The sequence below is a fragment of the Streptomyces sp. NBC_01268 genome (genome assembly GCF_036240795.1).
In the GTDB taxonomy this organism is placed as follows: domain Bacteria; phylum Actinomycetota; class Actinomycetes; order Streptomycetales; family Streptomycetaceae; genus Streptomyces.
The window spans coordinates 3252574-3367075 of the sequence record NZ_CP108454.1; the positions used below are offsets into that span (position 1 = coordinate 3252574).

The 114502-nt window shown below is 72.9% G+C and carries 100 protein-coding genes, 1 tRNA gene, 1 pseudogene and 1 riboswitch (1 of these 103 cut by a window edge); of the genes and pseudogenes, 42 read left to right on the forward strand and 60 right to left on the reverse strand.

What is annotated here, in order from left to right:
* Positions 1-229: 229 nt before the first annotated feature.
* Positions 230-2350, forward strand: coding sequence for a fructose-specific PTS transporter subunit EIIC (locus tag OG309_RS14345; protein WP_443067634.1), 2121 nt, complete (start codon positions 230-232; stop codon positions 2348-2350).
* Between the two features lie 224 nt (positions 2351-2574).
* On the opposite strand, the gene OG309_RS14350 is transcribed toward OG309_RS14345, so the two are convergent.
* The 6 genes from OG309_RS14350 to OG309_RS14375 all read right to left on the reverse strand — a co-directional run bounded on the left by OG309_RS14350 (position 2575) and on the right by OG309_RS14375 (position 8617).
* The gene (locus tag OG309_RS14350) at positions 2575-3510 is read right to left on the reverse strand and encodes a cation diffusion facilitator family transporter (protein ID WP_329421055.1); all 936 of its coding nucleotides are present in this window, start codon (positions 3508-3510) and stop codon (positions 2575-2577) included.
* Between the two features lie 81 nt (positions 3511-3591).
* On the reverse strand, positions 3592-4743 hold the full coding sequence (gene manA / locus OG309_RS14355; protein WP_329421056.1) for a mannose-6-phosphate isomerase, class I: 1152 nt from the start codon (positions 4741-4743) through the stop codon (positions 3592-3594).
* Between the two features lie 179 nt (positions 4744-4922).
* The gene (locus OG309_RS14360) at positions 4923-6212 is read right to left on the reverse strand and encodes an SIS domain-containing protein (protein ID WP_329421057.1); all 1290 of its coding nucleotides are present in this window, start codon (positions 6210-6212) and stop codon (positions 4923-4925) included.
* Positions 6213-6284: 72 nt separating this feature from the next.
* Positions 6285-6470, reverse strand: coding sequence for a Trm112 family protein (locus OG309_RS14365; protein ID WP_329421058.1), 186 nt, complete (start codon positions 6468-6470; stop codon positions 6285-6287).
* 315 nt (positions 6471-6785) lie between these two features.
* A complete protein-coding gene (locus OG309_RS14370) occupies positions 6786-8147 on the reverse strand; it encodes a phosphomannomutase/phosphoglucomutase (protein ID WP_329421059.1) in 1362 nt (453 codons plus the stop codon).
* Between the two features lie 89 nt (positions 8148-8236).
* Positions 8237-8617 (reverse strand): DUF3499 domain-containing protein, encoded by a 381-nt coding sequence (locus OG309_RS14375; RefSeq protein WP_402547342.1) that lies wholly within the window; start codon positions 8615-8617, stop codon positions 8237-8239.
* 410 nt (positions 8618-9027) lie between these two features.
* Between OG309_RS14375 and OG309_RS14380 the strand changes: the two genes are divergently transcribed.
* Positions 9028-9432: a metallopeptidase family protein gene (locus tag OG309_RS14380; RefSeq protein WP_329428319.1), complete on the forward strand. Its 405-nt coding sequence runs from the start codon at positions 9028-9030 to the stop codon at positions 9430-9432.
* 156 nt (positions 9433-9588) lie between these two features.
* On the opposite strand, the gene OG309_RS14385 is transcribed toward OG309_RS14380, so the two are convergent.
* From OG309_RS14385 to OG309_RS14395, 3 genes are all read right to left on the reverse strand, one after another.
* Entirely contained in the window at positions 9589-11115 is a 1527-nt protein-coding gene (locus tag OG309_RS14385; RefSeq protein WP_329421061.1) for a DUF5719 family protein, read from the reverse strand.
* Complete coding sequence (locus tag OG309_RS14390) at positions 11112-14852, reverse strand: glycosyltransferase (protein ID WP_329421062.1); 3741 nt, start codon at positions 14850-14852, stop codon at positions 11112-11114. The genes OG309_RS14385 and OG309_RS14390 overlap by 4 nt, the downstream gene beginning before the upstream one ends.
* 210 nt (positions 14853-15062) lie before the next feature.
* Entirely contained in the window at positions 15063-15326 is a 264-nt protein-coding gene (locus tag OG309_RS14395) for a WhiB family transcriptional regulator (protein WP_046911872.1), read from the reverse strand.
* Between the two features lie 670 nt (positions 15327-15996).
* Here OG309_RS14395 and OG309_RS14400 point away from each other — a divergent pair.
* Genes OG309_RS14400 through OG309_RS14410 form a run of 3 tightly spaced genes read left to right on the forward strand, consistent with a single transcriptional unit; the run spans position 15997 to position 18927 of the window.
* On the forward strand, positions 15997-16533 hold the full coding sequence (locus tag OG309_RS14400) for a cysteine dioxygenase (protein WP_329421063.1): 537 nt from the start codon (positions 15997-15999) through the stop codon (positions 16531-16533).
* A gap of 13 nt (positions 16534-16546) precedes the next feature.
* Positions 16547-17521 carry a 2-phospho-L-lactate transferase gene (gene cofD / locus OG309_RS14405; protein ID WP_329421065.1) on the forward strand — a complete coding sequence of 325 codons (975 nt, stop codon included), beginning with the start codon at positions 16547-16549 and terminating at the stop codon, positions 17519-17521.
* Positions 17518-18927, forward strand: coding sequence for a coenzyme F420-0:L-glutamate ligase (locus tag OG309_RS14410; RefSeq protein ID WP_329421067.1), 1410 nt, complete (start codon positions 17518-17520; stop codon positions 18925-18927). Before cofD ends, OG309_RS14410 begins: the two co-directional genes overlap by 4 nt.
* 9 nt (positions 18928-18936) lie before the next feature.
* Here the strand turns inward: OG309_RS14410 and OG309_RS14415 are convergent, their stop codons facing one another.
* From OG309_RS14415 to OG309_RS14425, 3 genes are all read right to left on the reverse strand, one after another.
* Positions 18937-19893, reverse strand: a complete 957-nt coding sequence (locus tag OG309_RS14415) for a DNA-3-methyladenine glycosylase family protein (protein ID WP_329421068.1) — start codon at positions 19891-19893, stop codon at positions 18937-18939.
* Between the two features lie 39 nt (positions 19894-19932).
* Positions 19933-21051 carry an NDP-sugar synthase gene (locus tag OG309_RS14420; RefSeq protein WP_366370105.1) on the reverse strand — a complete coding sequence of 373 codons (1119 nt, stop codon included), beginning with the start codon at positions 21049-21051 and terminating at the stop codon, positions 19933-19935.
* A 77-nt stretch (positions 21052-21128) separates the two neighbouring features.
* Positions 21129-22682 carry an N-acetylmuramoyl-L-alanine amidase gene (locus OG309_RS14425; protein ID WP_329421070.1) on the reverse strand — a complete coding sequence of 518 codons (1554 nt, stop codon included), beginning with the start codon at positions 22680-22682 and terminating at the stop codon, positions 21129-21131.
* A gap of 136 nt (positions 22683-22818) precedes the next feature.
* Between OG309_RS14425 and OG309_RS14430 the strand changes: the two genes are divergently transcribed.
* The 4 genes from OG309_RS14430 (at position 22819) to OG309_RS14445 (ending at position 28877) form a co-directional block, all read left to right on the forward strand.
* Entirely contained in the window at positions 22819-23574 is a 756-nt protein-coding gene (locus OG309_RS14430) for a TIGR03089 family protein (RefSeq protein WP_329421071.1), read from the forward strand.
* 386 nt (positions 23575-23960) lie between these two features.
* Positions 23961-25097, forward strand: a complete 1137-nt coding sequence (locus tag OG309_RS14435; RefSeq protein WP_329421073.1) for an LCP family protein — start codon at positions 23961-23963, stop codon at positions 25095-25097.
* 256 nt (positions 25098-25353) lie between these two features.
* Positions 25354-27105: an LCP family protein gene (locus OG309_RS14440; protein WP_329421074.1), complete on the forward strand. Its 1752-nt coding sequence runs from the start codon at positions 25354-25356 to the stop codon at positions 27103-27105.
* Positions 27106-27158: 53 nt separating this feature from the next.
* The gene (locus tag OG309_RS14445; protein ID WP_329421076.1) at positions 27159-28877 is read left to right on the forward strand and encodes an LCP family protein; all 1719 of its coding nucleotides are present in this window, start codon (positions 27159-27161) and stop codon (positions 28875-28877) included.
* Between the two features lie 78 nt (positions 28878-28955).
* Here OG309_RS14445 and OG309_RS14450 read toward each other — a convergent pair whose 3' ends face one another.
* Positions 28956-29972, reverse strand: a complete 1017-nt coding sequence (locus tag OG309_RS14450; RefSeq protein ID WP_329421077.1) for a glycosyltransferase family 2 protein — start codon at positions 29970-29972, stop codon at positions 28956-28958.
* A gap of 126 nt (positions 29973-30098) precedes the next feature.
* Between OG309_RS14450 and OG309_RS14455 the strand changes: the two genes are divergently transcribed.
* The gene (locus tag OG309_RS14455) at positions 30099-31580 is read left to right on the forward strand and encodes an LCP family protein (protein ID WP_443067566.1); all 1482 of its coding nucleotides are present in this window, start codon (positions 30099-30101) and stop codon (positions 31578-31580) included.
* Between the two features lie 44 nt (positions 31581-31624).
* On the opposite strand, the gene OG309_RS14460 is transcribed toward OG309_RS14455, so the two are convergent.
* Positions 31625-32158 carry an acyl-CoA thioesterase gene (locus tag OG309_RS14460; RefSeq protein ID WP_329421081.1) on the reverse strand — a complete coding sequence of 178 codons (534 nt, stop codon included), beginning with the start codon at positions 32156-32158 and terminating at the stop codon, positions 31625-31627.
* Positions 32159-32289: 131 nt separating this feature from the next.
* On the opposite strand from OG309_RS14460, the gene OG309_RS14465 reads away from it, so the two are divergent.
* A complete protein-coding gene (locus OG309_RS14465; RefSeq protein ID WP_329421082.1) occupies positions 32290-33567 on the forward strand; it encodes an LCP family protein in 1278 nt (425 codons plus the stop codon).
* Positions 33568-33592: 25 nt separating this feature from the next.
* Here OG309_RS14465 and OG309_RS14470 read toward each other — a convergent pair whose 3' ends face one another.
* Entirely contained in the window at positions 33593-34765 is a 1173-nt protein-coding gene (locus OG309_RS14470) for an acyl-CoA dehydrogenase family protein (protein ID WP_329421084.1), read from the reverse strand.
* 130 nt (positions 34766-34895) lie between these two features.
* Here OG309_RS14470 and OG309_RS14475 point away from each other — a divergent pair, with 130 nt between their 5' ends.
* Complete coding sequence (locus OG309_RS14475) at positions 34896-36233, forward strand: UDP-glucose dehydrogenase family protein (protein ID WP_329421086.1); 1338 nt, start codon at positions 34896-34898, stop codon at positions 36231-36233.
* A 76-nt stretch (positions 36234-36309) separates the two neighbouring features.
* Here OG309_RS14475 and OG309_RS14480 read toward each other — a convergent pair whose 3' ends face one another.
* The 4 genes from OG309_RS14480 to OG309_RS14495 form a co-directional block, all read right to left on the reverse strand.
* Positions 36310-37236, reverse strand: coding sequence for a membrane dipeptidase (locus OG309_RS14480; RefSeq protein ID WP_329421088.1), 927 nt, complete (start codon positions 37234-37236; stop codon positions 36310-36312).
* Between the two features lie 227 nt (positions 37237-37463).
* Positions 37464-38657: a dipeptidase gene (locus OG309_RS14485; RefSeq protein WP_329421090.1), complete on the reverse strand. Its 1194-nt coding sequence runs from the start codon at positions 38655-38657 to the stop codon at positions 37464-37466.
* A complete protein-coding gene (gene purE / locus OG309_RS14490; protein WP_329428320.1) occupies positions 38654-39151 on the reverse strand; it encodes a 5-(carboxyamino)imidazole ribonucleotide mutase in 498 nt (165 codons plus the stop codon). Before purE ends, OG309_RS14485 begins: the two co-directional genes overlap by 4 nt.
* A gap of 19 nt (positions 39152-39170) precedes the next feature.
* Complete coding sequence (locus tag OG309_RS14495; RefSeq protein ID WP_329428322.1) at positions 39171-40289, reverse strand: 5-(carboxyamino)imidazole ribonucleotide synthase; 1119 nt, start codon at positions 40287-40289, stop codon at positions 39171-39173.
* Between the two features lie 208 nt (positions 40290-40497).
* On the opposite strand from OG309_RS14495, the gene OG309_RS14500 reads away from it, so the two are divergent.
* Positions 40498-41013, forward strand: a complete 516-nt coding sequence (locus OG309_RS14500) for a GtrA family protein (RefSeq protein ID WP_329421092.1) — start codon at positions 40498-40500, stop codon at positions 41011-41013.
* Positions 41014-41076: 63 nt separating this feature from the next.
* On the opposite strand, the gene OG309_RS14505 is transcribed toward OG309_RS14500, so the two are convergent.
* Positions 41077-42348 carry an ATP-binding protein gene (locus OG309_RS14505; RefSeq protein WP_329421094.1) on the reverse strand — a complete coding sequence of 424 codons (1272 nt, stop codon included), beginning with the start codon at positions 42346-42348 and terminating at the stop codon, positions 41077-41079.
* A 12-nt stretch (positions 42349-42360) separates the two neighbouring features.
* Positions 42361-43038, reverse strand: coding sequence for a response regulator transcription factor (locus OG309_RS14510; RefSeq protein WP_329421096.1), 678 nt, complete (start codon positions 43036-43038; stop codon positions 42361-42363).
* A 425-nt stretch (positions 43039-43463) separates the two neighbouring features.
* On the opposite strand from OG309_RS14510, the gene OG309_RS14515 reads away from it, so the two are divergent.
* Complete coding sequence (locus OG309_RS14515) at positions 43464-44984, forward strand: peptide MFS transporter (protein WP_329421097.1); 1521 nt, start codon at positions 43464-43466, stop codon at positions 44982-44984.
* Positions 44985-45076: 92 nt separating this feature from the next.
* Here the strand turns inward: OG309_RS14515 and OG309_RS14520 are convergent, their stop codons facing one another.
* The 6 genes from OG309_RS14520 to OG309_RS14545 form a co-directional block, all read right to left on the reverse strand.
* Positions 45077-46474 carry a hypothetical protein gene (locus OG309_RS14520; protein ID WP_329428324.1) on the reverse strand — a complete coding sequence of 466 codons (1398 nt, stop codon included), beginning with the start codon at positions 46472-46474 and terminating at the stop codon, positions 45077-45079.
* A 47-nt stretch (positions 46475-46521) separates the two neighbouring features.
* Positions 46522-47577 (reverse strand): hypothetical protein, encoded by a 1056-nt coding sequence (locus OG309_RS14525; RefSeq protein WP_329421099.1) that lies wholly within the window; start codon positions 47575-47577, stop codon positions 46522-46524.
* The gene (locus tag OG309_RS14530) at positions 47574-48359 is read right to left on the reverse strand and encodes a COG1470 family protein (RefSeq protein ID WP_329421100.1); all 786 of its coding nucleotides are present in this window, start codon (positions 48357-48359) and stop codon (positions 47574-47576) included. The genes OG309_RS14525 and OG309_RS14530 overlap by 4 nt, the downstream gene beginning before the upstream one ends.
* A complete protein-coding gene (locus OG309_RS14535) occupies positions 48359-49063 on the reverse strand; it encodes a peptidase (protein WP_329421101.1) in 705 nt (234 codons plus the stop codon). Before OG309_RS14535 ends, OG309_RS14530 begins: the two co-directional genes overlap by 1 nt.
* Positions 49064-49203: 140 nt before the next feature.
* Positions 49204-49632, reverse strand: coding sequence for an ATP-binding protein (locus OG309_RS14540; protein ID WP_329421102.1), 429 nt, complete (start codon positions 49630-49632; stop codon positions 49204-49206).
* Between the two features lie 81 nt (positions 49633-49713).
* On the reverse strand, positions 49714-50079 hold the full coding sequence (locus OG309_RS14545; protein WP_329421103.1) for an STAS domain-containing protein: 366 nt from the start codon (positions 50077-50079) through the stop codon (positions 49714-49716).
* A 170-nt stretch (positions 50080-50249) separates the two neighbouring features.
* On the opposite strand from OG309_RS14545, the gene OG309_RS14550 reads away from it, so the two are divergent.
* Complete coding sequence (locus OG309_RS14550; RefSeq protein ID WP_402545908.1) at positions 50250-51095, forward strand: RNA polymerase sigma factor SigF; 846 nt, start codon at positions 50250-50252, stop codon at positions 51093-51095.
* 154 nt (positions 51096-51249) lie between these two features.
* Here the strand turns inward: OG309_RS14550 and hutI are convergent, their stop codons facing one another.
* The 4 genes from hutI to hutU form a co-directional block, all read right to left on the reverse strand.
* Entirely contained in the window at positions 51250-52422 is a 1173-nt protein-coding gene (gene hutI / locus OG309_RS14555; protein ID WP_329421106.1) for an imidazolonepropionase, read from the reverse strand.
* 56 nt (positions 52423-52478) lie between these two features.
* Entirely contained in the window at positions 52479-53816 is a 1338-nt protein-coding gene (locus OG309_RS14560) for a formimidoylglutamate deiminase (RefSeq protein WP_329421108.1), read from the reverse strand.
* Positions 53807-55009, reverse strand: a complete 1203-nt coding sequence (locus OG309_RS14565; protein WP_329428325.1) for an allantoate amidohydrolase — start codon at positions 55007-55009, stop codon at positions 53807-53809. Before OG309_RS14565 ends, OG309_RS14560 begins: the two co-directional genes overlap by 10 nt.
* 77 nt (positions 55010-55086) lie before the next feature.
* Positions 55087-56751, reverse strand: a complete 1665-nt coding sequence (gene hutU / locus OG309_RS14570) for a urocanate hydratase (protein WP_329421110.1) — start codon at positions 56749-56751, stop codon at positions 55087-55089.
* Between the two features lie 103 nt (positions 56752-56854).
* Between hutU and OG309_RS14575 the strand changes: the two genes are divergently transcribed.
* From OG309_RS14575 to OG309_RS14600, 6 genes are all read left to right on the forward strand, one after another.
* The gene (locus OG309_RS14575) at positions 56855-58249 is read left to right on the forward strand and encodes a diaminopimelate decarboxylase (RefSeq protein ID WP_329421111.1); all 1395 of its coding nucleotides are present in this window, start codon (positions 56855-56857) and stop codon (positions 58247-58249) included.
* Positions 58246-58725: an SRPBCC family protein gene (locus OG309_RS14580; RefSeq protein WP_329421113.1), complete on the forward strand. Its 480-nt coding sequence runs from the start codon at positions 58246-58248 to the stop codon at positions 58723-58725. The genes OG309_RS14575 and OG309_RS14580 overlap by 4 nt, the downstream gene beginning before the upstream one ends.
* A 203-nt stretch (positions 58726-58928) precedes the next feature.
* Positions 58929-59327: a hypothetical protein gene (locus OG309_RS14585; protein WP_329421115.1), complete on the forward strand. Its 399-nt coding sequence runs from the start codon at positions 58929-58931 to the stop codon at positions 59325-59327.
* Complete coding sequence (locus OG309_RS14590; RefSeq protein ID WP_329421116.1) at positions 59324-60082, forward strand: transcriptional regulator; 759 nt, start codon at positions 59324-59326, stop codon at positions 60080-60082. Before OG309_RS14585 ends, OG309_RS14590 begins: the two co-directional genes overlap by 4 nt.
* Entirely contained in the window at positions 60082-60516 is a 435-nt protein-coding gene (locus OG309_RS14595; RefSeq protein WP_402545911.1) for a roadblock/LC7 domain-containing protein, read from the forward strand. Before OG309_RS14590 ends, OG309_RS14595 begins: the two co-directional genes overlap by 1 nt.
* 40 nt (positions 60517-60556) lie before the next feature.
* Positions 60557-60928, forward strand: coding sequence for a hypothetical protein (locus OG309_RS14600; protein WP_329421118.1), 372 nt, complete (start codon positions 60557-60559; stop codon positions 60926-60928).
* 5 nt (positions 60929-60933) lie between these two features.
* Here the strand turns inward: OG309_RS14600 and OG309_RS14605 are convergent, their stop codons facing one another.
* Positions 60934-61803, reverse strand: a complete 870-nt coding sequence (locus tag OG309_RS14605) for a MurR/RpiR family transcriptional regulator (RefSeq protein ID WP_402545912.1) — start codon at positions 61801-61803, stop codon at positions 60934-60936.
* Positions 61804-62161: 358 nt separating this feature from the next.
* Positions 62162-63556 carry a cystathionine beta-synthase gene (locus OG309_RS14610; RefSeq protein WP_329421121.1) on the reverse strand — a complete coding sequence of 465 codons (1395 nt, stop codon included), beginning with the start codon at positions 63554-63556 and terminating at the stop codon, positions 62162-62164.
* 117 nt (positions 63557-63673) lie between these two features.
* On the opposite strand from OG309_RS14610, the gene OG309_RS14615 reads away from it, so the two are divergent.
* The 3 genes from OG309_RS14615 (at position 63674) to OG309_RS14625 (ending at position 67193) form a co-directional block, all read left to right on the forward strand.
* Positions 63674-64732 (forward strand): SGNH/GDSL hydrolase family protein, encoded by a 1059-nt coding sequence (locus OG309_RS14615; RefSeq protein WP_329421123.1) that lies wholly within the window; start codon positions 63674-63676, stop codon positions 64730-64732.
* A gap of 158 nt (positions 64733-64890) precedes the next feature.
* Positions 64891-66111, forward strand: a complete 1221-nt coding sequence (locus tag OG309_RS14620) for an acetyl-CoA C-acetyltransferase (protein WP_329421124.1) — start codon at positions 64891-64893, stop codon at positions 66109-66111.
* Positions 66112-66323: 212 nt separating this feature from the next.
* Positions 66324-67193: a hypothetical protein gene (locus OG309_RS14625; protein ID WP_329421125.1), complete on the forward strand. Its 870-nt coding sequence runs from the start codon at positions 66324-66326 to the stop codon at positions 67191-67193.
* A gap of 26 nt (positions 67194-67219) precedes the next feature.
* Here OG309_RS14625 and OG309_RS14630 read toward each other — a convergent pair whose 3' ends face one another.
* Positions 67220-67549 (reverse strand): hypothetical protein, encoded by a 330-nt coding sequence (locus tag OG309_RS14630; protein WP_329421126.1) that lies wholly within the window; start codon positions 67547-67549, stop codon positions 67220-67222.
* A gap of 103 nt (positions 67550-67652) precedes the next feature.
* On the opposite strand from OG309_RS14630, the gene OG309_RS14635 reads away from it, so the two are divergent.
* Positions 67653-67883: a DUF4287 domain-containing protein gene (locus tag OG309_RS14635; RefSeq protein ID WP_329421128.1), complete on the forward strand. Its 231-nt coding sequence runs from the start codon at positions 67653-67655 to the stop codon at positions 67881-67883.
* An 18-nt stretch (positions 67884-67901) separates the two neighbouring features.
* Here the strand turns inward: OG309_RS14635 and OG309_RS14640 are convergent, their stop codons facing one another.
* Positions 67902-68777 carry an alpha/beta fold hydrolase gene (locus OG309_RS14640; RefSeq protein ID WP_329421129.1) on the reverse strand — a complete coding sequence of 292 codons (876 nt, stop codon included), beginning with the start codon at positions 68775-68777 and terminating at the stop codon, positions 67902-67904.
* Between the two features lie 138 nt (positions 68778-68915).
* On the opposite strand from OG309_RS14640, the gene OG309_RS14645 reads away from it, so the two are divergent.
* Entirely contained in the window at positions 68916-69476 is a 561-nt protein-coding gene (locus OG309_RS14645) for a TetR/AcrR family transcriptional regulator (RefSeq protein ID WP_329421131.1), read from the forward strand.
* Between the two features lie 77 nt (positions 69477-69553).
* Here the strand turns inward: OG309_RS14645 and OG309_RS14650 are convergent, their stop codons facing one another.
* A complete protein-coding gene (locus tag OG309_RS14650; RefSeq protein WP_329421132.1) occupies positions 69554-70456 on the reverse strand; it encodes a Bax inhibitor-1/YccA family protein in 903 nt (300 codons plus the stop codon).
* 141 nt (positions 70457-70597) lie between these two features.
* Positions 70598-70679, reverse strand: a tRNA-Leu gene (locus tag OG309_RS14655).
* 368 nt (positions 70680-71047) lie between these two features.
* On the opposite strand from OG309_RS14655, the gene OG309_RS14660 reads away from it, so the two are divergent.
* The gene (locus tag OG309_RS14660) at positions 71048-71818 is read left to right on the forward strand and encodes an ABC transporter ATP-binding protein (protein WP_329421134.1); all 771 of its coding nucleotides are present in this window, start codon (positions 71048-71050) and stop codon (positions 71816-71818) included.
* A gap of 54 nt (positions 71819-71872) precedes the next feature.
* Positions 71873-74401 (forward strand): ABC transporter permease, encoded by a 2529-nt coding sequence (locus OG309_RS14665; RefSeq protein ID WP_329421136.1) that lies wholly within the window; start codon positions 71873-71875, stop codon positions 74399-74401.
* 77 nt (positions 74402-74478) lie between these two features.
* Here OG309_RS14665 and OG309_RS14670 read toward each other — a convergent pair whose 3' ends face one another.
* The 11 genes from OG309_RS14670 to OG309_RS14720 all read right to left on the reverse strand — a co-directional run bounded on the left by OG309_RS14670 (position 74479) and on the right by OG309_RS14720 (position 89935).
* On the reverse strand, positions 74479-75681 hold the full coding sequence (locus OG309_RS14670; protein WP_329421138.1) for a phospholipase D-like domain-containing protein: 1203 nt from the start codon (positions 75679-75681) through the stop codon (positions 74479-74481).
* Positions 75682-75792: 111 nt separating this feature from the next.
* Positions 75793-77151: a cyclopropane-fatty-acyl-phospholipid synthase family protein gene (locus OG309_RS14675; RefSeq protein ID WP_329421140.1), complete on the reverse strand. Its 1359-nt coding sequence runs from the start codon at positions 77149-77151 to the stop codon at positions 75793-75795.
* A gap of 210 nt (positions 77152-77361) precedes the next feature.
* Positions 77362-78744, reverse strand: a complete 1383-nt coding sequence (locus OG309_RS14680; protein WP_329421141.1) for an NAD(P)/FAD-dependent oxidoreductase — start codon at positions 78742-78744, stop codon at positions 77362-77364.
* Between the two features lie 380 nt (positions 78745-79124).
* The gene (locus OG309_RS14685; protein ID WP_329421142.1) at positions 79125-80045 is read right to left on the reverse strand and encodes a Ppx/GppA phosphatase family protein; all 921 of its coding nucleotides are present in this window, start codon (positions 80043-80045) and stop codon (positions 79125-79127) included.
* Positions 80042-80581, reverse strand: a complete 540-nt coding sequence (locus OG309_RS14690) for a DUF501 domain-containing protein (RefSeq protein ID WP_329421144.1) — start codon at positions 80579-80581, stop codon at positions 80042-80044. Before OG309_RS14690 ends, OG309_RS14685 begins: the two co-directional genes overlap by 4 nt.
* Before the next feature lie 18 nt (positions 80582-80599).
* Positions 80600-81070 carry an FtsB family cell division protein gene (locus OG309_RS14695; protein ID WP_329421145.1) on the reverse strand — a complete coding sequence of 157 codons (471 nt, stop codon included), beginning with the start codon at positions 81068-81070 and terminating at the stop codon, positions 80600-80602.
* Positions 81071-81167: 97 nt separating this feature from the next.
* On the reverse strand, positions 81168-82454 hold the full coding sequence (gene eno, locus OG309_RS14700) for a phosphopyruvate hydratase (protein WP_329421147.1): 1287 nt from the start codon (positions 82452-82454) through the stop codon (positions 81168-81170).
* A 260-nt stretch (positions 82455-82714) separates the two neighbouring features.
* Positions 82715-83458, reverse strand: a complete 744-nt coding sequence (locus OG309_RS14705) for a transglycosylase family protein (protein WP_329421149.1) — start codon at positions 83456-83458, stop codon at positions 82715-82717.
* A gap of 3 nt (positions 83459-83461) precedes the next feature.
* A riboswitch (cyclic di-AMP (ydaO/yuaA leader) is annotated at positions 83462-83636 on the reverse strand.
* A 255-nt stretch (positions 83637-83891) separates the two neighbouring features.
* Positions 83892-84917 (reverse strand): transglycosylase family protein, encoded by a 1026-nt coding sequence (locus OG309_RS14710; protein ID WP_329421150.1) that lies wholly within the window; start codon positions 84915-84917, stop codon positions 83892-83894.
* A gap of 124 nt (positions 84918-85041) precedes the next feature.
* Complete coding sequence (locus OG309_RS14715; RefSeq protein ID WP_329421151.1) at positions 85042-86319, reverse strand: cytochrome P450 family protein; 1278 nt, start codon at positions 86317-86319, stop codon at positions 85042-85044.
* A 91-nt stretch (positions 86320-86410) separates the two neighbouring features.
* Entirely contained in the window at positions 86411-89935 is a 3525-nt protein-coding gene (locus OG309_RS14720) for a LamG-like jellyroll fold domain-containing protein (protein ID WP_329421153.1), read from the reverse strand.
* Positions 89936-90159: 224 nt separating this feature from the next.
* On the opposite strand from OG309_RS14720, the gene OG309_RS14725 reads away from it, so the two are divergent.
* Positions 90160-91359: a globin domain-containing protein gene (locus OG309_RS14725; protein WP_329421155.1), complete on the forward strand. Its 1200-nt coding sequence runs from the start codon at positions 90160-90162 to the stop codon at positions 91357-91359.
* A 25-nt stretch (positions 91360-91384) separates the two neighbouring features.
* Here the strand turns inward: OG309_RS14725 and OG309_RS14730 are convergent, their stop codons facing one another.
* From OG309_RS14730 to OG309_RS14745, 4 genes are all read right to left on the reverse strand, one after another.
* On the reverse strand, positions 91385-92371 hold the full coding sequence (locus OG309_RS14730) for a nucleoside triphosphate pyrophosphohydrolase (RefSeq protein ID WP_329421156.1): 987 nt from the start codon (positions 92369-92371) through the stop codon (positions 91385-91387).
* A gap of 26 nt (positions 92372-92397) precedes the next feature.
* Positions 92398-93036, reverse strand: a complete 639-nt coding sequence (locus OG309_RS14735) for a SurA N-terminal domain-containing protein (protein WP_329421157.1) — start codon at positions 93034-93036, stop codon at positions 92398-92400.
* Between the two features lie 81 nt (positions 93037-93117).
* Positions 93118-93573, reverse strand: a complete 456-nt coding sequence (locus OG309_RS14740) for a GtrA family protein (RefSeq protein WP_329421158.1) — start codon at positions 93571-93573, stop codon at positions 93118-93120.
* On the reverse strand, positions 93570-94532 hold the full coding sequence (locus OG309_RS14745; RefSeq protein ID WP_329421160.1) for a glycosyltransferase family 2 protein: 963 nt from the start codon (positions 94530-94532) through the stop codon (positions 93570-93572). The genes OG309_RS14740 and OG309_RS14745 overlap by 4 nt, the downstream gene beginning before the upstream one ends.
* 136 nt (positions 94533-94668) lie before the next feature.
* Between OG309_RS14745 and OG309_RS14750 the strand changes: the two genes are divergently transcribed.
* The 9 genes and pseudogenes from OG309_RS14750 (at position 94669) to OG309_RS14790 (ending at position 102572) form a co-directional block, all read left to right on the forward strand.
* Entirely contained in the window at positions 94669-97014 is a 2346-nt protein-coding gene (locus OG309_RS14750; RefSeq protein ID WP_329421162.1) for a YfhO family protein, read from the forward strand.
* 285 nt (positions 97015-97299) lie between these two features.
* On the forward strand, positions 97300-97806 hold the full coding sequence (locus OG309_RS14755; protein WP_329421164.1) for a DUF6232 family protein: 507 nt from the start codon (positions 97300-97302) through the stop codon (positions 97804-97806).
* Positions 97803-98150 (forward strand): hypothetical protein, encoded by a 348-nt coding sequence (locus OG309_RS14760; RefSeq protein WP_329421165.1) that lies wholly within the window; start codon positions 97803-97805, stop codon positions 98148-98150. The genes OG309_RS14755 and OG309_RS14760 overlap by 4 nt, the downstream gene beginning before the upstream one ends.
* 231 nt (positions 98151-98381) lie before the next feature.
* Positions 98382-99032, forward strand: coding sequence for a dihydrofolate reductase family protein (locus tag OG309_RS14765; RefSeq protein WP_329421166.1), 651 nt, complete (start codon positions 98382-98384; stop codon positions 99030-99032).
* A gap of 47 nt (positions 99033-99079) precedes the next feature.
* On the forward strand, positions 99080-99571 hold the full coding sequence (locus OG309_RS14770) for a MarR family winged helix-turn-helix transcriptional regulator (protein ID WP_329421168.1): 492 nt from the start codon (positions 99080-99082) through the stop codon (positions 99569-99571).
* Positions 99568-100023 carry a MarR family winged helix-turn-helix transcriptional regulator gene (locus OG309_RS14775; RefSeq protein ID WP_329421169.1) on the forward strand — a complete coding sequence of 152 codons (456 nt, stop codon included), beginning with the start codon at positions 99568-99570 and terminating at the stop codon, positions 100021-100023. The genes OG309_RS14770 and OG309_RS14775 overlap by 4 nt, the downstream gene beginning before the upstream one ends.
* A 51-nt stretch (positions 100024-100074) precedes the next feature.
* Positions 100075-100182, forward strand: a pseudogene (locus tag OG309_RS14780) (hypothetical protein); the annotation flags it as partial.
* Positions 100183-100355: 173 nt separating this feature from the next.
* The gene (locus OG309_RS14785) at positions 100356-100589 is read left to right on the forward strand and encodes a hypothetical protein (RefSeq protein WP_329421170.1); all 234 of its coding nucleotides are present in this window, start codon (positions 100356-100358) and stop codon (positions 100587-100589) included.
* Positions 100590-100835: 246 nt separating this feature from the next.
* The gene (locus OG309_RS14790) at positions 100836-102572 is read left to right on the forward strand and encodes an RICIN domain-containing protein (RefSeq protein WP_329421171.1); all 1737 of its coding nucleotides are present in this window, start codon (positions 100836-100838) and stop codon (positions 102570-102572) included.
* Between the two features lie 69 nt (positions 102573-102641).
* On the opposite strand, the gene OG309_RS14795 is transcribed toward OG309_RS14790, so the two are convergent.
* The 4 genes from OG309_RS14795 to OG309_RS14810 all read right to left on the reverse strand — a co-directional run bounded on the left by OG309_RS14795 (position 102642) and on the right by OG309_RS14810 (position 107538).
* Positions 102642-103028 (reverse strand): LppU/SCO3897 family protein, encoded by a 387-nt coding sequence (locus OG309_RS14795; RefSeq protein ID WP_329421173.1) that lies wholly within the window; start codon positions 103026-103028, stop codon positions 102642-102644.
* Positions 103029-103155: 127 nt separating this feature from the next.
* Positions 103156-104688: a serine/threonine-protein kinase gene (locus tag OG309_RS14800; protein ID WP_329421174.1), complete on the reverse strand. Its 1533-nt coding sequence runs from the start codon at positions 104686-104688 to the stop codon at positions 103156-103158.
* Positions 104685-105323, reverse strand: a complete 639-nt coding sequence (locus tag OG309_RS14805) for a hypothetical protein (protein WP_329421176.1) — start codon at positions 105321-105323, stop codon at positions 104685-104687. Before OG309_RS14805 ends, OG309_RS14800 begins: the two co-directional genes overlap by 4 nt.
* Positions 105324-105390: 67 nt before the next feature.
* Entirely contained in the window at positions 105391-107538 is a 2148-nt protein-coding gene (locus OG309_RS14810; protein WP_329421178.1) for an N-6 DNA methylase, read from the reverse strand.
* Between the two features lie 178 nt (positions 107539-107716).
* Between OG309_RS14810 and OG309_RS14815 the strand changes: the two genes are divergently transcribed.
* On the forward strand, positions 107717-108514 hold the full coding sequence (locus tag OG309_RS14815) for a DUF4190 domain-containing protein (RefSeq protein WP_329421179.1): 798 nt from the start codon (positions 107717-107719) through the stop codon (positions 108512-108514).
* Between the two features lie 79 nt (positions 108515-108593).
* A complete protein-coding gene (locus OG309_RS14820) occupies positions 108594-109361 on the forward strand; it encodes a hypothetical protein (RefSeq protein WP_329421180.1) in 768 nt (255 codons plus the stop codon).
* A gap of 151 nt (positions 109362-109512) precedes the next feature.
* On the opposite strand, the gene OG309_RS14825 is transcribed toward OG309_RS14820, so the two are convergent.
* The 3 genes from OG309_RS14825 to OG309_RS14835 all read right to left on the reverse strand — a co-directional run bounded on the left by OG309_RS14825 (position 109513) and on the right by OG309_RS14835 (position 111980).
* A complete protein-coding gene (locus OG309_RS14825; RefSeq protein WP_329421182.1) occupies positions 109513-110256 on the reverse strand; it encodes an N-acetyltransferase in 744 nt (247 codons plus the stop codon).
* A gap of 75 nt (positions 110257-110331) precedes the next feature.
* Positions 110332-111024, reverse strand: coding sequence for an HNH endonuclease family protein (locus tag OG309_RS14830; protein ID WP_329421183.1), 693 nt, complete (start codon positions 111022-111024; stop codon positions 110332-110334).
* A gap of 59 nt (positions 111025-111083) precedes the next feature.
* Positions 111084-111980, reverse strand: coding sequence for an SCO6745 family protein (locus OG309_RS14835; protein ID WP_329421185.1), 897 nt, complete (start codon positions 111978-111980; stop codon positions 111084-111086).
* A gap of 150 nt (positions 111981-112130) precedes the next feature.
* On the opposite strand from OG309_RS14835, the gene OG309_RS14840 reads away from it, so the two are divergent.
* Positions 112131-112712: a TetR/AcrR family transcriptional regulator gene (locus tag OG309_RS14840; protein ID WP_329421186.1), complete on the forward strand. Its 582-nt coding sequence runs from the start codon at positions 112131-112133 to the stop codon at positions 112710-112712.
* 73 nt (positions 112713-112785) lie between these two features.
* Complete coding sequence (locus tag OG309_RS14845; RefSeq protein WP_329421187.1) at positions 112786-114054, forward strand: SGNH/GDSL hydrolase family protein; 1269 nt, start codon at positions 112786-112788, stop codon at positions 114052-114054.
* 146 nt (positions 114055-114200) lie between these two features.
* Here the strand turns inward: OG309_RS14845 and mfd are convergent, their stop codons facing one another.
* Positions 114201-114502 carry the 3' end of a transcription-repair coupling factor gene (gene mfd, locus OG309_RS14850; protein ID WP_329421188.1) on the reverse strand. 3232 nt of this gene lie beyond the right edge of the window, so only the last 302 of its 3534 coding nucleotides appear in the window; the start codon falls outside the window, past its right edge; the stop codon is at positions 114201-114203.

A 114502-nucleotide genomic window follows, 5' to 3' on the forward strand; every position in this document is an offset into this window, starting at 1 on the left:
TGGATCCAGCCTCGACAAAGGGTCCAGAGACCTGCCCATTCAGGGCCTTATGGACTTTTGACACCCCTGCGGGGCGGGAGACGATGCTCGGGAATCCGGAGCGACGACGTCCGGACGGGCAAGAGGAGACGCGCGTGAGGAAGAGCTCGTGACCGGTTCGGCGGGTGGGCGGCGGAAGCCGAGGCTGCTCGCGGTGACCGCGTGTCCGACGGGTATCGCCCACACCTACATGGCGGCCGAGAAGCTGGCGCAGGCCGCGGAGGCGCTCGGTGTGGAGATCAAGGTGGAGACCCAGGGCTCGATCGGGGCCGAGAACGTTCTCTCCGACAACGATGTCAGAGAGGCGGACGGAATCATCATCGCCGCCGACAAGGACGTGGACCGCAGCCGGTTCGCCGGCAAGCGGGTGCTCGCGGTCGGGGTCGCCGAGGGCATCCGCCATCCCGAGCGGCTCATCGAGGAGGTGCGCGGCGCGCCCGTCCAGGGCGCCGGCGGGAGCGGCGGAGCGGCCGGCCCGTCGGGCGGCGCCGCGGGCGGAGGCGGAGGCGCGGGCGGAGGCGGCGCCGCGGGCGAAGGCGGAGGCGGAGGCGGCAAGGAGCGGAGCCTCGCGTACAAGGCGTTGATGAACGGCGTCTCGTACATGATCCCGTTCGTCGTCGTGGGCGGGCTGCTGATCGCGATCTCGCTCGCGCTCGGCGGCCACGCGACGCCCGAGGGCCTGGTCATCCCGAGCGACTCCTTCTGGATGGACGTCAACAACATCGGGGTCATCGGCTTCAAGCTGATGGTGCCGATCCTGTCCGGGTACATCGCGTACGCCATCGGGGACCGGCCCGCGCTGGTGCCCGGCATGATCGGCGGCTGGATCGCCAACGACGGCTCGCTCTACCACTCCGAGGCGGGCGCGGGCTTCATCGGCGCGATCGTGACCGGCTTCCTCGCGGGCTATCTGGTGCTGTGGATCAAGAAGGTCCGGGTGCCGAGGTTCGTCCGGCCGATCATGCCGATCATCGTGATCCCCATCGTCGCGACGACGGCGCTCGGGCTGTTCTTCGTCTACGTGATCGGGCAGCCCATCTCCTGGGTGTTCGAGCACCTGACGGGCTGGCTCGGCGGGATGACCGGCACCAGCGCGGTCCTGCTGGGGGCGATCCTCGGGCTGATGATCGCGTTCGACATGGGCGGGCCGGTCAACAAGACCGCGTTCCTCTTCGGCGCCGGGCTCATCGCCACCGGCAACCAGACCGTCATGGGCATGTGCGCCGCCGCCATCCCCGTGATGCCGCTCGGCCAGGGCCTCGCGACGCTGATGCGCCGCAAGCTCTCCACCGAGCAGGAGCGCGAGACCGGCATGGCCTCGCTCTTCATGGGGCTCTTCGGCATCTCGGAGGGCGCGATCCCGTTCGCCGCCGCCCGGCCCGCGCAGGTGATCCCCGCGAACATGCTGGGCGGCGCCGTCGCCGGTGCGCTCGCCGGACTCGCCGGGGTGACGGACGCCGTGCCGCACGGCGGTCCGATCGTCGCCGTGCTGGGCGCGGTCGGCGGGGTGCCGATGTTCTTCCTCGCCGTCGCCGCCGGCACGGTCGTCACCGCGCTCACCACCAACGCGCTCATCGAGATCCGGGAGCGGCGCGGCCAGGGGGCTGCCGCCCTCGCGCCCGCCGGGGCGCCCGAGGCGGCGGGCGTCGGCGTGCCCGCACCCCACGCCGAGCCCGCGCTCGCCGGAGCCGGAGCCGGAGCCGGAGCCGGAGTCGGAGCCGGAGCCGGAGCCGGAGCCAGCGTCGGAGCGGGGACCGGGGTCGGAGCACAGGCCGGAGCAGGAACAGGAGCCGGCACCGGTGTCGGAGCGGGCGCCGGAACCGGAGTGCTTCCCGTGCCGCCGGGTGACGGGGGCGAGGTGCTGTCCGGGTATCTGACCGGGGAGACCGTGAAGGTGCGGCTCGGCGCCGATCACAAGGACGCGGCGATCCGCGAGATGGCGGCGCTGCTGGCGCGCACCGGCAAGGTCACCGACCTCGACGGGCTCGTGCGGACCGCGTTCGCGCGGGAGGACCAGGGCACGACCGGGCTCGGCGAGCAGATCGCCATCCCGCACGCCAAGACGGACGCGGTCACCGCGCCGGTCGTCGGGTTCGCCCGGTCGCCGGAGGGTGTGGAGTGGGGCTCGCTCGACGGGACGAAGGCCCGGCTGATCTTCATGATCGCGGTGCCGGAGGCCGCCGCCGGGGACGAGCACCTGCGGATCCTGGCGCTGCTCTCCCGGAAGCTGATGGACGCGCACTTCCGCGAGCGCCTGCTCGAAGCGCCCGACGAGGCGGGGATCCTGCGCCTGCTCGGCGAGATCCACTAGCCCGGCCACCCGGCATTTCCGCCATCCCGGTGGCCACAGCCCCCGCAGTCCGCGGGCCCGGCCGCCACAGCCCCCGCAGTCCGCGGGCCCGGCCGCCGCAGCGCCGGCAGCCCGCTCGCCCGCCCGCCACAGGCCGGGCATCCCGCGGGCCCCGCACGTGGGGAGGCCCCGGACCTGTCGTCAGGTCCGGGGCCTCTCCATGTGGCGTTCGTACGGCGGGGCCGTCAGGCGTCCTTGGGCGTGGCCGCCTTCTCGCTGTAGATGTCCGGCTCCAGGTAGATGACCCGGGCGATCGGGACGGCCTCGCGGATGCGCGCCTCGGCCGCGTTGATCGCGTCGGCGACCTTGGTGGCGCTGTCGCCGCCCTCGACGCCGATCTTGGCCGCGACGAGCAGCTCCTCGGGGCCGAGGTGGAGCGTGCGCATGTGGATGAGGCGGGTGACGGTGTCGCCGTCGACGACCGCCGCCTCGATCCGCTGCACGTCCTCGATGCCGGCGGACTCGCCGAGCAGCAGCGACTTGGTCTCGCCGGCGAGGACGATCGCGATGGCGACGAGCAGCACGCCGATGCACACGGTGCCGATGCCGTCCCAGACGCCGTTGCCGGTCAGCAGGGCCAGGCCGACGCCGCCGAGGGCGAGGACGAGACCGACGAGGGCGCCGAGGTCCTCCAGGAGGACGACGGGCAGCTCGGGGGCCTTCGCCCGGCGCACGAAGTCCTTCCACGACAGGTTGCCGCGGAGCTGGTTCGACTCCTTGATCGCGGTCCGGAAGGAGAAGGACTCGGCGACGATCGCGAAGAGGAGGACGCCGACCGGCCAGTACCAGGCCTCGATCGCGTGCGGGTGCTTGATCTTCTCGTAGCCCTCGTAGATGGCGAACATGCCACCGACGGAGAAGAGCACGATGGAGACGAGGAAGGCGTAGATGTACCGCTCGCGGCCGTAGCCGAAGGGGTGCTGCGGGGTGGCCTGGCGCTGGGCGCGCTTGCCGCCGAGGAGGAGCAGGCCCTGGTTGCCGGAGTCGGCCAGGGAGTGGACGGCTTCGGCGAGCATCGAGGACGAACCACTGAAGAGGAACGCCACGAACTTGGCTACGGCGATCGCGAGGTTGGCGGCGAGCGCCGCCACGATCGCCTTGGTTCCGCCTGACGCGCTCATGGGTGTACGTGTTCCCTTCGTCGGTGCTACGGCCTGCGGCCCTGCTGCCCTACTGCCGTCGTTCGGCCGGTCATTGTCGCATCAGGCCACGACGGTGGCACGGAAGACCGTTCCCGTACCGGACAGTTCGGTCGTTTCGCCCGCCGGCACGAACACGGACTCGCCGGGCGAGAGCGGCGTCCCGGCCACGACGGGGCGGCCCGCGGTGGCGAGCAGGATCTGCGGGGTGGGGGCGGTGAGGCCGGTGGGGGCGGCGCCCTCGGGCCGTACGAAACGGGAGAGGCGGAACTCGTCGATGGGGGTGTCGTAGACCTCCTCCCCCGCCGGGGACGCCTCGGGGCGCAGGATGCCCGGGTCCATCGGCTCGAAGCGGACCACCCGAAGGAGTTCGGGGACGTCGACGTGCTTGGGGGTGAGGCCGCAGCGCAGCACGTTGTCGGAGTTGGCCATGATCTCGACGCCGAGCCCGTCGAGGTACGCGTGCGGCACTCCGGCGCCGAGGAACATCGCCTCGCCGGGCTGGAGGGTGACCGGGTTGAGCAGCATCGCCGCGATGACGCCGGGGTCGTTCGGGTAGTGGTGGGCGATCTGGGCGTACGGGGCGTGCGCGCCGCCCAGGCGCCCGGCGGCGGCGGCCGTCTCGGCGACCGTGTGCGCCATCTCCTCGCGGTCGGCGGTGAGGAGCGCCGTCAGGACCTCGCGCAGCGCGGCCTCCACCGGGTGGGCGTGGAGGAGGTCGACGTACGGCTTGAGGGAGTCCACGCCGAGGGCGGCGATCGTGTCGGCGGCCTCGACGGGGTCGCGGAAGCCGCACAGGCCGTGGAACGGCGTGAGCGCGCAGATGAGTTCGGGCTTGTGGTTGGCGTCCTTGTAGTTGCGGTGCGGCGCGTCGAGCGGGATGCCCGCGGCCTCCTCGGCGGCGAAGCCCTCGCGCGCCTGGGCGAGGTCGGGGTGGACCTGGAGGGAGAGCGGGGCGCCCGCGGCGAGGATCTTGAACAGGAAGGGGAGACCGGGGCCGAACCTCTCGACGGCCGCCGGGCCGAGTTCGCGCACGGGGTCGGCGGCGATGACCTCGTTCAGGGGACCGCGGCCGGTGCGGGACGGGGCGCCGGGGTGGGCGCCCATCCACAGCTCGGCCTGGGGCTCGCCGGTGGGGGTGGTACCGAGCAGCTCCGGGATGGCCGTCGTGGAACCCCAGGCGTAGGGGCGGACGGTGTTGGCGAGGCGGTCCATGGGGCTTCCAGCCCTTTCCGTGCGGTGGGTGCGGGGATGGACGTGGGGGCCGTGGGGGCTGCTGGGGCTTCGAGGGCGTCACGGGGCCGCGGGCCGGCTCCTTGGGAGCCGGGTCCGCGGCGTGCGGCGTACGACGTGGGGCTGTGCGAGGGGTCGGGGCGTCATGGGGCCGGGGCGTTTCAGCGGGGAGACAGGCCCGCGGAGGCGAGGGAGAGGTACACGGCGGCGAAGTCCGTCACGGCGAGCAGCTCGGCCAGGGCCTCCAGCGCGGTGCCCTCGTCCGGTTCCAGCTCGCTGAGGGCCGTGCCGTGCCCGAGGACGAGCTCACGCGCGGCGGGGGCCGCGCTGAGGGCGCCGGTCTCGGGGTCCACGGGGCTTTCGGGGCCGATGGGACCGGCCGGGCCGGTGGGGCCCGTGGGGCCCGTGGGGCCCGTCTGGCCCGGGCCTTCGGGGCGGGCGCCGTCCGGCGGGCCGGCCTCGTTCGCCCGGCCCCGGCCCGTCGGGCGGTCGCGGAGCAGGACCACCCGGGCGCGCAGGGCCTGCGGCTCCTCGACGCGGTCCCGGAAGAAGTCGTCGGGGTCGGCGCCCGCCGCGTAGTCCCCGGCCAGCAGCACGCCGTGCGCCGGCATGGCCTCCGGGAGCTCGGCGGCGAGGGCGGGCAGGCCGGCGAGTTCCGCGAGGACGGCGGCGAACCGGCGGCCGGCCGGGCCCGCGGCCTCGCCCTCGGTCCAGATCAGCGGCAGCGAGTCGGCGAGCTCGGCGGCCAGGGTCTTGGCCGGGTTGCCGTACGTGGCGATGGCCGGCCCGCAGCGTTCCGCCGTACGGTCCAGGCGGTCGGCGACCTGCTCCAGCGCCTCGGGCGGGGCGTCGACCAGGCCGACGCGGTCCAGCAGGGCGAGGAGCGGCGTGAACAGGGCCCACAGGGCGCCCGGGCTGGCGGCGAGCGTCTCGCCGTACTCCGGGACGGTCTCGTGCGGGGCCATCGCCATCGGTACGAGCAGGCCGCGGGAGCGGCCGACCGCCTCGGCGAGCGGGGAGGACTTGGGGGCGACGGCCACGACGGTGATGCCGCGGCGGTACGCCTGCTCGGCGAGGAGCGCCAGGCCCGGTTCGGAACCGTCCGCCGTCGGGACCAGCAGCAGGTCGACCGAGCCGGCCCAGCCGGGCAGGGACCAGCGCAGGGCGCCGGCCGCGGGGGCGACGCCGGTCGGCGCGAGGCGGATGACCGGGGCCGCCGCGCCGGCCAGGGCGCCGACCAGGTCGGCGACGCCCGCGGCGGCGGTGCCGGGGCCCGCGACGAGGACGGCGCGGGGGCGGCCCTCGGGGCGGAGCTCCGAGATGCCGGCCTCGGCTGCGTGCCGGGCGGCGGTCCGTACCCGGGCACCGGCCTCGGCCGCGCCGCGGAGCAGACCGCGGCGGTCGGCGAGGGCGAGGGCTTCCGGTGCGTCGAGGAGTGACTCGTCGAGCATGTCGCGGGCCTCCGGTCGTCGGAGCGGGACCGGCCGTCCGGCCGGCGTGGTCTTCCCTCGGGGTCTGCCCCGTTACGCGGGGCGGCGAGCCTCGTCGACCAGCAGGACCGGGATGCCGTCGCGGACCGGGTACGCGAGGCCGCAGTCGGCTGCGGTGCAGACGAGCTCCGGGGTCTCCTCCGCCGTCCGGTCGTCGAGCGGAGCGTGGCAGGCCGGGCAGGCCAGGATCTCCAGGAGGCCGGCTTCGAGCTGCGGCATGTGCGGGTCCCTTCGGGCGGTACCGGCTGTGTGGCGGGTAGTTGTACGGACGGTCTCGGGCCAGGTCAGCCTACCGCTGGGGCGGGGGGGGGTGTGCCGCCGCCACGGTGTGCGGTGGGGGTGGAGGGGAGTTGGCCTCGCGGGAGCCGTTCGGGGAACAGCGGGCGGCGGGATCGAGCCCGGGCCGGCGGGTCGAAGCCCGGTGCGGGTCCGGAGCCCCGGGGTGGGGCGGAGGCGGGCCGGAGGCCCGGGTGAGCCGGAAGCCCGCGCGGGGCGGGTGGGGCGGAGGGTGCGTCCGCCCCACCCGGCCGGACGTTACGCCCGTACCAGCGACAGGACCTCGTCGCGGAGCTTCTGCATCGTGGGCTCGTCGCGGGCCTCGATGTTGAGGCGGAGGAGGGGTTCGGTGTTGGAGGCGCGGAGGTTGAACCACCAGTCGGCGGCGGTGACGGTCAGTCCGTCGAGTTCGTCGAGGGTGACGCCGTCCTGGCCCTCGTACGCGGCCTTCACCGCGGCCAGGCGGTCCGCCTGGTCGGCGACGGTGGAGTTGATCTCGCCGGAGGCGGCGTAGCGGTCGTAGGCGGCGACCAGGGAGGACAGCGGGCCGTCCTGGCCGCCGAGGGCCGCGAGGACGTGGAGGGCGGCGAGCATGCCCGTGTCCGCGTTCCAGAAGTCCTTGAAGTAGTAGTGCGCGGAGTGCTCGCCGCCGAAGACGGCGCCGGTCCTCGCCATCTCCTCCTTGATGAAGGAGTGGCCCACGCGGGTGCGGACGGGCGTGCCGCCGTTCTCGCGGACGACCTCCGGGACGGACCAGGAGGTGATCAGGTTGTGGATGACCGTGCCGCCGGGGTTCTTCGCCAGTTCGCGCGCGGCGACGAGGGCGGTGATCGCCGACGGGGAGACCGGGTCGCCGTTCTCGTCGACGACGAAGCAGCGGTCGGCGTCACCGTCGAAGGCGAGGCCGAGGTCGGCGCCCTCGGCGCGGACGCGCGCCTGGAGGTCGACGATGTTCTTCGGGTCGAGCGGGTTGGCCTCGTGGTTCGGGAAGGTGCCGTCGAGCTCGAAGTACATCGGGACGACGTCCAGCGGCAGGCCGTCGAAGACGGTGGGCACGGTGTGGCCGCCCATGCCGTTGCCCGCGTCCACCACGACCTTGAGGGGGCGGATGGCGGTGAGGTCGACGAGGGAGAGGAGGTGCGCCGCGTAGTCCTCGAGGGTCTCGCGCTCCGTCACCGTGCCCTCGGTGGCCGCCGGCTCGGGTGCGCCCTCCTGCGACCAGCGCTCCACCAGCTCCCGGATCTCGCCGAGGCCCGTGTCCTGGCCGACCGGGGCGGCGCCCGCGCGGCACATCTTGATGCCGTTGTACTGGGCCGGGTTGTGCGAGGCGGTGAACATGGCGCCCGGCAGGTTCAGCGCCCCGGACGCGTAGTACAGCTGGTCCGTGGAGCAGAGGCCGATCAGGGTCACGTCCGCGCCCAGGCGGGCCGCGCCGCGCGCGAACGCGGCGGAGAGGCCCGGCGAGGAGGGGCGCATGTCGTGGCCGATGACGATCGCGTCGGCGTCCGTCACCCGGACGAAGGCCGCTCCGAAGAGCTCGGCGAGCACCTCGTCCCACTGATCCGGCACTACCCCGCGGACGTCGTACGCCTTCACGATCTGCGACAGGTCAGCAGCCACGGATCAACCCTCCTGAGTCTCGGCAACCACGTACGCGCGGAATGCGGCGCGCGTACGGAACGCCCAAACTACCCGGGAAGGGGCCTTGATCAGTTCTCGGGGGAGCGCAGCACCCGGAGGTGACCCCTACGGCCGACCTCCATGGGGTCGGCGCCGCGTCCGCCGCCCTTGCCGCCGGCCTCGGCCGCGCGTTCCTGGGGGCGGGCCGCCTCGCGCACCGCGTTGGCGAGCGCTTCGAGGTCGTCGCCGCTGGGCCGGGCGGGGGCGGAGCCGTCGGTGAGCCGCACGACCTCCCAGCCGCGCGGGGCGGTGAGGCGTTCGCTGTGCTCGGCGCACAGGTCGTAGCAGTGGGGCTCGGCGTAGGTGGCGAGCGGGCCGAGGACCGCAGTCGAGTCGGCATAGACGTACGTCAGTGTCGCGACGGCAGGGCGGCCGCACGCGGTGCGCGAACAGCGACGTACAGGGCTCACGACGTTGGACGGTACCGCACTCTTGAGCGGGCCGCGACGACTCTCCCCCAGGTCACTCCACCGTGTCGCGGTGTGACGTCCGCCACGCGACCGGTGCGGACAGGCGTTCCGACCTGCGCGAGGGGCGCCGTACGGGGGCGGCGGCGGGTCGCGATCCGGACATTCGAGGGTGCTGATTCGGTCAGGCGCCGCCAGATGGCCGATCCCGGGTGCACCGGAAAACGGGCTCTCGGGCGGCCGGAACGTTCAACCGGCGACAGCCGGGGCGGGCCGGACGGTGCCACGGAACGCCCAAGGAAAGGTCCCGGAACACCGGAGAGAGTTACGCTGCGTCAGTGACCCACTCCGCCGACCATGCTGCCGACGCCGACGCCGACGACACCGAGGGCGCGAGCCGTCCCGCGCCGCGCGTGCGGCGCCGTGACCGGCACGGCCGGGGCATGCGAGGGCCGGTCGCCCCGCCCCAGGTGCCGCTGTCCGCGAGCCGGGCCGACACCTTCCGCGATCTGGTGCTGGACTCCGTGGAGCGTCTGGAGCGGCGCTGGCCGCAGCTGGCGGACGTGGAGTTCCTGGTCATGGAGGTGCCGCCGCCGGTCTCGGGCGAGTCGATCGTGCCGCTGGGCGGCTCGACCCCCGCCGAGAAGAGCGAGCCCGCCCGGGTCGTGGTCTACCGCCGCCCGGTCGAGATCCGCTCCAAGAGCCGCGACGAGCGGGCCCTGCTCGTCCACGAGGTGGTCGTGGAGCAGGTGGCGGACCTCCTCGGCCTCTCCCCCGAGTCCGTCGACCCGCGGTACGGGCAGGACGAGCAGGACTGAGGCTGCGGGGCCTTCGCGGCCCCGCCCGCTCCCCGCTCGGGCCCCGCTCGGCCCCCCGGGGGCTGTCCGTCCCGACCGGCCGGAAGCGCCGGGACCACCCTTACGGGAGTGCCTCACCACCCGTACGGGGAGTCCGGGCGCGCCCGCGGCCCTGGATCAGTCGTCCAGTACCGACAGGTCCTGCCGGGCCGCCGGGACCTCCACGCTGCTGCGGTCGTCGTTGAAGGTCTGGATCGTGAACATCGGGACGCCGTCGCGCGGCAGTTCCAGCATGCGCGAGGCGTGCACCGGGCCGCCCGAGACGTGCTCGACGGTGAGCGCGTAGGTGCCCTTGAGGCCCTCCGGGACGGGCGGGGCCAGGGTGGTGGTCGTGCCGGCCTTGAGCGTGAGCGTCTTGGTGACCGCGGTGCCGCCCTGCGAGCCCGCGGAGGCGATGATCCGGACCTCGGCGCCGGCGGCGGGGGCGGTCAGCGAGAGCGTGGAGCCCTTGGCGCGGTTGTCGGCGACGGTCGCGCGGCCCTCGACGGCGGCGGCCGCGGGGATGAAGGCGATCTCCTGGCGCTCGCCCTTGCCGCGGACCACCTGGAGCGCGGCCACGATCGGGGTGACCTTCTTCGGGTCGGCCGGGGTGAGCAGCAGCGAGCCGGGCTCGCCGCGCATGAGGTCCTTCATGTCGAGGGCGGCGGTCATGCCCGACTTCACGTGCAGGGACGACGCGCTGGCCGGGACGATGGCGCCGGTCGGGGTGACGAGCTGGATCTTCAGGTCGGCGTCGTCGTCGCCCGGTGCGTACGCCACGAGCCGCACGGAGGTGGCGTCGGCCGGGATGCCGGGCAGCACGGCGGTGCCGGACGGGTCGGCGGAGGCGGGCAGCCAGTCGCTGCCCAGCTTGTCGTCGGCCGAGCCGATGACGGCGCCGACGCGTCCGCTGCGGGTGGTCACGTGGACGGTGACGTCCTGCTGGGCCGGGTCGCCGGTGAGGGTCGGGAGCAGCACCGGGACGCTGGAGTGCGCCGGGACGGGGATGCCCTCGGTGATCTGGGACTTGAGGGCGCCCTCCGGGCCGTACAGCTCGATGTCGGCGACGGCGGTGCTGTCGTCCGGGTTGGTGAGGTGCACGTAGTCCTGGCGCTGCTTCGCGGTGGAGGCGGCCGGGAACCAGAAGTCGGTGTCCGGGGCGGTGCAGCCGGTGCCGAGCAGGCCGCGGGCGCCGCCGGCCGGGTTGACCGTGGTCTGCTGGACGGTCCAACCGGGGGCGAGGGTGCCGTTGGCGGTGCCGGTCAGGGCGGGTGCGGTGGCGCCGTCGGCCTCTGCGGTGACGGGCGCGCCGGGCTTGGTGACGGTGGCGGGGGCCTTGGCCGGCTTGGGCTTCTTGGCCGGGGTGTCTCCGGGGGTGGCGGCGACGGCGGCCGGCCTGAGCTCGGCCCGCACCGTCTTGGTGCCGCCCGTCTCGCTGGTCCGGCCCTTGCCGGTGCCGAACGGGGTGTACGAGGTGTAGGTGGTCTCGGCCACCTCCGACCGGCTGGGCGCCGGGCAGAGCAGGCTGGAGCGCTCCACCGGCAGCCGGGCGGGCGCCTGGGCGGCCGGGGCCGCGGTGCCGTCGGGAGCGGTCAGGGAGGCGACGCCGGTGACGGCGGCGAGGGCGGTGGCGACCGCGATCAGGGAGAGGGTGGTGCGCTTCACTGGTTGCTGCTCCCGTCGGGACGCTGCTGCTGCTCGGGGTCCTGGCCCTGCCGGTTCTGGTCGTATCCGTAGCCGTAGGGGTCGTACGTCTGCTCCCCGTACTGGTCCGTGTACGGGTCCCCGTAGGACTGCTGCGGGTACTGCTGGGGGTCGTACTGCTGCGGGTACTGCTGGGCGTACGGGTCGTAGCCCTGCTCCCCGTACTGCTCGCCGTACTGCTGCTGCGGGTACGCGTACTGCTCCTGGCCCTGGTCCTGCGGCTGGTCCTGTGCCGGGTAGTAGCCCTGGTCGTCGGCGTACGGGGCCTGGGGCTGTTCGTAGCCCTGCGCGGGCTGCTGGGCGTACGCCTGCTGCTCGTACGCCTGCTGCGCGGGCACCTGGGCGGGGGCCGCCTCGGGGGCGGGCGCGTGGTCCGGGTGCGGCGGGGCGTCGAAGCCCGCGTCCCCGGCGCCGGTGCCGACACCGGCATCGGCGCCGGCTTCCGCCTCGGCCTCCGCAGCCGCGCGGAGGCGGCGGGCGCGGCGCCCGTCGCCCTCGGCCGCCTGGGCGGGGAGGGCGAGCTCCTCCTCGGGCAGGTCGTCGTCGATGTCGCGGCGGCGGCCGGGCAGGGCCAGCACGAGCAGGACGACGGCGAGGCCCACCTGGGTCCAGATCCACACGGTGTGGGTGAGCGGCTCCTCGAAGGTGAGGTCCAGGCGGCCCGCCTCGGCGGGGAGTTCGAAGCCCTGGGCCCAGCCGTCGACGGTGGTCGGGGTGAGCGGCTTGCCGTCGAGGGTGGCGGTCCAGCCCGCGTCGGCGCGGTCGGCGACGCGCAGCACGCGGCCGGCGGGTCCGGCCGGGAGGTCCGTGTGGGCCTCGACGGGCCCGGCGGCGACGGAGACCGTCTCCGGGGTCCCGGTGGTGGGCGCGGCGCCCTTCGTCCCGGGGACGACGGTGATCCGGGCGACCTCGCGGTCGACCCGCCACAGGGCGCTGCCGTCGAGCTGGCTGAGCCGGGACAGGCCCGGGGTGGCGTCGAGGACCCGGCTCATGGAGCGCGGTGCCCCGTCCCGTACGAGGACGTAGCGGATCGCGAAGCCGCTGAGCTCCTGGGTCTGGTCGGCGCCGGAGCCGGCGACGAGGTGGGCGACGACCTGGTCGAGGCGGGGGTCGCCGCCCGCGGACGCGGCGAGTTCGGCGTCGCCGAGGCGGGCGCCGGAGCCACGGACCAGGGTGTAGTCGACCCGGCCGGGCCCGCCGCCGGCGAGGACGAGGGTGCGGGCCTGGTCGCGGGTGCCGCTCTCCTCGGCGACGAAGGCCGGCACCTGGACCGGGTCGCGGCGGGTGAGCGGGCCGTCGGCGCCGCCGATCATCCAGCCGGCCGCGGCGACGACCGGACCGAGGGCGCAGGCGAGCGCGACGAGCGCGGCGACCGGCTGGCGCCAGCCGAAGCCGTGGGCGGCGACGCGGCTGCGGCCGCCCTCGGCGCCGATCATGCCGGCGGCGAGCAGGGCCGCGCCGTAGACGAGGGTGGCGGGTCCGGCCCAGCCGGTGCCGTCGGTGCCGTTGGTGAGGACGGCGAAGAGGAGTCCGGCGAGGGCGGCGGCCCAGGCGGCGCGCACGGCGAAGGTGCGCTCCTCGCGGAGGAGGGCGCCGAGGGCGGCGAGCACGAGGCCGATGAGGACGAGACCGCCGGTGGTGCCGGGGCCGCCGGGGCTGGTGCCGAGCAGGTCGAGGGCGGAGGCCGCGCTGGTGGGGACGGCGAGGCCGGCCTCGCGGAGCAGCGCGGAGGGGTTGGTCAGCAGGGAGAGCGACCAGGGGGCCAGGACGAGCAGCGGGGTGCCGACGGCGGCGAGGAAGCGCAGGGCGTACGCGGTGATGTCGTCGCGGCGCAGCACGAGCACGCCGATGCCGAGGAGGACGGCGAGCGGCCACACGACCGGCGTGAACGCCATGGCGAAGGTGAGCAGGAAGGTGTACGCCCAGGTGGCGCGCCAGCTGCCGCGCTCGGCGCGGCCGAGGCCGTGGGCGGCGACGGCGGCGCGGGCCATGAGCGGGAGCAGGATCGCGAGGACGGCGGTGCCGAGCCGGCCGCCGGCGAGGGCGCCGGTGGCGGCGGGCAGGAAGGCGTAGGCGACGGCGCCCCAGGCGCGGAGCAGCCGGGACTCGACGATGCCGCGGGAGGCGAAGTACGCGGTGAAGCCGGCCAGCGGGACCGAGCAGACGAGCAGCAGGGTCAGCGCGAAGGAGGTCGAGCCGAGGAAGAGCGTGGAGAGCGCGGCCAGGACGGCGAGGTAGGGCGGGGCGCTCTGGGTGCCGCCGCTGCCGAAGGCGTGCCAGCCGTCGGCGTAGCGGGACCAGAGTCCGGAGACGGTGTCGGGGGCGGGCAGCAGGGCGCCGCCGGCGAGGGAGCCGCCGCCGAAGAGGCCGCGGCAGGCGACGAGGGAGACGAGGAGCAGGACGGCGAAGAGGACCGGGCCGGGCTTGCCGGCGACCTTCTTCAGCCGGGCGAACTGCTCGACCTCCATGAAGTCGGCGTCGTCCCCGCCGGGGCCGGACTCGACGGCGCCGTGGCGCGAGCCGGCGTCGGCGTCGTCGCCTCCGAAGTGGGAGGTGAGCTGTTCGGCGGCGGCGCGGACGGTGGCGCCGGGCGGCGGGAACAGCGGGCGCAGTTCGCCCGGGGGTACGGCGGGGTTCTTGCGCCTGCTGCGGGCGGCGAGGATCTTCTCGGGGCGCAGCAGGGTGGCGAGCAGGCCCATGATCTCGTCGACGGCCTGGCCGGGCGCCTTGCCGACGAGGTAGCCGAGGGTGCGCAGCACGGTGCCGACGAGGAGGCGTACGAGGACGTACGGCAGGGCGGCGCCGCGGGTGTTGGCCAGCAGGGTGTAGACGGCGCCGGCCTTGTCGACGCGGTGCGGGTCGGCGGCGGTGCGGCCGGCGCAGTCGACGGTGCGGCGTTCGCGGGCGGAGGCCTCGGCGTGCCGCAGGACGGCGTCGGGGGCGACGAGCACGCGGTGGCCGGCGGCGTGGGCGCGCCAGCACAGGTCGACGTCGTCGCGCATGAGGGGCAGGCGCCGGTCGAAGCCGCCGAGCTCCTCGAAGACGTCGCGGCGGATGAGCATGCCGGCGCTGGAGACGGAGAGGACGGAGCGGACCTGGTCGTGCTGGCCCTGGTCCTGCTCGCGGCGGTCGAGGCCGGTCCAGCGGCGCCCGCTGCGGGCGATGGAGACGCCGACTTCGAGGAGCTGCTTGCGGTCGTACCAGCCGCGCAGCTTGGGGCCGATGACGGCGGCGTACGCGTCCGAGTCGGCGACGCGCAGGAGTTCGGCGAGGGCGCCGGGTTCGGGCGCGCAGTCGTCGTGGAGCAGCCAGAGCCACTGGACGGGCTCGCCGTGCGGGAGTTCGGGCAGCTCGTAGGCCTCGTCCTGCCAGGTCCTGGTGACCGGGTCCCAGCCGCTGGGGCGCTTGAGGTACGGGAGTTCCTCGGGGCCGAGGGCGGGTGCGGTGCGCGTGGCCTCCTCGACGGCGGCGCCGAATCCGGTGCGGCGGGCGAGGTGGAGGACGCGGTCGGCGCCGATCGCGTCGGCGAGGAGCTGCGCGGAGTCGTCGGCGCTGCCGGTGTCGGCGGCGACCACGTTCTGTACGGGGCGTTCCTGGGCGAGCAGCCCGGCGAGGGCGTCCGGCAGCCAGCGGGCGCCGTCGTGGGCGACGAGCACGGCGGTGACGACGTGTCGCGGAAACTCAGGAGTTGAGGACATCGAACTACGGGCCCTCCGGCCGGGGGTCGCCCGCGAGGGGCGTGGGTGCGGTGCGTCTCGGACGGAGGCCCACACTAACGGCTGGCACGACAACGGTCCGCCGCCTGTGGACAGAGCACAGGATGCGGACCGTTCGTTGTGTGCGTCTTTGTCTGTGGGCCCGCGGGCTTGCGCGGGGGCGGCCGCGGTGGCGGTCCGTGCCGGCCGGTTTCAGACGGCGGCCTTCTTGAGGCGGCGGCGCTCGCGCTCGGACAGGCCGCCCCAGATGCCGAAGCGTTCGTCGTTCTGCAGCGCGTATTCGAGGCACTCGGAGCGGACCTCGCAGGCGAGGCAGACCTTCTTGGCCTCGCGCGTCGAGCCGCCCTTCTCGGGAAAGAAGGACTCGGGGTCGGTCTGGGCGCACAGCGCGCGCTCCTGCCAGCCGAGTTCCTCTTCCGCGTCCTCGACCAGCAGTTCCTGGAACGTCTCGGTCATGTGCGCCCCTCGTCTGTCTCTGCGTCCCCGTGATGCGGCCGCTACCGATTTCGGCCGAACGACACGAGTGAAATTACAAGTTCGTGCTCTGTGCGAGTCAAGCCGAGATCTGCTATTGGGCCCCGTATTCACTCTGCGGAACCAAGCGTATGCGGAAAGTGTTCAAATCACCAAAAAACGAGACACATGCCACCGGCCTGGCCCATCGCCGTGCCCGCACAGAGAAGGACGTCCGAGACGTGGATCTTGTTGCGATCCAGCCACGGAAGCGATCCGGATCACAGTCTGATCACGGGACCCCCACCGCGTTTACGGGCGCGGTTGCTGCGCCATGTCTCCTGGTCACGCGCTGCACAAACCTTTCTCCGGGCACAGCAACCGGATGAGGTGAAACATTAGCCCTAAATCGGGCATTGAGTTGACAGTCGGGTGTCCCTCCCGCCACTTTGGTGGCATGCCAGCGACCGCAGCGCCTTCCGCGACCCACGCCCGTGGGTTCCGCCGCGCTGTCCAGGCGCGCTGTTGCTGTTGCTGTCCCAGCTGTTGACGCGCGCGTCCCCCGCAGCGCTCCGGCACCCTTCGGCGCGGCCTCCCGCCGCGGCCCCCGTCACCTCCCCGTGACCCCCGCATCGCGACACCCCAGCACTTCTGCCGAGGAACCACCGCACCCATGAACATGGACAGCGACCTTCAGATCGCCGGCGACATCCTTGAGGTCCCGCACCTCCTGCAGCCCGCCCGCGAGCACCCCGCCACCGTGGCCGAGTTCGCCGGTCTCGCCCGTGAGATCGCCGCCGACCGCGCCAAGTGGGCCCCGTACGTCGAGTACGACGCCACCACCCGCTGGTACCACCGGCTCCGCACCGGCCCCGGCTACGAGATCTGGCTGCTCTCCTGGCTGCCCGGGCAGGGCAGCGGCCTGCACGACCACGGCGCGTCCTCCGGCGTGCTGACCGTCCTGGAGGGCGACCTGACGGAGCGTACGGAACGAGGCGGACGGAGTCTCGGCGCCGGCGCGCAGCGGGTCTTCGCGCCCGGATACGTCCACGAGGTCGTCAACGACTCCCTCGAACCGGCCGTCAGCCTGCACGTCTACTACCCGGGCCTCACCGACATGCCGATGCACGAGTCGCTGCGCGCCCAGTGCGCCCCGGCCGGCCCGTCCCTCCCCGCCGCCCCGGCGGCCACGGGGGTCGTCACCGCCTGACAGACTGCTCTGCATGCGCATTGTGGTTCTGGCCGGTGGCATCGGTGGTGCCCGCTTCCTTCGCGGCCTCAAGCAGGCCGCGCCCGACGCGGAGATCACGGTCGTCGGCAACACCGGTGACGACATCCATCTCTTCGGACTCAAGGTCTGCCCCGACCTCGACACCGTGATGTACACCCTCGGCGGTGGCATCAACGAGGAACAGGGCTGGGGCCGTGAGGACGAGTCCTTCGCCGTGAAGGAGGAGCTGGCGGCGTACGGCGTCGGGCCGGAGTGGTTCGGCCTCGGCGACCGGGACTTCGCCACCCACATCGTCCGCACCCAGATGCTGGGCGCCGGCTACGCGCTGAGCGCCGTCACCGAGGCGCTGTGCGCCCGCTGGAAGCCCGGCGTCCGTCTGCTGCCGATGTCCGACGACCGGGTCGAGACGCACGTGGCGATCGACGTGGACGGCGAGCGGCGGGCCGTGCACTTCCAGGAGTACTGGGTGAAGCTGCGCGCCTCCGTGGAGGCGCACGCCGTCGTCCCGGTCGGCGCCGAGCAGGCGAAGCCCGCGCCCGGTGTCCTGGAGGCCATCGCCGAGGCCGACGTCATCCTCTTCCCGCCGTCCAACCCGGTCGTGTCCGTGGGCACGATCCTCGCCGTCCCCGGCATCCGCGAGGCCGTCGCCGCCGCGCCCGCGCCGGTGGTCGGCCTCTCCCCCATCGTCGGCGACGCGCCCGTGCGCGGCATGGCCGACAAGGTGCTCGCGGCGGTCGGCGTGGACTCCACGGCCGCGGCCGTCGCACGGCACTACGGCTCCGGACTGGTCGACGGCTGGCTCGTCGACACGGTCGACGCGGACACGGTCGCCGACGTCGAGGCGGCGGGCATCCGCTGCCGCGCGGTGCCGCTGATGATGACCGACCTGGACACGACGGCCGCGATGGCCCGCGAGGCGCTGGCGCTCGCCGCGGAGGTCCGGGGCGGCGACGGGGCCGGGGCGTGACGGGCGGGGCGGACGGTACGCCCGCGGGGGCCGGGCGGGCCGAGCCCGCCGCGACCGCCGAGGGCACCGGGCTCCACGCCGGTGCGGGGGACGGCGAGACCGGGGCCGGCTCGCCCCGGTTCGAGGTGTGGGCGCTCGACGGGCTGCCCGAGGTGGCGGCCGGCGACGACGTCGCCAAGCTGATCGCCTCCGTCTCGCCGGGGCTGCTCGACGGGGACGTCCTCCTCGTCACCTCGAAGATCGTGAGCAAGGCCGAGGGGCGGGTGATCGCCGCCGACGACCGCGAGGAGGCGATCGACGCCGAGACCGTGCGGGTCGTCGCCCGGCGCGGGGCGCTGCGGATCGTGGAGAACCGGCAGGGGCTCGTCATGGCCGCCGCCGGGGTCGACGCCTCCAACACTCCGGCCGGGACGGTGCTGTTGCTGCCCGAGGACCCGGACGCCTCGGCCCGCCGGATCCGCGCCGGGCTGCGCGAGGCGCTGGGCGTCGACGTGGGCGTCGTCGTCACCGACACCTTCGGGCGCCCCTGGCGCGGCGGACTCACCGACGTCGCCATCGGCGCCGCCGGGGTGCGGGTCCTGGACGACCTGCGGGGCGTGACCGACTCCCACGGCAACGAGCTGAACGTGACCGTGGTGGCCACCGGCGACGAACTCGCCGCCGCGGGCGACCTGGTGAAGGGCAAGGCCACCGGCCGGCCCGTCGCCGTCGTCCGCGGGCTGCCCCACCTCGTCGCCGGTGACGAGGAGCCGGGCGCCCGGGCGCTGGTGCGGAACGCCGCGGACGACATGTTCCGGCTCGGCACCTCGGAGGCCGTCCGGGAGGCGGTGACGCTGCGGCGCACCGTACGGGAGTTCACCGACGACCCGGTCGACCCGGGCGCGGTACGGCGGGCCGTCGCCGCGGCCGTCACGGCGCCCGCCCCGCACCACACCACCCCGTGGCGCTTCGTCCTGCTCGAATCGGCCGCCGCGCGGCTGCGGCTGCTCGACGCGATGCGGGACGCCTGGATCGCGGACCTGCGCGCCGACGGCCGTTCGGAAGAGTCCGTCGCCCAGCGCGTCCGCCGCGGCGACGTGCTGCGGAACGCCCCGTACCTGATCGTGCCCTGCCTCGTCATGGACGGCGCCCACCACTACGGGGACCCGCGCCGGGACGCCGCCGAGCGCGAGATGTTCGTGGTCGCGGCGGGCGCGGGCGTGCAGAACCTGCTGGTCGCGCTGGCCGGGGAGCGGCTCGGCTCGGCCTGGGTGTCCTCGACGATGTTCTGCCGGGACGTCGTCCGGGAGGCCCTCGCGCTGCCCGAGGGCTGGGACCCGATGGGCGCGGTCGCCGTCGGGCGCCCGGCGGCGCCGCCGAAGGAGCGGCCGGCGCGGCAGGCCGGGGCGTTCATCGAGGTGCGCTGAGCGCCTCGCTCACAGGTGCGCGATGTTGCCGGGCGTCATCCGTGGCGCCCGGCGGGGCGGGACCCTGCCACTGAGCAGGACCAGCCGGGCGGCGCGGTGGCGCTGGCCCTCGTAGGGGGCCAGCAGCTCCAGCATGGCCGCGTCGTCGGCGGTGCGGTCGCCCGCGAGCGCCCAGCCGACGATGCCGGGCAGGTGGAGGTCGCCGGTGGTGACCTCGTCGGGGGCGCCGTTGCTGCGCTGGATCGTCTCCGCGGAGGTCCACGGGCCGATGCCGGGGATCAGTTCGAGGCGGGCGCGGGCCGCCGGCGGGGCCATGGCGGCGGCCTCCTCCATGCGGTGCGCCACGCGCGCCGCGCGCACGATCGTCGCGGAGCGCTTGCCGTCGACGTTCGCGCGGTGCCACTCCCAGGACGGGATCGTCGCCCAGGTGCGGGCGTCGGGCATCGCGTACATGCCGTCCGGGGCCGGGCCGGGGGCGGGCTCGCCGTACTTCCGTACGAGCACGCGCCAGGACCGGTAGGCCTCGTCCGTCGTCACCTTCTGCTCCAGGACCGACGGGATCAGCGACTCCAGCACCAGTCCGGTGCGGGTCAGCCGCAGGCCGCGGCGGGCGCGGTGGGTCGCGGCGAGGAGCCGGTGGCGGGGGACGAAGGCGGCCGGGTCGTCCTCGGCGCCGAGGAGTCCCGGCAGCCGGTCGAGCAGCCAGGGACCGCCGGGCCCCCACGCCTCCGCGCTCGCCGCGCCCCCGTCGAGCCGTACGCGCAGGGTGCCGGCCCCGTCGGGGGTGCGGCTGACCCGCCAGACGGAGCCGTCCGGGGTGACCCGGAAGGTGGGGTCGGCGGGGCCGCGGCGGAGCGGGCCGAGGGTGAGGCCCAGGTCCAGGGGGGCGTCCTCGGAGCCGGGGACGGGGACGTGGCCGCCGCGCACGGTGATGCGGGTGGATTCGGGTGGGAAGCGGCCTGCCATGGGTACGAGCGTATCGGGGCGCCCCCGGCGACGGCGCCGCTACTGGTCCGAGGAGAAGCGGACCGCGCCCGCGGGAAGGGTGGCCTCGCACCAGACGCGGACGCCGTCACGGAGTTCGTTGTCCGGGCCCACGTCCGCGCCGTCGCCGATGACGGCGCCGGTCAGGACCGTGCGGGCGCCGATCCTGGCACCCGCGCCGATGAGGGAGTCGGTGATGACGGCGCCCGGGGCGATGACCGCGTCCGCCAGGACCGTCGAGCCGGAGATCCGGGCACCCGCGCCGACGACCGCGCCGGGGCCGATGACCGTACCGCCGGTGAGCTTGGCGTCGGCCGCGACCACGGCCGTGTCCAGGACCAGCCGGTCGCCGCAGCGGCCGGGGACCGCCGGGGACGGGGCGCGGCCCAGGACCAGGTCGGCGGAGCCGCGGACGAAGGCCTGCGGGGTGCCGAGGTCGAGCCAGTAGGTGCAGTCGACCATGCCCTGGAGGTGGGCGCCGGAGGCGAGGAGCTCGGGGAAGGTCTCGCGCTCCACGGAGACCGGGCGGCCGGTCGGGATGGTGTCGATGACCGACCGGCGGAAGACGTACGCCCCCGCGTTGATCTGGTCCGTCACGATCTCCTCGGGCGTCTGCGGCTTCTCCAGGAACGCCGTGACGCGGCCGGTGGCGTCCGTCGGCACGAGGCCGAACGCCCGCGGGTCCTCGACCCGCGTCAGGTGCAGGGAGACGTCCGCCCCGGAGGACTCGTGCGTGCCGAGCAGCGCGCGGATGTCCAGGCCGGTGAGGATGTCGCCGTTGAAGACCAGGACGGGGGCGTCCGGGCCCGAGCGCAGGTGCGAGGCCGCGTTGCGGATCGCGCCGCCGGTGCCGAGCGGGTCGGTCTCGGTCACGTACTCGATGCTCAGGCCGAGCTCCGAGCCGTCCCCGAAGTACGGCTCGAAGACCTCGGCCAGGTACGAGGTGGCCAGGACGATGTGCTCCACGCCCGCCGCGCGGGCGCGGGCGAGCTGGTGGGTCAGGAAGGGGACGCCGGCCGCCGGGACCATGGGCTTGGGCGTGTTGACCGTCAGGGGACGGAGTCGAGTGCCTTTGCCGCCGACCAGGAGGATCGCTTCTGTCACCTGTCGTCTCTGCTTCCTGTTCGGTTCCGGTCTCATCGCCGGGAGAGGGTCCGTTCGCCCGTCCGTACGATATGACCGGTCAGTTTATGCAGATGGTTGAGTCCCCGATCCCATCAGCGCCTCCCCTGGTACGTGGCCGACGCCGTCCGGGCGGTGCCGAGCTTTCCGTAGAGGCGTGCGCCCGGGCATTCGGTCGCGAAGCCGTCGCGGTGCCCGGAGATGGCGTTGAACCTGACCTTTCTGCCCTTCTTGTAGAGGTTTCCGCCGCCCGATGTGAGATACGTCTTGCCCTGGGGATTCACCCCGTACAGCCCCAGCTTCCACGCGGTCAGCCGTGCGACGGCGGTCACCGCCGCGGCCGGCGGGGTGGTCCCGCCGTAGGTGCCGAGCACGGCGATGCCCATGCTGTTGGTGTTGAACCCGAGGGTGTGGGCGCCCATGACCGGCTTCGTCACGCCGCCGGCGCGGCCCTCGTAGATGTTTCCGCACTTGTCGACGGCGAAGTTGTAGCCGAAGTCCCGCCAGCCGCTGCTCTTCACGTGGTAGCGGTAGATGCTGCGCAGCACGGACGGGGCCTGGCGGCAGGTGTAGCGGTTGCCGGTGGCGCTGTGGTGCACGAAGACCGCCTTGATCGTCTTCGTGTAGACGAAGCCCTTCTCGCGCAGCCGCTCGTCGGCGCCCCAGCCCTTGCGGGTGACGATCCGGGGCCGGGGCCCGATGTACGGCTTCGCCGCGGCGGCCGCCTCCGGAAGGGTCGCCAGGGTCTGGGCGCGGGTGAGGGCGGGGAGCTCGGCCGGGGCGGCCGGCGCGGCCGGGGCCGCGTGGGCTCCTCGGGCGGGCTGGACTGCCCGGGCCGCCGGGGAGCCCGGGACGGAGCGGTCCCGGGTCTCGGTGGCGGGCGGCTCCGGGCCGGGGTCGACCAGCTCCAGGCGCAGGCCGGCGGGGAGCGGGGCGGGCACCGGCCGGGTCCGCCGGGGTCCGGCGTCCTCCGGTGCGCGGCCGTCCCGTGCGGCGTCCTCCGGTGCCGCCTCCCGCGGTACGTACCGGTCCGGCCGGTCCGGCACGTCCCCGTCAGGCGAGGCGTACCCGTCCGGCGCGTAGCCGCCCGGTTCCGCCCCTTCCCCCGCGTGCTCCCCCGGCGCGCCCGCGTCCGGGCGTACGCGGATCTCGACGCCGTCCGAGTCGCCGACCCACAGCGGGGCCGTCGAGCCGCGCAGCGCGCGGGAGTGGCCTTCGTCGGTGCCGGGATCGGCGCCGTGTTCGTCGTTGTGGGTCTCCACCGACTGCCAGTCGGACCAGATGCCGGCGCCGGTGGAGCGGGTGCGGACCTGGACCGAGCCGCGCAGCGAGGCGTGGACGTCGTCCCACACCACGCCGACGAGGGAGAAGGGTCTGACGTCCCGTCGGGCGAGGCCCTGCCCGGCCGCGGCGGCGGAGCCCAGCACCCGGTCGCGCGGGGCGTCCGCGGCCGGGGCCAGGGGTTCGAGCGGGAGCGACTGCGTCGAGCCCGCGGGCTCGGCGGCGGGCGGCACGGCACGGGCCGCGCTCGCGGCTCCGGGCACGGTCGGGAAGGCGCCCGTGGCGCCGGCCGGGGTCGCGGCGGTGAGCGGCAGCGCGAGCACCGCCGCGCAGCTGACGGCGATCGAGGAGGCGAGGTTGGCACGCATGGGCCGATCGTCCGCACCGGGCGGACGTTCCGCGCGCCGGGAATCCTCACGGAAACTGACGCCCCGTCGGGCCGACCGGTGGACCGGGTCACCGGTACGGAGGACCCCGCGGGGGCCCGCGCGTACGCTTGCCCGCGTGAACGCCAGCGACCGTACCCCCGCCGACCTGCTGCGATCCGCGCTCGCCGCGGACCCGGCCCGCCCCTTGGTCACTTTCTACGACGACGCCACCGGTGAACGCGTGGAATTGTCGGTGGCCACCTTCGCCAATTGGGTGGCCAAGACCGCCAACCTGCTCCAGGGCGAGCTGTCCGCCGCCCCGGGTGACCGGCTCGCGCTGCTGCTGCCCGCGCACTGGCAGACCGCGGTGTGGCTGCTCGCCTGCTCGTCCGTCGGCGTGACCGCCGAGGTGGGCGGCGACCCGGCCGACGCCGACTACGTCGTCGCGGGGCCGGAGGGCCTGGAGGCGGGCCTGGCCTGCCCGGGAGACCGGATCGCGCTCTCCCTCGCCCCGCTCGGCCGCCGCTTCCCCGCGCCGCCCGCCGGATACGCGGACTACGCGGTGGAGGTGCCCGGACAGGGTGACCGGTTCGCCCCGTTCGTCCCGGTCGATCCCGACGCGCCCGCGCTCGTCGTCGACGGTACGGAACTGACGGGCACCCAGCTCGTCGAGCGTGCCCGCGCGGAAGCCGCCGGGCTGGGGCTCGCGCCGGGCGGACGGCTGCTCTCCGGGCGTCCGTACGCCGACTGGTCCGGGCTCGCCGCCGGGCTCTACGCCCCGCTGGCCACCGGCGGCTCGGTGGTCCTGTGCCGCAACCTGGACCGGCTGGGGGCCGAGGGGCTCGCCAAGCGGGTGGAGAGCGAGCGGGTGACCGTCACGCTCACCGACTGAGCGGAGGGCCGGGGCGGGGAGCCCCGCCCCGGCCCCCGTCCCCTACCCGGCCCCGTTCCCTACCCGGCCCCGTTCCCTACCCGGCCCCGTCCCCTACCCGGCCCCGTCCCCTTCCCGGCCCCGTCCCCTTCCCGGCCCGCTCTCCCGTTCCCGGCCCCCTCTCCCGCCGCCTCCGCCGCCCCTGCTCCCTGGCCCGCCCCCGCTCCCCGTCCCACCCGTCCGGCCTACCGACGCGCCGAGTCCCCGCGTCCCGGCGGCGTCTCCGGTACATGATCGGCGGGGGGTACCGATGCCTTCCGCACAACCAAGCGCCGGAAGCGACCGTCTACTTCAGCGAGACGACGCCCTCCGGTGCGCCGAAGACGCCATCAAGGACGGACGCAGACGTGACGGACAGCACGGACAGCGCAGACTCGCCGCCGCGACGCAAGAGGCACTGGCTGCGCTGGACCGCTCTGGCCGTGGCGCTCGTGGTGCTGGCCGCGGCCGGGGTCGGGTGGTGGTTCTACCGCAAGCTGGACTCCAACATCACCACGGACACGACGGCCGCCGCCGAGCTCCTCAAGTACGAGAAGGAGCGCCCCTCCCCCGCCGTCAACGCGGCGCGGAACATCCTGCTCATCGGCTCCGACACCCGGGCCGGCGCCGGGAACGGGAAGTACGGGCAGGACGGGGGCAGCCAGCGCTCGGACACCACGATCCTGCTGCACCTGTCCGGCGGCGGGTCCTCGGCAACCGCCGTGTCCGTCCCGCGCGACCTGATGACGACGATCCCCAGCTGCGCCAAGCCCGACGGGACCCGGACCAAGGAGCAGTTTGCCCAGTTCAACTGGGCCTTCGAGTTCGGCGGCACCGCGTGCACGATCCGCACCCTGGAGAAGATGACCGGCATCCGGATCGACCACCACATGGTGATCGACTTCCGGGGCTTCAAGAAGATGGTCGACGCCGTGGACGGGGTCGAGATCTGCCTCAAGGAGCCGATCGACGACGCCGACGCCCACCTGAAGCTGCCCGCCGGGCGCCAGACGCTCCACGGCGAGCAGGCGCTCGGCTTCGTACGGGCCCGCAAGTCGATCGGCAACGGCAGCGACACCGACCGGATGGACCGCCAGCAGCAGTTCCTCGGCGCCCTGGTCAACAAGGTCCAGAGCGACGGCGTGCTGCTCAACCCGACCCGGCTCTACCCCGTCCTCGACGCGGCCACCAAGTCGATCACGACCGACCCGGGCCTCGACTCGCTGCGGGACCTCTACGACCTGGCGCGGTCGATGCGGGCGATCCCCACGGAGAAGGTGCAGTTCCTGACGGTGCCCCGGCGCCCCTACACGTACAACGCGAACCGTGACGAACTGGTGCAGCCGGACGCCGACCGGCTGTTCGCCGCGCTGCGCGCCGACAAGCCCGTGACCGTACGGCCGGGGGGCAACGAGAAGTCCGACCCGGACGGCGGCGCCCCGAGCCCGTCGGACACCCCGTCCTTCTCCGGGCGGAACGCGGCGGACGGGGGCTGCCCGGGGTGAGCGCGAAGGGGGCGGAGTGACATGAATGGCAAAGCAGGGACAAAGGGGAGGGCCACACACCATGGGGTTTGAGCAAATTGCCCGGTTGTAAGGGGCGTGGAATTTGTCACGGACGTCGCCCCACGCTGAACTGGGCGGATAGTGTGACGCGATCCGGTGCTCACGACCGCGTGGTCGCGCACTCGAAGGATCGAACGACCGAGCGTCCGAGGGGGAGGCGCTTCGCGTGTGGCACCGACGGAGGACTCTAGTAACCGTGGACGCGCACAGCCGTGGACGGGCGGACGAGATCGACCCCGCCGACCAGTGGGTGCTCAACCCGCAGACCGGCAACTACGAACTGCGACTGGACCGCTCCGCTGGGCAGTCGCAGCAGGCCCCGTCCCACCCGCGCCCGGGTGCCCGCAGCACCACGCCCGGCCAGAGAGGCCGCGGAGGGCGGGAGCCGCAGGCCGCCCCTGCCCCGGAGACCGCGCCGCCCGTGCCCGGGCAGCGCCGTCGGCGCACCACCGACGCGGGCGGCGGGCAGCCGCCCGTCGGCCGGCGCAAGCGCAGGCCCGAGAAGTCCCGGAAGAAGAAGGTCCTGATCTGGACCGGCGGCACGATGGCCTTCGTGCTCGTCGGTGGCGCCGCGGGGGCCTACGCGCTGTACAACCACTTCGACGGCAACATCAAGACCGTCGACGTGGCCGGCGCGGGCAGCGGCGGCTTCCGCAAGGACGAGGCCTTCAACATCCTTCTCATCGGCACCGACAAGCGGACCGGTGAGGGCAACGCGGGCTACGGCGACAAGAACAGCCCCGGCCACGCGGACACCACGATCCTCTTCCACGTCTCCAAGGACCGGACGAACGCCACGGCGATGTCCATCCCGCGCGACCTGGTCACCACGATCCCCGAGTGCCGGACCAAGCTGCCGGACGGCACGACCAAGACCATTCCCGGGCAGACCCAGACCCGCTTCAACGTGAGCCTGGGCCAGTCCGACCGGGACCCCGGCTGCACGATGCGCACGGTCAAGGAACTCACCGGCCTGACCGTCGACCACTTCATGATGGCCGACTTCAACGCCGTCAAGGAGATGACCGCGGCCGTCGGCGGCGTGAAGGTCTGCCTGGCGAAGCCCGTGAAGGACAAGGACTCCAAGCTGAACCTGCCGGCGGGCGAGTCGACCGTCCAGGGCGAGCAGGCCCTCGCCTTCGTCCGGACCCGGCACAGCTTCGGCAACGAGAGCGACCTGGACCGGATCAAGGTCCAGCAGCAGTTCCTCAGCTCGATGATCCGGCAGATGAAGTCGGACGACACGCTGACGTCCCCGACCAAGATGTACGCGCTCGCCGACGCCGCGACCAACGCGCTCACCGTCGACACGGGCATAGGGAGCATCACCAAGCTCACGGGGCTGGCCGAGGAGCTCGCCAAGATCGACACCAAGAACATCACGTTCATGACGCTGCCGGTCATCGACAACCCGGCCGAGCCCAAGCCGATCACGGTCGTCCCCGACCCGGTGAAGGCCCCGCAGCTCTTCGCGATGATGCAGTCCGACACCTCGCTCACCGAGGTGAAGAAGCAGCAGACGGACGCCAAGAACGCCCAGGCTCAGGCCCAGGCGGCGCTCCTCAAGGGCACGCGCTCCACCGCCCACGCGGTCCGCGTCGACGTCTACAACGGCAGCGGCATCCGCGGTGCGGCGCAGTCCACCATCAACTGGCTGCAGAACGAGCACGGCGTGACGAGGTCGACCAACAAGAGCAACGCCCCCGAGAAGGCGGCCGCGACCACGCTCACCTACGCACCGAACCAGGCCGATCAGGCCCGCAAGCTCGCGGATCTGATGGGTCTGCCCGCCTCGGCTCTCAAGCCGGGCACGCAGGACGCCGGGGAGCGCGAGCCCATGACGCTCGTCCTCGGCGCGGACTTCAAGGGCGCGGGGGTGCCCCTCACCGGACCGGCGAAGGCGCCGGAAGGTGCGCAGACGGCAGACAAGCAGGTGTGCGCGAAGTGACCCGGACGAGCTATCCGGCCTTGGGCCGCACCTGAATGACGAGGAGACCTGGGGTGGGACAGAGCAGCGTGCGACGGGAGGGGGCGCGAGAACGCGCCCCGCACGCCCGCGACTTGGGCTGGGACGAGACCCTCTACGAGGGCGACGAGGAGGCCGGCCCGAGCGCCGGTGTGCCCCGGTCGCGCCGCGGGGGCGGCGGTTCCGGCGACGGTGACGGCGGCGGCCGGTCCGGTCACCGGCGCGGCGGCCCGCGCCGGCGCGCCAAGAAGCCCGGCAAGCGCAAGGTGCTGCGCTGGGTGGCGGCGACGCTGTCGCTGCTGATACTCGGCACGGCCGGCGCCGGTTACCTGTACTACGAGCACCTCAACGGAAACATCCGCAGCGGCGGGCGTTCGGGCGGCGACAGCGGCGTCAGGAAGGGCGCCCCGAACGCGCTCGGCGACACCGCGCTGAACATCCTCCTGATCGGCTCCGACAGCCGCGCCGACGCCAAGAACGTGGCCCTCGGCGGCGGCAAGGGCGACCGCGACCGTGCGGCCCTCGCCGACGTGCAGATGCTGCTGCACGTCTCCGCGGACCGGAAGAACGCCTCGATCGTCTCCATACCGCGTGACACGATCGTCCCGATCCCGGAGTGCAGGGGCGAGGACGGCAAGCGCTACTCCGCCACCACCAGCTCGCCCATCAACGAGACCCTCGCCCGCGGCGGCCCCGGCTGCACCCTCACCACCTGGGAGAAGCTCACCGGGGTCTACATCGACCACTGGATGATGATCGACTTCGCGGGCGTGGTGTCGATGGCCGACGAGGTCGGCGGCGTCCCGGTCTGCGTGAAGACCGGCGTCTGGGACCGGTCGACCCGGCTGGTGCACGGAGGCTCCGGCCTGAAGCTGCCCAAGGGCACCACCGACGTCCAGGGCGAGCAGGCCCTCCAATGGCTGCGCACCCGGCACGCCTGGGGCAACGACCAGGGCCGGGCCAAGGCCCAGCACATGTACATGAACGGCCTGATGAAGAAGCTCCAGGGCCAGAACGCCTGGACCGACACCGGGCGCCTCATGGGCCTCGCCGAGGTCGCGACCAAGGCCTTCCAGGTCTCGGACGAGATCGGCACCGTGAAGAAGCTGTTCGACCTGTCGATGCAGCTGAAGAACGTGAAGATGGACCGGCTCACGACGGCGACGGTGCCGACGGTCGAGTGGCCGCAGAACCGCGACAAGCTGCAGTTGGTGCAGAGCTCCGCCGACAAGATGTGGTCGATGCTCCGCGACGACGTCGCCTTCGACAAGAACGGCGACACGGCCGGCGGCAAGCCGAAGGGCACCGCCTCGGCCAAGCCGACGACGCCCGCCGAGGAGCCCGGTTCCTTCAAGGTCACGGTCGTCAACGGCACCGCGGGCGACGGCCAGGCCGCCGCCGAGGGCCGGGCCGGCACGATGGCCGAGCACCTGCGCGGCAAGGGCTTCGGCCAGGCGGAGTCCTCCCGGACCCCGGAGCCGCGCAAGGACAGCGTGGTCCTCTACCCGAAGGCCGACGGCGACCAGGGCAAGGCGAACGCCGCCGCGGTGGCCAAGTCCCTGGGCCTGCCGGACTCCGCGGTGCGCGCCGACGCGAAGGCGGAGGCCGTCACCCTGGTGATCGGCTCGGACTGGCGTGAGGGCACCACCTACAAGAAGCCGCAGCTCGCGGCGGGCGACCTGCCCGAGGGCGCCGACGACAAGGTGGCCTGCATGGACGTCTACTCCGTCTACAAGTGGGACGGCAAGAGCTGACGCCCGCCCACCCGCGTACGGCGACGGCCGGGCCCCCTCCTGGGGGCCCGGCCGTCGCCGTACGCGGGTGGGGTCCGTTCAGACCGTCTCGCTCGTCACCGCGGGGCGCTTGCTCGCGATGACCTTCCGCGCCAGCGAGCGCGGGCTGGTGAGGAAGCCGTACCCCCACGACATGTGCATGGTCGCCAGCGCCACCGGGATCTGCAGCCGGGCCTTCAGCGAGAGGCCCTTGCCGGCGGGGACGGAGCCCGCGGCGATGGCCGCGAGGTAGCCGGCCGGGATCACGAAACCGAGCGGGGTGAGCGCGACGCCCACGACCAGGCCCGCGGCGATCGCGCAGACGGCGGTCGGCGGCGCCAGGTAGCGCAGGTTGATGGAGCCCTCGTGGTAGCGGGCCACGACGTGCCGCCAGCGGCCGTAGTCCTTGTACTGCTTCGCCAGCGCCCGCACGGACGGCCGGGGGCGGTACTGGACGCGCAGCTCCGGCGAGAACCAGATCAGGCCGCCGGCCTCGCGGATGCGGAAGTTCAGCTCCCAGTCCTGGGCGCGGATGAACTCCACGTTGTAGCCGCCCTGCCGCTCCAGCGCCTCGCGGCGGAAGACGCCCAGGTAGACGGTCTCGGCCGGGCCCGCGGCGCCGCCCGTGTGGAAGGCCGCGTTGCCCACGCCGATCTTGGAGGTCATGGCGGCGGCGACCGCCTCCTCCCAGGCGTTCTCGCCCTCCGCGTGCATGATGCCGCCGACGTTCTGCGCGCCGGTCTCCTCCAGGAGACGGACGGCGGTCGCGATGTAGTTCGGCGACAGCATGCCGTGGCCGTCGACACGGACCACGATCGGGTGACGGGAGGCCTTGATCGCCGCGTTGAGGGCGGCGGGGGTACGACCGGTGGGGTTCGGCACGGTGTGGACCCGGGGGTCCTCGCGCACGAGCTCGGCGGCGATCTCGTCGGTGCGGTCCGTGGACGGGCCGAGCGCGATCACCACCTCCATCTCGCCGTCGTACTCCTGCTCGAGGATGTGACGGACCGAGTTGCGCAGATGCCGCTCCTCGTTGAGGACCGGCATGATCACGGAGACAGGGGGCTTGGCGTTCATCGTCCGCCACGTTACCGCGAATGGGGGACACCGGTGCGCGCCGCCGGGGCCGCTTGCGGGTGGCGCTGATCGTATGGGCCTACGGTGCTCACGGTCCCCTTGTCACACCCGCGGAGGTGTCCCCCGGTGCCCACACCGCCCCGCACGCCCCGTCCCCGGCCCGCCACCCGCCCCGTGCCAGCCCGTCGGAGGCCGACCGGGAAGCGGCGGAGGCCGAGGCGGCCGAGGTGGGGGATGCGGATGGCGACGACGCTCTCGGTGGTCGTGCTGGCCGCCGGGGGGATCGGGCACGCCGTCGTGACGAGCCTGGACACCGGCATCACCCGGGTCGACCCCTTCAAGGACATGAAGAACCGCCCACAGGCCGGGAACGGGATGAACGTGCTGGTCGTCGGCACCGACGGCCGGGACCGGATCACCCCGGAGGAGCGGGCGAAGTACCGGCTCGGCGGTGCGCCCTGCCACTGCACGGACACCGTGATGCTGGTGCACATCTCCGAGGACCGGGAGCGGGCGAGCGTCGTGTCGCTGCCCCGCGACTCGTACGCCGAGATGCCCGAGCACACCGACCTGACCACCGGCCGGCACCACCACGCGCACCCGGTGAAGCTGAACGCCGCGTACGCGGAGGGCGGACCCGGGCTCACCGTGCGGACCGTCGAGTCGATGACCGGGGTGAAGATCGACCACTACCTGGAGGTCGACTTCACCAGCTTCATGAAGACGGTCGACGCGGTGGGCGGGGTGCAGATCTGCACCGCCAAGCCGATGAAGGACTCGTACACCGGGCTCGACCTGGCGGCCGGGCCGCACGAGCTCGACGGCGGGCAGGCACTGCAGTACGTGCGCTCCCGCCATGTCGACGGCGCCGCCGACATCGGGCGGATGCAGCGCCAGCAGAAGTTCCTGGCGGCCCTGATCGACCGGCTGACCAGCGGCGGGGTGCTGTTCAACCCGGTGCGGTTCCGGGAGGTCGCGACGACCGCGCTGGGCTCGGTCCGGGCGGACCAGGGCTTCGGTACGGAGCAGATGCTGGCCCTCGCCAAGGCGATGCGCGGCTTCACTCCGGCCTCGTCGGAGTTCGTGTCCGTGCCGATCGGCCAGATGAGCTTCCCCGTGAAGGGCATCGGCTCCACCGTGAAGTGGGACGCGGCCAAGGCGCAGAAGCTGTTCCAGTCGCTGCGCGAGGACCACCCGCTGACCCCGCAGCAGCCGGTCGCGCCGAAGGGGCCGCGGCCGGTGGACGTGGAGGTCGCGCCGAAGTCGATCCGGGTGCAGGTCTACAACGGGACCCGGACCGACGGGCTCGGCGGGCGGGTGGACGAGGCGCTGCGGGCGAGCGGCTTCGAGACGACCCGGGCGCCGCGGACCGGGTCCGGGCGGGAGCCGGGCCGGACCCTCGTCGAGTTCGACCCCCGCTGGGACCGCTCGGCCCGGACCCTCGCGGCGGCCCTGCCGGGGGCGGAGCTGCGGGCCGTGCCGGGGCAGGGCGGGACGCTGCGGGTGACGGTGGGCGCGGACTACAAGGGGGTCGCGAAGGTCCGGGCGCGGGAGACGCAGTCGGGGCAGTTCGAGGCGGTGACGGGGGACCAGGTGGTGTGCCCGTAGGGGTTGCCCGCGGGCAACCCCTCGGCGTGCCCCTGGGGCGTGCCCTAGTCCTCGTAGCCCTCGGCCGCGCGGCGTTCGCGGAGTTCCTTGATCGCCCGGCGGCGGGCCAGGCGGTGGGTGCGGCGGATCTGGGCTTCCTGGTTGCGGCGCTCGTCGCGTTCGGTCTCCGGGAGGACCGGCGGGACGGGGCGGGGCTTGCCGTCGCCGTCCACGGCGGCGAAGACGAGGTAGGCGGAGCCGACCTGGGTGGCGGGCGTGGACTCGTTCCAGCGCTCGGCCATGACCCGGACGCCGACCTCCATGGAGGACCGGCCGGTCCAGTTGACCTGGGCCTTCACATGGAGCAGATCGCCGACCCGGACCGGCTCCAGGAAGACCATCTCGTCCATGGAGGCGGTGACGGCGGGCCCGCCCGAGTGGCGGCCGGCGACGGCGCCCGCGGCGTCGTCCACCAGCTTCATGATCACGCCGCCGTGCACCGTGCCCAGGAGGTTGGTGTCGTGGCTGGTCATGATGTGGCTCAGCGTGGTGCGGGACGCCGAGGTGGGCTTGCCCGGGATGTCGCCCTGATCTGTCATGCGCTCTACCTTATGCCTGGTCCGTCGCCCGGTCCCGACACCGTCCGCTTTGCATCAGCTTGGCAACAGCGCCGACCCGATTCCCCACCCGGCCTGTCGGGGCGACCGGGCCTGACGGCAGACTGGTCCACATGAATGACTGGCCCGACGCCCAGCCCGAGGGACCCCGCCGGATGCGCCACGTGCAGCGCCCGCAGGTCCCCCAGCAGCAGCCTCAGCAGCCGCCGTACGGGCAGCGGCAGCACGGGCAGCAGCAGTACGACCAGGGGTACAACCCCAACTTCACGCAGGCGCAGGGCAGCGGCTACGACTCGGGCTACGGCGACGCCCAGGTGTACGGCGCCCCGCAGGGCGGCGGCCGGGGCGGCGGGCAGGGCACCGTGCCGCCGCAGTACGCCCCGCACCCCGCCGGCGGTCCCGGCGCCCGGCCCGACTGGCGGCGCCGGATCAAGATCGGTTCGATCGTGCTGGCGATCGCCGTGGTCGGCTGGAGCGTCGGCACCTACGCGTGGGCCAGCTCGCGGATGCGCAACGAGGTCGACCTGGCCAAGGTCATCGAGCGCCCGTCCGAGGGCGACTGCACCACGTACCTGATCGTCGGCTCCGACAGCCGTGAGGGCATGTCGGCCGAGGAGAAGAAGAAGCTGCACACGGGCTCCGCCGAGGGCAAGCGGACCGACTCGATGATGATCCTCGCCGCCTGCTCCAGCGGGAACACGATGGTCTCGCTGCCCCGTGACTCCTGGGTGACGATCCCGTCGTTCGTGGGCTCGGAGTCCGGCAAGAAGTACGCGGAGCGCGGCGGCTCCAAGCTGAACGCCGCGTACGCGATGGACGGCCCGGAGCTGCTCGTCCGCACGGTGGAGTTCAACACCGGCCTGCGCATCGACCACTACGCGGAGATCGGCTTCGCCGGCTTCGCGAACATCGTGGACGCGCTCGGCGGGGTCGAGCTGAACATCGAGAAGGGCTTCAAGGACAAGAAGTCCGGCGCGGACTTCCAGTCCGGCACCCAGACCCTCAACGGCGAGCAGGCGCTGGCCTTCGTCCGTACCCGCTACGCGTTCGCCGAGTCGGACCTGGCGCGGACGAAGAACCAGCAGAAGTTCCTGTCCGCCCTGGCCAACCAGGCGGCGACGCCGGGCACGATCCTCAACCCGTTCGCGCTGTACCCGACGCTGGGCGCGGGCCTGGACACGCTGATCGTCGACAAGGACATGTCGCTGTACGACCTGGGGAAGATGTTCTTCGCCATGAAGGGCATCAGCGGCGGCGACGGCAAGTCCATGAACATGCCGATCAGCGGCTCCGCCCCGCAGAACTCGCTGCGCTGGGACAAGCCGAAGGTGAAGCAGCTCGTCGAGCAGATCCGCAACGACGAGCCGGTCACGGTCACCTCGGACCGCTGACCGGTGACCGGCTCGTGCGCCTCCCTTACGGGAGGTTGCGGGCCATGACGATGCGCTGGACCTGGTTGGTGCCTTCGTAGATCTGGGTGATCTTGGCGTCGCGCATCATGCGCTCGACGGGGTAGTCGCGGGTGTAGCCGTAGCCGCCGAGGAGCTGGACGGCGTCGGTGGTGACCTCCATGGCGACGTCGGAGGCGAAGCACTTGGCCGCGGCGCCGAAGAAGGTCAGGTCGCCGTCGAGTCGTTCGGACTTGGCGGCGGCGGCGTAGGTGAGCTGGCGGGCGGCTTCGAGCTTCATGGCCATGTCGGCGAGCATGAACTGGATGCCCTGGAAGTCGGCGATGGGCTTGCCGAACTGCTTGCGTTCCTTGACGTAGCCCTTGGCGTAGTCGAGGGCGCCCTGGGCGATGCCGATGGCCTGGGCGGCGATGGTGATGCGGGTGTGGTCGAGGGTCTTCATGGCGGTGGCGAAGCCGGTGCCCTCGGCGCCGATCATGCGGTCGGCGGGGATGCGGACGTTGTCGAGGTAGACCTCGCGGGTCGGGGAGCCCTTGATGCCCAGCTTCTTCTCCGGGGCGCCGAAGGAGACGCCCTCGTCGCTCTTCTCGACGACGAAGGCGCTGATGCCCTTGGAGCGCTTGTCCGGGTCGGTGACGGCCATCACGGTGTAGTACTCGGAGACGCCGGCGTTGGTGATCCACCGCTTGACGCCGTTGAGGACCCAGAAGTCGCCGTCGCGTACCGCGCGGGTCTTCATGCCGGCGGCGTCCGAGCCCGCCTCGGGCTCGGACAGCGCGTAGGAGAACATCGCGTCGCCCTTGGCGAGCGGGCCGAGGTACGTGGCCTTCAGCTCCTCCGAGCCGGACAGCACGACCGGCAGCGAGCCCAGCTTGTTGACCGCGGGGATCAGCGAGGAGGAACCGCACGCGCGCGCGACCTCCTCGATCACGATCACCGTGGCCAGCGCGTCGGCACCCGCGCCGCCGTAGGACTCGGGGACGTGGACGGCGTGCAGGTCCGCCGCGACCAGCGCGTCCAGGGCCTCCTGGGGGAACCGGCCCTCCTCGTCCACCGCCGCGGCGAACGGCGCGATCTTCGCCTCCGCCAGCGCACGGACCGTCTCACGGAGCATGTCGTGCTCCTCCGACGGGCGGTACAGGTCGAAATCAGCGGCTGAGTTGTTCTTTCCGGACGCCAACGCTCACTCACTCCCAGGCTTGCTAACTACCGTTAAGTAACCCAAAGGGTAGGGCGTGACCGGGCCGCGATCCAGGCCCCGACTATGCTCGGGCAGGCATTTCCCCGCCCGTACGCACAGGGAGTCCCGCATGGCCCTCAAGATCACCGTGATCGGCACCGGATACCTCGGCGCCACACACGCCGCGGCCATGGCTGAGCTCGGCTTCGAGGTCCTGGGGCTCGACGTCGTGCCCGAGAAGATCGCTCTGCTCGCCTCCGGCCGGGTGCCGATGTACGAGCCGGGCCTGGAGGAACTGCTCGCGCGGCACGTGGACGGGATCGAGGGATCCAGCGGGCGGCTGCGGTTCACCACCTCCTGGGAGGAGGTCGGCGCCTTCGGCGACGTCCACTTCGTCTGCGTGAACACCCCGCAGAAGCACGGCGAGTACGCCTGCGACATGTCGTACGTCGACGCCGCCTTCGCCTCGCTGTCCGGCGTGGTGCGCGACGGCGCGCTCGTCGTCGGCAAGTCGACCGTTCCCGTCGGCTCGGCCCAGCGGCTCGCCGGACTGCTGCCCGAGGGCGTCGAGCTGGCCTGGAACCCCGAGTTCCTCCGCGAGGGCTTCGCCGTGCAGGACACCCTGCACCCGGACCGGATCGTGGTCGGCGTCGCCGAGGGCGCGCGCGGCGAGCGGGCCGAGAAGCTGCTGCGCACCGTGTACGCGGTGCCGATGGCGGAGGGGTCGCCGTTCGTGGTGACCGACTACCCGACCGCCGAGCTGGTGAAGACCTCCGCCAACTCCTTCCTCGCCACGAAGATCTCCTTCATCAACGCGATGGCGGAGGTCTGCGAGGCGGCCGGCGGCGACGTCGCCAAGCTGGCCGAGGCGATCGGGCACGACGAGCGGATCGGCAACAAGTTCCTGCGGGCCGGCATCGGCTTCGGCGGCGGCTGCCTGCCCAAGGACATCCGGGCCTTCATGGCGCGGGCCGGCGAGCTGGGCGCGGACCAGGCGCTGACCTTCCTGCGCGAGATCGACTCCATCAACATGCGGCGCCGCGCCTCCATGGTGGAGATGGCGCGCGAGGCGCTGGGCGGGGGCTTCCTCGGCAAGCGGGTGGCGGTGCTCGGCGCGACCTTCAAGCCGGACTCGGACGACGTGCGCGACTCGCCCGCGCTGAACGTGGCGGGCCAGATCCACCTCCAGGGCGGCCAGGTCACCGTCTACGACCCCAAGGGCATGGCCAACGCGCGCCGGCTCTTCCCCACGCTGGCGTACGCGGACACGGTCGTCGAGGCGGTGCGCGGGGCGGACGTGGTGCTGCACCTGACCGAGTGGCGGGAGTTCCGCGACGCGGTGGATCCGCTGGAGCTGGCGGGGGTCGTCTCGTCGCCCGTGATCCTGGACGGGCGCAACGCCCTGGACCCGGAGCGGTGGCGCGAGGCGGGCTGGACCTACCGGGCGATGGGGCGGCCGCGGGCCTGACGGGCGCGCGGGCGGACGAGGCGAACGGGCAGGGGCCCGGCAACGTCGGTGGACGTGCCGGGCCCCTGCGTCGTGCTCAGGCGGCCTTCAGCCGCGTCGTTCTCGCGTGGAACTCCGTTTCGCGTAGGACGCGCGTGGCGTTGCCGTGCGCGAGGGCGACCAGGTCCCGGGCGGGCCAGGCCCTGCGGAGGAGCTCCGCGAAGAGCGGGGCGTAGCCGGTGGCCGGGTCGGTCGCGTGGGAGATGCCGGTCGCTCCGGGGCCCGCGAGGGTACGCAGGCGGTCCAGGGCGTCGGCCGTCGCCGACACGTCCGGTGTGACCGGGACCATGCAGACACCCTCGCGCTCGCCGAGCAGGCGCAGGACGTCGTCCGGCATGCCGTCGGGTTCCGCGCGGGTGAGCAGGACCGGGGCCCGGCCGACCGCGAGGGTCTGACGGACGGTGTCCGGGTCGGCCCCCGCGAGGTCCACGGTGAGACCGAGGCGGTTCATCTCCCGTACCGCCTCACGGGCGAAGCGGTCGAAGCGGGTGAGGCCGACCGCCCGTGCTCCGAGCGCGTGGTACGCCCGGAGCGCGGCGACCGAACCGCCGACCGCCTCCCAGCTCACCGGCCCGAGCAGGGCCGCGACCCGGCCGCAGGCGAGGGCATGGGCCATCTCCGACGTGGTGTGCGCCAGGCGCAGTTCCTCGGGGAAGGCGGCCACCAGCGCGCGGACCGCGTCGATCCGGCGCAGGGTGCCGAGCACGCCCTCGTCCGCGCCCACGCGCAGCGACCAGAGCTGGGCTCCCGCCTCCGGCGCCCGGACCGGCGCAAGGTCGTCCGGGTCGAGCACGCGGGGCGGTTCCGCGTGCCCCTCGACGACCGGCTGCGCCGCGAGCAGGGCGCGCGCACGGGTCGACTCGTCGAGGGGCCGGGGATGTTCGGGGGGATCCTGGTCGCCCGCGGACGCGGCGTGGGCGACGGTGAACGTCATGGTGGTGGGATCGTCGAGCAGATCTGCCATGGGTGACTCAACTCCGTACTACTAGGCAGTACGGCCACCGTGCCACCGGCCCCTGGGCGCGGCGCGGTGGGCTGCTCCGTTCGGGCGACGGCGGGCGGGTCGGGCCAGGCCGGACCGGGACGGGTCGGAACGGGTCGGAAGGGGTCGGGTCGGGTCGGGACACGCGAGAGGGCCCCGTCACCGACGGGGCCCTCTCCTGGTCGATCGCCGAAGGGTCGGACGCGCGCCTACGCGTCGAGCGACGCGATCGTCGCCACCGACGGGCCCCGCAGCGCGCGCTGCTCGCGGGACACGGCTTCCGCGTCGCGCAGCACCCGTACCGCGTTGGACCAGGTCAGCTTGGCCAGGTCCGGGTGGGACCAGCCGCGGGTGAGGAGCTCCGCGATCAGGTTCGGGTAGCCCGCGACGTCGTCGAGGCCGGACGGGGTGAAGGCGGTGCCGTCGTAGTCGCCGCCGATGCCGATGTGGTCGATGCCGGCGACCTCGCGCATGTGGTCGAGGTGGTCGGCGACCGTGGCGGCCGTCGCGATCGGGCGCGGGATCCGCGCCTCGAAGGCACGGTGGATCTCCATCGCCTCGGGGGTGGTGTCGAGGTGGTCGAAGCCGTGGGCGCGCAGGTTCTCGTCGGCCAGGGCGGTCCACTCGACGGCGGCGGGCAGGATGAACTTCGGCACGAAGGTGGCCATCGCCACACCGCCGTTGGCGGGCAGCCGCTCCAGGACGTCGTCCGGGATGTTCCGCGGGTGGTCGCAGACGGAGAGCGAGGAGGAGTGCGAGAAGATCACCGGCGCGGCGGTGGTGTCCAGCGCGTGGCGCATGGTGGTGGCGGCGACGTGCGAGAGGTCGACCAGCATGCCGGTGCGGTTCATCTCGCGGACGACCTCGCGGCCGAAGGCGGTCAGTCCGCCGGCCCGCGGCGCGTCGGTCGCGGAGTCCGCCCAGTCGTTGTTGTCGTTGTGCGTGAGCGTCATGTACCGCACGCCCAGGGTGTGCAGGGCGCGCAGGGTGGCGAGGGAGTTGTTGATCGAGTGGCCGCCCTCGGCGCCCTTGAGGGAGGCGATCCGGCCGTCCTTGCGGGCCGCCTCCATGTCGTCCGCGGTGAGCGCGGGCGCGAGGTCCGCCGGGTACCGGTCGAGCAGCTGGTCGACGACGTCGATCTGCTCCAGGGTGGCGCTGACGGCGTCGTCGCCGGTGAGCCGGCAGGGCACGTAGACCGACCAGAACTGGGCGCCGACGCCGCCGGCCCGCATCCGGGCCAGGTCGGTGTGGAGCGCGCCGCTCTGGTCGCCGGCGATGTCCAGCTTGTCGAGGTCGTAGCCGCAGTGCTCGCGCAGCGCCCAGGGCAGGTCGTTGTGCCCGTCGACGACGGGGGCGGAGGCGAGGAGTTCCCGCGCCTCCGCGAGGCGGTCGGCCGCGGTCATCGGGCGAACCCGAAGGTCTCCGCGCCCTCGACCTTGGCCCGCAGCCGCTTGCCCTTCTCGGTCGCCTGGTCGTTCAGTTCCTGCTGGAAGTCCCGCATGCGGACGAGGAGTTCGGGGTCGTGCGTGGCGAGGATGCGGGCCGCGAGGAGGCCCGCGTTGCGCGCGCCGCCGACCGAGACGGTGGCGACCGGGACGCCGGCCGGCATCTGCACGATGGAGAGCAGCGAGTCCATGCCGTCGAGGTACTTCAGCGGCACCGGGACGCCGATGACGGGCAGCGGGGTGACCGAGGCGAGCATGCCCGGCAGGTGGGCGGCGCCGCCCGCGCCCGCGATGACCGCCTTCAGGCCGCGCTCGGCGGCCTGCTCGCCGTACGCGATCATCTCGCGCGGCATGCGGTGCGCGGAGACGACGTCGACCTCGTACGCGATCTCGAACTCGTCCAGGGCCTGCGCCGCGGCCTCCATGACGGGCCAGTCCGAGTCGGACCCCATGACGATGCCAATGAGCGGATTACTCAACGATCGTTCCTCGCAGGTAGTCGGCGGCGTGGCGGGCGCGCTCCAGCACGTCGTCCAGGTCGTCGCCGTAGGTGTTGACGTGGCCCACCTTGCGACCGGGCTTCACGTCCTTGCCGTACATGTGGATCTTCAGCTGCGGGTCCCGGGCCATGCAGTGCAGGTACGCGGCGTACATGTCCGGGAAGTCGCCACCAAGAACATTGCACATCACGGTCCACTTCGCGCGGGGGCGCGGGTCGCCCAGCGGAAGGTCGAGGACGGCCCGGACGTGGTTGGCGAACTGCGAGGTGACCGCGCCGTCCTGGGTCCAGTGGCCGGAGTTGTGCGGGCGCATGGCGAGCTCGTTGACGAGGAGGCGTCCGTCAGCGGTCTCGAAGAGCTCCACGGCCAGGTGGCCGACGACGTCGAGCTCCTTGGCGATGCGGAGGGCCAGCTCCTGCGCCTGGCCCGCCAGCTCGTCGGAGAGTCCGGGGGCGGGCGCGATCACGGTGTCGCAGACGCCGTCGACCTGCCGGGACTCCACGACCGGGTAGGAGACGGCCTGCCCGTGCGGGGAGCGGACGATGTTCGCGGCGAGCTCGCGCGCGAAGTCGACCTTCTCCTCGGCGAGGACCGGGACCCCCGCGCGGAACGCGTCGTGGGCGTCCGCCTCGGAGCGCACGAACCAGACGCCCTTGCCGTCGTAGCCGCCGCGCACGGTCTTCAGGATGATCGGGAAGCCGTCGCCCTCGGCGGCGAAGACCGCCGCGTCGGCCGGGTCGGCCACCAGGCGGTGCCGCGGGCTGGGCGCGCCGATCTCGTCGAGCCTCGCCCGCATCACCCCCTTGTCCTGGGCGTGCGCGAGGGCCGCACGGCCGGGACGGACGGCGATGCCGTCCGCCTCCAGGGCCGCCAGGTGCTCCGCGGGCACGTGCTCGTGATCGAAAGTGATCACGTCGCAGCCGCGCGCGAAGTCACGCAGCGTGTCCAGGTCGCGATAGTCGCCGACGACGACCTCGCTCACCACCTGGGCCGCCGAGTCCTGCGGGGTGTCACTGAGCAGCTTGAACTTGATGCCGAGGGGGATACCCGCCTCGTGGGTCATACGGGCGAGCTGACCGCCACCGACCATGCCGACTACCGGGAACGTCACCCTCTTAGGGTATCCGCACAACTTCCGGACACTCGTCCGGCTGTGTTTTGTCACAGCCCGGAGTGGGTTCGCACACGGATCGCGAGCAACACAGGCGGGTGACAGGAGGGCTGGTTAGCATGGTTTGGTTGACGCCGTCCGGGCGTCGGCCGGAGCAATCCGAAACGGACGGGACAGAGCCATCACGATGAGTGAACCCGGCGCGCTGCGCATGCGAGTGGACCGGCTCGTCCGCGAGGTAGCCAAGTTCGGCGTGGTCGGCGGACTGGGCGTCCTGGTGAACCTGGTGGTCTTCAACCTGGTCCGCCACCTCACCGACCTCCCGGTGGTCAGGGCGAGCATCATCGCCACGGTCGTGGCGATCGCCTTCAACTACGTGGGGTTCCGCTACTTCACGTACCGCGACCGCGACAAGTCCGGGCGGACCAAGGAACTGACCCTGTTCCTGCTGTTCAGCCTGGTCGGCATGGTGATCGAGAACGGCGTGCTCTACGCGGCGACGTACGGCTTCGGCTGGGACACCCCGCTGGCGAGCAACTTCTTCAAGTTCTTCGGCATCGGCGTCGCGACCCTGTTCCGCTTCTGGTCGTACCGGACCTGGGTCTTCAAGGCGCTGCCCGCGAAGGAGGCGGTGCAGACCGCCGAATCGTTCCTGGAGCAGGCACCCCGCCAGACCTCCCGCAAGCAGCCCGACCGGGTCTGACCCCGGTCCGCTCCCGGCCGGGTCCGATCCCGGCCCCGTCGACTCCCGTGACGCCCGGTCCGCTCAGCGGACCGGGCGTTCCCGCTCCGCGTCCTTGTGGCTGCGGACCTCGCGGCCCAGGAAGAGCGCGAACACCGGCGGCTGCTGCTGGAGCAGTTCCAGACGCCCGCCGTCCGCCTCCGCGAGGTCCCGGGCGACCGCGAGGCCGATGCCCGTGGAGCTGCGCCCGCTGACCGCCCGCTCGAAGATCCGCGCCCCGAGGTCGGCGGGGACGCCGGGGCCCTCGTCGGTGACCTCGATCACCGACTGGTTGCCGGTGACCCGGGTGCGCAGCGCGACCGTGCCGCCGCCGTGCATGAGCGAGTTCTCGATCAGCGCCGCCAGGACCTGGGCGACCGCGCCCGGGGTGCCCACGGCCCGCATGCCCTGCTTGCCGGAGTGGACGATGGCCCGGCCCACGCTGCGGTAGGCGGGGCGCCACTCCTCGATCTGCTGCTTGATGACCTCGTCCAGGTCGAAGGCGACGGCGGAGCCCGTCCGCGGGTCGCGCGAGTTGGTGAGCAGCCGCTCGACCACGTCGGTCAGCCGCTCGACCTGGGTGAGCGCGATCGTCGCCTCCTCCCGGACCGTGTCGAGGTCGTCGGCCATGGCGACCTCCTCCAGGCGCATGGAGAGGGCCGTGAGGGGCGTACGGAGCTGGTGGGAGGCGTCGGCGGCGAGCCGGCGCTCGGCGGTGAGCATCCGGGCGATCCGCTCGGCGGAGTTGTCCAGGACGTCCGCGACCCGGTCCAGCTCGGGCACCCCGTACCGCTTGTGCCGGGGGCGCGGGTCGCCGGAGCCGAGCCGCTCGGCGGTCTCGGCGAGGTCCGTGAGCGGCGAGGCCAGCTTGTTCGCCTGCCGCACGGCGAGCAGGACGGCGGCCACCACGCACAGCAGCGCCACGCCCGCGATGATCATCAGCGTGCGGGCGACCTCGTCGGTGATGACCGAGCGGGCCTCCTCGACGGTCACCGTCTCGCCGCGCTCGCCCTCCGCCAGGCCGCGGATGACCTGGCCGCTCGGGCGGGCGCCGATCTCGATGGGGTCGCGGCCGGGGATGGTGATCCGGGCGTAGCGCTTGGCTCCGCTCTGCTCGGCCAGGATGTCCGGGTTGACCGGCTCCCCGCCGATGAGCCGGCTGTCCACGATGGAGACGATCCGCAGGGCCTCCGAGTCCACGCTCTCCTGGGCGCTGCTGGAGATGGTGCGGGACTCGACGATGACCAGGGAGACGCCGAAGACGGCGATGACGACGAGCACCACGGCGAGCGTGGAGTTGATCAGGCGGCGGCGCACGGAGGTCGGTGCCTAGCTCTTCTCGAAGCGGAAGCCGACGCCGCGGACCGTGGCGATGTAGCGGGGGTTGGCCGCGTCGTCGCCGAGCTTCTTGCGGAGCCAGGAGATGTGCATGTCGAGGGTCTTGGTGGAGGACCACCAGGTGGTGTCCCAGACCTCGCGCATGAGCTGGTCGCGGGTGACCACCCGGCCCGCGTCGCGGACCAGCACCCGGAGCAGGTCGAACTCCTTCGCGGTGAGCTGGAGCTCCTCGTCGCCCATCCAGGCGCGGTGCGACTCGACGTCGATCCGCACGCCGTGCGTGGTGGGGGCGACGGCCGGCTCGGTGGCGCCGCGCCGGAGCAGGGCCCGGACACGGGCGAGCAGCTCGGCGAGCCGGAAGGGCTTGGTGACGTAGTCGTCGGCGCCGGCGTCGAGGCCGACCACCGTGTCGACCTCGTCGGCGCGGGCGGTGAGGACCAGGATCGGCACCGCGTGGCCCTCGGCGCGCAGCCGGCGGGCGACCTCCAGGCCGTCCATGCCGGGCAGGCCCAGGTCGAGCACGACCAGGTCGATCCCGCCCTGGAGTCCGGCGTCGAGGGCGGTCGGGCCGTCCTCCCGCACCTCGACCTCGTATCCCTCCCGCCGCAGGGCGCGGGCCAGCGGTTCCGAGATGGAGGCGTCGTCCTCGGCGAGCAGTACACGGGTCATGGGGTGATGGTAGTCCGCACGGCGACGGTGCCGGGGCGTGATCCACCCGCCGTGCGCCACACCTGTGGATCTTGGCGCGTAACCTGCTGATGACCTTCGATTGGCGGAAGTTGGTTCCGTAGTCGCCTGTGATCCATCTCTCAAGTCCTTCCATATCCGGCACTGTCGTGTCGTATGGTGTCGAGAGTTCTGTAGCGGTAATCGGGGACCTTTGGCCGTGTTCGTCCGCCAAGGGTCTCTTTTCTGCACAAGGCGCGCCTCGGCAGTCTTGGGAACAGTGAACGACCTGTGGGCCGGGTCCTGGACGCGATGACGCGCCAGGGCGTGGATCCCGGGGAGGCGCGACCGCGCCTCGCCGGTGCCGGCCTCCCCCACCGGGCGCATCCCGCTCACGAAGCGCGCGTCCCGACAGAGCAAGGATCGACATGGCGTCCAGCCTGACGACGACTTCGACCGGAACCCCGGGTTCCGAGAAGACGTTCCTCGGCCACCCCCGTGGTCTGGCCACCCTCTTCTTCACCGAGATGTGGGAGCGTTTCTCCTACTACGGCATGAGGGCCCTTCTCGTCCTTTACCTGGTCTCCGGCGGCGCGGACGCGGCCACGGGCAGCCAGGGCGGCGGTCTCGCCATGACGGCCGCCACGGCCACGGCGATCTACTCCGTGTACGTGTCGATGGTCTACCTGATGGCCATGCCCGGTGGCTGGTTCGGCGACCGTGTCTGGGGCGCCCGCAAGACGGTCGCCATCGCCGGTTTCGTGATCATGGCGGGCCACGCCTCGCTGGCGATCCCGGGTCAGGCGGCGTTCTTCGCGGGTCTGGCGCTCGTCGCCGTCGGCTCCGGTCTGCTCAAGGCCAACATCTCGACGATGGTCGGCCACCTCTACAACGGCCCGGACGACCCGCGCCGTGACGGTGGCTTCACGCTCTTCTACATCGGCATCAACCTCGGCGCCTTCATCGCCCCGTTCGCCGTCGGCACGCTGGGCGAGAAGGTCAACTGGCACCTCGGCTTCGCGCTGGCCGCGATCGGCATGGGCGTCGGCCTCGCCTGCTTCCTGGCCTTCACCAAGAGCCTGAGCCCGAAGAGCAACATCGTCCCGAACCCGCTCTCCCCGGCGGAGCGCAAGGGCATCCTGGTCAAGGTCTCGCTCGTCGTCGTGCTCGCCGCCGTCTTCTACGGCGCCGTCGTCGCGCTCGGCATGTACACCCTGAACTGGGCGCTCGTCCCGATCACGCTCGCCGGCCTGATCATCCCGGTCGCGGTCCTCACGCGCATCAAGCGCGACAAGGAGCTCGACAAGAGCGAGCAGTCGCGGATGACCGGCTACATCTGGTTCTTCGTCGCCGCCGCCGTCTTCTGGATGATCTACGACCAGGGTGGCTCGACCCTGTCGCTCTTCGCCGACGGCAAGACCTCGGACACCGTCTTCGGTCTCGGCTTCCCGGCCACCTGGTACCAGTCGCTGAACCCGCTGTTCGTCATGGCGCTGGCCCCGGTCTTCGCCTGGCTGTGGCTGTGGCTGGCCCGCAAGAACCAGGAGCCGAACACCATCGTGAAGTTCGCGATGGGCCTGGTCCTGGTCGGCGCGTCCTTCTTCGTCTTCATCGTCCCGATGAACATGGCGGGCGACGGCACCAAGGTCTCCCCGATGTGGCTCGTCTCGATCTACATGATCCAGACCATCGGTGAACTGTGCCTCTCGCCGGTCGGCCTCTCGGTCACCACGAAGATGGCGCCGAAGAAGTACGCCTCCCAGATGATGGGTGTCTGGTTCCTCGCCGTCACCGCCGGTGACTGCACCACGGGTCTGCTCTCGCTGGCCGGTGTGGACCTGAACGGCACCGGGATCATCGCCATCCAGGCGGCGGGCGCCGTCCTGGCCGGCTTCGCGGTCTTCATGTACCGCAAGAAGGTCCAGGCGCTCATGGGCAGCGTCCACTGACCCTGCCGGTCCCGTACGTACGGAGGGCCGCCGCACCGATCCGGTGCGGCGGCCCTCCGCCGTTTCCGCGGCCTTCCCGGCCGTCCCGGCGTCTAGCGCCGCAGGCGGGCCCACGGCGTGAAGGTGAACACCGCGCCGCCGAGCAGGATCACCGTGCCCGCGACGAGGGCGAGGGCGCGCAGGGCGCCGGTGTCGTCGGCACCGGTGTGGGCGAGGTCGTCCCCGCCGCCGGAGCCGCCGGAGCCTCCGGAGTCGCCCGAGCCGCCGACGACGCCGCCGGCCTGCTTGGTGGTGTCGAGCTCCAGGGAGACCGGGGAGGTGCCCTGGACCTTGCACGGGATGACGATGTCCGTGCCGGCGAGCGACACCGTGATGGTCAGGTCGCCGGGGCTGAGCTTCGCCTTTCCGCTGGCGCCCGGCTTGTAGGTGCCGGTCATGTCGGTCAGCGACACCATCTCGCCGGCCGCCACGGGAGCCGGGTTCGCCGGGCCCCGCACGGTCACCTTGCCGCTGTCGGCACCCCCGATCCGTACGTCCATGGAGGGCTTCAGCGCCCCCTTGGGCAGCGGGGCCGGGCTGGTCATGACGCCCTTCGCCGTCTTGACCGTCAGCTCGTACGAGCCGCCGCTCTTGCGGGCGCTGATGGACACCTTGGACGTGACGGCCTTCGGTCCGGGCGACTCGCAGGACAGCTGGACGGCGACCTCCTTGCCCGGGAAGTCGGACTGGCCGCCGCCCCCGCCCGAGCTCCCGCCGGAGGTGGTCGTCGAACCGCCGGTGCTCGTGGAGCCGCCCGAGGTGGTCGTCGAGCCGCCGGAGGCCGTGGAGCCCCCGGAGGTCGTCGTCGAGCCGCCGGACGTGGTGGTCGAGCCGCCGGACGTCGTCGTGGAGCCGCCGGAGCTCGTCGTACCGCCGGAGCTCGTGGAGCCTCCGGAGCTCGTCGTACCGCCCGAGCTCGTCGTCCCGCCGGAACTCGTCGAGCCTCCGCCGTCCGTCACCTTGATCGTGGCGGCGGCGGCGACGGACTCCTTCGGGGAGCACTTCGTGTCCGTCGACAGCGGCTTGGACACGTTGATCGTGTACTTGTCCGGCGTCAGCGTGATCTCGCCGGCCTTGTCCAGCTTCAGCTTGCCCTTCATGTCGGGCAGGAGCATCGGGCTGTTCTTCTTGATCGGCGGGTTCTGCCGCGGCCCCTCCATGGACAGCGTGCCGCTGCCCGCGCCGCCGATCCTGATCGTGCCGCTCGGCTTCACCGTGTCCTTGTCGAGGTCGAGGACGTCGGGGTTCTTGGAGGCGGCCTGGACCGTCTTCCAGACCACCTCGACCTCGTCGCCCACCTTGGCCTCGGCGGGCGCGGTGATCTGCACCGTGGTGGTGCCCTGCACCGGCGGGAGGCCGGAGATCGAGGGCGGGATGCACTCGGTCTTGTACGAGACCTCGGCGGCCAGGGCGGGGCTCGCGGTCAGCAGGATTCCCGCGCCGCCGAGCATCAGCGCGACGCCCGCCGCGAGCGTCCTCCGGGTCGTGCGTGTCGTGCTCACGACTGTCCCTTCGTCGTCGGACTGTTCTCTGACGGTGCGGAATGGGGGGTGAACCACGGCAGGACCGCGGTCGGTTCGTCGCCGGCGGTCGCCGGCGGTACGGGTACGGGAGCGCGGTCCGGCACCCGGTGGTGGTGCTGCCGCTGCCGCCGGCGGCCCGCCGGGCGGGTCCGGTCGACCACCGCCATGCCGATGCGGAACAGGGCCGCCGGGACGACGACCGCGAGCAGCAGCCAGAAGAGCGTCACGCCCCACGGGCGCCCGACCCCCCAGGGCTGCTCGACCAGCACCTTGCCGCCGTAGCGCACGGACACCTGGTAGTCGCCGTGGGCTCCCGCCGTCAGTTCGACGGGCAGCCGGATCAGGGCCTTGCGGCCGGGCGCGAGGGTGCCGCGCCACTGCCGTTCCTCGTACTGCGGCGAGAAGACGCCGTGGCTGCTGCCGACCTCGAAGACCGGGTCCTTGACCGGGGTCGGGCCGAGGTTGCCGACGGTGAAGACCACCTCGCGGCGGGCGGGCGCGCCGAACCAGACGAGGACGCCGCCGGAGCCTTCGAGCCGTACGGTGGCGAGCACCGCCAGTCGGCCGCCGCCGGTCGGCTCGGGCAGCGGCGCGGTGGGGTGCCCCGCGACGGTGAACTCGACGTCCACGGAGTCCTGTTGGCCGGTGACCCCGGCCACGTGGACCACGCAGGGGCAGGGCTTGGGCGGTTCGGCGATCGGCAGTTTCTGGCTGAAGGCGCCCTTGGCGTCGACGGTGGCGGCCCGGCCCTCGGTGTTGGCGCAGGAGTTGGTGCCGCCGATGACGCCCTTGCCGGGTGCGGACTGACCGCAGATCAGCAGCATGAGCAGGGCGCCCGGCTTCCAGCCGGAGCCGCTGACGGTCAGCTCGCCGCCCTTGCCGCCCTCGCTCTGCGAGAGCGCCACCTTGGGAGCCGCCTCGGCGGCCTGGGCGGCCGCGGGGGCGGTGGGCAGCAGGGCGAACAGCAGCGCGGCGAGCAGGGCGGCGGCCGCACCCGTACGCAGCGGCCTCGTCGGCCACGTCGGCCTCATCGGTTCCTCCGTATCGCGTACGCGGTCGCGCCGGACAGCCCGAGCAGGGCGGCGGCCGCGGCGCCGACGCCCGCCGCGGAGGCGAAGACGGTGTCCGCGGCGGCGGTCGCGGGGGCCGCGCCCGGTGCGGTGGCCGTCAGCCGGACGGTGACCGAGTCCAGGGCGGGCGGGTCGGGCCAGGCTTCGGTGCGGGCGGCCCGCTCGCCGGGGCGCAGGGTCAGCGGCAGCGGGCGTTCGGGCCGGTCGACGAGCCGGCGGCCGAGGACGCCGTCGGCGCGGACCGCCAGGCGCGGGGCGAGCAGGGTGTTGCCGCGGTTGACGAGCGTGTAGTGCAGGGTGCCGGAGCGGTCCACGCGGACGTCCTCGACGGTGAGCGCGGCGAGCCGCGGCCCGCTGACCCGCAGGTGCAGCGGGACGAGCGTCTCGCGGCCGGCGGCGCTGGCGCGGACGGTGCCGCGGAGCTCGCCGGGCGGGGTGTCGGCGGTGACGGTCACCGCGAAGGGCACGTCCGCCCGGGTCCTGGCGGGCACGGTGACGGTCCGGGCGGCGAAGGCGACCCGGGCACCCCGGGCGCCCTGGCCGGTGAGCCGGACGGTGAGCGGGCGGGCACCGGGGTTGGTGACGGACAGGGTGTCCTGGAGCACGCTGCCGGCGGCGCCCTCCAGGTAGACGTACGGGCGTCCCGCGGCGGGCGCCGCCGTCCAGCCGGGCGCGGGGGCCGCCGCGCCCGCCCCGAGGAGGGCGAGCGCGGCGGCCCCGGTGCCGGCCCACGCCGTCCGCATCAGCGTGCCGTGCGCCGGGTGAGCCAGAGCACCCCGGCCGCGCCGGTCAGCAGCACGGTGCCGCCGAGGGTGCCGAGGGCGACGGCCGAGTCGAGCGGGCCGGTCTTGGGCAGGGTGTCCGTGCCGCCGGAGTCGTCGGATCCGCCCGAGCCGCCGGTGCCCTCCGAGTCGCCCCCGCCCGCGCCGCCGGCCGCCGTGACGTCCAGCTCCAGGGCGGGCTTGGGGTTGTTCTTGGGGGTGCAGACGGCCGCGTCCATGCCGAGCGCGTGGACGGTGAGCACCCCGGCGGTGAAGGTGACCTTGCCGCTCTTCTTCGGGGTGTACGTCCCCGTCAGCCTCCCTATGGAGATCGGGGTGTTCGGCGGGATGGCGACCGTGTTGGGGACGCCCTTGACCTGGACCTTGCCGCTGTCCGCGCCGCCGACCACGAGTTCGGCGCGCGGGGTCATGACGCCCTTCGGGAGCTCGACGGGACTGTCGGAGACGCCCTTCTCGAAGGACATGGTGATCGTGTACGAGCCGCCGTTCTTGACGGCGGTGATGTCGACGGGCGAGACGGCGCCCTTGGGGCCGATCTTCGTCTCGCAGGCGTAGTTGACGTCGACGACCGCCGCGTGGGCGGCGGGGGCGGTGAGCAGGACCGTCGCGCCCGCCACCGTCATCGCCGCCGTCAGCGCGCCGGCCGTTCTCCTCCGGTTCGGCACCTCAAGCACCCCTCACCCTCGGGGACCGTCGCACCGCGGCTGGGCACCGCGAAGTTACTGACGGTCTTTCAGATTGGGCGTCAAGGTACGCCTGGGGTCTTGTGGAGGGAAGACAAGAGGACGGAGAGCTTGTGAAAGTCCTAGGCGGGTGCGCCGAGTTCGGCCCAGACCGTCTTGCCGGGGGCGCCGGGGACGCGGTCGATGCCCCAGGTGCGGCAGAGCCGCTGCACGATGAACATGCCGTGCCCGCCGGGCCGTCCGGACCGGTGCGGGGTGCGCGGGGCGGGCTGTCCCGCGCCGCGGTCGGCGACCTCCAGGCGCAGCACCCCGGCGGACCGCAGCACCCGCAGGCTCTCCGGGCCGTCGGCGTGCAGGCAGGCGTTGGTGACCAGTTCGGAGACGACGAGCAGGACGTCCTCGGCGGCGGCCCTGCGGTCGGCGGTGGCGGCCGGCAGCCAGCCCCAGTCGAAGAGCGCCTGGCGCGTGAAGTCGCGGGCGAGCGGGACGGTGCCACTGGCCGCCCCGAGGGCGAGGGTGCGGACGTCGGGGTCGCCGGAGGCAGTCTCCATCAGCGCTTCACCTCACCGAGTTCAGCCGATTGACGAGTGACGGGACGAGCAGGGTCGCGGGGCCGGAGGGCCGGTGGGGGGTCAGTCGGGTAGAGCGGACGCGAGCGAGTCATGGAGGGTGAAGACCGCGTCCGCCCCGGTGATCTCGAAGACCCGGGCCACCACGGGCCGCATCCCCGCGAGATGGACCCCACCGCCGGCGGCGTCCGCCCGCAGGCGGGCGCCGAGCAGCACGTTGAGTCCGCTGGAGTCGCAGAAGTCCAGCCGTGAGCAGTCGAGTACGAGACGTGAGCGCCCCTCGTCGAGGGCCCGGTCGAGTGGCGCACGCAACAGTTCGGCGGTGTGGTGATCGAGCTCACCCACCGGGGTGAGCACCTCGCTCGCCCCCACGGTGCGGACCTCGACCCGGAACCGCCCGGGTGCGCTGCCGATGTGCTGGCGGTACATGCGTCGAACCATACAAGCGCGGGCCGGTTCCGTGCACACGAGCTCCACCACAAAGTGAACAACCCGGACAATTGCCACTTGCAACCATCGGGGCTGAGCAGGTAGGGCTAGAAGGACACATTCCGCATGGCCGGCTTGGAGGCGCCGCAAACCGCAGCGAGAGAACAACGATGGAGGAGACCATGTCACCCCGGCTCGACGTCCCGGAGCTCGCGGACCTCCCGCGGATCCCGCACCCGGACGAGATCGCGCCGCACGACGCGCGCGCCCTGTCCAAGACCCTCTTCGCCCGCCTCGGCGAGCTGGAGGAGGGAACCCACGAGTACGCGTACGTCCGCAACACCCTGATCGAACTCAACCTGGCCCTGGTGAAGTTCGCCGCCTCCCGGTTCCGCACCCGCAGCGAACCGATGGAGGACATCGTCCAGGTCGGCACCATCGGCCTCATCAAGGCGATCGACCGCTTCGACCTGGCCCGCGGCGTCGAGTTCCCCACCTTCGCGATGCCGACCATCATCGGCGAGATCAAGCGCTTCTTCCGCGACACCTCGTGGTCGGTGCACGTCCCGCGACGGCTCCAGGAACTCCGCATCGAGCTCGCCAAGGCCGGTGACCTGCTCGCCCAGCGCCTCGACCGCTCGCCCACCGTCGAGGAACTCGCGCACGAACTCGGCATCGGCACCGACGAGGTCGTCGAGGGCATGGCCGCCGCCAACGCGTACACCGCGAGCTCGCTCGACGCCCCGCCCGAGGAGACCGAGGCCGACGGCGCCACCCTCGCCGACCGGCTCGGCTACGAGGACCACGGCATCGAGGGCATCGAGTACATCGAGTCCCTCAAGCCGATGATCGCCTCCCTCCCGCCCCGCGACCGCCGCATCCTCTCCCTCCGCTTCACCGCGGGCCTCACCCAGTCGGAGATCGGCGAGGAACTCGGCATCTCCCAGATGCACGTCTCCCGCCTCCTCGCCCGCACCCTGGCCCGGCTGCGCAGAGGACTGACCGCGGAGGAGTGAACGCGGAGGACTGACCGCGGAGGAGTGAACGCCCGGCGGTCGGTGGCCGTGCAGGCGTTCCCTGAGCACGACCGGGACCGCTGGACGTCCCGCCGGCACGGCACCGGCACGCGGCGCTCAGGCCCGCGTGACCGGCCCCGTCCCGGCCGGCGTGTCAGACCACCCGGGTGCCCTTGCGCCAGACCTCCGACACCAGCGGGACGCCGGGGCGGTAGGCCAGGTGGACGTGGGAGGGGGCGTCCAGGACGGTCAGGTCGGCGCGTGCGCCGGGGGTGAGGCGGCCCACGTCCGTGCGGCGGAGGGCCGCCGCGCCGCCGGCCGTCGCGGACCAGAGCGCCTCGTCCGGGGTCATCCGCATGTCACGGACGGCCAGCGCGATGCAGAACGGGACCGAGGACGTGAACGACGAGCCCGGGTTGCAGTCCGTGGACAGCGCGACCGTCACGCCGGCGTCCAGCAGCCGGCGGGCGTCCGGCCACTCGGCGCGCGTCGAGAACTCCGCGCCCGGCAGCAGCGTCGCGACCGTGTTCCCGGACGCCAGGGCGTCCACGTCCGCGTCCGTCAGGTGCGTGCAGTGGTCGGCGCTCGCCGCGTCCAGTTCGACCGCGAGCTGCACGCCGGGGCCGTACGACAGCTGGTTGGCGTGCACGCGCGGGAGGAGCCCCTTCGCCTTGCCTGCCGTGAGGATCGCCCGCGCCTGGTCGCCGTCGAAGGCGCCCTTCTCGCAGAAGACGTCGACCCACCGCGCGTACGGGGCGCAGGCCTCCAGCATCTCGCCCGTCACCAGGTCCACGTAGCCGGCCGGGTCGTCGGCGTAGTCCGGGGAGACGATGTGGGCGCCCAGGTAGGTGACCTCGTCCGTGTGCTCCGCCGCGATGCGCAGGGCGCGGGCCTCGTCCTCGACCGTCAGGCCGTAGCCGGACTTCGTCTCGAACGTGGTCGTGCCCTGGCGGAGCGCCTCGCGCATGTAGCGGGCGACGTTCGCCGACAGCTCGGCGTCCGTGGCCGCGCGGGTCGCCGCGACCGTGGTCCGGATGCCGCCCGCCTTGTACGGCTGGCCGGACATGCGGGCGTTGAACTCGGCGGTGCGGTCGCCCGCGAAGACGAGGTGGGAGTGGGAGTCGACGAAGCCGGGGACGACGGCGCGGCCCTCGGCGGCGACCCGGTGGTCGGCGGCGGGGGCCTGCGCCGCCGGGCCCACCCAGGCGACCCGGTCGCCGTCCAGGACCAGGGCGGCGTCCGTCAGCAGGCCGAGCGGTGAACCGTCGCCCTGGGACGGGTCGTTGGTGACCAGGGTGGCGATGTCGGTGATGAGCGTGGTGGTCATGGGCGGAGCTCCCGGGGGGTGGGGTGGTGCGGGCCGGTGGGCACGACCGTGACGGGTCAGTCTCTGAGCGCGGCGATCGTCTCCGCCAGGGCCCTTCCCGTGTCCGGGACCGTCACGTGGACGCCGTCGCTCACGACGACCCGGCCGCCGACCACCACGTGGTGGACGTCCGCCGCCGTCGCCGCGAAGACCGCCGTCTCGGCGCCCAGGCGGGGGACCGGGCCCGCCGTGCGGACCGAGTCGAGGGTCAGGGTGGTGAAGTCGGCCAGGGCGCCCTGTTCCAGGGTGCCCGCGTCGGGGCGGCCCAGGGCCGCGTGGCCGTCGGCCGTCGCCGCCCGGAGCAGGGCGGCGGCCGTCCAGTGGCCGCGGGTGCGGGTGCGCAGCCGCTCGTCGAGTTCCATGGCCCGCGCCTCCTCCAGGAGGTCGATGACCGCGTGGCTGTCACTGCCCAGGGAGAGCGGCGAGCCGGCGCGCTGGAGGGCGACCGCCGGGCCGATGCCGTCCGCCAGGTCGCGTTCGGTGGTGGGGCACATACAGGTGCCCGTCGACGAGGCGCCGATCAGCGCGATGTCGGCGTCGGTCATGTGGGTGTTGTGGACGCCGGTGGTCCGCGCGCCCAGGGCGCCGTGCTCGGCGAGCAGCTGGGTGGGCGTCATGCCGTGGGCGGCCAGGCAGGCGTCGTTCTCCGCGGTCTGCTCGGAGAGGTGGACGTGCAGGGGGGCCCGGTGGTCCCGGGCCCAGTCGGCGACCGTGGAGAGCTGGTCGGCCGGGACGGCCCGTACGGAGTGGATGGCCGCGCCGATGCGGACGCCGTCCCGTTCCTTCAGGGCCGAGACCCGCTCCGCCCACGCGTCGGCGGTGCCGTCGGTGAAGCGCAGCTGGTGCGGTTCGGGGGCGGCGCCGAAGCCGGAGGAGAGGTAGGCGGTGTCGAGGAGGGTGATGCGGATGCCCGCCTCCCCCGCCGCCGCGATGAGCGCCTCGCCCATGGCGTTGGGGTCGGCGTACGGGGTGCCGCCGGGCGCGTGGTGGAGGTAGTGGAACTCGCCGACGTTCGTGATGCCGGCCAGTGCCATCTCCGCGTACACGGCCCGGGCCAGCGCGAAGTAGCTGTCGGGGGTGAGGCGTTGGGCGACGGTGTACATGACCTCGCGCCAGGTCCAGAAGGTGCCGGAGCCCACCTGGACGGTGCCGCGCAGGGCGCGGTGGAAGGCGTGCGAGTGGGCGTTGGCCAGGCCGGGGATGGTGAGGCCGCGGAGGGCCACGGCGCCGGGGGGCGGGGTGTCGACCCCGGTCCGTACGGCGGCGATGCGCCCGTCGGCGGACACGTCCAGGGCGACGCCCGGCTCGACGTGGGTGTCGAGCCAGGCGTGCTCCAGCCAGTAGGTCACCTGCACGCCAGGTCCTCCAGTACGTCGGCGAGTGCGTGGACGCCCGCCACGCAGTCGTCCTCGGCCGCGAATTCGGCCGGGGAGTGCGAGACGCCCGTGGGGTTGCGTACGAACAGCATGGCGGTCGGGAGGGACGCGGAGAGGATTCCGGCGTCGTGTCCCGCGCCCGTTCCCAGGACCGGGACCTTGTCGCCGGTCCGGTCCAGCAGGATCCGGCTCAGCTCGTCGCGCAGCGCGTGGGAGAAGTCCACGACCGGGGTGAAGGACTCGCGGACGACGGTGAGGTCGATGCCGGCGCGCTCGGCGTGCTCGCGCGCGGCCCTCTCGACCCCCGCGATGACGGTGTCCAGGGAGCCCTGGTCGGCGGCGCGCGCGTCGAGCCAGCCGCGGACCAGCGACGGGATGGCGTTGACGCCGTTCGGCTCGACGGCGATCTTGCCGAAGGTGGCGACGGCGCCCGCGAGTTCGGCCTCGCGGCGGGCGGCGAGGACCGTCTCGGCGTAGGTGAGCATCGGGTCGCGCCGGTCGACGAGCCGGGTGGTGCCGGCGTGGTTGGCCTCGCCGGCGAAGTCGTACCGCCAGCGGCCGTGCGGCCAGATCGCGGAGGCGATGCCGACGGCGTCCCCGGACAGGTCGAGGGCGCGGCCCTGCTCGACGTGGAGTTCGACGAAGGCGCCGATGCGGGCGAGCCGCTCCGGGTCCGCGCCGATGGCCTCGGGGTCGTACCCGGCCGCCTCCATGGCCTGCGGGAGGCTGATCCCGTCGGCGTCCCGCAGCTCGAAGGCCTTCTCCTTGGTCAGCTGCCCGGAGGCGAGCCGGGAGCCGACGCAGGCGAGCCCGAAGCGGGCGCCTTCCTCGTCGCCGAAGTTGACGATGGCGAGGGGCCGCTTGAACGAGACGCCGCGCTTGCGGAGTTCGTCGAGGGCGGCGAAGGAGGACACCACACCGAGCGGGCCGTCGAAGGCTCCGCCGTCGGGGACGGAGTCCAGGTGGGAGCCGGTGACGACGGCGTCACCGGCGGTGGGGTCGCCGAGCCAGGCCCACTGGTTGCCGTTGCGGTCGGTCTCGACGTCGAGGCGGCGGGCCTCCGCCTGCATCCGGAACCAGAGCCGGCAGTCGGCGTCGGCCGCGGTCCAGGCGTAGCGGCGGTAGCCGCCGGAGCCCGTGTCGCGGCCGATGCCCGCGAGGCTGCGCCACATGGCGTGGAAGGTCGGGGAGGTGCCCGCCGAGGCACCCCGGGAGCCCCGGGGTGCCTCGGCGGCGTCGGAGGACGAGGTCACGCGGAGTCACCCTCGCGCATGGGCACTCGCACACCCTTCTCGTCGGCGACGCGCTCGGCGATGTCGTAGCCCGCGTCGACGTGGCGGATGACGCCCATGCCGGGGTCGTTGGTGAGCACGCGGCGGATCTTCTCGCCCGCCAGCTTGGTGCCGTCGGCCACCGAGACCTGGCCGGCGTGGATGGAGCGGCCCATGCCGACGCCGCCGCCGTGGTGGATGGAGACCCAGGAGGCGCCGGAGGCGACGTTGACCATGGCGTTGAGCAGCGGCCAGTCGGCGATCGCGTCGGAGCCGTCGAGCATGGCCTCGGTCTCGCGGTACGGGGAGGCGACCGAGCCGCAGTCCAGGTGGTCGCGGCCGATGGCGAGGGGCGCGGCGAGGGTGCCGTTGCCGACCATGTCGTTGAACATGTCGCCGGCCTTGTCGCGCTCGCCCTGGCCGAGCCAGCAGATGCGGGCGGGCAGGCCCTGGAAGTGGACGCGCTCGCCGGCCATCTTGATCCAGCGGTGCAGCGACTCGTTCTCCGGGAAGAGGTCGAGGATCGCCTTGTCGGTCTTGTGGATGTCCGAGGCCTCGCCGGAGAGGGCGGCCCAGCGGAACGGGCCCTTGCCCTCGCAGAACAGCGGGCGGATGTAGGCCGGGACGAAGCCGGGGAAGGCGAAGGCGCGGTCGTAGCCGGCCAGCTGGGCCTCGCCGCGGATGGAGTTGCCGTAGTCGAAGACCTCGGCGCCGGCGTCCATGAAGCCGACCATGGCCTCGACGTGCCGGGCCATCGACTCCCGGGCGCGGGTGGTGAAGCCGGCCGGGTCCTTGGCGGCGGCGTCGGCCATGTCCTCGAAGGCGACGCCGACCGGGAGGTAGGACAGCGGGTCGTGGGCGGAGGTCTGGTCCGTCACGATGTCGATCGGGGCGCCCTCGGCGAGCATCTGCGGGAGCAGTTCGGCGGCGTTGCCGAGCAGGCCGATGGAGAGCGGGCGGCGGGCGTCGCGGGCCTCGGTCGCCAGCTGGAGGGCGTGGGCGAGGTTGTCCGCCTTCACGTCCAGGTAGCGGTGCTCGATGCGGCGCTCGATGGCGCGCGGGTCGACGTCGATGCAGATCGCGACGCCGTCGTTCATCGTGACGGCGAGCGGCTGGGCGCCGCCCATGCCGCCGAGGCCGGCGGTGAGGGTGATGGTGCCGGCCAGGGTGCCGTTGAACTTCTTGGCGGCGACGGCCGCGAAGGTCTCGTAGGTGCCCTGGAGGATGCCCTGGGTGCCGATGTAGATCCAGGAGCCCGCGGTCATCTGGCCGTACATGGTGAGGCCGAGGGCCTCCAGGCGCCGGAACTCCTCCCAGTTGGCCCAGTCGCCGACCAGGTTCGAGTTGGCGATGAGGACGCGCGGGGCCCACTCGTGGGTCTGCATGACGCCGACCGGGCGGCCGGACTGGACCAGCATGGTCTCGTCCTGCTTGAGGGTGCGCAGGGTGCGCACCATGGCGTCGAAGGAGCGCCAGTCGCGGGCGGCCTTGCCGGTGCCGCCGTAGACGACCAGCTTGTCGGGGTGCTCGGCGACCTCGGGGTCGAGGTTGTTCTGGAGCATCCGGAGGGCGGCTTCCTGCTGCCATCCCAGGGCGCTCAGTTCCGTACCGCGCGGGGCCCGTACGGGGCGGGGTCCTGACATGGCGGTGCCTCCTCGAATGTGGTTCAGATATTCACATCCTGACTCGCTGAATAGAAGTAGTCAACAGCTGCGCCGCCACCCCACCCGGTGGTGGGATGGGGGGATGGCTTCCTCCTTCGGACCGAACCACGGAACGGACCACGGAACGGACCGCCGGGAACGCGCTCGCGACCGGGCCGTGCGCGCCGCCGTCGAGCAGGGCCTCCTCACCCCCGACGAACCCGTCGTCGCGCTCCTCGACACCGCCGGCATCCGCGCCTCCGCAGCCGCCCTGACCAGCGCTTTCGCCGCCGTCACCGACGCCCCGGTGCTGCACGCCTTCGCCGTGAAGGCCGCCCCGCTCGTGCCCGTCCTGCGCCTGCTGTACGAGGCGGGGCTCGGCGTCGAGGTGGCCAGCCCCGGCGAGCTGGCGCTGGCCCGCGCGGCCGGGGTGCCGCCCGCCCGCACCGTCCTGGACTCACCCGCCAAGACCCCCGCCGAACTGCGCCAGGCCCTCGCGCTGGGCATCGCGGTCAACGCCGACAACTTCCAGGAGCTGGCCCGGCTCGACGCGCTGGTCGCCTCCGCGCCCACCGCCTCGCCGCTCGGCCTGCGGGTGAACCCGCAGATCGGGGCCGGCTCCATCGGCGCGCTGTCGACCGCGACCGCCACCTCCAAGTTCGGCGTGGCGCTGCGCGACGCCGGCGCCCGCGAGGCCGTCGTCCAGGCCTTTCTCGACCGCCCCTGGCTCACCCGGCTGCACACCCACACCGGCTCCCAGGGCATCCCGCTCGCCCTCATGGCCGAGGGCGTCGGAGCCGCCTACGCGCTCGCCGAGGAGATCAACACCAAGGCCGGCCGGCAGCAGATCGACACCCTCGACGTCGGCGGCGGGCTCCCGGTGAACTTCGCCTCCGACGAGGAGACCCCCACCTACGCCGAGTACACCGCCCTGCTCGCCGCCACCGTCCCCGGCCTCCTCGACGGGCGCTACGCCCTGGTCACCGAGTTCGGGCGCTCGCTGCTCGCCAAGCACGGCACGGTGCTGGCCCGCGTCGAGTACACCAAGGTCTCCGGCGGGCGCCCGATCGCCGTCACCCACGCGGGCGTCCAGGTCGCCACCCGCACGGTGTACGCGCCGGAGTCCTGGCCGCTGCGCGTCCTCGCGTACGACTCCGGGGGCCGCCCCCGCACCGGCGAGGAGACCGTCCAGGACGTGGCGGGGCCCGCCTGCTTCGCCGGGGACCTGCTGGCCACCGGGCGACTGCTGCCCCTGCTGCGGCCGGACGACGTGGTGGCCGTGCCGGACACCGGCGCGTACTACTTCGCCCACCACTACGCGTACAACAGCCTGCCCCGGCCCGCCGTGCACGGATTCACCCCGACGGCCGACGGCGGCGTCGTCTTCAGCACCGTCCGCAGGGCCCAGACCCTCGACGAGATCGTGGCGGAGGCGGGCGGCGACCGGCCCGGCGCGCTCCTGCGGGAAGGGGCCCGCGGTGGTCCCATGAAGCCATGACAGGAACCACCTCCGTGGTCGTCGAGCGCCGGGTCGCCGCCTCCCCCGGGCGGGTCTGGGAGTCGATCACCGACCTGCGGGACATGCCCCGGGTGCTCAGCGGCGTCGAGAAGGTCGAGGTGCTCACCCCGGGCGGTTTCGGGGTGGGTACCCGCTGGCGAGAGACCCGGCGGATGATGGGCAAGGCGGCCACCGAGGAGATGACCGTGACCGCCTGCGAACCGCCCGACCGCTACGTCACCGTGGCCGACTCGCACGGCATGCACTACGTCAACGAGATCACCCTGCTCCCCGAGGGCCCGGCGGTCTCGGCCGAGGCCACCACCCTGCGGATGACCTTCAGCGCCCGCCCCGCGCACGACCGCAAGCCCGGCCTGGCCGCCCGGCTGATGAACCGCTTCGGCGCGAGGGCGGTCGCCCGGGCGCTCGCCAAGGACCTGGCGGAGATCGCGACGGCGGTCGAGAGCCGGGGCTGAGGCGCCCGGGCGACGGGGCCGATGCCCTCGGGGGCCGGTCCAGGACAGCTTCGGGCCGCCTTCCGGACACTTTCCGCCCACCCCTACCACCCGTCTGACAAATTCCCCTGGAAAATGCCAGAACCCCTCCCCCAGGCCGCGACGTTGAGTAGCGTCACCGTCACTGCCGTACGTCCGCACGCCTCATCGGGAGGGGATCTCGCGTGCCCGGAATCGACGAGTGCCTACTGGAGGCCATGGGCCTGCCGGGGGCACGCGGCGCCTGGCTGGTCGACTGGACCAGCGGGCTGGCCCTCGGCGCGGCGGGCGAGTCCCCGGTCGGCGACCACGAGACGACGGCGGCCGAGACCGCCGAACTGGCCCGCGCGGCGGCCGAGTTCGAGTCGCCCTCACCAGGGTCCGGCGAGTCGGCCGACCCGGACGGCTCCCCCGTGGAGGACCTGATCCTCACCACCCGCACCGGTTACCACCTGCTCCGCTTCGTCGAGACCGCCTTCGACAGCAGCGTCTTCCTCCACCTCTGGCTCGACCGCGACGCCGGGAACCTGGCCCTCGCCCGGATCCGGCTCGGCGACCTCGCCGAGAGGCTGGTCCTCGGATGACCGTCTCCCCGATGCTCACCCGCCTCGCCGCCGAGAAGGCGACCGGCGCCCTGCTCCGCGACCACGGCACGCTCTACCTCGTCGACGGCCGGGTCGTGCACGCCGAGAGCCCCTCCGCGCCCGGCCTCGACGTCCTCCTCACGGCGGGCGGGCGGCTGCCGCGCGAACGCTGGGACGAGGCCGTGAACCGGGCCGGTGCGCACCGCGCCGTCGGCCGCTTCCTGGTGGACAGCGGCCGGCTGCACGACGGCGAGCTGGAGATCTGCCACCTCGGCGCCGTCTTCGACGCCGCGTTCTTCGCCCTCGCGCCCACCAGCGGCCCCAGCCGCTTCCGGTACGGGGTGGGGCACTGGTTCGGCGCGGTGCGGCCGGTCGACGCCGAGGCCGTCGAGCGCGAGACCGTGCGCCGCCGCGAGCTCCTCGACAGCGTCTGGCCCTACCCGGCCGTCGACACCGCGCCCGTCGTGCCCCGCCCCGCCGCCCCCGGGCAGCCGGTCGGCGCCCGGCAGCGCGCGCTGCTCGCGGCGGCCGACGGGGTGCGGACCCCGGCGGAGATCGCGCGGGCGCTCGGCCGGCCCGCCTTCCACACGCTGCTCGACGTGCGGCGGCTCGCGGCGGCCGGGCTCGTCGAGACCCCGAGCGAACCGCCGCCGCCCGACCCGCCCGCCGTGCCCGCCTGGGTCGGCGAGGTCGCCACCGACCCGGACATCGCCCTGCTCCGCCGGCTCCGCGACGCCCTGGAGGCAGCACTGTGATGAGGCGTGCCCTGCGCCTGCGCGCCGAGAGGAGACAACTGATGACCGCAGAAGCCGAGGTGCTCGGCGAGCTGAGACGGCTGCGGGCCCGCCTGCCGCAGCTCACCGGAGCACTCGCGGCCAGCGCCGACGGACTGGTGCTGGCCCAGGACACCGTCGACGGCGAGGCGGAGAGCGTGGCCGCGCTGACGGCGGCGGCCCTCGGCGTCGGACAGCGGCTGACCGACACCACCGGGCAGGGCGGCTTCCGCGAGCTCCTGGTCCGGGGCGAGCACGGCTACGTGGCGACGTACGCGGCGGGCGGCTCGGCCGTCCTGACCCTGCTCGCCGAGCCGCGGATCAACGTGGGACGCCTCCACCTGGAGGCACGCCGGTCGAGCGCCCGGATAGGGGAGCTCGTGGACGGCGCGCTGGAACGCAGAGACCTGAACTGACCGACGCACACCCCTCTCTCACGAAGGAAGTACGACAGCCATGGCGAACACCGAGACCTCCCTCAAGGAAGCCGCGCAGATCGAAGGCGCGATCGGCGCCGCCCTCGTCGACTACACGAGCGGCATGGCGCTCGGCACCATCGGCGGCGGCAAGGAGCTCGACCTGAACATGGCCGCGGCGGGCAACACCGACGTGGTCCGCGCCAAGGTCCGCACGATGGAGATGCTGGGCCTGCAGGACGGGATCGAGGACATCCTGATCACCCTCGGCGGCCAGTACCACCTGATCCGGCTGCTCAAGTCCCGCGGCACCAACGGCCTCTTCCTCTACCTCGCCCTCGACAAGGGCCGCGCCAACCTGGCGATGGCCCGCCACCAGCTGAAGCGGATCGAGGAGGAGCTGGAGGTCTGAGACCCCTACTCCACGAACAGCCCGCGCGCGGCCGCCTTGGAGTCGAACTCCTCCAGGCGGGCCTGCGCGTCCGGCAGCCCGTCCGCCATCGCCTCCAGGAGCACCCGGCCCAGCAGCATCGGCGCGCAGGCGGTGTCGAAGGCGAGGCCCGTGCCGACGGCGGCCGGGATGAGCAGGTCGCTGTGGGCGGCGACGGGCGCGAACGCGGACTCGGCGACGGTCACCACGGTGAGCCCGGCCGAACGCGCGTACTCCAGGGCCTCGACGACCTCGCGCGGATGCCGGGGCAGCGCGAAGCAGAGCAGCGCCGTGGCCCCGGCCCGTACGGCCGCGTCGACCCGGTCGGTGAGCATGGTGCCGCCCTCGTCGAGCAGCCGGACGTCCGGGTGCACCTTGGCGGCGAAGTAGGCGAAGCCCCGCGCCTGCGAGGAGGCCGCCCGCAGACCCAGGACGAGCAGCGGCCGTGAGCCGGCGAGCAGCCGGCCGGCCCGCTCGACGGGCGCGGGGTCGGCGAGCAGCTCGGCGAGGTGCCGCAGGTTCTCGATCTCGGCGAGCACGGCCTGCTGGTACTCGTTGTACCCGGCCTGCCCGGACTCCTCCTTCACCGGCGCCGCGGGCACGCTCTCCCGCAGGTGCTTGCGGAGCGCCGGGTAGCCGTCGAAGCCGAGGGCGACGGCGAAGCGGGTGACGGAGGGCTGGCTGACACCGGCCAGCTCGGCCAGTTCCACGCTGGACAGGAAGGGCACGTCGGCGGCGCGGCGCACCATGCAGTGGGCGATCCGTCGCTGTGTCGGTGTCAGCCGCTGCCCCTCGAAGAGCGCCTGCAGCCGCCCGGCCGGGCTGTCGCTCACGCCGTCCCCCTTCCGCCTATTCATTCACCTGGAACTCTGCATGAGGATATGCAGACAGGCAAGGGAGGCGGTCGCGGGGACCGGGAGAGGGGCCGGGAGAGGGGCCGGAGGCGCCCGGGGGAACGCTTGCGCGGGGACCGCCGCACCCCCGTTTCCGGGGGGCGGGACGACGGCGGTCCCCGCGAGGGACACGGGCCCGGGTCAGGGCCGGTCCGCGTCCGCGGCGTCGAGGGAGGTCCGGGAGCCGCTCCGGAGGTCCGTGACGCCGACGAGTCCCAATCTGCCGGACGCGTGTTAAGCGGGTGCTGCGGGTACGTGTCGCGCTCGTACCGGTTGTGCGAACGCACCCGCCGTCACCCCGGCGGCACCGGTCCGTACGGACTCAGTGCTGCTTCGCGCCCCCGCTGGCGGCGAGGAAGGCGAGCAGGTCCTGACGGCTGACCACGTCGGTCGGCTTGCCCTCGACCAGCACGATCGCCGCGTCCGCCTCGCCGAGGACGGACATCAGGTCGGCGACCGGCTCGCCCGAGCCGACCTGCGGCAGCGGGGCGCACATGTGGTGCTCCAGCGGGTCCTCCAGGGCGGCCTTCTGGGTGAAGAGGGCGCTCAGGAGCTCGCGCTCGACGACCGAGCCGACGACCTCGGCGGCCATGACGTCGGGGTGACCGGCGCCGGGCTTGACGATCGGCATCTGGGAGACGCCGTACTCGCGCAGCACCTCGATGGCCTGGCCGACCGTCTCGTCCGGGTGCATGTGGACGAGGGAGGGCAGGCCGTGCGACTTGTGGCGGAGCACGTCGGCGACGGTGGCGGAGGTGGTGTCCTCCAGGAAGCCGTAGTCGGCCATCCACTCGTCGTTGAAGATCTTGGAGAGGTAGCCGCGGCCGGAGTCCGGCAGGATCACCACGACGACGTCGTCCGGGCCGAGCTCCTTGGCGACCTCGAGCGCGGCGACGACCGCCATGCCGCAGGAGCCGCCCACCAGGAGGCCCTCCTCCTTGGCGAGGCGGCGGGTCATCTGGAACGAGTCCTTGTCGGACACGGCGACGATGCGGTCGGTGCCGGTCCGGTCGTAGGCGGTGGGCCAGAAGTCCTCGCCGACGCCCTCGACCAGGTACGGGCGGCCGGAGCCGCCGGAGTAGACCGAGCCCTCGGGGTCGGCGCCGACGATCTGGACCTTGCCGCCGCTGACCTCCTTCAGGTACTTGCCGGTGCCGGAGATCGTGCCGCCCGTGCCGATGCCGGCGACGAAGTGCGTGATCTTCCCGTCGGTCTGCTCCCAGAGCTCCGGGCCGGTGCTCTCGTAGTGCGAGCGGGGGTTGTTCGGGTTCGAGTACTGGTCCGGCTTCCAGGCGCCGGGGGTCTCACGGACGAGGCGGTCCGACACGTTGTAGTACGAGTCGGGGTGCTCGGGGTCGACGGCCGTCGGGCAGACGACGACCTCGGCGCCGTACGCCCGCAGGACGTTGATCTTGTCCGTGGACACCTTGTCGGGGCAGACGAAGATGCACTTGTAGCCCTTCTGCTGGGCCACGATCGCGAGGCCGACGCCGGTGTTGCCGGACGTGGGCTCCACGATGGTGCCGCCGGGCTTGAGCGCGCCGCTCTCCTCCGCCGCCTCGATCATGCGCAGGGCGATGCGGTCCTTGACCGAGCCGCCGGGGTTGAAGTACTCCACCTTGGCCAGGACGGTGGCCTGGATGCCCGCAGTGACGTTGTTGAGCTTCACCAGCGGGGTGTTGCCGACGAGGCTGATCATCGAGTCGTGGTATTGCACCGTAATCTCCGGGGTCTCCGTAATGGTGTGGCCAGCGTATTGCGTGTGATGCGTAGACGGAGGCGCTTATGGGGCAGTGAGTAGTCACGAGGTGGCTCGAAGGAGGTGACGGCCCCGATGTCCAGTGCGAGGGTGGCACGGCGGATCGCGGCGGGTGCGGCGTACGGCGGCGGGAGCATCGGACTGCTCGGCGTGGCCGCCGTCGGTGTCCTGCTCGCCGAGGTGCAGCTGGCCAAGCGGTCGGTGGGGGGCGGCGTGGCCCCGCTGCCACCGGGCGCGGACGGCCGCTACGGGCGGGCGTACGGCACCGGGACCCCGCTCAGACTGGCCCTTCTGGGTGATTCCACGGCGGCCGGTCAGGGCGTGCGCCGCACGGGGCAGACCCCCGGGGCGCTGCTCGCCTCCGGTCTGGCGGCGGTGGCCGAGCGTCCGGTGGACCTGCGGAACGTGGCGCTGCCGGGCGCCCGCTCGGACGACCTGGAGCGGCAGGTGTCGCTGCTCCTCGCGGGACGGGCCGGGGCGCCGGACGTGTGCGTGATCATGATTGGCGCGAATGACGTCACCCACCGGATGCCGGCGACCCAGTCGGTGCGCGCCATGGCGTCGGCGGTGCGGCGGCTGCGGACGGCGGGCGCGGAGGTGGTGGTCGGCACCTGCCCGGATCTGGGCACGATCGAGCCGGTCTACCAGCCGCTGCGCTGGCTGGCCCGGCGGGCCTCGCGGCAGCTGGCGGCGGCGCAGACGATCGTGGTGGTCGAGCAGGGCGGGCGGACGGTGTCGCTGGGCGACCTGCTGGGTCCGGAGTTCGCGGCGAACCCGCGCGAGATGTTCGGGGTGGACAACTTCCACCCGTCGGCGGAGGGGTACGCCACGGCGGCGATGGCCCTGCTCCCGACGGTCTGCGCGGCACTCGCGATGTGGCCGGAGGCGGACCGGATCGACGAGGACCGGCACGAGAACATGCTGCCGGTGGCGAAGGCGGCGGCCGAGGCGGCGAAGGAGGCCGGCACGGAGGTCACCGGCGCCCGGGCGCCGTGGGCCCTGCTGAAGCACCGCAGGCGCCGGCGGCTGCCGGTGCCGGGGGCGGCCGCGGCGGAACCCCGGGCCGAGGAGGGGCGGCCGGAGGGCGACGAGGGCGGTCCGGGTTCGCGGAGCACCTCCGTGCGGCAGGAGTGAGGGCCCCGGCACGACCGGATGGGACCGCCTCGCGGGACGCCGCTGAGCGTACGCTTAGAAAAGAGGTCCGCATCACACGCCGAGGCCGGTGACCCCATGCGGTACGTACGGGTAACTTCCCTTTCAGTCCGCCCACCCAGCACCCTCCTGGAGCCGTGATGCCCGAAGCCGTCATCGTCTCGACCGCCCGCTCCCCGATCGGCCGGGCCTTCAAGGGCTCCCTCAAGGACCTGCGGCCCGACGACCTCACCGCCACGATCATCCAGGCCGCCCTCGCCAAGGTCCCCGAGCTGGACCCGCGCGACATCGACGACCTGATGCTCGGCTGCGGCCTGCCCGGCGGCGAGCAGGGCAACAACCTGGGCCGGATCGTGGCCGTGCAGATGGGGATGGACCACCTCCCGGGCTGTACGGTCACCCGCTACTGCTCCTCCTCGCTGCAGACCTCCCGGATGGCGCTGCACGCGATCAAGGCGGGCGAGGGCGACGTCTTCATCTCGGCCGGTGTCGAGATGGTGTCCCGCTTCGTGAAGGGCAACTCGGACTCGCTGCCCGACACGCACAACCCGCTCTTCGCCGACGCCGAGGCCCGCACCAAGGCCGTCGCCGAGTCCGAGGGCTCCACCTGGCACGACCCGCGCGAGGACGGCCTCGTCCCCGACGCGTACATGGCCATGGGCCAGACCGCCGAGAACCTGGCCCGCTGGAAGGGCATCACCCGCCAGGAGATGGACGAGTTCGGCGTACGGTCGCAGAACCTCGCCGAGCAGGCCATCAAGAACGGCTTCTGGGAGCGCGAGATCACCCCGGTGACGCTGCCCGACGGCACCGTCGTCTCCACCGACGACGGCCCGCGCGCCGGCGTCACCCTGGAGGGCGTCTCCGGCCTCAAGCCGGTCTTCCGCCCCGACGGCCTGGTCACCGCCGGCAACTGCTGCCCGCTGAACGACGGCGCCGCCGCGCTGGTGATCATGTCCGACACCAAGGCGCGCGAGCTGGGCCTGACCCCGCTGGCCCGGATCGTCTCCACCGGCGTCTCCGGCCTCTCCCCCGAGATCATGGGCCTCGGCCCGGTCGAGGCCTCGAAGCAGGCCATCCGCCGCGCCGGCCTGACCAGCTCCGACATCGACCTGGTCGAGATCAACGAGGCCTTCGCGGCGCAGGTCATCCCGTCCTACCGCGAGCTGGGCTTCGACCTGGACAAGGTCAACGTCAACGGCGGCGCCATCGCCGTCGGCCACCCCTTCGGCATGACGGGCGCCCGCATCACCGGCACCCTCATCAACAGCCTCCAGTTCCACGACAAGCAGTTCGGCCTGGAGACCATGTGCGTGGGCGGCGGCCAGGGCATGGCCATGGTCATCGAGCGCCTCAGCTAACCACCCCGCGTCCAAGCCGTGACCGAATCTCCCCCAGGATGTGACCTACGTCCCGGGGGAGCATTGTTTTCCCAGGTCACAGGGGTTTCGGGACTAAACACCAGGCACAAATACCTGTCCATTTCGTGACGTAATGCACTGACAGGACGCACCACCCCGGGCCAAGCTGATGTAGGAAGTCGGGGGATCGACTCGGAATCGGGAGTACGTCAGTGAGCGCACTGTCTCTTGCCCTGCTGGTGACCACGGCGGCTGCCACCGCGGTGGGCGTCGCCGCCCTGCACTCCGCCCACGCTCTCCGTAAGCAGGTCACCGCGCTGCGTGGCGAACTCGCCGCCGCCAACGGCCTGTCCGTCCCGCACGCCCGCCAGACGCCCGCCGCCGAGATACGGGCCGCGGTCGCCGAGGCGCTGGCCGAGGAGCGCGAGCGGGAGCTGGCCGAGGCGCGGGCCTTCTGGGCCGCGCAGGAGGCACGGGACGCCGCCGACGCCCCGTCGCTGCTCGGCGGCGCGGGGGGCACGGCCGAGGACGGTCCCTACTTCGTGCCCCGCCAGGCCGACTTCGTGGGCCTGGAGGCGATGGCCCTGGAGGCGATGGAGGCGGAGGCCGCCGCGCTCGACGGCCCCGACCCGCTGGACGTCTTCGACACCTTCGACGAGTTCCCGGAGCTGGCCGGAGCGTCCGAGTACCCGGACGACTCCGCCGAGCTGGCCGCGGCCCGCCGCCGGCACCCCTCGCACCCCGACTTCGTGCCGGTCCAGACCCCCGTGGTCACCGACCACGAGCGCACGGTGGCCCGCCTGGAGGAGCTCGCGGACACCGGCACGGCGCTGACCGACGTCCGCCCCGGCCCGCTGGGCACGCTGGACGTGTACGTCTTCGCCGACGGCACCACGCTGTGCATGACCCCCGGCCACCGGGAGACCGCGGAGCGCCTCGCCGAGGCCCTGCGCGCCGGCCACGCCCCGGTCCTGCTCGGCGGCTCGGGCGTCTCCGGCGCCTACGCCCTGACCTTCTCCTGCGGCGACGCGGCGGAGGACAACGTGTACATCCTGGCGGACCGCGTGATCGCGAGCCTCTGACCGACGCCCCCGTACCCCAGGGGCGTCTAGAGGCCCGAGCGCGCCTCCGCCTCACGTACCAGCCTCACGGCCTCGTCCAGGCCCCCTTCGGGGGCGCCGGCCGGGGCCGTTCGCAGTGCTTCGGCCAGATCCGCGGCGGCCACCACGAGTTGGTCGGCCACCACGAAGACACCGGCGTCCGGCAGCTCCACCGGCTCGCGTTCCGGGAACTCGGCGCGCTGCGCCCGGGTCGCCAACTCCCTGGCCAGGGCCAGCCCTTCGGCGGCGGCGCCGCGCTGGAGGCGGCTCTGCGGGGCGGCCCGCAGGCGGTCGGCGAACCGCTCTGCGGCGACGGTCAGTCCACTCGTATCACGCACGGTGCGACCCTATGCGCCGCCCGGGCACCATTGCCAACGGGCGAACGCTCGGGCACGGTGACGTGAAGGAGCAGCACACGGCACAACGCGTCCGGAGGCGCCGATGTCCCACACCTTCTCCGAAGAGACCCACCGCAACCTCCTCGCCCGCATCCCGCACTGCACCGGCCGCGAGATCTCCGAGTGGCTGAAGACCGTGGAGGACGGGCCCTCGCTCCTCCGCTTCGAGGACAAGGTCAGCTGGCTGCGCGGGGCGCACGACCTCGCGTACGGCCACGCCAAGGCGATCATCCACGAGTACGACCTGCGCCGGGCGGCCCGCCGGATGCTCTGACGCCGGACCGCCCGCGGCTCACTCCTTCACCCACCGGCCGAGGAAGTCGCGGACCAGCTCCGCGATCTCCTCGCCGTGCGTCTCCAGGGCGAAGTGCCCGGCGTCCAGGAGGTGGATCTCCGCGTCCGGCAGGTCGCGGGCGAAGGCCTCGGCGCCGGCCGGCCCGAAGATCTCGTCGCCACGTCCCCAGGCGGCGAGCAGCGGGGGCCGGTGGGTGCGGAAGTACTCCTGGAAGGCCGGGTAGCCGTCCAGGTTGAACTGGTAGTCCCAGAAGAGCTGGAGCTGGACCTCCTTGTTGCCGGGCCGGTCGAGGCCGGCCTGGTCGAGGGTCCAGGTCTCGGGCCCGACGCGGTCGAGCCGGTCGGCCGGGACGCCGTGGGTGTACTGCCAGCGGGTGGCCTCGGCGGTCAGCAGCTCGCGCACGGCGGGCTCGTGGGCCTCCCGGTCCCCGGCGTGCGCGAAGAGCACGTCCCAGAAGGGCGTGAAGCCCTCCAGGTAGGCGTTGCCGCTCTGGGTGACGAGCGCGGTGACCCGCTCGGGGTGGCGGGAGGCGATGCGCAGGCCGATGGGGGCGCCGTAGTCCTGGACGTAGAGGGCGAAGCGATCGAGCCCGAGCCGGTCGAGGAGCTTCAGGGTGATCTCGGTGAGCTTCTCGAAGCCGTAGGCGAAGTCGGTCACGGCGGGCGCGGCGGAGGCGCCGAAGCCGATGTGGTCGGGTGCGATCAGGTGGTACGAGTCGGCGAGCTCGGCCATCAGGCCGCGGTACATGTGCGAGCTGGCCGGGAAGCCGTGCAGCAGCACGAGGGTGGGGCGGGACGGGTCGCCGGCCTCCCGGTAGAAGACCTCCAGGCCGTCGATGTTCTCGGTGCGGCCGCGCAGCGCGAATACGGACATGGGGTGCCCCTCCTCCGGGGGAGAACGAGCGTTCTCCCTCTGCCCTGTAGAGTAGGAGAACGATGGTTCTCGGCGCAAGCGCGGAGCCGGGCCCGGACGGGGGCGCCCGCGCGGGCGCATGACGGAGGAGTGATCGGGATGGACGCGGAGACCGCCGAGCTGAAGCTCCTGGAGACGGCCGAGACGCTGTTCGACGAGCGGGGGGTGCAGGGCGTCGGCATGGACGCCATCCGCGGCGCCTCGGGCGTCTCGCTCAAGCGCCTGTACCAGCTCTTCCCCTCCAAGGACCATCTGGTCTGGGCGGTCCTCAAGCGCCGCGACGGCGCCGTCCGCGAGGCGATCGCCGCCCACGGCGCCACCCACGCCACCACCCCGTACGGGCGCAGCCTCGCGGTCTTCGACTACCTCGGCGAGTGGTTCGCCGACCCCGGCTTCCGCGGCTGCGCCTTCATCAACACCTTCGGCGAGATGGGCGGCATCTCCCCGGACATCGCCGAGATCGCCCGCGGCCACAAGCAGGCCCTGCGGGACTACTTCGCCGAGCAGACCACCGCGATGAACGCCCCGCCCGCCCTCGCCGACCAGCTGGCCCTGCTCGCCAACGGCGCCATGGCCGTCGCCGGCATCAACGGCACCTCCGAGCCCGCCGCGCAGGCCAAGGACGCGGCCAGGGTGCTGCTCGACGCGTACGTGGACTAGGGCCTGTCGTCGCGGAAACGCGGAAGGGCCCGCCCGGCGGATGCCGGACGGGCCCTTCCCCCGTGTCAGGGGGTGCGTCAGTCGTCGCCCTGGAGGATCGACAGCAGACGCAGCGCCTCCAGGTAGATCCACACCAGGGTCATGGTGAGGCCGAAGGCGGCCAGCCAGGACTCCTCGCGCGGAGCGCCGTACGTGATGCCGTCCTCGACCTGCTTGAAGTCCAGGGCGAGGAAGCAGGCACCGAGGACGATGCCGATGACACCGAACAGGATGCCGAGGCCGCCGCTGCGGAAGCCGAGGCCGTCACCGCCGGCGAAGACGGCGAACAGCAGGTTGACCACCATGAGGAGCATGAAGCCCATCGCGGCGGCCATCACGAAGCCGTAGAAACGGCGGGTGACGCGGATCCAGCGCATCTTGTACGCGATCAGCACGCCGGCGAAGACCGCCATGGTGCCGAGCACGGCCTGGATGACGACGCCGTCGGCGATGTACGTCGAGACGGCGGCGGACAGCACACCGAGGAAGACGCCCTCGAAGGCCGCGTAACCGAGGATCAGGGCCGGCACGGGCTTGCGCTTGAACGACTGGACCAGCGACAGGACCAGCGCCACCAGGGCGGCGCCGATGGCGATGCCGTAGGACTTGGCCAGGTTCGCCGGGTCGACCGGCAGCAGCAGCCAGGACAGGACGGCGGTGAGCACGACCGTACCGAGCGTGATGGCCGTGCGGCTCACCACGTCGTCGATCGTCATCACGTTGCCGCGGACCTGCTGCGGCGCGCCGGGGACGGTGTCCTGCGGCGCGTACGGGTTGGTCGCGTACGGGTTCGTCGCACCCTCGGCGTACGGGTTGCCGGTGGCGTAGGGGTTGGTTCCGACGGCGGGGCCCCCGGCCTGCGGCTGCTGCGCGTTGAAGCCGGCGTAGCCGTTGTCGCGGCTGAACCCCCGTCGCGAGAAGACCGGGTTGCTGCTCCTCATCTCACTCCTCCATGGCCGCACTGCGCGGCGTCCCCTCAAGAGTAATAGGGAAGCAAAAGAAACTCCCTAGTGCTCGGGGAGGATCTTTCGGTGAAGGGAAGCCGAGGAGTGGGGGTCGGGAGGCAAGAAGAAGAGGAGCTGTGCCCGGAACCGGATTCGAACCGGTACGGCCTGAAGGCCAGCGAGGTTTAAGCTCGCCGTGTCTGCATTCCACCATCCGGGCGGGTCGCGAAGCTCCGCGTTGGCACATGAGCCTATCGGGGCAGGTCGCTCGTTCAGCGGAACAGTCTCCCGATGTTGTCTTATTTTATTGACACCTGAGGGTGTGTCAGTGCAGGTGAGGGCCCTTCTACGAAGGGCGGCGGGGGTCGCGGCCGCAAAGAGCGGCGTGCCGGATTGACGAAAACTCGCCGACGGTCCGTCGGTAGTCCGTCAAGATCAGGGTCGCCGTCATACCTCAGGAGGAGGACCCGGCCCCTCGGTCCGACTCCAGGCTGCCCCCGGAACGGGCACGTGGACGGACGCCCCGGCCCTGAACGTTCGAAACGATGGAGTGGTTCCCGAACAGTCGCAGTGACAGGAGTCGCCGTCGTGACCACCACCCCCACCGTGCCCCGCTCGACCGCGGTGGCCGCCCGCGCCACCGACCTCTCCAAGGTCTACGGACACGGCGAGACCCAGGTGGTCGCCCTCGACCGCGTCAGCGTGGACTTCCGGCAGGGCGAGTTCACCGCGATCATGGGCCCGTCCGGCTCCGGCAAGTCGACCCTGATGCACTGCGTCGCGGGCCTGGACGCCTTCAGCTCCGGCTCCGTGCGGATCGGCGAGACCGAGCTCGGCTCCCTGAAGGACAAGCAGCTCACCCAGCTGCGCCGGGACAAGATCGGATTCATCTTCCAGGCGTTCAACCTGCTGCCGACGCTGACCGCGCTGGAGAACATCACGCTGCCGATGGACATCGCCGGCCGCAAGCCCGACAAGCAGTGGGTGCAGACGGTCATCGACATGATCGGCCTCTCCGGCCGGCTCAGCCACCGTCCCGCGCAGCTCTCCGGCGGCCAGCAGCAGCGCGTGGCCGTGGCCCGCGCGCTGGCCTCCAAGCCCGAGATCATCTTCGGTGACGAGCCGACCGGAAACCTGGACTCGCGCTCCGGCGCCGAGGTCCTGGGCTTCCTGCGCAACTCGGTGCGCGAGCTCGGCCAGACCGTGGTGATGGTCACCCACGACCCGGTCGCCGCCTCCTACGCGGACCGCGTGATCTTCCTGGCCGACGGCCGGATCGTCGACGAGATGCTCCACCCCACGGCGGACGGCGTGCTCGACCGGATGAAGGCCTTCGACGCCAAGGGCCGCACGAGCTGACGCGGCCCCGCCGCACCCCGTCCTCCGTCCCAGCTTCCGTTCAGGACCCCACCCATGTTCCGTACCGCCCTGCGCAATGTGCTCGCGCACAAGGCCAGGCTGCTGATGACCGTCCTCGCCGTGATGCTCGGCGTGGCCTTCGTCTCCGGCACCCTCGTCTTCACCGACACCCTCTCCAACGCCTTCCGCAACCAGTCGGCCAAGAGCTATGACGACGTCGCCGTCGCCGTCAGCGCCGCCCCCAACCAGCAGGACCCGAACCAGACGCCGGGCCTCTCCGAGCAGACCCGGCAGAAGATCGCCGGGCTGGACGGCGTCGCCAAGGCGACGGGCCGGGTCAACGGCTTCGCCGGCGTGCCGGACAAGAACGGCAAGCTGATCGGCGTCGGCTGGTCCAACAAGGGCACCAACTTCGCCCCCGGCCAGGACGGCAAGGACCCGGCCTACGCCTTCACCAGCGGTGAGGGACCGGTCGAGGACGACCAGATCGCGCTCGACAAGGAGACCGCCGACAAGGGCGGCTACCAGGTCGGCGACCAGGTCCGGGTGGCCACCAACGGCCCGGTCGAGACGTACACGCTCTCCGGTGTCTTCACCACCGAGGACGGCGCGGTGAACGCCGGCGGCAGCCTCGTCGTCTTCGACACGGCCACCGCCCAGAAGCTGTACCTCAAGCCCGGCCACTTCCTCGACATCACGGTCACCGGCAAGCCCGGCGCGGACTCCGCGAAGATCCTCTCCGAGGTCGAGAAGGTCGTCGGCGACACCGCCGAGGCCCAGACCGGCCAGGCCCTCGCCGACCAGCAGGCCAAGGACATCGAGCAGGGCCTGGGCGCGCTCAACCAGATGCTGCTCGGCTTCGCCGGCATCGCGCTCTTCGTCGGCATCTTCCTGATCTCCAACACCTTCACGATGCTGGTCGCCCAGCGCACCAAGGAACTCGCGCTGATGCGCGCCGTCGGCGCCTCGCGCAAGCAGATCACCCGCTCCGTGCTCGCGGAGGCCGGTGTGGTCGGCCTGGTCGCCTCCGTGGTCGGCTTCGTCCTCGGCATCGGGCTCGCCGTGGCCCTGCGGGCCGGCATGGCCGGCTTCGGCCTGAAGATCCCGGACGGCGAACTCGTCGTCGGCACCACCCCGCTGGTCTCGGCGCTCGCCGTCGGCATCCTGATCACCATGCTGGCCGCCTGGCTGCCCGGCCGCCGTGCCGCGAAGATCCCGCCGGTCGCCGCCATGAGCAGCGTCCACGCGGTGGCCTCCACCAAGTCGCTGGTCGTGCGCAACACCATCGGTGCGATCGTCACCGCCCTGGGTGCGGTCTCGATCGTCGCCGGCGCCGGCAAGGGCGGCGACGACGGCCGGATGCTGATCGCCGGCGGCGCGTTCCTCTCGCTCATCGGCGTAATCGTGCTGATCCCGCTGCTGTCCCGCCCGGTGATCGCGCTGGCCCGCCCGTTCCTGAAGCCCTTCGGCGTGGCCGGTTCGCTGGCCGGTCAGAACGCGGTCCGCAACCCGCGCCGCACCGGCGCCACGGCCTCCGCGCTCGCCATCGGTCTCACCCTGGTGACCGGCCTCTCGGTGCTCGGCGCCACGGTCGGCTCGGCCGTGGACCGGATGACGACCGACCAGGTCAAGGCCGACTACATGATCTCCATGGCGAGCGGTGACGGCCTCAACCAGGCCGCGCTGGACGCCGTCCGCAAGACCCCGGGCCTGACCGCCGTCTCGCCGCAGCAGGCCGGCTACCTCCAGGTGAAGGGCGACTTCAAGTCCGTCTCCGGCGTCACCCCGGGCGACATCGAGAAGGTCCTCAACCTGAAGGTCGTCGACGGCTCGCTGGGCTCGCTCGCCCAGGGCAAGGTCGCCGTCGAGGAGAAGACCGCCGAGAAGAAGGGCTGGAAGGTCGGCTCGACCCTGCCGGTCGAGTTCTCGGACAAGAAGAAGGGCTCGCTGACGGTCGGCGCGGTCTACGAGGGCAGCGAGTTCGTCTCGCCGCTCGTCCTGGACGCGAAGATCCTCAACGCGCACGACCCCAAGCCGTACATCCCGCAGATCCTCGTGAAGATGGACGGCGGCGCCTCCGACTCGGCCGAGAAGGCCCTGATGAAGGCGATGGGCGACAACCCGGCCATGACGGTCATGGACCAGAAGGACATCCGCGACTCGTTCGGCGGCGTCATCAACATGATGCTGAACATCATGTACGGCCTGCTGGCGATGGCCCTGATCATCGCGGTGCTCGGTGTCGTCAACACGCTGGCCATGTCGGTCTTCGAGCGCCAGCAGGAGATCGGCATGCTGCGGGCGATCGGTCTCGACCGGCGCCGGGTGAAGCGGATGGTGCGCCTGGAGGCCGTGGTCATCTCGCTGTTCGGCGCGGTCGTCGGCATCGGCCTCGGCTCGTTCCTCGGCTGGGCGATCGGCGAGACGCTGAAGAACAGCCTGCCGGACTACGCGCTGGTGCTGCCGTGGGGCCGGATCGGGATCTTCCTGCTCCTGGCCGGACTGGTCGGCGTGCTGGCCTCCCTGTGGCCGGCCCGCAGCGCGGCGAAGCTGAACATGCTCTCCGCGATCAAGGCCGAGTAGCACCGACACGGACGGCCGGAAGGGCCGGTCCCCCGCTCGGGGGGACCGGCCCTTCCGGCGTTCCCGGTGCCTGTGGGTCAGCTGCCCGCGCAGTACGTCATGAGGTACTGGTGGTTGGCCTTGAACTGGGCGTAGAGCGCCGGGTCGTCGATCTTCAGCAGGGTCTCGTCGTTGGCCCGCAGCGCCGGGTAGGTGTAGTTGTGGCTGCCGGTCCACACGAGCTTCCTGCCGGCCACGCCGTCGTACGTGCCCTCGATCAGCAGGTACTTGGAGTGCAGGCCCGCCTTGGCGACGCCGGTGCCCCGGTCCTCGTAGCACTCGACGCGCTGGGTGAGCTTGCCCGAGACGATCGACTCGACGCCGGCGCCCATGGAGCCGGGGGCGCCGTCGTGGGCGAGGATCACGGAGCAGCCGGCGTTCTTCAGGGCGACCAGCTTGGTGGCGACCTCGTCGCGGGTGAAGAGGTTGGCGGCCATCCGGATCTGGGTGCCGCCGGTGCAGCTGACGTTGTCGAGGATCAGCTTGACGGTGTCGGTGGAGGCGTCGTTGTCGTACGTGGTGCCGGCGGCCTCCTTGCGCGGGAAGAAGTACGCCTTGTACGGGCCGCTGGCCGGGGTCTTGTAGTAGTGGCTGAGCCCGGTCGCGGAGGTGCCGTAGGCGAGCAGGTCGGCGAAGTAGTCCTGGTAGATGCCGTAGAGACCGGTGTCGACGATGGTGACGGCGTTGTTGAAGAGGTCGGTGCGCTGGACGCCCGTCATGTTGGCGGAGGTCTGCACGACGACGTCGTTCGCGCCGCCGGTGTTCGAGAACAGCCAGAACTTGTTGTGGTTGATGGCACCGTCGGGGTCGCCGGGCAGCTGGCGGGAGCCGATGCAGCCGCGTCCGGCGGGGCAGGCGAAGACCCAGGAGCCCTGGGCACGGTCGGTGCCGAGGCGGGCGACGAGCCGGGTGTACTCGCCGCCGGTCATGGTGACGGAGGTGTTGTCGACGACGACCCTGACGTTCACGCCGCGGTTCTTGGCGGCGCCGAGGGCGTCGGTGACGGTGTCGTCGGTGAAGGTGTAGAGCCCGGCGGTGATGGTGGCGCCCGCCGGGGTCTGGTCGATGAGGCCGATGATGTGGTCGCGGACCCGGTCCTGGGCGGCGGCGTCGCCGGACGGGTCGTTGAAGGTGGCCGTGGTGGTGACGGCGGTGGTGTCGGCACCGGCCGGGGCCGGGGAGGCCGCGAGCAGGCCGACGGCGGCGGCCAGGGTGAGGACGAGACGGACGGGACGGCGCAAGATTCCCCCTGAGGCGCGAGGCGACATATACATGACAATCCGGACCCGAAAGGAACGGGGTGCCGATCCGAACCGGCACCCCGCCTTCCGGAACCCGAAGGTCCGAACGTATCAGCGCCCTTGGGCCTCCCGGGACTCCCAGGACTCCCGGGACTCGCTCCACACCCTCGGCCGCAGCGCCACGCCCGACGCGCCCGAGCCCGGCGTGCGCACCGCCAGGAACTGGTTGACCCCGATGCGGTTGCGCTCGAAGGAGACCGCCGAGGCCGCCATGTACAGGCGCCAGATCCGCGCCCGGCCCGGCGAGGTCAGCCGCACCGCCCGGTCCCACCCGGCCTCCAGGTTCGCCACCCAGCTGCGCAGCGTCAGCGCGTAGTGCTCGCGGATCGCCTCCACGTCCCGCACCTCGAAGCCCGCGTCCTCCAGGGTCGTCAGGGTGCGCCCCATCGGCGCCAGTTCGCCGTCCGGGAAGACGTACGCGTCGATGAACGCGTCCACCTCGTACGCCTCCTCGTCCGGCTCCGGGCGGCGCGAGATCTGGTGGTTCAGCAGCCGCCCGCCGGGCTTCAGCAGCCCGTACAGCGCGTCCGCGTACTCCCGGTACTTCACCGTGCCCACGTGCTCGGCCATGCCGATCGACGAGATCGCGTCGAACGGGCCGTCCGTGACGTCCCGGTAGTCCTGCACCCGGATCTCGATCCGGTCGGTCAGCCCCTCCTCCGCGATCCGCTTGCGCGCGAACGCGGCCTGCTCCCGGGAGAGGGTGACGCCGACCACCCGGGCGCCGTACTCACGGGCCGCGTGGATCGCCATGGAGCCCCAGCCGCAGCCGACGTCCAGCAGCCGGTCGCCCTCCCTCAGGCGCAGCTTGCGAGCGATCAGGTCCAGCTTGTCCCGCTGGGCGTCCTCGAGGGTGCCGCCGGAACCTTCGGTGCCGCCGGTGCCGTCGGGGGCCCAGTAGGCGCACGAATAGACCATCGACGGGCCCAGCACCAGCTCGTAGAACTCGTTGCCCACGTCGTAGTGGTGACTGATCGCCTGCTTGTCCCGGCGCCTGGTGTGCCGCACCCCGCTGCGCCCGCGCATCTCCTCCAGGGGAGGCTTCGGCGGCGGGAGGGGGCCGGCCAGCTTCAGGAGGGCGCGGGCGGCGGCCCGCACCTTCGGGTCGCGCGCGGTCTCCAGGAGGCCGCGCGACTCCTCGCCGCGCTCCCACAGGAACCCCGCGAGCCGGTCGAGGACCGTGTAGAGGTCCCCCTCGACGTCGATCTCCCCCGCCACCCATGCCCTGGCGAGGCCGAGCTCCCCCGGCTTCCACAGCAGCCGGCGCAGGGCCCGGCGCTCGCGGATGATCAGTACCGGGCCGTCCGCGGGACCTGCTTCGCTGCCGTCCCAGGCCCGCAGCCGCACGGGGAGCGGAGCTCCCAGCACGTCCTCGGCGAGGGCGGTCAGCCGCGACGCGGCGTCGGCCATGATGAAACACCTCCGTGATCTCGTGCCCCAGAAATGCTTGTCACCAAGGGAACACCGTCGGTAGGCGTTCCACTCCCGTTCGAGGGCAACGAGTCCGGAAAAACACGCGAAGGGCGGTGCGCGGGGGTGCGTTCGTGGTCCACCCGCGCACGCGAAAGGGCCGTCCGCACCACGGATGGCGGACGGCCCTTTCGGGTGTTGCTGGAGGGATCAGGCCTTGGCCTTCTCCTGCGCCGGGGCGGCCGGCGCCGGGGCGGGCTTCGCCGCCTCGTAGAACTCCTCGCGCGGGGTCTCCATGGCGCCCAGGGAGACGACCTCACGCTTGAGGAACATGCCCAGGGTCCAGTCGGCGAAGATGCGGATCTTGCGGTTCCAGGTCGGCATCGCCATGCCGTGGTAGCCACGGTGCATGTACCAGGCGAGACGGCCCTTGAGCTTGATCTTCATCTTGCCCATGACGATCATCGCGACGCCCTTGTGCAGGCCGAGACCCGCGACGGCGCCCTTGTTGGAGTGCGCGTACTCCTTCTGCGGGAAGCCCCGCATGCCGGACACCACGTTGTCGCCGAGGACCTTGGCCTGGCGCAGCGCGTGCTGGGCGTTCGGCGGGCACCAGGCGCGCTCGGCCGGGACGCCGGCCTTGATCGCGGCCAGGTCCGGGACCTGGGCGTTGTCGCCCGCGGCCCACACGTAGTCGAGGCCGTTGACCTGGAGCTTCTCGTTGCAGTCCACGTGGCCACGGGGGCCGAGCGGCAGACCGAAGCGGGAGAGCGCCGGGTTCGGCTTCACACCGGCGGTCCACACGATCGTGTTGGAGTCGACCTCGAGGCCGTTCTTCAGCACGACGTGGCCGTCGACGCAGGAGTCCATCGAGGTCTGGAGGTAGATCTCGATGCCGCGGCCCTCGAGGTGCTCCTTGCCGTACTGGCCCAGCTTCGGGCCGACCTCGGGAAGGATCTTGTCGGCGGCGTCGACCAGGATGAAGCGCATGTCCTCGCGCTTCACGTTCTGGTAGTACTTCGACGCGTCGCGGGCCATGTCCTCGACCTCGCCGATGGTCTCCGCGCCGGCGAAGCCGCCGCCCACGAAGACGAAGGTCAGCGCCTTGCGGCGGACCTCCTCATCGGTCGTCGAGTCGGCCTTGTCGAGCTGCTCGAGGACGTGGTTGCGCAGGCCGATGGCCTCCTCGATGCCCTTCATGCCGATGCCCTGCTCGGCGAGACCGGGGATCGGGAAGGTGCGGGAGACGGCACCCATCGCAATGACCAGGTAGTCGAACGGCAGCTCGTACGCCTCGCCGACGAGCGGCGAGATCGTGGCGACCTTGCGGTCCTGGTCGATGGTGGTGACCCGGCCGGTGAGCACCTCGGCTCCGCGCACGACGCGTCGCAGCGGGACGACGACGTGGCGCGGCGAGATGCTGCCGGCGGCGGCTTCGGGGAGGAAGGGCTGGTAGGTCATGTACGACCGCGGGTCGACGACCGTGACGGTCGCCTCCGCGTAGCGCATCTTCTTGAGGATGCGCCGAGCTGCGTACAGGCCTACGTACCCGCCGCCTACTACGAGGATCCTGGGACGCTCCGTGGTGCTCATGCATCCGAGTATCCACCCCTCCCAGGGGGGTTGCTCGTGCGCCCCTTCACAAGGTTGTCGGGGTCCTCTGCTACACTCCGCCGCCCACGTGACCCAGGTCATGGTCCAGCAAAGGAACCAGGGGGTGCCCGTGGACGTTGTTCACCCCCTGTGAACTGGCCCGGAGAGCCTTACGCAACGCAGAACCACGGGGTGCGTTCACACGAAGGAAACATCGAGCGAAGTGGCCTCCGCGCCTGCGAAAGGGCCCTGAGAAGCCCCTCGAAGGGACCAAAGGCCCTCCTCGGACGCCATCAGGGCCCTTTCTCTTGTGAAGAACTTCACGAACTTTCCCGACGGAGCGTCGTCCAGGGGGCCCTGTCAGGCCTCATAGGCACCCGCTATGCGACGGATAGCGCGATCCCATCGAGGATGTCGTGCTCGCTGACGACCACCTCGGCGGCTCCGGTGCGCTCCATGATCTCGGCGAGGACCAGCGCTCCGGCGACGATCACGTCGACCCGGCCGGGGTGGATCACCGGGATCGCGGCCCGCTCGTCGTGGGTGGAGGAGAGCAGCCGGGCCACCACCTCGTCGACCTGCGCGCGGGAGATCCGCGCGTGGTGGATCTTCGTGGAGTCGTACTCCGGGAGCCCGAGCGCGACGGCGGCGACGGTGGTCACCGAGCCGGCCAGGCCCACCAGGGTCTCGGCCTCGCCGATCGGCACGGTCTCGGCGGCCAGGTCCAGCGCGGCCCGCACGTCGGCGCGGATCGCGGCGATCTCCTCCGCGGCCGGCGGGTCGTGCCGCACATGCCGCTCGGTGAGGCGGACGCAGCCGATGTCGACCGAGCGGGCCGCCTCGACGTGCCGGTTGCCGACGACGAACTCGGTGGAGCCGCCGCCGATGTCCACCACCAGGCGCCGGTCGGCGCCGTGCAGCTCGCCGGTGGCACCGGTGAAGGAGAACTCGGCCTCCTGGTCGCCGGTGATGACCTCGGGCTCGACGCCCAGGATCGCCACGACCCCGTTCACGAAGTCGGCGCGGTTCTCGGCGTCGCGGGAGGCGGAGGTGGCGACGAAGCGCAGCCGGTCGGCGCCCACCCCGAACTCCTCGATGACGGCCGCGTACTCCCGGCAGGCCGCGAAGGTCCGCTCCAGCGCCTCGGGCGCGAGCCGGCCGGTCCGGTCGACGCCCTGGCCGAGCCGGACGATCGTCATCCGCCGGTCGAGCTCGATCAGCTCACCCGTCTCCGGGTGCACGTCGGCGACGAGCAGGCGGATGGAGTTGGTACCGCAGTCGATTCCGGCGACCCGGGTCACTCGGCGGACTCCTTCGCGTCGGCGCACGGCGTCACGCACGGGCCCTTCGCCCACCACTCGGGCAGCATCGCGAGGGCCTCGTCGCCGAACGGGTTCACGCCCGGGCCGGCGGCGAGCGAGTGGCCGACGAGCACGTGCAGGCACTTGACCCGGTCCGGCATGCCGCCGGCGCTCGGGAAGCCCTCCAGGACCTCGATGGCGTCGCGGCGCGCGATGTAGTCCTCGTGCGCGGCCCGGTAGGCCGCGGCGAGCTCCGGGTCGGTGGCGAGCCGGGCCTGCATCTCCTTCATGACCCCGTTGGCCTCCAGGGTGCCGATGGCCGAGGCCGCCCGGGGGCAGGTCAGGTAGTACGTGGTGGGGAACGGGGTGCCGTCGGGGAGCCGGGGAGCGGTCTCGACGACGTCCGGGTTGCCGCACGGGCAGCGGTGCGCGATGGCACGCAGGCCGCGGGGCGGCCGGCCGAGCTGGTCCTCGAACGCCGCGATGTCCGCGTCGGTCGGCTCGGTGCGTTCGGTCTGCGGAGGAGGCGTTTCCATGGTGGATCCTGGGGTTGGTCAGTGGCGGTCGGCGTTGTCCACGCCGTCCCACAGGTTGTCGTACCAGGGGCGGTCCGTCGCACCCTGGTCGGTGCGGGGCCGGTGCTCCGCGTCCGGGTCGTTCACGGTGAAGCCGGTCTCACCGGGCATCAGGTAGTGCAGGTGCTCGCGGGCGAGCCGGCGCACGTAGGCGGGATCCTGGAGGCGGGCCTTCTCGTCCCGCAGTTCCTCGACCCGCTGCGCCGCCTCGGCGGACTTGCGCTGCTGGTCGGCGATCTCGCCCTGCTGGGAGACGTACTGCCGCATCGGGTAGGCGAGCGCCACCACCAGCGAGCACACGACCAGCGCGAGGAAGGCCGCGCGGCCGGTGAGGCGGGAGCGGCGGGCCTGCCGGCGGGTCTGGGAGCGGTAGACACGGGCGGCGGTCTGCTCGCCGAGCAGCCTGATCCGGGTCGCGGTCGAGAACCGGTCCCGGTCCTTCACGGCCATGTCGTACGCCTCCCCTGTCGCTGCCGGCCCTCTTCACACGCACGTCCCCGCACACGGTACGGGACCGAGTGCGGGGACGTACGGATCAGAGCAGGTGTCAGCCCTTGAAGCGCGGGAAGGCGCTGCGGCCGGCGTACACCGCGGCGTCGTCGAGGATCTCCTCGATGCGCAGCAGCTGGTTGTACTTGGCGACGCGCTCGGAGCGGGCCGGGGCGCCGGTCTTGATCTGGCCGCAGTTGGTGGCGACGGCCAGGTCGGCGATGGTGACGTCCTCGGTCTCGCCGGAGCGGTGCGACATCATGCACTTGAAGCCGCTGCGCTGGGCCAGCTCGACGGCGTCGAGGGTCTCGGTCAGCGAGCCGATCTGGTTGACCTTGACCAGGAGGGCGTTCGCGGAGCCCTCCTCGATGCCGCGGGCGAGGCGCTCGGGGTTGGTGACGAACAGGTCGTCGCCGACCAGCTGCACCTTGCTGCCCAGCTTGTCGGTGATGACCTTCCAGCCGGCCCAGTCGTCCTCGAACAGCGGGTCCTCGATGGAGACCAGCGGGTACGCGGAGACGAGCTCCTCGTAGTACTCGGTCATCTCGGCGGCCGAGCGGGACTTGCCCTCGAACTCGTACGTGCCGTCCTTGTAGAACTCGGAGGCGGCGCAGTCGAGCGCGAGCGCGATGTCCTTGCCCGGGACGTAGCCGGCCTGCTTGATGGCCTCGAGGATGAGGTCGAGCGCGGCGCGGTTGGAGTCCAGGTTCGGGGCGAAGCCGCCCTCGTCGCCGAGGCCGGTGGACAGGCCCTTCTCCTTCAGCACCTTCTTGAGGGTGTGGTAGACCTCGGTGCCCCAGCGCAGGGCCTCGGAGAAGGACTCCGCGCCGATCGGCGCGATCATGAACTCCTGGATGTCCACGTTGGAGTCGGCGTGCGAGCCGCCGTTCAGGATGTTCATCATCGGAACGGGCAGCAGGTGCGCGTTCGGGCCGCCGAGGTAGCGGAAGAGCGGCAGGTCCGAGGCCTCGGAGGCGGCGTGCGCGACGGCGAGGGAGACGCCGAGGATGGCGTTGGCGCCGAGCGAGGACTTGTCCGGGGTGGCGTCCAGGTCGAACATCGCCTGGTCGATCAGACGCTGCTCGGTGGCGTCGTAGCCGACGAGCTCCGGGCCGATCTGCTCGATGACCGCGAGGACGGCCTTCTCGACACCCTTGCCCTGGTAACGGTTGGGGTCACCGTCGCGGAGCTCAAGGGCCTCGAACGCACCGGTGGAGGCACCGGACGGCACGGCAGCACGACCGGTGCTGCCGTCGTCGAGGCCGACCTCGACCTCGACCGTGGGGTTGCCTCGGGAGTCCAGGATTTCCCGGGCTACGACGACGTCGATGGACGGCACGAGCATCTCCTTCTGGGATGTGACGCTGGGTGTGACGCATGCGGCAAGGTCTCGTTCGCCTTGCGACATGAGCCTAACCGGCTCTGGGGCTCCAGCCGGCCGGACGCCCGCCCCCTGGGACGAAAAAGGACCCAAGGGCACGCATCTGAGGACGAAAGACCCATGACTACTGATCGGTAGGGGTCTGAACGGGGAAACCCCGGTCCGGAGCGCACGGGGGAAGGGCGCTCCGGACCGGGGTGGTCACCGCGGGTGGGTCGTCAGGCTCACTTGAGGTGGAGCTGCTGGCCCGGGTAGATCAGGTCGGCGTTCTCGACGACGTCCTTGTTCAGCTCGAACAGCTTGGCCCAGCCGCCCTTGACGCCGTGCGCCTGGGCGATCTTGCTGAGGGTGTCGCCGGCGACGACCTTGTACTCGCCGTCGCCCTTCTTCACCTTCTTGCCGGTCGGAGTGGTGACCGTCTTCTTCGAGACGGTCTTCTTCGACGTGGTCTTCGGCGCCTGGCGCTGCTCGCTGCGGGTCGTCGGCTGCTCGGTGGAGCGCTTCGACGACGACGAGGAGGAAGAGGAGGACGAGGAGGAGCTGGAGCTCGACGAGCTGGAGGAGCTCGACGAGGCGGAGCCGCCGTCGTAGGAGGCGCTGGAGAGACCCACGCCACAGCTCGGCCACGCACCCTTGCCCTGGCCGGCCAGGACCTTCTCGGCGATGGCGATCTGCTGCGACTTCGACGCCTGGTTGGCGGTCGCGGCGTAGGCGGTGCCGCCGTACGCGGCCCAGGTGGAGGCCGAGAACTGAAGGCCGCCGTAGTAGCCGTTGCCGGTGTTGATGGACCAGTTGCCGCCGGACTCGCACGCGGCGACGGCGTCCCACTCGGAGGCGGTGGCGGCCGAGGCGGTGCCCGCGGCCATCAGCGGGGCGGCGACGGCGACACCGGTGACGCCGACGAGCGTGGCGACGCGGGTGGCCTTGGAGGGACGACGGTGTTTGCCCTTGTTACCGGAAAACAGCATGGGAATTCTCCTCACCGACGCCTACGAGGTGAGCTGTCGGGTTCGGACCTGATGAGTTGTCCGGCCGCGTGTCCTTGCACGCGGCTTCACCCCAAGCCGATCGTCGGCCGTCTGTCTCAACGGCCGGGGCCGGCACTTACCTTGGGTCCCCCGCTCCTGCCTTCGGCGCTTGCGCGACGACTTCCCGTCGGTCGGCGGCAGGATTCGGCGTACCGGTCGACGGGGCCCGCGGTGGCGAGCGGTCACGACCGTAGACATAGACCCGGTGGAAGTTCAAAGACCATCAACCCGGAAATATCGCCCCTACTTGCTCCCCCGAGTGGGGTGTTTGCGCAGGTGAGGGGCGACGCGAGCAAACTTTGCGGACGTGACACGCCAGTTCGGCAAGAGAGACCCATGTCTCACTTACTCATAACGGACATTCAGCAGCGAACTACTCCGCCGCGACGGTGGATTCGGCCTTCAACTCAAGGCTCTGACCAGGGATGATGAGGTCCGGGTCCGCACCGACCGTGTTCTTGTTGGCGTCATAGAGGGCGGCCCAGCCGCCGGGCAGCGCGTTCTCCTGCGCAATGTCCGACAGGCTGTCACCCGGCTTGACGGTGTATTCGTCAGCCTTGCCCGAGTTGTCCGACTTCTCCCCGGTGACCGCGCTCTCCGTCGACTCCGCGCCGTCGGCGCCCTCGCCCGTCGACCCGTCAGTCGGGGCCGCATGACGCCCGGATTCGGGCGCGGTGTCCGAGTTGCCCGAATCCTCCGGCGCAGCGTCACCGCGGTGCTTGCCCGTGCCGGGAGCAGCCGGGTCCGTCGTGCCGGGCGTGCCGGGCGTGCCGGGCGTGCCGGAGGTGTCCGGCGTGCCGGGCGTGACCGGCGTGCTCGGCGTCGCGGAGCCGTCGGGGGTGGCCGGGGTCACGGGCGGGGTCGTGGCGCCGCCCGACGGCGTGGCCGGCGTCACGGGGGTGGCCGGGGTCGTGGCGGTCGTCCCGGAGCCGGCCGGCTGACCGTCGGTCCGGTTGGACTCGGCGACCGGGCCCGTGGACGCCTTGGGCTTGACGGCGGGCCCCGGGGAGACAGCGGGCTTCTTGCCGTCGTTCTTCAGACCGGCGATCGGCGCACAGGTGGCCCACTGGGTGTCGCCCGCGGCGAGCGCCTTGTCGGCGATGGCGATCTGCTGCGCCCGGCTGGCGAGGTCGGGGCTCGGCGCGTACGCCAGGCCGCCGTGCCGCTCCCAGCTCTCCTGGGTGAACTGGAGACCGCCGTAGAGTCCGTTGCCGAAGTTGGCGCTCCACGCGCCGCCCGACTCGCATTCGGCGACCCGGTCCCAGGTCGGGGCGTCCGCCGCGGAGGCGGAGCCGGTGGCGAGCAACGGCAGGGCCATGGCCGAGCCGGTGACGCCCGCCGCGACGACGAGAGCGGGGGCCTGGCGGGGTCTGCGGTGTCGTCCGTTCCCGGAGCGCATACGGACTGCCTTTCGCGTGGCTGCTGAGATGCCGGTGAACGTAGCGGCATTCGAACGTGAGTCACAAGTCGATGCAGCGGAGATCACGCGAAGATCACATTTCTGACGTGCCGTCAGTCACGCGTCAGTCGCGGGCCCCTTTGTGGGAAGCGCTGAACTCCACCGGAAGCGTGCGCAGGCCACGCATGATCAGCCCACCGCGCCACCGCAGTTCCTCCGGATCGGCCCCAAGTCGCAGGTCCGGCAGGCGAGTCAGCAGCGTCGCCAGCGCCGTCTGTCCCTCCAGGCGCGCCAGCGGAGCCCCCAGGCAGTAGTGGATGCCGTGCCCGTACCCGAGATGCTGGTTGTCACGCCGCGCCAGATCCAGGGTGTCGGGCTCGTCGAAGCGCGCCGGGTCGCGGTCGGCGGCGGCCAGCACCACCAGGACCGGGTCGCCGGCCGGGATCTCCTGCCCGCCGATCGTCAGCGCCTGGGTGGCGAAGCGCCAGGTCGCCATCTCGACCGGCCCGTCGTACCGCAGCAGCTCCTCGACGCCCGTCTCCAGCAGCCCCGTCTCGCCCGCGGCGACCGACTCCTGGAGCCGCGCCCGCTGGTCCGGGTTGCGCAGCAGCGCGTACACGCCGTTGCCGATGAGGTTGACCGTGGTCTCGAATCCGGCGAAGAGAAGGATGAAGGCCATCGCGGCGGCCTCGTTCTCGGTGAGGTGCTCGCCGTGGTCGGAGGCCTTGATGAGCCCGGAGATCAGGTCGTCCCCCGGGGCCTCGCGCTTCTTGTGGATCAGTTCGAGCAGATAGCCGCGCATCTTCTTCACCGAGCGCGCCACCCCGCCGCGCGGCCCGCCGCCGTGCCGGATCATCATCCCGGCCCAGTCCCGGAAGTCGTCCTGGTCCTCGCTCGGCACGCCCAGCAGGTCGCAGATCGCGTAGATGGGGAGCGGGAAGGCGAACTCGTGAATGAGGTCCGCGCTCCCCTTCTCCACGAAGGCGTCGATGAGCCGGTCCGTGAGCTCCTGCACGCGCGGCGCGAACTCCGCCACCCGGCGCGGGGTGAACGCCTTCGACACGAGCCGCCGCAGCCGGGTGTGGTCCGGCGGGTCGATGTTGAGCAGGTGGGTCATCAGCTCGGCCTTGCGCTCGCCCGGAATGCCCGTCTTGCCCTTGGCGTGCGCCGGCTCGTCGTGGTGCGCCGGGTTCTTCGACAGCCGCTGGTCGGCGAGCGCCTGCCGCGCGTCCGCGTACCGGGTCACCAGCCAGGCCTCCACCCCGCTGGGCAGCTTCGCCCGGTGCACCGGCGCGTGCTCGCGCAGCCAGGCGTAGGCGGGGTACGGATCGGTGGCGAACTCCCAGGTGAAGAGCTCGGGAGCGGGGGGCGGAACGGAAGCGGCGGGGGGCTGGTCGGGCATGCTCCCGACACTAACCCCCCGCCCGGGCGGGCACGCGCCCCCGTACGGTCGCGCGGCCCGCCCGCTCGTCACCTCCGGGCGTACCCCTCTCCTACAGCCGGGCGTACACGCCCTTCGCCGTCAGCTGGTCGAAGGCCAGCCGGACCACGGTGGTGCTGTCGACCGGGAGCGGACCGCCCACGGTGGTGATCTCCGCGTCCGTCAGGTGGCGCCGGATCAGCGTGAACTCGTCCAGCGAGCCCGTCAGCCGGTCCTTGTCCGCCCCCACGCTGTCGGGGCGCGCCCCGAGCTGGAGGCCGCGCACGTCGAAGCCGTCCTCGGAGGTCACGGCACCGGAGACGGCACCGGTCGCCACGGACTGCAGGGCGGTGCCGTCGCCGACCGACAGGGTCAGCGTGCCGCCCTGCCGGCGCAGCACGACGTGCCGCCAGGTGCCGTCGCCGAAGACGGTCCCGGCCGGGGCCGCCGCCTCCAGGCCGGTGATGCCCCGGTCGGTCTGGACGTGGGCGACGACCTTGTTCTCCTGGGAGAGGGCGCGGATCCACAGCTGGCGTTCCGAGGTACCGGTCCCGTACGCCCAGACGAGCACCGGGCTGGTGTTGTCGGCCTGCCGGAAGCGCACCCAGGTCGCCAGGGTGAAGTCGCCCGAGCCGAGCGCCCGGTCCTCCCCGTAGGGGAGCTCCACGGCGCCGGTCCTCCCGTCGAGGTCGAGGCCGCGGCCGAACCGGCCGCCGGTGTCGGTGACGGTGGCGCCGGGGCGCACGACGCCGTGGCCGCAGTGCCGGGAGGCGTCGGGGGTGGCGCGGGCGGCCGGGTCGTCGGCGGGCCGGGTCACCAGGTGCTGCTCGGTGTGGCCGCCCTCCATGGTCCACCAGACGTACGGGTCGCGCGGGGCGCTCGATCCGCCGACGGCCGTGTTGTAGAGGCCGGTCTCCTCGGTCGCCGTCAGGGCCCGCTTGTAGTAGCGGAAGTCGTCGAGCTGGCCGGTGAGGACGTCGGTGCCGGTGGGCTTGGAGCCGACGCGGAAGCCCTCGGGGGCGGCGATGCCGTCCGTGAAGGAGCCGGTCAGGCCCTCGGCGGTGGTGGGGGTGCCGTTGTCGACGCGCAGGGTGACGGTGGTCGCCCCGGCCTCCGGGGTGGCCTTCTTGCGGGTCAGGGTCAGCAGGTGCCAGGCGTTGTCGCCGAACGCGACCCGGTCGGTCCTCGTGTCGATCACGTCGAGCGGGATCGAGGCGCCGGCGGTCTCCAGGCGGGCCGTCAGCCGGTCGGCGGACGGCTTGGCCCGCACCCACAGCGAGGGCTTGCCCGAGGTGGACCCGTACGCCCAGAGCAGCGCCGCGTCCTGCGGGTTCGCCGTGGAGTCGTAACGGAACCAGAGGGCGAAGGTGAACTCGCCCGTGCCGTTGTCGACGGCGGGGACGTAGGGCACCTCCACGCCCGGCAGGTTCGGGCCGACGGCGAGGGCGCCGCCTCCGATGCGGCCCTTGACGACCGCGCTCTCGGTGCTGGTGGTGCCGAGCACGGTGCCGTCGGCGCAGTGGCCGGAGACGTCGTCCTGGATGCGGGTGTTCACGAGGGCGACCGGGTCGGCGGTGTCGATCACCTCGAAGGGGAGGTGGGCCTTCAGCGCGGCCGGGGCCACGTCCTCGGGCCGCGCCCCGCGCAGGGCCTCCCGGTCCTGGTCGGACAGGACCGTGCCGTACAGCCGGAACTCGTCGAGGGTGCCGGTGAACCCGTCGGTGGCGTCCGTGCCGGGCTTGTCGCCGAGGCGGATGCCGGACGGGTCGGCGGTGCGCGCCGGGGCGAGCCGGCCGACGTCGGTGCGGGTGTCCTGGGCGGAGAGGCCGTCGACCCGGAGGGTGACGGCGGCGCCCTGGCGGGTGAGGACCAGGTGGTGCCAGAGGCCGTCGCCGAAGGCCTTCGCGGTCGGGTGCGCGGGAGCCTTGAGGGTCAGCGTGACGTGCTGCCCGCTGTCGCCCTCGACCCGGGCCATGACCTGGTCGTTCTGCGGCTGCACCCGGACCCACACCTGCGGCCGGGGGTCGCCGACCCCGTACGCCCACAGCAGGGTCTGCTGCGGGGTGGCGGCGGTGGCGTCGTACCGGAAGAAGAGGGAGTACGTGACGTCCCCGGCGCCCGGGTCGAGCTCGGGCGCGTACGGCAGGTCGGCGGAGCCGGCGTTGCCGCCGGCGCCGCCGTCCAGCTTGAGGCCCTGCCCGAAGCTCCGCGTGCCGAACTGCGCGCCCGGGGCGAGCGTGGCGCCGCTGCCGAGGTAGGCGTCGTCGGCCTGGACGGTCGTGTCGGGGCTGGTGCGGCCGGCGGCCGGGGAGGTCTGCGGTAGCGCGGTGCCCTGGGCGGCGAAGGTGCCGGGGATGCCGAGCTCGCCGACGGTGAAGCGGGTGAAGTAGACGTGCTCGGCCGAGAAGGTCTGGCCGCCCTCGTGCACCATGCCGATCTCGCCGGCGGACAGCTCGGCCAGGTCGGAGTAGCCGGCCCGGTCCCCGAGCACCTTGGCGACCTGCCCGCCGGGGGCGTCCTGCCAGGTCTCCCCGCGGTCGTCGGAGTAGCGGATCCGCATGCCCTGGCGCAGCGTCATGTGCGAGGGCGTCGACATGAGGAGGAGGTCGCCGGGGCGGCTGCGGTAGGTCTGGCGGGGTGCGAGCAGGCCGACCTGCACGTCCGGCCCCTTGAATCCCCTGGTCAGCCCCAGCTTCGGCACCTTGAGGGCGCCGGTCGTGTCGTCGACGGCGCTCGTGTGGGTGCGGTGGCCCTCCACCTGGGTGGCGTCGGTCGCGCTGACCCGTACGTCGTAGGGGCTGCGGGCGCTGACGTAGACCTGGCCGCCGGGCAGTTCGGCCACCACCGGCTCGCCGGGCTTGGCGACGGGGGCGTCCGCGGTGGTGCCGGGCGGCAGCGCGGGCAGGTCCTCGGCGCGCAGGAAGGAGTTCTCCGTGACGCTCGCGGTCCAGTTCCGGCCGTGGTCGTCGCTGTAGAGGACGCCGGCCCGCTGGTCCTCGGCCCCGGCGGTGTCGCTCGCGGTCTCGTAGGCGCCGACGACCAGGCGCCCGGCGTGCGGGCCCTCCTGGATCTGGATGCCGTGCGAGGGGCCGGTGCCGAACCACTTCCGGCCGCTCGTCGTCAGGCGCGGAACGGCCCGCGGGGCGCCGAAGCTCAGGCCGTCGTCGTCGCTCTGCTGCACCCAGGACATGCGGGTGCTGACCGGGGTGGAGGTCTCGGAGTTGGAGAGGAGCAGGACGGTGCCGTCCTCGTCGGCGACCGGCGAGGGGTTGCCGCGCACGTGCGGTGCGTCCGGGTCGGTCTCGGTGCCGGAGAGGACGACCCGGATCGGGGACCAGGTGCGTCCGTCGTTGGTGGAGCGGCGCATCACGATGTCGATGGGGCCGCGGTCCGCGCACGAGGGGGAGGTGCGGCCCTCGGCGAAGGCGAGCAGGGAGCCCTTGGCGGTCTTCACCAGGGTCGGGATGCGGAAGCAGCCGTAGCCGGCGGTCCCGGAGCGGAAGAGGACCTGCTGGGTGCCGAGGTCGCCGTCGGCGGATATGCGGGTGCCGCTCGCGGCTGCGGGTGCCGCGGCGGCGAGGCCGAGCGCGGGCACCATCGGGAGGAGGGCCGCGAGGGCGGCGAGGGAGACCGGCCAGGCCCCCGGGCGGCGCCCGCCGCTATGTCGCCCGGACTCACGTTTGCCATGTCCACTGCGGAATCGGTTCATGATCGAGAACCTAGACGCCCGCCGCTCGGGGAAGCCCGGATTCCGCCTCCGGCCCCGCGGTTGTGATCGTCACGTGACGCCCCGTGGCCTAGATTCACCCCGTGGATGCCCAGTTGCTCAGAAGTACGTTCGCGGTCGTCGAGAGACGGGCCGAGCACGCCGTCACCTTCTTCTACTCGCACCTCTTCTGGAACAACCCGGGCATGCGCGCGCTCTTCCCCCAGGACCTGGCCCCCCAGCGCGACCGCCTCTTCGCCGCCCTCACCCATGTGGTGACCCACCTGGAGGAGCCGCGACTCGCCCACTACCTGCGCGAACTGGGCCGCGACCACCGCAAGTTCCTCGCCACGCCCGCCCTCTACTCCGCCGTCGGCACCAGCCTGCTCGCCGCCTTCGCGCACGCCTCGGGACCCGCCTGGACGATCGAGGCCGAGAAGGCCTGGACCGAGGCGTACGGGCGGGTCGCCGAGCTGATGGCGGCCGGCGCCGAGGAGTCCGAGAAGGAGGGGCAGCCGGCCTGGTGGGACGCCGACGTCGTCGGCCACGAGCGGTACGGGGACGACCTGGCCCTGCTGACCCTGCGGCCCCGCCGCCCCTACCCGTACCTGCCCGGGCAGTACGTCAGCGTCAGCACCCTCCACGTGCCCCGGGTCTGGCGCACCTACTCCCTCGCCAACGCGCCCCGCGCCGACGGCACCCTCGAACTCCACGTCAGCCGGGTCACGGGCGGCCCGATGAGCACCGCCCTCACCGAACTGCTGCGGGTCGGCGAGACACTGCGGCTCAGCAGCCCCGGCGGCGCGCTCACCGCCCGCACCCCGCCCGGAAAGCCCCGCACCTACATCGCGGCCGGCACCGGCTGGGCACCCGTGCGGGCCCTCCTGGAGGAGGCCGCCGAGGACGAACCCGAGCTGGAGGGGCGCCTGTTCGTCGTCGCCCGGGCCAAGGAGTACCTGTACGGGAGACCGGACGCCGAGCGGTTGTGCGCGCTCATACCCGGCCTGCACGTCACCTACATCACCGCCGCGCCCCGCCGCCCCCGCGACCAGGCCACCGAACGCCTCGTCCAGGCCCTCCGGGCGGCCGTCCACTGGCCGGCCCACGACGTCTACCTCGCCGGCCCGCCCGGCTTCCTCGGCGAGGTCGCCGAGGAACTGGAGGAGCTCGGCACCGACCCGGCGCGCGTCTTCCACGACACGCTCCCGGCCGTGGGCCGCTACACCACACGCCCCAACACCCGCGCGGAGTGGCTGATCGAGCCGCCCCCGCTGCACTGGCACAACCCGGAGGCCCGGGCCCCGCGCGAGAGATGAACCCCCGGGCCCCGGCCCCTGGCTGCTACTCGGTGCCGACGCCCTCGCCGACGCCCTCCGCCTCGCGGATCGCGTCCCGGTAGAGCCGGCCGGCCGCCCGCAGCGCCGCCTCCGGGTCGACCCCGGCGGCCTCCGCCCGTACCGCGAGGGCGAGCAGCTCGTACCCGATGCCGTCCCCCGTGGGCGGGGCGACGCCCAGCCCGGCCGTGCGCACCCGGCCCGCCAGCTTCGCGGCGAGCGCGAGACCCGGCTGCCCGAGCGGCACCCCGTCGGTCACGGACTCCCGCCGCTTCTCGGCGGCCTTGGTCCGCAGCCAGTGCTCCTTGACCTCCTCCGGCGTCTCGGCGGTCGCGTCGCCGAAGACGTGCGGATGCCGGTGGATCAGCTTCTCCACGATCGTCCCGGCCACGTCGTCCACGGAGAACGGCTCCTCGGCGTCCTCCTGCGCGATCCTGGCGTGGAACACCACCTGGAGCAGCACGTCGCCGAGCTCCTCGCGCAGCGCCTCCCGGTCGCCGTCCTCGATGGCCTCGACGAGCTCGTACGCCTCCTCGATCGCGTACTTCGCCAGCCCCTCGTGCGTCTGCCGCGAGGACCACGGGCACTCCCGCCGGATGCGGTCCATGACCTGCACGAGGTCGAGCAGCCGGGCCCCCGGAAGGTCGTACGAGCCGGGCAGCAGCTCCAGGTCGGGCATGGCCACGCGGCCCGAACCGGCGAGCCGGGCGAGGCCGTCGGTCAGCGCCGCGTCCCCCTCCCCCGACGGCAGCACGAGGACGGTCCGGCCCCCCGCGCACGCCTCGACCAGCTCCTGGGCCGAGGGCCGCAGGAGCTCGACGTCGACCCCGGCCTCGCGCAGATACGGCAGCTGGGGGTGGCCGGCGTCGGGGCACAGCACCCGGTCGGCCGCGCGCAGCGCCTGCCAGGCGGGCCAGGACAGCAGCCCGGGCGCGACGCGGTGGCTGGCGGTGAGCAGGACGATGCGGCCGGGGTCAGGGTTCTGGGCGTTCACCCTCCGAACCTACCCCGGCCCACGGGTCACAGGTTCTGCTCGGGCGCCCTGGTGATCTGCCGCACCCACGGCGCGGTGTAGGCGGCGAGCTGGATCTTGTCGTCGTCCCAGCTCCCGAAGCGCGGGTTGACGTCGATCCGCAGCGCCTTGGAGGCCTGCCCGAAGGCCTCGGTGAGCTTCTTCTGCCCCTCGGGGGTGTCGGTGACGCCCAGCTTCTCGGCGATCTTGTTCATGAGGACGGCCCGCCGTGCGACGTCGTCGATCTGGTCGGGCGCGACGCCCTGCTGCTGGAGCAGCACGGCCGCCATCTGCTGCTCGCCGCCGCTCTGGCGGGCGAAGTCGCCGCGGGTCTTCTGGATCTCCCCACGGCTCGCGCTGACCCCGTTGTCCGCGGCGACCTTGTCGACGACCCGGTCGAAGATCATGCCGTGCAGCTTGCGCCGGCTGAGGTCACCGGTCTCCTTGATCAGCTGCACGGACTGCGGGGAGGCCTGCTGGGCGGCCCGCACGTCCTCGACCTGCGCCTGCAGGCTGGAGACCTCGATCCGCTGCCCGCCGACGACGGCCGCCGCCCCGGGATGGGCGTCACTGCCGCAGGCGGTGAGGAGGGGGGCCGCGGCGAGCAGGGCGACGGCGGAGACGGAGAGCGCGGTGCGGCGGTGCAAAGGAGCCTCCCGGCGTGGGTCGTGCGTCAGTGGGACGACCGTGCGGTGATCGATGTTAGGCAGTCGCCGTGGCCCGGGCCACTACTTGGAAGCGACTGTTTCGGTCAACGACTCACGTGTTCGGGTGGTGTCGGGTCCCAGCATGATCGTCCGGGAGAGCAGGAAGGTGACCGGGATGGCCGCCGCCGCGGCGATCAGCGGCGCGTAGGTGCTGTCGACGGACAGCAGGTCCACCAGGACGTAGACGCCGACGGTCGTGATGACGAAGTTGGCGGCGTTGGTCAGCGGGAAGAGGAGGAACTTCCGCCAGGTGGGGCGGGTCCGGTAGGTGAAGTACGAGGTGAGGAAGAACGAGCCGACCATGGAGAGCGCGAACGCCAGGACATGGGCGGCGAGGTACGGGAGCCGGAGCCCGAGGAGCAGGTAGAGGCCGTAGTACGTACCGGTGTTGACGGCGCCGACCAGGGCGAAGCGCACCACCTGCCAGACGACCTCGGTGCGGGTCGTCCGCGTCGGCGGTGTCGGCGGCGGCGTCATCGGCGCAGGAGCTCCTCGTCGCGGGCGCGCGGGGCCGGGACGGCCGCGTTGGTGGCCTTCACCAGGAAGTGCGGGCGCCGCTTCACCTCGTAGTAGATGCGCCCGACGTACTCGCCGACAAGCCCCAGCATCACCATCTGCACGCCGGCGAGCGCCGTGACCGTGACGAGCAGGGTGACGTAGCCGGGGGTGTCCACCCCGTTCACCAGGGCGACGCCGACGATCCAGGCGGCGTACGCGAAAGCCACCGCGACCAGCGTCATTCCGAGATAGACGGCGGCCCGCAGCGGCTTGTTGTTGAACGAGATGAGACCGTCGAGGCCGTAGTTCAGCAGCTTTCCGAACGTCCATTTCGAACGCCCGTCCTCGCGCACGGCATTCTCGTACGAGAAGGTCGTCGTCCGGAATCCGACCCAGGCGAAGATCCCCTTCGAGAACCGGTTGTATTCGGTCAGTTCGAGAATCGCCTCGACCGTGCGGCGGGAAAGCAGCCGGAAGTCGCCGACCCCGTCGACCAGCTCCACGTCCACCAGCCGGTTGATCGCCCAGTAATAGGCGCGGGCGGTCAGGGTGCGGGTGACCCGGTCGCCGGTGCGGGTGCGCCGGGCGATGACCTGGTCGTACCCCTCGCCGTGCAGGGCCACCATGCGGTGCACGAGCTCCGGCGGATGCTGGAGGTCGGCGTCCATGATGACGACGGCGTCGCCGCCCGCGTGCCGGAGGCCGGCCAGCATCGCGGCCTCCTTGCCGAAGTTGCGGCTGAAGGAGACGTAGCGCGCCCGGGGATCGCCTGCGGCGATCTCCTCCAGGAGCGGCAGCGTACGGTCATGGCTTCCGTCGTCCACGTAGACGATCTCGAATTCTCCGTCGAAACGGGAGAGTTCCTTCGTCACATGGTCGTGGAAGCGACCGATGATCTCTTCTTCGTTGAAGCACGGGACCACGATCGAGAGCAGCACGCACGACACGACAACGGGTGCGGATGTCGGCGCCGGATTCGACCGGTGACGGGGAGGCGACCATTGAATGAACTGACCTTCCCGTACACCGGTTTCACACCTTCGCGTCCGTTCTCGCTGCCATATTCGGAACACGATGAAGATCCGGATCCCGCGCGCCGCCGGGCTCGCCGCACTGCTCACCGTGCTCGCCGTGTGCGCGGGGGACGCCGTCGCGAGCACCTTCCCCTTCGGCCGGCACCGGCGCGGCGTCAACGACCTGGCCAACCAGTTCCTGCCGTTCCACGCGCACCTGTGGGACCTGCTGCACGGGCGGGCCGACGGCGGGCTGCTCCTGAACTGGCAGTCCGGCTGGGGCAGTAGCTTCCTCCCCGACCTCGGCACCTATCTGACCAGCCCGTTCGCCCCGCTCGTCGCCCTCTTCCCGCGCGCGGACCTCGCGTACGCGCTGTACGGGATCACCGTCCTGAAGATGGCGGCCGCCGCGGCGGCGATGGCCTGGACGCTGCCGCGGATCCGCCCGGGCGCGTGGTGGGCGGCGGGCCTGCTGGGCGCGGCGTACGGAACGTGCGGCTGGGCGCTCCTGGAGGCCGTCTACAACCCCATGTGGATGGACGGCCTGATCGCCTTCCCGCTGCTGTGCCTGGTCGGCGTGTGGGTCCGGGAGGGGCGGCGGCCGCTGCTCGGGACGCTCGTCGTGGCGGCCTGCTGGACCGCGAACTTCTACACCGCCTACATGGCGACCATCGGCGCCGCCCTCGTCCTCCTGGTCATGGCACCGCACCGGCGGGTGCTGCTGCGGGGCGCCGTGACCGTGCTGCTCGGGGTCGGGCTCAGCGCGCCCCTGCTGCTGCCGGTCTTCCTCGGCACCCGGCACGCCTATCCGGGCGTCGTCCGGGACTTCGCCGCGGCGGACGGGACGGACCTGGCCGCCCGTCTGATGCCCGCCACCTACGGCTTCTCCACCCCGGCCCTCTTCGTCTTCACCGCGGTCCCGGTCCTCGCCGCCTCCCTCCTCTTCCGCCGCGACGCCCGCGAGCGCGCCCTCCTGCGGTGGCCGGCCCTGGTCGCGGCGGTCGCGCTCTCCCTCCAGTGGGGCCCGACCCACCTGGTGTGGCACGTCTTCGCCACCCCGAACGGCAGCCCCTACCGCCAGACCTTCGTGCTGGCCGGGGTCCTGGTGCTCGCCGCGTGGCAGGCGGTGGCCGACGGCCTGCCGGAGCGGCGGGCGCTGCTCGGCGGCACGGGGCTGGTCGGCGTGTTCGCCCTGGCGGCGCTGGGCAGCGCGCAGGCGACCGGCTGGGGCTGGGCCCTGTTCGCGGCGGGCCTCGCGGCGCCCCTCGTCGTGCGGCGCGGGCGGCCCGCCGTCCTGGCCCTGGCCGCCGTCCTCGTGGCGCAGGCCGCCGCCACCACGGCCTACGGCGACCAGGAGCGGCTCGCCCGCCTCGACGACTACCCGGCCTGGAGCGCCGCCGACACCCGCAGGGCCGCCGCGCTCGCCGAGGCCGACGGCTGGCCCGCGTACCGCACCGACTCCGGCCGCCCCCAGACCACCGGCAACGAGCCGATGCTCCTCGGCGGCCAGGGCGCCGCCTACTACAGCAGCCTCACCCCCGACGTACTGACCCGCACCCTGCAGGCCCTCGGCGGCGGCTGGACCTCCCGGGGGCGCAACCTCCAGAGCCTCGACAACCCGGTGACCGACGCCCTGTTCGCGGTCGGCGCCCGCGGGCGCGACGGCGCCGTGGTCCGTACGGGTCCGACGGCGCCCCTCGTGACGGTGCGGCCGCCGGGGCCCCCGCCCGCCTACGGCAGCTCCCCCTTCCGCAACCAGGAACTGCTCCTGGGCGTCCGCGTCTACGAACCCCCGGGCCCCGGCGGCGCCTGCCGCACCGGCACCGAGACCTTCCTCTGGGCGCCCGACTTCACCGGCACCGCCCGCCTCGGCGACCGCACGGTCGCGCTGCGCGGACAGCTCCTCAAGTGGCGGGCCACCCTGACCTCGCTGGGCGTCCAGACCGTCCCCGGCGCCCGCCCGGTCCTCACCGGCCGCGGCCACCACGGCGAACTCGCCTGCCTCGACCACACCCGCCTGGCCACCGCGGTGGCCGCCCTCCGCTCCACCTCCCCCACCACGATCACCGTCACCTCCACCGGCTTCCGCGCCACCCTCCGCCCCGGCACCCGGGGCACCGTCGTCCTCGCCGCCCCGCGCATCGCGGGCTGGCGGTGCGAGGGACGGCCGGCGGACGCGTACGGCGGCCTGGTGGCGGTGCCCGCGACGGGCCGGACCGAGGTGAGCTGCGCCTTCCGGCCGCCGGGCCTGCGCGCCGGCCTGGCCGCCGGCGGGGCGGCCGCGCTGCTGCTCGCCCTGTGGGTGACGTGGACGACGGTCGGCGCAAGGGCCGCGGCGCGGCGGCCTCGGCCCCTGCCACCAGCTCCTTCTCCGACGGATTCACCCGTGCCCGCCCTGCGGCGGTGACGTGGGCGGGGCCGTCGGCGGGGCCGATGGCGACGCCGTCGAGAATTGGCCGTTTCTCGTCTGCCGTACGCGGCCCGATGGGCGCTTAATGGGGCTCCCGCGCGACGCGGGGTGAGGGACGAGCACACGGGGGAGCTCATGGACTCCACGGGGAACTTCGGCCCGCCGCCACCACGGACACCACCGCCCGGACCAACGCCCGGAGCAACGCCCGGACCGCCGCCCGGGCCTCCGCCGTCCGCGCCGCCGGGTGCTTCGGACGGGGCGCCGCGGGCGTTCCCGCCGGTGCCGCGCCGGGGCGGCACCCTGGAGATCGCGGTCAGGCACCGGATGCTCTGGGTGGGCTCGGCCGCCTTCCCGCTGCACAACCTCAGCCGGGTCGAGGCCTTCAGGCTCAAGCCCGACCGGGGCGCGGCCTTCGTCCGCTTCCTGAAGTGGCTGGCGGTCGTCGCCGCCGTCTACGTGGCGTTCAACGTGATGAACGGCGGCGACACGAGCCTCGCGGAGGACGCGAGTCCCGTGCTGGCGATGGTCGTGATCGTTCTGATCATCGTCCTGATCAAGGAGCTGGCCGAGGCGTCGAAGCCGATCCTCGCCGTGGAGACGGCCGGCGGATCCCTGGCGATCGTGACGCTGCCGAGCATGGACCAGCTCCGCGAGATCGCCGGGCAGGTGGTGCACGCGATCGACCACCCGGAGGCCGAGTTCACCGCGTACGTCCACCAGTTGAACAACTACAACGGACCGGTCATCAACCAGACCGGCACGGGGAACACGGGGATCCGGCGGTGAACGAACCCACGCACCACTCGACCTACAACGGGCCCGTCATCCACCAGACCGGCGACCGGAACGTGGGCATCAACTACGGCACCGTCGGCTCCCCTCAGGACGACCCCGAACTCCGCGCCGCCGTGGAGGAGCTGACCGCCCGGCTCCGTGCGGTCCTCGCCCACCTCACCCCCGACCAGGTCCGCGCCGTGGAGGAGACCCTGCCGGTGCTCGCCCTGGACCGGGAGGCGATGGCCGAGCGGGGCCTCACCCTGGCACGGCTCGGGCAGATCGCGGCGGTGGTCGGGCCGGTGGCGCAGCCGGTCGCGGACGCGCTGGGGCGGCTGCTCGGGCTGCTCGGCTAGGCCCGTCACCGGACCGCGACGACCCGTCCGGCTTCTCCGTCCGTGCGTGACGCCTGCCTGCTCCCGAGCCGCCCCCACCCTCCGCCACACGGAGCGAGGGGGCGATCCCGCTCGGTCGCACGGGTGACACGGCCGGGCATCCCTGTCGATTCGGCGACGCCCCGATCGACGTCCTGGTGTGGGGCGCTTCGCCGCACGAGGATGCGACAGGACCTATGGAGGAGGAGTCCCGTGGACCAGCTGCTGAGAGTCATGAACTTCAACGTCTCGCGCGACGGGATCGGCGCCGGCGCCGATGAGGACCAGAGCCTGGAGAACCCCTTCGGCCTGCCCCACGCGGAGCGCCTGTTCGCGTGGGCCGGCGCCACCGCGAGCTGGCCGATGCGCGCGGACGCCGGTGGGAGCCGGGGCCTCGACGACTACTTCACCCGGGACTTCGCCCGCAACATCGGCGCGGAGATCATGGGCCGCAACAAGTTCGGCCCCCAGCGAGGGCCTTGGCAGGACCACGAGTGGCAGGGCTGGTGGGGTGACGAGCCCCCGTTCCGCACTCCCGTGTTCGTCATGACCCACCACGAGCGCCCGTCGATCACGCTCTCCGACACCACGTTCCACTTCGTCGGCGGCGACCCCGCCGACGTCCTCGAACAGGCGCGGAAGGCCGCCGACGGCAAGGACGTGCGGCTCGGCGGCGGGGTCAGCACCGTCCGGCAGTTCCTCGACGCCGACCTCGTCGACACGATGCACATCGCGGTCGCGCCGGTGGAACTCGGCTCCGGGATCCGGCTGTGGGAATCGCCCGAGGAGCTCCTGGACCGCTTCCACCTCGAGGTCGTGCCCAGCGTCAGCGGGGTCGTGCACCACCTGTTCTGGCGGCGGTGAACCAAAAACATTAGCCATGTACATAGTAGCTATGTACTGTATCTGTGATGAGCGACTCAACATCCGAGAACGCGACGGCCGGCTTCCTCGTCTGGCGCCTGTCCATGAAGTGGCGCGTGGCCGTCGACCGGGCACTCGCGCCACTGGGGATGACCCACGCGCAGTACGCGGTGATGGCCTCGCTGTACGGGCTGGGGCGCTCCGGGCAGCGCCCCAGCCAGCGCGAGCTCGCCGACCACACGGGCCTTGAGGCGCTGTACGTGTCGAAGCTGGCCCGCGCCCTGGAGTCGTCCGGGCTCGTCGCCCGCACCCGGGACCCGGCCGACCCGCGCGCCATGCGGCTGGAGCTCACGGAGCAGGGGCGGGACGCCTCCCGCCGCGCGATCACGATGATCCAGGGGCTGCTCGACCAGCTCCTGGAGCCGCTCGGCGGGCAGCACGGCCCCCGGGCGGACCGGTTCACCCAGGAGCTGGCCACCCTGCTCGACGTATCCCTTGAAGCGCACGTGTCCGACGCCGACGAAAAGGATCAGTCATGACCGAGCCCACCGCTTCCGCCCCCACCACCAACGGCCGTGTCATCGCCCTCGCCCACTACGCGGCGCGCGCGGTCCTGGAGAGCGTGCTGACCCGCCACGGCGCCACGTTCCACCAGAGCGTGACCCTCAAGTCCGTCCTCCTCGCGGGCGGCTCCGTCGCCCCCGACCGGCTCGTGGCCGACGTCATCAACTCGTTGAAGATCGAGGAGTCGGCCGTACGTGAGGTCGTCGCCGAGATGACGGCCTCGAAGCTCCTGGAGCCGGACCCGGCCGACCCCACCCGCCTGCACCTCACGCCCACCGGCCGGGAACTGCTCGACACCACGAGCGCCGAGACCGCCGAGATCTCCGCCCGCCTCTACGCCGGCATCCCGGCCGAGGACCTGGCGGTGGCGGGCCGCGTCCTGACCCTGGTCACGGAACGCGCGAACGCGGAGCTGGCGCGCGCCTGACGCCCCCGGCCCCGCCCTCGCCCTCAAGGCCGCCGCCCGGTCTACCTCGAACTCCCGGCGGTCGGCACGCAGGTGCAGGCGGGCGAAGCCATCGGCGTCGTGGAGTCGGTCAAGGCCGCGTCCGACATCTGCTCGCCGCCGCCGACTCCCCGAAGCTGATCGGCCAGTCACCCCTCGCGGTGCCGCACGGCATGCCCCGCCTCGCCTCACGGCCATCCCGGCGTGGCGGCGCAGGACCGCGCATCCCTGAGGGCCGTTCCTCGTTGGGCACGCCGTACCAGTCGTGCCCGGCGGGCCGGTCGTGTCCGCCGCGGCTCTCGGAAGGCGGACCCATGAAGTCCAGGATCATCGGTGGCGTGCTGTTGGCGGGGGCCATGGCCCTCGGTTCGGCCGGGGTGGCCTCGGCCGACGGCCCCGGTGACGGTGACGCCCCGGCGCCCCGCCCCGCGTCGGCGGACGAGCTGCCCGCCGCGCCCGGCTCGACGGCGCAGAGCGCACCCGCCCTCGGCGAGATCCCCCTGTCGGGCAACTCGCTGTCGCCGCTCGGCACCCTGCTCGGCGGCTGACGGGACCGCGAGCGCGCCACCGGCTGAGGGCCCGCCACCCGTCGCGGCGACGCGAGACAGCACCCTTCACAGGGTCAGGCGGCATGCCCCTGCCGCGCGGTGGACACACGGTCGGCAGGCGACCGACGGGGAGGAGGGTGGGGTGGGTTGGTTCTCTCCCCGGGTTCTTTTCATCTGTCCCGCGCCCCTCCCCGGAGCGGACCACCGCAACGCCTCCGCCCACGACTCGGTGCCTAAGCTGCCGGGATGAGACTGACCAGACTCGTGGTGGGGGCTGCTCTGGCCGCCTCCGCACTCCTGCCCGTATCCCCGGCCGCTCAGGCCTCCCCAGCCGTCGGGACCGTCGCGTCCGGCTCCGCCGTGGAGCCCTTCGACGCCCGCTTCACCCTGACCCGCGTCGACGGGGTCAAGTCCGACCTGATCTCGGCCGTGGAGACCGCGGGGGTCTCCACGGCGCCGGTCACCGAGGTGCTCGGCTCGCGCAGCGGGCGGCCGGGGCTGTGCCACGCCACCGGGCTCAACGGGGCCCTGCGGCCCGACGGGTTCTGCTGGGACGACCAGGACGACAGGACCGGCTACACGGACGCGGGCGGCGGGTGGATGCCGCAGGGCTTCGCCGGGGCGCACGCGTCCGGCTCCGCCGACGGGACCTACCAGGGCCGCACCTTGTTCGCCGCGTCCTGGTACTTCGGCGTGCTGAACCAGCCCGAGGAGTACACCCGCGTCTCGATCGCCGAGTCGGCCGGCGGCGGCGCCCCCGTCTCGTACGGGCACGTCGCCCTGGTGGAGCCGGTCGCGGGCGGCGACTTCAAGAAGCCGGCGTTCCCGTCGCACGCGGACGGCGTCGCCTGGTACAGGGACCGCCTGTTCGTCGCCAACGGCGCCGAGCTCCAGGTGTACGACCTGAACCACCTGTGGCGGATGACGGACACCACCAGCGCCGCGACCGGCCTGGGCGGCGGCAAGAGCTCGGCGCGCTACCACCGGTGGGCGCTGCCGCTCGTCGCCCGCTACAGCACGGTCAGCACGGCGGCGCTCGACGACCCCTCGACGGCCTTCCTGAGGGGCAATCCGCGCGCCTGCGGACCCGCCGCCGAGAACCTCGGCGAGCTCTGCATGAGCAGTCTGAGCGTCGACCTCTCCGACACCGTGAACGGCCCCGCCCTGATCTCGACCGAGCACCGCTCCGAGGGCGGCGCCCGGATCGTCCGCTGGCCGCTCGACGGGCTGGAGACGGGGACGCCCGAGCAGGTGGCCGCGCACGGCACGGCGTACACGAGCCCCGTCACGGGCATCCAGGGGATCGCCAAGGGCGGCGACACCTTCTACATGAGCGGGAGCTGCCCGACGGGCTTCCCCGCCGGTCACGCCTGTCTCCACGCGGCGCGCGCGGGCGAGGCACCCCGGGTGCTCACCCAGGCGCCGTATCTGACGCAGGGGCTCTCGTTCGACCCCCGCACGGGGCGCCTGTGGGGCTACAACGAGGCCCTGGAGAACGCCGGCGGCGGGCGGCGGGTGGTGTTCTCCGTCGACCCGGCGGCGGGCGCGGCGGCGGACGGCTGGGGCTGGCTGACCAACCACCACCGGCCGGGCGCGATCTGCGCGACGCCCCTGGGGAACGCGACGGCCAACGGGACGGTCGTCACGGTCTGGTCGTGCACGGGATCCCCGGTCCAGCGCTGGCAGTACGACCCGGTGAACCGGCTCCTGGTCCACCGGGCGAGCGGCCGCTGCCTGACCCCGAAGGCCAACGGGGCGAACGTCGACGGCGCCGTCCTCACCCTGTGGACGTGCAACCCGGCGAGCGACGTGCAGAGGTTCACCCCGGACCCGGTGACCGGGCTCCTCGTCAACGCGTTCGGCAAGGCCGTCGCCACGAAGGGCAACTCCCTGGCGGACGGGACCACCCTCACCCTGTGGACGAGAGCGACGTCCTCGGGGGCGGCGTCCGACGCGCAGGACTGGTCCGTGAAGGGCTTCTGAGCCGCGGATGACGCGCGAGAGGGGCCGGTCCCGATGGACCGGCCCCTCTCGCGCGCGCGTGGTGCGCGGTTACTTCTTGACGGCGTCCAGGCAGAGCACGAACTTGTCCGAGTCCAGCTGCTGGGCGAGCGCGGAGAGCTCGTCGCCGCACTTGTTCAGGTCGAAGGTGTCGTCGTACACCTTGACGACCTTGAACAGGTCGGCCTTGCCGGAGTCGCAGGGCTGGCTGTCGACCTTGGGGTCGTTCTCCGGACCGGTCACGGTCACGCACTCGCCCGCCTTCGCGTGCACGGGCGCGTCGCCGGTGACGTACGGGAGACCCAGCTTCACGGCGAGAGCCACCACGAGGAGGACCACGAAGCCACCGATCTTCTTCAGCGCGCCGCCCTTCTTCTCGGGAGCGGGCGCCTGGGCGGGCGCGGCGGCGAACGGGTCGGACGGCGGAGGCGTGGTCATGGAGGAATCCTTGAACGGCGTGGACATGATCGAACGCGCACGTTACAGACCGCAAAAGGGCCAAAACGGATCTCTCGCATCCGTTTCCCAATCAGATACGGAGTCGTGATCCTGCCGACCCGTCAGATCACAGACGGGGATCGACCGCCTGCTGCCGCTCCAGCGCCCGCCGCAGATCCGCCGCGAGCGGGTGGTAGGCCCCGTACACCCGCTCCGCGTCGAACAGCAGCGCCTGCAACTGCGCACGCCCCGGCCCGTGCTCCCCCCGCGCGAGCAGCAGAAGCCCGATCCGGTGCCGGATGTCGAAGGCGCGGGCCTGCTGGTCGGAGGTGGCGCCGGGCTCGAAGTACGGCAGGAGGGCGCGGTACTCGGCGAGCGCGGCCGACGGATCGCCGAGCTGTTCCAGACACTGGGCCGCGTCATAACGGAACTGAAGGGTCTGCGGATCGGCCGGGCCCGCTTCCGCCGCGCGGTCCTCCGCGAGGCGGCGCAGCTCCGGCAGGGCGCGGCGGTACTGGCCGTCGTCCATCAGCGTCGACGCGTACTGCTTGCGCAGGATGCGCACGACCGGCGAGTGTTCGCCGTGCTCCGCGGCCGCCGCCGGGAGGATGCCGCCGAGCATGTCCACGGCCTGGGTCAGCGAGCCCTCTCCGAGCAGCCTCTTCACCTCGTCCACCGCCGCGGCCACGTCCGGCTTCGAGGGCGCGGGCGGCACGGGCGGCGGGGGCGGGACGGCCTGCACCGCCTGGTCGGGCCAGGGGGCGTGCGGGCGGCGGAACGGGCGGGACGGGTCGAGCGGCCCCACCGGGCCCGGTGCGCCGCGCGGCGGCAGGAGCGGCATCAGGTGCTCGTACACCTCCTGCGCGCCCGAGGGGCGGGCCAGCGGGTCCTTGGCGAGCAGCCGCAGCACCAGCGCCTCCAGGACCTCCGGCACCTCGGGCCGGATCCGGCGGACCGGGACGGGCGCCTCGTACAGGTGCCGGTGGAGCACCCCGAGGGCGGTCGAGCCGGCGAAGGGGACGTTGCCGCTGAGGAGTTCGTGGAGGAGCACGCCGAGCGCGTACAGGTCGGTGTACGGGCCGACGGCGCCGCCCATCGCCTGCTCGGGCGCCATGTAGGCGGGGCTGCCGATGGGCGAGCCGGTGTGGGTGAGGCGGGTGGTGTCGGTGTCCAGGACGGAGGCGACGCCCAGGTCGAGCACGATGACGGTGCCGTCGGGGCGGACCATCACGTTCCGCGGCTTGAGGTCGCGGTGGACGATCGGCACCGCGTGCACGGCCGCGAGCACCGCGCACAGCTGCGCGGCGACGGAGACCGCCCACGGCCAGGGGTACGGGTCCTGCTCGGCGAGGTGGTCGGCGAGGTCGGCGCCCTCCACGTACTGCATCACCAGGTACAGGTCGTCGCCGTCGCTGCCCGCGTCGTGGACGGTGACGAGCCCGGGGTGCCCGACCTGGGCGGTGACCCGGCACTCGCGCACGAAGCGGCGGCGCAGCTCCTGGGCGGCCGTCGCCGGACCGCTGATGGCGGCGGGGCTGAGCAGTTTCACCGCGACCCGGCGGTCCAGCCGGCCGTCGTACGCCGTCCAGACCTGGCCCATGCCGCCCTGGCCGATCAGGGTGGACAGCTCGTAGCGCCCGCCGATGACCCGCCCGTTCACCGCCCGCCTTCCCGGGGGTCCTTGTCCTTGCGGAGGAGGTCGCTGAGCTCGTCGAGCTCGGCGCGGACCTGGTCGATGCGGGGGCTCGCCACCGGGGGCGTCGGCGGCGCGACGGGCTGGGGGTGGGACGACTGGGGCTGGGGCTGGGGCTGGGGTTGCGTCTGGGGCTGGGGCTGCGGGTAGCCGTAGGACGGCTGCTGCTGGTGGTACGGGAGTTGCTGGGGTTGCGGCTGGGGCTGCCGGTGCTGCGGGACGGTCGCCGCGTACGGGTTGTACGGCGGCGGCAGGACCGCCGCGCGGCCGGCGAGGTGGTCGTGGCGGATGTCGACCACGAGGAAGTACGCGGTGAACGCCACCGCGTTGAGCAGGATCATCCCCACGACCCAGTCGGCCCGGCTCGTGTTCACGTCCTCCGGCATCAGCACGATCCCGGCGATGACGACGACGACGGAGACCCCGAGCAGGATCCAGTCGACGACCCGGCGGGTGAGCAGCGCGATCCGCAGGGCCGTCGCCCAGGCCAGGAACCCGATGCTGAGCAGCGGGAGCACCGCGAAGAGCACCCGCAGCACGATGACCGACGCCGGAACACCGCGCTGCGGCGGCACGGGCTGCGCATGGCCGTGGCCGTACATTCCTGCTCCTGGTCACCTGAATGGCTCTGTTGTCGAGGACGAGCGTATACAAGTGGGGGCCGGGCCGTCAGGGAGCTACGGTGCCGTCCGCGAGCCCGTCGTACATCCCCTGCACCAGCTGCTCGCCGAGCCGTCCCGCCAGCCGCAGCGCCTCCTCGAACTCCGCCAGCGCGCGGAACCGCTCCCCGTACCGCTGCTGTTCCGCGAGCGGCAGGCGGGGCAGCTGGAGGCGGCGGACGTCGAGCCGGGTGGCGGTCGAGGCGTACGAGCTGGCCTGCCGGTTGTTGGCGGTGGCGCGCAGGAAGCCGGCCAGGAACCAGGGGTCCAGGGCAGCCGGGTCGGGGCGCAGCAGGTGCACGTTGCGGCCGAGGGCGGCGCCGGCGGTCGCCGGGTCGACGACGCGGGTGACGGAGCCGCCGCCGAGCACGGGGACGACGACGTCTCCGGCGGCGAGGAGCACCGGCTCCTCCCCCGGGCCTTCGGCCGGGGCCTCGGGCAGCGTGCCGGAGGGGGCCTGGCCCGCGAGGACGTCGGTGTCGGTGAGGACGCCGACGGGGGCGCCGGGGGCGGCCGTCCCGGTGCCTCCCGCGCGGAGCGTGAGGGCGCCCGCGCGGGCGAGCTCGCCGACCGTCGTCGCGGGCCAACGGAGGCCGCCGGGGGTGGGGCCGACGGCGGGCGGCGGGGTCAGTTCTCGGGTGCGGCGCAGGGTCTCGGTGAGCCGTTCGCGCACCCCGGACAGCTGCGCGGCGCCCTCGGCGGCGGCGGGCGGCGGGAGATGGCGGGCGGGGGTCAGGTCGACGTCGTCGTCGAGGAGCTCGACGACCGGGACGCCCCGGCTCTCGCCGGGCGTCTCGGCCAGGGCGCCGTCCCGGTCGAAGGGCCGCCAGGCGTCGAGGACCGCGGTCTCCACCGCGGGCCAGTCGAGCCGGTCGCGGCCCGCGGAGGCGCCCGTGGTGTGGTCCGGCGCGGTGTCGACGAGCAGCAGTTCGGCGGGCGGCCGCTCACCGGGGGCGGGCCTGCGCAGCACCCACAGGTGGAGCGGGATGCCGTACGGGGGCGCCGCGCCGGCCGGCAGCGCGACGACGGCCCGCAGGGCGCCGCGGCGCAGCAGGTCGGCGCGGATGCGGCGGCCCGAGCGGCGGGACGCGGCGGCGGGCGGCATGAGCAGGACGGCGGTGCCGCCGGGGCGCAGCCGGGCGAGGGCGTGCTGGACCCAGGCCAGCTCGGACTCCGTACGGGCCGGGAAGCCGTACTCCCAGCGGGGGTCGTAGGCCAGCTCGTCGTGACCCCAGTTGCGCTCGTTGAACGGCGGGTGGCAGAGCACGGCGTCGGCGGTGAGCGCCGGGAAGGCGTCGGCGCGCAGGGTGTCCCCCGCGAGGACGCGCACGTCGGCTTCGCCGGAGAGGGCCAGGCGCAGGGCGGTCAGCGCGGCCAGGTCGGGGTCGGCGTCCTGGCCGTGGAGCGCGCGGGGCCGCGGCCGGCCGGCCGCGGCGTCGCCGGGGGCGGACAGGGCTGCGGCGAGCAGGGCGCCGGTGCCGCACGCGGGGTCGAGGACGGTGGCCGCGGGCCCGGCGAGCGCCGCCATGAGGGCGGCGGGGCCGGGCGGGGTGAGCGTGTACTGGCGCGGGTTGGCGTCGAGGTGACGGCCGAGGAGGAACTCGAAGGCGTCGCGGGCGGCGTGGATCCCGGGGACGGCGGGGGCCTCGGCTCCGGGGGCCTCTGCGGCCGTCCCGGTGGCGGCGGCGAGTTCGACGACCCCGCGCAGCAGGGGGACGGACGGGGCGAGTTCGGCGGCCGAGGGGGTGCGGACGGCCCGTTCGGGTCCGAGGCGCTCGGTCAGCGTCTCCTCCAGGGGGACCGGGAGGACCTCCGCGAGCCGCTCGTCGGGCACGGCGGCCAGCGCCGGCCAGGCCGCACGCCGGTCCCGTACGAGGAGGAGGGCGCAGCCCGCGTGGACGAGGGCGGTGACCGCTCCCGCGGGGTGGCCGGCGACCAGCTGCCAGACGCGCTCGCGCAGCGGGACCTCGGCCAGCTTGCCTTGGGTGCGCAGCCACTCCTCGACGTCGGAGAGGGCGAAGGACGGGCTGGTCTCCGTGCCGCCGACGGGCCGGGGGAAGTCGGCGTGGCGGCGGCGCCAGTTGCTCACGGCCGCCCGGCCGACCCCCGCGAGACGGGCGATGCCCGCGGCGGTCACCTCTGCTGCGCTGTCGGGCACCTGCCTCAACTCCCCTCATTGGCGTGCGTGTGACGCCGATCTTACTGACGAACGCCGTCGACACCACTTCACAGCGTGAGCCGACCCGTTCTCCGTGAATCGTGTTGACTCGGTTCACAGCATCTGTTGTTATTGATCCATCGCGCCAGACGAACTCACTGTCCGGGAGGACACACCCATGTCGTACGACACGCAGCTCCCGCACGCCCCGAACCCGGCGGCCATGCGCAACGGACTGGGCACCGCGGCCCTGATCCTCGGCATCATCGGCACGATCTCCGGACTCATCCCGCTGTTCTTCTGGCTGGCCGGCATCCTCGGCGTGATCGCGCTGATCCTCGGCCTGGTCGGCAAGGGCCGGGTGAAGCGCGGCGAGGCGAGCAACAAGGGTGTGGCCCTGACCGGCGCGATCCTCGGACTCGCGGCCCTGATCCTCTCGGTGGTCGGCGCGGTCATCACCTTCACCGCCGTCAGCGACGCGGTGGACGAGATCGACAAGGCGATCAAGGACTCCGCCCCGAAGGACCCGACGTCCAAGAGCCCCGCGGGCAAGGGCGACACCGGCGGCAAGGCCGACAAGGACAAGGCGCTCGCGGCCGGCGACACCGTCGTCTACGACGACGACCTGAAGGTCACCGTGACCGAGGCCAAGACGTACAAGCCCAGCGAGTTCGCGGCCGGCCACACCGCAGGCAACAAGGCGTACCAGGTCACCGTCACCATCGAGAACGGCGGCAAGAAGAAGTTCGACACCACGCTGGTGACGCTCCAGGCCCGCGCGGGCAAGGACGGCGCGACCGCCGAGCAGATCTTCGACGAGAAGGTCGGCACCGGCTTCAGCGGCACGGTCCTGCCCGGCAAGAAGGCCACCGCCACCTTCGCCTTCGACGCCCCCGCCGCCGCGAAGGACCTGACGGTCGAGGTCGGCCCCGGCCTGGACTACAACGCCTCGCAGTGGGACCTGAAGATCGGCTGACCCCGGCCACCCGCCGGACCCCCCGCCCCGCCCTACCCCCGCGCATCACGCACCCCCCGATCCCCCTCGGAGAACCACCATGTCTGCCACCGTCCGCCTCCGCCGCGCCGCCCTCACCGCGACCCTGTGCGCCGCCGTCACGCTCGGCGCGACCGCCTGCGGCCCCTTCTCCGGCGGCTCGAACGACGACGCCAAGCCCGCCGGCCCCTTCGGGGACCTGAGCGGACCCCAGATCGCCAACAAGGCGATCGGCGCGACGAAGACGGCGGATTCGCTCACCCTCGACATCGCCCTGAAGACCACCGACGGCCCGATCAAGGCCTACCTCGCGACCGACGTGCGGGGCCGCTGCGCCGGCACGATGACGGTCGGCGCGACGGGCACCGCCGAGCTGATCAAGCCGGACGCCAAGGCCGTCTACATGCGCTTCGACGAGGCGTTCCTGAGGGAGCAGTCGAAGGGCGAGTCCGCCGAGGTCCAGGCGGCGGTGCTGGAGGAGCTCAAGGGCCGCTGGGTGAAGTCCGACGCCAAGGACCCCGACGCGAAGGAGAGCCTCGCCCTGTGCGACCTGAAGTCGCTGCTCTCCGAGTTCGAGCAGGGCGCCAACCTGGCGGTCAAGGGCAAGGAGACCACGGTCGACGGCAAGAAGGCGCTGATGCTCACGCAGGCCTTCGACTCCGAGAAGACCACGCTCTACGTCGCCACGGAGGGCAAGCCGTACCTGCTGAAGATCGTGACGGCGGGCGGCAAGGAGCCCGGCACGATCTCCTTCTCCGACTACGACAAGCCGGTCGAGGCGAAGGCCCCGCCGGCGAAGGACGTGGTGGACGAGAAGAAGCTCGGCTGACGGCCGGAGCGAACGACGGGGGACCTGGGGACCCGGGGGGGGACCAGGGCCCGGGGGGGGACCCCGGGGGGACGAAGAAGGCGTGAAGGCCACCGCAGGGGAGCGGCCTTCACGCCTTTCGTCGTCGTCTTCCGTCGGCGCACGGGACGGGTCAGAGCCGGTGGCGCACCCACACGTTGGGCTCGACGTACACCGCGTAGCCCCGGGAGGCCTCGCAGTGCACCGGCACCAGGGCGCCCTCGACCTCGACGGGGCCGTCGGTGTCGAAGGGCAGGCCCGTCCACTGCCGCCACTGCTCCACGGCGGCGCCGATCGTCATCGACGCCGGGGCGACCTTGTCGACCGTGGCGCCCGCACGGACGTGGACGCGCAGCCACGGGTCGACCGGGAGCCCGTCCTCGCGGGTGCGGAAGGCGTACTCGTGCATGGACGACTCCGCCTCCTTGTGCTTGCCGTTGGGGCGCACCGGGGCGACCACCTCGGCGAAGCCGAGCCGGCGGGCGTTGTCGCGCATGGCGGCGAGCATGCGGTGCGAGAGACCGTTGCCGAGCGCGCTCGTGTCCACGGTCACCTCGATCGCGCTGACCGTGTCGGGCGTGCGCCCGTGCCGGAGGTCGGAGAACGCCCACAGCAGGACCTGGTCCCAGCCGGTACGGGGCAGTTCACCACGGCCCTTTGCCTGGAGCTGGAACGGCACGCTGAAGGCGCGGGCCACGACCTTGCCGTCGGAGTCGGTGGCGACGAGGACGTACTCGGGGAACGCGGTGACGATCTGGCCCATGTTCGCCCAGCCGACCGGGTCGTACATCATGAACTCCGGCCAGAGGTCCTTCATCTGCCACAAGGCCCCTTCGAGTTCGGGGCGTTCGGCGAGGGTCGTGATGTGCAGGTCCATGCGGGGAGGTTAACGGGCGTTCCCCCCATTGAAGAAACGATTTTCCCTGGTCATCGCCGGACCACCCCGCAGGCCTCACGGCAGCCGCTGCTCCGGGCACGCCGCCAGCACCCTCTTCATCGCGTCCCGCTCCCCCGAGGTCACCCAGACCCCGTACTTCTTCTTCACCGCGATCTGCCGGGCGACGTACGTGCAGCGGTACGCCTTGTTCGGCGGCAGCCAGGTCGCGGCGTCGCCGTCCGACTTGCGCCGGTTGGTGGCCGAGTCGACCGCGAGCAGGTTGAGGGGATCGTTCGCGAAGCGCAGCCGGGTGCCGGGGTCCCACTTCTGCGCCCCCTTCTGCCAGGCGTCCGAGAGGGCCACGACATGGTCGATGTCGACCTTGCTGCGCCCGCGCACGTAGGAGATCGAACCCCCGGTGTACGGGTCGTCCTTCAGCGTCCCGGAGGCGACCTTGCACCGGCCGTCGGTGAGGCGGACACCGGACAGGTCGCGCTGGAGTATGTCGTCACGGGTGCCGCAGCCGTTGCGGTCGACATCGGCCCAGGCGCGCCCGAACTTCTCCCGCTCGTAACCGGTCCTGGGCGCCCGCCCCTTCACCGCCAGCGCGTCCACGGCGGCGAGCGCGGTGCCGCCGGCGGCCGGCTTGCGGGCGCCGCCGCCGTCACCGGAGGCGTCGGCACCGGTGAGCGGCGCGCAGGCGGCGTTGACGAGCAGGGCGAGGACGGCGAAGGCCGAGGCGATAAGGGTCTTTTGGTACGTCAGCACCATAAGATCCTATTTGATACCGCATCACGGGCAGGGGATCCCCCTTCCGCGACCCGGCGTCAGACCTTGCCGATCCCCAGCGTGTTCTCCGCCGGCAGCAGCCCCGAGCCGATCACCGTCAGCCACGGTCCGCCGAGCAGGTCACAGAGCCGGGCCGTGACCTCCGGCCCGAGGGCGGCCCAGGGTGCGGCGGCCAGTTCGTCGGTGCGGTGCTCGACCTCGGCGCGCAGGGCGCGCCCGGCCTCGGTGGCGGTGCCGTCGGGGCGGACGAGGCCGCGGGCGGTGAGGCGTCCGCGGGCGGCGCCCCACTCCGCCGCGGTCCAGCCGCGGCTCGCGAAGGTGGCCTCGGCGGCGGCGCCGACGGCGGCGAAGGAGACCAGTGCCTCGGCCGGGTCGAGGCCCGCGGCGAGGAGGGCGGCGAGGTGCCCGTCACCGCGGTGCTCGCGCAGGATCGTGGCGGCCTGCCACAGGACGAGGTGCGGGACGTCGGGCCAGGGCAGTTCGGCGTTGGCGGCGGCGAGCGGGCGCCCCGCGGTCCCGGCGGCCCCGGCCGCGCGCCGGGCGAGCGCGGCGGCCTCGGCGAGCTCGGGGCCGCGGAGCACGTCGTCGCCGAGGACGGCCCGGTAGGTCCGGTCGACGGCGCGGAGCCGGGCGGCGAGGACGGCGGCGGGGGTGGCGACCTCCCAGGCCGCGGGGACGTACCGGGCCGTCATGCCGGGGGCGAAGCTGTAGAACGCGGAGGTCACCCGGGCGCTCCCGGCGGCCCCGAGGGGGGCGGCGCGCCAGGCGAAGTAGGCGGGCCAGCGCTCCGCCACGCCGTAGCCGAGGGCGGCGGCCTCGTCGAAGGCCTCGGGGGCGTAGTAGAGCACGGCGTGGAGCGGTTCGAGCAGGTGCCACATCTGGCGCACCCGCCCGGGCTCCACGGCCTGGATCCGGTTCTGGCCCTGCACGGTCATGGCACGTCCCCTTCGCTCGTCGTCCGCCGCTCGCCCCGGCATCCCGCCGGGCAGGGCCGACATCTTTCCACTGCCTAGATTCTTGTCACTGACTAGATTGCTCCCGCCCTCCGAACTTGTCAATGCCTAGATCCCGCGTACGCTGCTGCCATGACCAGTCGGCGCACCTACCACCACGGGGACCTGCGGCAGGCCGTCCTCACCGCCGCCCTCGACGTGATCGGGACCGAGGGCCCCGCCGCGCTGAGCCTGCGCGACCTCGCCCGGCGCGCGGGCGTCTCGCACGCGGCTCCCGCCCACCACTTCAAGGACCGCACCGGCCTGCTCACCGCGATCGCCGCCCAGGGCTACGACCTGCTCGCCGAGGCCCTCGCCGACGCGCCCGACCTGCGGGAGCGCGGGGTGCGCTACGTCCGCTTCGCCGCGGCCCACCCGGCGCACTTCCAGGTCATGTTCCAGCCGGGCCTGCACCACGCGGACGACCCGGAGCTGCTCGCCGCGAAGGAGCGGGCCGGCGCGGAGCTCCGTGCCGGCGTCACCGGACTGCCCGCCTCCGCCGAGGCCCCCCGCGACACCGGCATGGCCGCCTGGTCGCTGGCGCACGGCTTCGCGACCCTGCTGCTCACCCACAACCTCGACGCCCCGCTGGGCGACCGGGATCCGGGCGAGGTGTTCCGCGCGCTGACCGGACTGCTCGATTCCGCCCCACTCGGCGGTGACCGGCGGGAATAGCCGAAGTCGATCACGGCTTGTCCCTCGTCGTGCGCACAGGAAAGACCACGGCACACGACAACGGGCGGAACACATGAAGACCACCGGCACCACCTTCCGGCGCGCGGGCACGGCCGTGCTCGCCGCCACCCTCCTCACCGCGCTCCCCGCGACCGCCGCGACCGCCGGCCCCTCCCGCGGCGGGGCCGCGTGGCACGGCGCCTGGGCCGCCTCGCCGCAGGCCGCGGCCGCGCCCTTCGCGCCCAACTGGTCGGAGCAGGGCTTCGACAACCAGACCGTCCGCCAGACGGTCCGCGTCACCACCGGCGGCACCCGGGCCCGGATCGAGCTGACGAACCGTTACGGCAGCACCCCGCTGAAGATCACCGGCGCGACCGTCGCCCGCACCGCCGAGGGCGGCGCGGTGCGGCCCGGTTCGGTCCGCGCGCTCACCTTCGACGGGCGCGGCTCCGTCACGATCCCGGCCGGCGGCACGCTCCTCAGCGACGGCGCCCCGTTCCGGACCTCCGCGTTCGAGACGCTCACCGTCACGCTCTACCTGGCGGGCCCGACCGGCCCGGCCACCTTCCACTTCTTCTCCGGCACCACCAGCTACCGGGCGGCGGGCGACCACCGCGCCGACGTGGCCGGGACGGCGTTCACCGAGACCGACTCGTCCTGGTACTTCCTCTCCGGCGTCGAGGTCTCCGGCGGCCCCCACACGGCCCGCCGCGACGCCGTCGTCACCTTCGGCGACTCCATCACCGACGGCGTCGGCGCCACCCCGGGCGCGGACGACCGCTACCCCGACGAGCTCGCCGAGCGCCTCGCCGCGGCCGGCTCCCCGCGCGCCGTCCTCAACCACGGCATCGGCGGCAACCAGGTCGTCAACGACACCACCTGGGCCGGCGAGAAGGGCATCGCGCGCTTCAAGAAGGACGTGCTCACGGAGCGCGGCGTCGGCACGGTCGTCCTCCTCGAAGGCATCAACGACATCGGCGGCAGCGGCCCGTCCTTCCCCGGCGGCCCGACCCCCGAGGTGTCCGTGAACCGCCTCATCGAGGGCCACCGCAGCCTCATCCGCCAGGCGCACGCCCGCGGCATCAAGGTGATCGGCGCGACGCTGACCCCGATCAAGGGCTCGTTCTACTTCACCCCCGAGAACGAGGCCAAGCGCGAGGCCTTCAACGCGTGGGTCCGCACCTCCGGCGCCTACGACGGGGTCGTCGACTTCGACCGCGCGGTCGCCGACCCGGCCGACCCGGACCGCATCCTCCCCGCGTACGACTCCGGCGACCACCTCCACCCGGGCGACGCGGGCTACCACGCGATGGCCGCCGCTCTGGACCTCGACGAGCTGTAGACCCGTACGGCCGGGGGGCTCCCGCCCGGCGTACGGCCGGGGGTCTCCCGCCCGGCAGCCGGCACCCCGTACGCCGCACGGCGCGGGGTGCCGTGCGGGCCCCCCGTCCCGGCGCCGCATCGGCCGGAACGGAGGGCCCGGACGGGTCAGGAACCCAGGATCTCCGCCAGGAACTCGCCGGTCCACGCGAGGAGTTCGCGGCCCACGACCGGCTTGCCGCCGATCTTCCCGGCGGTCGGACGCGGCACCAGGATCTGGTGGACGGCCGGCTTGATGACCGTGCGCGGGTAGAGGCGCTTCAGGCGCAGCTCCTGGGACTCGCGCAGTTCCACCGGGGCGAAGCGGATGTTGGGGCCCTGGAGGACGATCTCGCCGACACCGCAGGCGCGGGCCAGCATGCGCAGACCGGCGACCAGCAGGAGGTTCTCGACCGGCTCGGGCAGCTTGC

Bases quoted from the DNA above. Each gene is read 5' to 3' on its own strand.
- OG309_RS14495 (WP_329428322.1), bottom strand. From the start codon at position 40,289: ATGGTCGGTGGCGGTCAGCTCGCCCGTATGACCCACGAGGCGGGTATC.
- OG309_RS14785 (WP_329421170.1), top strand. From the start codon at position 100,356: ATGAAGTCCAGGATCATCGGTGGCGTGCTGTTGGCGGGGGCCATGGCC.
- OG309_RS14635 (WP_329421128.1), top strand. From the start codon at position 67,653: ATGTCCCACACCTTCTCCGAAGAGACCCACCGCAACCTCCTCGCCCGC.
- OG309_RS14530 (WP_329421100.1), bottom strand. From the start codon at position 48,359: ATGCGGACGGCGTGGGCCGGCACCGGGGCCGCCGCGCTCGCCCTCCTC.
- OG309_RS14525 (WP_329421099.1), bottom strand. From the start codon at position 47,577: ATGAGGCCGACGTGGCCGACGAGGCCGCTGCGTACGGGTGCGGCCGCC.
- OG309_RS14770 (WP_329421168.1), top strand. From the start codon at position 99,080: ATGAGCGACTCAACATCCGAGAACGCGACGGCCGGCTTCCTCGTCTGG.
- OG309_RS14650 (WP_329421132.1), bottom strand. From the start codon at position 70,456: ATGAGGAGCAGCAACCCGGTCTTCTCGCGACGGGGGTTCAGCCGCGAC.
- OG309_RS14675 (WP_329421140.1), bottom strand. From the start codon at position 77,151: ATGGCCGACGCCGCGTCGCGGCTGACCGCCCTCGCCGAGGACGTGCTG.
- OG309_RS14590 (WP_329421116.1), top strand. From the start codon at position 59,324: ATGACCGTCTCCCCGATGCTCACCCGCCTCGCCGCCGAGAAGGCGACC.
- OG309_RS14415 (WP_329421068.1), bottom strand. From the start codon at position 19,893: ATGGCAGGCCGCTTCCCACCCGAATCCACCCGCATCACCGTGCGCGGC.
- OG309_RS14720 (WP_329421153.1), bottom strand. From the start codon at position 89,935: ATGGTGCCCGCGCTCGGCCTCGCCGCCGCGGCACCCGCAGCCGCGAGC.
- OG309_RS14360 (WP_329421057.1), bottom strand. From the start codon at position 6,212: ATGCTCGACGAGTCACTCCTCGACGCACCGGAAGCCCTCGCCCTCGCC.
- OG309_RS14500 (WP_329421092.1), top strand. From the start codon at position 40,498: ATGAGTGAACCCGGCGCGCTGCGCATGCGAGTGGACCGGCTCGTCCGC.
- OG309_RS14475 (WP_329421086.1), top strand. From the start codon at position 34,896: ATGGCCCTCAAGATCACCGTGATCGGCACCGGATACCTCGGCGCCACA.
- OG309_RS14595 (WP_402545911.1), top strand. From the start codon at position 60,082: ATGAGGCGTGCCCTGCGCCTGCGCGCCGAGAGGAGACAACTGATGACC.
- OG309_RS14805 (WP_329421176.1), bottom strand. From the start codon at position 105,323: ATGTACGGCCACGGCCATGCGCAGCCCGTGCCGCCGCAGCGCGGTGTT.
- OG309_RS14815 (WP_329421179.1), top strand. From the start codon at position 107,717: ATGTCGTACGACACGCAGCTCCCGCACGCCCCGAACCCGGCGGCCATG.
- OG309_RS14465 (WP_329421082.1), top strand. From the start codon at position 32,290: ATGAATGACTGGCCCGACGCCCAGCCCGAGGGACCCCGCCGGATGCGC.
- OG309_RS14705 (WP_329421149.1), bottom strand. From the start codon at position 83,458: ATGCTGTTTTCCGGTAACAAGGGCAAACACCGTCGTCCCTCCAAGGCC.
- OG309_RS14580 (WP_329421113.1), top strand. From the start codon at position 58,246: ATGACAGGAACCACCTCCGTGGTCGTCGAGCGCCGGGTCGCCGCCTCC.
- hutI (WP_329421106.1), bottom strand. From the start codon at position 52,422: ATGACCACCACGCTCATCACCGACATCGCCACCCTGGTCACCAACGAC.
- OG309_RS14460 (WP_329421081.1), bottom strand. From the start codon at position 32,158: ATGACAGATCAGGGCGACATCCCGGGCAAGCCCACCTCGGCGTCCCGC.
- cofD (WP_329421065.1), top strand. From the start codon at position 16,547: ATGCGCATTGTGGTTCTGGCCGGTGGCATCGGTGGTGCCCGCTTCCTT.
- hutU (WP_329421110.1), bottom strand. From the start codon at position 56,751: ATGTCAGGACCCCGCCCCGTACGGGCCCCGCGCGGTACGGAACTGAGC.
- OG309_RS14840 (WP_329421186.1), top strand. From the start codon at position 112,131: ATGACCAGTCGGCGCACCTACCACCACGGGGACCTGCGGCAGGCCGTC.
- OG309_RS14845 (WP_329421187.1), top strand. From the start codon at position 112,786: ATGAAGACCACCGGCACCACCTTCCGGCGCGCGGGCACGGCCGTGCTC.
- OG309_RS14550 (WP_402545908.1), top strand. From the start codon at position 50,250: ATGGAGGAGACCATGTCACCCCGGCTCGACGTCCCGGAGCTCGCGGAC.
- OG309_RS14450 (WP_329421077.1), bottom strand. From the start codon at position 29,972: ATGAACGCCAAGCCCCCTGTCTCCGTGATCATGCCGGTCCTCAACGAG.
- OG309_RS14820 (WP_329421180.1), top strand. From the start codon at position 108,594: ATGTCTGCCACCGTCCGCCTCCGCCGCGCCGCCCTCACCGCGACCCTG.
- OG309_RS14515 (WP_329421097.1), top strand. From the start codon at position 43,464: ATGGCGTCCAGCCTGACGACGACTTCGACCGGAACCCCGGGTTCCGAG.
- OG309_RS14680 (WP_329421141.1), bottom strand. From the start codon at position 78,744: ATGAGCACCACGGAGCGTCCCAGGATCCTCGTAGTAGGCGGCGGGTAC.
- OG309_RS14485 (WP_329421090.1), bottom strand. From the start codon at position 38,657: ATGACCGCGGCCGACCGCCTCGCGGAGGCGCGGGAACTCCTCGCCTCC.
- purE (WP_329428320.1), bottom strand. From the start codon at position 39,151: ATGGGGTCCGACTCGGACTGGCCCGTCATGGAGGCCGCGGCGCAGGCC.
- OG309_RS14775 (WP_329421169.1), top strand. From the start codon at position 99,568: ATGACCGAGCCCACCGCTTCCGCCCCCACCACCAACGGCCGTGTCATC.
- OG309_RS14620 (WP_329421124.1), top strand. From the start codon at position 64,891: ATGCCCGAAGCCGTCATCGTCTCGACCGCCCGCTCCCCGATCGGCCGG.
- OG309_RS14545 (WP_329421103.1), bottom strand. From the start codon at position 50,079: ATGTACCGCCAGCACATCGGCAGCGCACCCGGGCGGTTCCGGGTCGAG.
- OG309_RS14395 (WP_046911872.1), bottom strand. From the start codon at position 15,326: ATGACCGAGACGTTCCAGGAACTGCTGGTCGAGGACGCGGAAGAGGAA.
- OG309_RS14600 (WP_329421118.1), top strand. From the start codon at position 60,557: ATGGCGAACACCGAGACCTCCCTCAAGGAAGCCGCGCAGATCGAAGGC.
- OG309_RS14400 (WP_329421063.1), top strand. From the start codon at position 15,997: ATGAACATGGACAGCGACCTTCAGATCGCCGGCGACATCCTTGAGGTC.
- OG309_RS14795 (WP_329421173.1), bottom strand. From the start codon at position 103,028: ATGACCACGCCTCCGCCGTCCGACCCGTTCGCCGCCGCGCCCGCCCAG.
- OG309_RS14565 (WP_329428325.1), bottom strand. From the start codon at position 55,009: ATGTGGCGCAGCCTCGCGGGCATCGGCCGCGACACGGGCTCCGGCGGC.
- OG309_RS14605 (WP_402545912.1), bottom strand. From the start codon at position 61,803: ATGAATAGGCGGAAGGGGGACGGCGTGAGCGACAGCCCGGCCGGGCGG.
- OG309_RS14740 (WP_329421158.1), bottom strand. From the start codon at position 93,573: ATGACGCCGCCGCCGACACCGCCGACGCGGACGACCCGCACCGAGGTC.
- OG309_RS14540 (WP_329421102.1), bottom strand. From the start codon at position 49,632: ATGGAGACTGCCTCCGGCGACCCCGACGTCCGCACCCTCGCCCTCGGG.
- OG309_RS14645 (WP_329421131.1), top strand. From the start codon at position 68,916: ATGGACGCGGAGACCGCCGAGCTGAAGCTCCTGGAGACGGCCGAGACG.
- OG309_RS14420 (WP_366370105.1), bottom strand. From the start codon at position 21,051: ATGAGACCGGAACCGAACAGGAAGCAGAGACGACAGGTGACAGAAGCG.
- OG309_RS14615 (WP_329421123.1), top strand. From the start codon at position 63,674: ATGTCCAGTGCGAGGGTGGCACGGCGGATCGCGGCGGGTGCGGCGTAC.
- OG309_RS14510 (WP_329421096.1), bottom strand. From the start codon at position 43,038: ATGACCCGTGTACTGCTCGCCGAGGACGACGCCTCCATCTCGGAACCG.
- OG309_RS14390 (WP_329421062.1), bottom strand. From the start codon at position 14,852: ATGTCCTCAACTCCTGAGTTTCCGCGACACGTCGTCACCGCCGTGCTC.
- OG309_RS14640 (WP_329421129.1), bottom strand. From the start codon at position 68,777: ATGTCCGTATTCGCGCTGCGCGGCCGCACCGAGAACATCGACGGCCTG.
- OG309_RS14750 (WP_329421162.1), top strand. From the start codon at position 94,669: ATGAAGATCCGGATCCCGCGCGCCGCCGGGCTCGCCGCACTGCTCACC.
- OG309_RS14695 (WP_329421145.1), bottom strand. From the start codon at position 81,070: ATGGCCGTGAAGGACCGGGACCGGTTCTCGACCGCGACCCGGATCAGG.
- OG309_RS14690 (WP_329421144.1), bottom strand. From the start codon at position 80,581: ATGGAAACGCCTCCTCCGCAGACCGAACGCACCGAGCCGACCGACGCG.
- OG309_RS14710 (WP_329421150.1), bottom strand. From the start codon at position 84,917: ATGCGCTCCGGGAACGGACGACACCGCAGACCCCGCCAGGCCCCCGCT.
- OG309_RS14715 (WP_329421151.1), bottom strand. From the start codon at position 86,319: ATGCCCGACCAGCCCCCCGCCGCTTCCGTTCCGCCCCCCGCTCCCGAG.
- OG309_RS14575 (WP_329421111.1), top strand. From the start codon at position 56,855: ATGGCTTCCTCCTTCGGACCGAACCACGGAACGGACCACGGAACGGAC.
- OG309_RS14345 (WP_443067634.1), top strand. From the start codon at position 230: ATGGCGGCCGAGAAGCTGGCGCAGGCCGCGGAGGCGCTCGGTGTGGAG.
- OG309_RS14350 (WP_329421055.1), bottom strand. From the start codon at position 3,510: ATGAGCGCGTCAGGCGGAACCAAGGCGATCGTGGCGGCGCTCGCCGCC.
- OG309_RS14825 (WP_329421182.1), bottom strand. From the start codon at position 110,256: ATGGACCTGCACATCACGACCCTCGCCGAACGCCCCGAACTCGAAGGG.
- manA (WP_329421056.1), bottom strand. From the start codon at position 4,743: ATGGACCGCCTCGCCAACACCGTCCGCCCCTACGCCTGGGGTTCCACG.
- OG309_RS14790 (WP_329421171.1), top strand. From the start codon at position 100,836: ATGAGACTGACCAGACTCGTGGTGGGGGCTGCTCTGGCCGCCTCCGCA.
- OG309_RS14425 (WP_329421070.1), bottom strand. From the start codon at position 22,682: ATGCGTGCCAACCTCGCCTCCTCGATCGCCGTCAGCTGCGCGGCGGTG.
- OG309_RS14665 (WP_329421136.1), top strand. From the start codon at position 71,873: ATGTTCCGTACCGCCCTGCGCAATGTGCTCGCGCACAAGGCCAGGCTG.
- eno (WP_329421147.1), bottom strand. From the start codon at position 82,454: ATGCTCGTGCCGTCCATCGACGTCGTCGTAGCCCGGGAAATCCTGGAC.
- OG309_RS14520 (WP_329428324.1), bottom strand. From the start codon at position 46,474: ATGCTCGGCGGCGCGGGAATCCTGCTGACCGCGAGCCCCGCCCTGGCC.
- OG309_RS14365 (WP_329421058.1), bottom strand. From the start codon at position 6,470: ATGCCGCAGCTCGAAGCCGGCCTCCTGGAGATCCTGGCCTGCCCGGCC.
- OG309_RS14480 (WP_329421088.1), bottom strand. From the start codon at position 37,236: ATGGCAGATCTGCTCGACGATCCCACCACCATGACGTTCACCGTCGCC.
- OG309_RS14835 (WP_329421185.1), bottom strand. From the start codon at position 111,980: ATGACCGTGCAGGGCCAGAACCGGATCCAGGCCGTGGAGCCCGGGCGG.